Origin of the sequence: Sphingomonas jeddahensis, from assembly GCF_001981525.1 — a bacterium.
Classification (GTDB): domain Bacteria; phylum Pseudomonadota; class Alphaproteobacteria; order Sphingomonadales; family Sphingomonadaceae; genus Sphingomonas; species Sphingomonas jeddahensis.
This window is the reverse complement of the sequence record NZ_MPSB01000010.1, coordinates 1-111,979: the sequence shown is the minus strand read 5'-3', so window position 1 is coordinate 111,979 and position 111,979 is coordinate 1. Positions and strand designations below refer to the sequence as shown.

The following is a 111,979-nucleotide window of genomic DNA, read 5'->3' as shown; positions in this document are numbered from 1 at the left end:
GCTTGTGCGAGATCGGCAGCGAGCGCGCGGGCGTCCGCCTCGAAAGTCCGGCTCGCCTGCTGGATCGCGGCGCCGCGCTCGCCGGCGCGCCGGCTGTTGGCGGCATCGCGATCGGCCGCGACGCGCAGCAGGGTCGTTTGGTCGATCGTGCCGAGATAGCGGCCCTGGTCGGTGATGATCAGGCCCTCAGCGCCCGGCTGCTCCTGCCAGGCGGCAAGCATCGCGGCGGCGCCGGCATGGAGCGGCACAACGGGGCACGGGAGAACGTGATCGCCAAGGCCGATCGCCAGACTGCGGTTCGACAGCAAGGCGTAGCCGAACGGGCTGAACAGTAATTGGCGCACGTCTCGCTCGAAAATCGCGCCCACTGGCCGTTGAAGGGGGTCCACCACCGCAATCATCCGAAGGCGCGGCGCCGCACGGAACAGCGTGACCGCCTCCAGCATGCGCGCGCCGACCTCCACTGACGAGCGATTGCCGATCCATGTTTTGTCGATCGCATCCGGCACCGTTTCGCTCGGCGCCCAGACCACTCCACCTCGGCTCATTCGTGCGCGTCTCCGTTTGCACTGTCCGGACGGCGAGTAGGCGCGCGGTGGTAAAGGTAGCGTTAGGTATTTGTGTCGGTTCGGTGACAGGGGGTGTGCCGGCAGATCGTCCTCCCTGATGAGGGGGGACCAGAAGCGGAGCACGCCAACGGCGAAGCCGTCGGCCGGATCGGGCGCGATTGGCGCCCGCCCGCCGGCCGCGCGAGCTGTTCGCTGCGCGACCGGCGCGGAGCCGCGCCTACAGCTTGCGCGAAATCACTTCCTTCATGATCTCGTTGGTGCCGCCGTAGATCCGGCTGACGCGCGCGCCGCGCCACATCTTGGCGATCGGATATTCGTTCATATAGCCGGCGCCGCCATGCAGCTGGAGGCACTTGTCCATCACCTCCCATTGCAGGTCGGTGTGCCACAGCTTGGCCGCGGCGCCTTCCTCGTTGGTCAGCTCGCCCTTGAGGTGACGCGCGATCGCCCAGTCGAGATGCGCCCAGCCGACCTGCAGCTTCGCCTTGAGATCGGCGAGCACGAACTTGGTGTTCTGAAAATCGAACACCACGCCCTTGAACGCCTTGCGATCCTTTACGAACGCAACCGTATCGTCGAACGCCTTTTGCGAGGAGGCATGGGTCGAGACCGCGATCGACAAACGCTCCTGCGGCAGCTGGCTCATCAGGTAGATGAAGCCCATGCCCTCTTCGCCGAGGCAGTTGGTGATCGGCACGCGCACGTCCTCGAAGAACAGCTCGGACGTGTCCGCCGCGTCCTGACCGATCTTGTCGAGCTTGCGACCCTTGCTGAAGCCCTCGCGGTCGCTTTCGACCAGGATGATCGACATGCCCTTATAGGCGGGCTGCGCATCCGGATCGGTCTTGCAGACCACGAGCGTCAGATCGGTGTTCTGGCCGTTGGTGATGTACGTCTTGGAGCCGTTGATGACGTAATGATTGCCGTCCTTGCGCGCAGTGGTGCGGATCGACTGGAGGTCGCTGCCGGTGCCCGGCTCGGTCATCGCGATCGCGGTGATCACGTCGCCCGAGACCATCTTGGGCAGCCATTCCTTTTTCTGCTCCTCGGAGCCGTAATGCTCCATATAGCCGGCGACGATGTCCGACTGGAGCGAGAAGCCGGCGGGGACGCCCGAATAGGCCATTTCCTCATCGACGATCGCGTTATAGCCGAAGTCTAGGCCGAGCCCGCCATATTCCTCCGGCACGGTGGGGCAAAGCATCCCGACCTCGCCCGCCTTTTGCCAGAAGCTCTTGGGGACCAGGCGGTCCTTTTCCCACTGGTCGGAATTGGGCACGCCTTCCTTGGCCAGGAAGCTGCGCACGGTCTGGCGGAATGCCTCGTGATCCTCGTTGTAAGCGAAACGGCCCGCGATCTGGTCGAGCGACATCAGGGAAAACCTCTCCGGAATTGATGTGGCTGCTTGTCGCGAGCGGCGCCGAATGGGTCAAGTAACTTTTGTTATGGTGCCCGGCAGCGTGCGACGAGCGCATGTGTGCGGGCGGCATCCAGCCCGCCGCGCCGATCGGCACAGATCGCGCCCTTGGGTCCGATCGCCACGCTATATGGAAGGCCCGGTGTCCGCGAGAGCAGGGCGGCACGCGCCGGCGCCGCGACGGCGGGATCGGGCAGCCAGCGCCGCGCCGGCGACAGCGCGGCGACCATCCGCCGCCCGGCCTTGCTGTCGTCCACCAGCAGCACGCGCACGTCATAGGGCGCCGCGGCGCGCGCGATCTCGTCGATGTGCGCCAGTTCGACCCGGCATGGCGCGCACCAGCTGGCGACCAGCAGCAGCACCGTCCGCTCAGGATAGTGCACCGCCGGCGCGGCACCGCCAAGCAGGAGCAGCGGCACCACCGCGATGCCGGGCCAGAATGATCTTTTCGGCATCAGACAGGCTCGACTCCGAAGCGGAAATGGTGATGGTCCCTCCGGGGCTGAAGGGGGACGATCATGCTGTTTCTGCTTGCGATGCTGGCTGTCGGTCAAGGCGCGGCTGCCAAGCCGCCGTCCACTGCCGCTACGACCATGCAGCAGCAGTTCGATGCCGCGAGCGAAGCCGCCGCCATGCCGGGCAAGTGCGGCGAGGCGATCGGGATGTTCGAGGCACTCGAGCGCACCGGTGCCGCCCGCCGCAGCGCATTGGTCGCCGCCGCGGTCGACGTCCGCAAGGGTCGCTGTCTCGTCACGGTCGGGCGGGTGCCGGAGGGTGAGGCTGCGATCCGCCGCGGCCTGCCGCAGTTGAAAGCGCGCGGTGCCGCCTTCGCCGGCGACGTTCGTGACGCGTCGATCACCTTGGGCGAGGCCGCGTATCAGCGCTTCGATTATGATGCCGCGGTGCGCGACTATGAGGTGGCGCTCAGCCAATCGGAGGGGCTCGCGCGGTTGATGCCGCTGATGCTGATGTCGCGCGCGCTGATGTTCGATCACGATGGCCGCGCGCTGCGCTACGCCGAGGAGGCGCGCACGATCGTCCGCGCGACGCCGACCGCGTCCAAGCACGACATCGCCAACGTGCAGACGCAATATGCCCGCGTCCTGCTCAATGAGGGACGCGACAAGGAGGCCTATGCCGAGTTGCGCGACAGCCTCGCCAAGCAGGGCGGACTCGATTCGAAGGTCAGCCTCGACGAGGTCGCCACGCGGTCGGACCTCGCCATCGCCGCGTTGCGCAACAAGGATGTCGATAGCGCGCGACGCTATCTCGCCTATACCGGCGCAGGACGGATGAAGGATGCTCCCTTCTCCAGGGCGGCGTCGATGGATCCGCCGGCGTGCGATCCTGCCGCCGGTTTGACCCCCGAGGATGTCGCGATCGTGGAATTTGTGCTGGCGGAAGACGGCCATGTCGCCAGCGCGATGCCGATCTTTTCCACCGGCAGCCGCGCGACCGCGATCGCCTTTTCGCAAGCGGTTCGCGATTGGTCGTGGCGCCCCGACGATGCCAAGGCGATCCCGCCGTTCTTCCGCTATGGCTCACGCGTGGAGCTGCGCTGCATCCGGGCGCCGGAGGGGCCCTCGGTCGTTGAGCCGCTGGTGGAGTCGATCGACGCGTGGTTCGCGTCGCGCGGGCTGAGTGAACCGGCGTGGCGGGACATGTCGGACGCAAGCGCCCTGCCGCTGCAGCGCACCGCCGCTGCCGAGGGCGGGGTTGCGGGCCTGCGCGCCACCCTGGCGCTTGCGCGCAATCCCGTGATCGACCCGGAGGAAGCGGCAACGCTGCGTGGCCAGGTGATCGCTCGCGCCGCCGCAGCTGGTGCACCCGTCGCGATCCGCGTCGTCATGGAATTGATCGACACGCGTGACTGGAACGCGAAGAAATATCGCGAGGCGCTGCGAGGGCTGCTGACGGAGCCGCCGGTTGCCGCCGATCCGCTCGCCGCCGCCACCGTGCGGCTGACGATCGCCGCGCCGCGCTACAAGTCGCGTCCGCCGGAGGATGCCGCGGCGCTGCTCGACGCGGTCGTCTCGGCGCCTTTGCCCGACACTCATCCGATCAAGACCGCCGCGCTGCTGCAACGTGCGAACTTGCTGGCGGCCGGCAACGATCTGGCTGGTGCGCGGGCGGCGTTTGCCCGGACGGGGCTTACCGCCGAACAATGTGCGCTGGTGGATCTGAGCCCCGCGGCCACCCGCCCCGGCGGCAGCGCCAATGACTATCCAATGGAAGCGGTGCGCATGGGCTTCGAAGGCTGGGTGCGCGCCGAGTTCGATATCACCGCCGACGGCCGGACGGCGACGCAGCGCGCGGTGGCGGCCTATCCGCCGTTCATCTTCAATGAGGCGGCGGTCGGCATTGTACGCGGTTCGCGCTGGACAAGCAGCTTCCGGCCGGAAGGCGCGCTCGCCTGCGCGGGGCAACAGCGATCAGTCACGTTCCGCATGCCCTAGCGGCCGACCTCCTTCGCGCTTATCACCGAGCGCGAAGGAGAGGTGACGGATGAAACTAGCGAGCCTGAAGCATGGGCGCGACGGCAAGCTCGTCGTGGTGTCGAACGATCTCGCCTGGTGCGCCGATGCCGGCCATATCGCGCCGACGCTGCAGGCGGCGCTGGACGATTGGGATCGGCTGTCGGTCGATCTCGAGAACCTTTCCACCGATCTGGAGCATGAGGTGATCCCGCGCGAGCGGTTTCACGAGCATGACGCCGCCTCGCCGCTGCCGCGCGCGTATCAGTGGGCGGATGGCTCGGCGTACGTGAACCATGTCGCGCTGGTGCGGCAGGCGCGTGGGGCGGAGATGCCGGAGAGCTTCTGGCACGATCCGCTGATGTATCAGGGCGGGTCGGACGGCTTCCTGGGGCCGCGCGATGCGATCCCGCTCGCCGACGAAAGCTGGGGCTGCGACCTGGAGGCCGAGGTGGTGGTCGTCACCGGCGACGTGCCGATGGGCGCGAGCCGCGAGGAAGCGCTGGCGGCGATCCGGCTGGTGGGGCTGACCAACGACGTGTCGCTGCGCAACCTGATCCCGGGCGAGCTGGGCAAGGGGTTCGGCTTCTTCCAGTCGAAGCCGGCGTCGGCCTTCTCGCCGGTGTTCGTGACGCCTGAGGCGCTGGGCGATTGGTGGCGCGACGGCAAGCTGCACCGCAAGCTGATGGTGGACCTCAACGGCCAGCCGTTCGGGCGCGCCGAGGCGGGCGAGGACATGACGTTCGACTTCGGGATGTTGGTGGCGCACGCCGCGAAGACGCGCGCGCTCGGGGCGGGAACGATCGTCGGGTCGGGCACGGTGTCGAACCGTGATGCGGATGGCGGGCCGGGCAAGCCGATCGCGCAAGGCGGCGTCGGTTACTCGTGCATCGCCGAGGTGCGCACGATCGAGACGATCGGCGGGGGGAAGCCGGTGACGCCGTTCCTCAAGGCTGGCGACACGGTGCGGATCTGGGCCGAGGACGATCGGCATCATCCGATCTTCGGGGTGATCGAGCAGGTGGTTGGCGAATGAGCATCCTTCTCCCCTCCCGCTTGCGGGAGGGGCTGGGGGAGGGCGTGTCCGCGGGCAGCGATCGCAGTGATGGACAGCCCCTACCCCGACCCGTCCCGCAAGCGGGAGGGGAGAAAGGGCGCATTGTGACTACGGGCGCGGCAGCTCGAACGCTTGGACGTCGCCAGCCGCGTCGCTGATCGCCAACATCCGTGCGATCGCGACGGGTTTCGCTGGATCACCCTGGTGCGCCTCGACGTCGATCGTTGCCGCGCGGCGACCGGTGCGGCGGGGGATCACGCGAGCGATGAGCGGGTGCTCGGCGCGGGCGGGGGCGAGGAAGCGGACTTCGATGTCGATGGGGCGGAAGCTGGTGTCGATCGCCAGCACCGCCGCATGTTCGAGCAGCGCGGCAATGACGCCGCCGTGGTAGGCGGGGAGTGGCGCGCCGACATGCTCGCTTCGGGGGCGCATCATCAGGCCATCGGGTGACGAGATCGCGTCGAGATAAAGCGCGAAGGTCGCGACGTCGGACGGTGGCAGGATCTCGCGGCGGTCCTCGATGCGGTGGCCGCCGCCGCCTGGCATCGATCCGATGAGATAGCGTGCGAGCGCCGCGCCGACCGGCACGCCGTCCGCGAGCAACCGCCCGCGGGCGAGCGCCAGGTCGCCTTCGCGCACCACATCGTCGATCGCGCAATCGAGCGTGCCATCGGGCAGCGGGCCGAACCAATCGACGCGCAGGTCGAGCGTCATCATCGGTGTCGGCTGCGACAGGCTGGCGAACACGCCGCTTGCGGTCGCCTGATCCGCGAGGACCAAAGCTGCGCCGCGCGAGACGCGGCCGGCGGCGTCGCGCACCGCCGGCAGCTTCGCGTCGAGCGAGGTGACGATCGGGCCCCCTAAGCTCGCGCGCTGCGCCATGCCCAGTGCGGCACAGGCGGGGATGGTGCGCAAATGCTCATTGGCGTTGCTGCCCGGAAAGCCGGGATACAGCCGTTCGGCGTCGTCGCGACTCACTTGACTTGATACCGGATCGGCAGGTGCTTCATGCCGCTGACGAAGCTGGCGCGCGTCCACGACGGGTCGCCGGCGAGTTCGAAATGGTCGAAGCGGGCGAGCAATTCCTCGAACAGGATGCGCATCTCCAGCTTGGCGAGATGCTGGCCCAGGCAGAGGTGAGGGCCATAGCCGAAGGCGAGATGCTGGCGCACGTTCGCGCGATCGATACGGAAGGCGAAGGGGTCATCGAACACCGCGGTGTCGCGATTGGCGGACGGATAGGCCATGACGAGATTGTCGCCGGCCTTGATCGGCACGCCGCCGACCTCGGCATCCTTGGCCGCGGTGCGGAAGAAATGCTTCACCGGACTGGCCCAGCGGATCATTTCCTCGATCGCATTGGGGAGCAGCGCGGGATCGTTGCGCAGCTTACGCATCTCGCCCGGATTGCGGATCAGTTCGAGAAGGCCGGCGGAGGAGGACGAACTGGTCGTGTCGTGGCCGGCGGCGGCGATGATGAGGTAGTAGCTCATCGCCTCCATATTCCCCATCGGCGAGCCGTCGGTGAGCGTGGCATTGGCGATGATCGTCGAGACGTCTTCGCGCGGGTTCGCCTTGCGGTCGGCGGTGATGCGGTCGCACCAGGCGTTGAACTCGGCGATGGTCGCAAACAGCCCGCCCATCTCCTCGGGGCGCATGTGGTCGAAATCCTGCGCGCCGAACACTTCCTGGGTGATCTTCATCAGGAATTGCTCGTCCTCGCGGGGGGCGCCGAGCGTCAGCATGATGACGCGCAGCGGGAACCAGATCGCGACTTCGGCGGCGAAATCGCATTGGCTGCCTAGTGACGCCATGTGCTCGACGCTCTCCTTCGCCAGCACACGGATGTCGGCTTCGAGCTGCTTCATATATTTGGGCGAGAAGTAGCCCTGCGTCATGGCGCGGAAGTGCTTGTGGTCGGGGTTGTCCATGCTGACGAGGTTGCGGGTCAGCTTGTTGCCGCCGGTCAGCGCCATGATCCGTTCCTCGTCGGCGATCGTCGCGAGCGTCAGGCGCGGATCGTTGAGGAAGGTTTCGTTGTCGAGCTCGACGCGGCGGATGTCGGCGTGGCGCGCGACCGTCCAGAACGGGCGATAGCCTTCGGGCTCGCACCAATAGACCGGCGCTTCTTCACGCAAATATTTGAAGATCGCGTGATAGCGTTCCTCGTGCGCGTAGCTGTCGGCATCGACAATCGCGGCGTCGAAGGCAGGCTTGTCGGCGGGCGAGGGGACGTGCGGGGTCAGGCCGATCGCGGGTTCGGGCAGGACGGCGGCAGTGGCCATGCGAATCTCTCTCCATGCTGCCGGTCGGTCGCCGGCTCGGGGAAGATGCTAAGCCGAGTGCTTTACTAATGGAAGTCATGGCTGCGGATCGGGATCACGTCTTCAGGGCGCTCGCGATAATGATAGTCGACGCGCCCTTTGTGCTTCCAGCCGGGATCGCCGCGGTCGGGGGCGCCGGGGTGGGTGGCGCCGTCGCCGCGTGCGACGAGTGAGGGCAGGTCGATCTCGCCGACCTCGCGCAGCATCCATGTGAGGTCGGTGATCAGGTCTGCGACGACGTGGATGACGATGCCTTCCTTTTGCACGCGGCCGCGAATGCTGACCATGGCGGAGGACATCACCGTGCGGCGCTGCGCCTCGAACCGGTCGGGCCACAATATGCCGTTGGCGACGCCGGTTTCGTCCTCAATGGTGATGAACAGCACGCCCTTGGCGCTGCCGGGGCGCTGGCGGACGAGGATGATGCCGACGACGTCGACCAGCGTGCCTTCCTTGATGGTCTTCAGGTCGCCGCAGGGAACGCAGCGGCGTTCGCTGAGGCGGCCGCGCAGAAAGGTGAGCGGGTGCTGACGCAGCGTCAGCTGGGTGGCGCGATAATCCTCCACCACCTCGCGGCCGGCGGTGAGCGCGCGCAGGTGGACGGGCTCCTCCCTGGTTTCGATGGCGGCGAGGAGGGGGAGCGGCGTGTCGCCGAGGCCGCGGATCGCCCAGAGCGCCTGTCGTCGGTCGAGCCCCATGCCGGCGAAGGCATCGGCCTTGGCGAGCTTTTCCAGTGCGGCGAGCGGCACGCCCGAGCGGCGCCAGACGTCCTCGACCGAGGTGAACGGGCGGATGGCGCGGGCGGCGAGGATCTTGCCGGCGTCGGCGGCGGCGAGGCCGTGGACGATGCGCAGGCCGAGGCGGAGGGGGTGGAGGCTTGTATAGGGTGGAAGAAGGCGCGCTTCGCCAAAGGGAAGAGGCTTGTGGGGCTTGGCTTCAAGCAGCGTCGTGTCCCACTCGCTGGTCATCACGCAGACCGGCAGCACTTCCACGCCATGCGCGCGGGCGTCGCGGACGATCTGCGCGGGCGCGTAGAAGCCCATCGGCTGGGCGTTGAGCAGCGCCGCGCAGAACACGTCGGGATGGTGGCATTTCATCCAGGACGAGGCGTAGGCGATCTTGGCGAAGCTGGCCGCATGGCTTTCGGGAAAGCCGTAGCTGCCGAAGCCCTCGATCTGCTTCACCAATCGCTCGGCAAACTCCAGTGCGATGCCATTGCCGCGCATGCCCGAGATCAATTTGTCGCGGAACTCGCCGACGCCGCCGGTCATCTTGAACGTCGCCATCGCACGGCGCAGCAGGTCTGCCTCGCCCGGCGTGAAGCCGGCGCCTAGGATCGCGACCTGCATGGCTTGTTCCTGAAACAGCGGCACGCCCAGCGTCTTCTGCAGCACGTGCTTCAGCTTGGGGCTGGGGTATTCGATCTTCGCCTGATCCTCCTTGGAAAGCGCGCGGCGCTTCAGATACGGATGCACCATGTCGCCCTGGATCGGGCCGGGGCGGACGATCGCGACCTGGATGGCAATGTCGTAGAAGTTGGTCGGCTTCATCCGGGGCAACATGCTCATCTGCGCGCGGCTCTCGATCTGGAACACGCCGAGCGTATCGGCTTGGCGGATCATCTCGAACGTCGCGGGATCGTCGGTCTGCAAGGCGTCGCTCGCTAGGCCGAGTCGCAGGTTCTTATGCGCGGCAAGAAGATCAAAGGCGCGGCGCATGCAGCCAAGCATCCCAAGGCCAAGGATGTCGATCTTCATGAAGCCGAGATGTTCGATATCCTCCTTTTCCCATTCGATGACACGGCGATCGGCCATCGCGGCGGGTTCGATGGGAACAAGATCATGCAGCATGTCGCGCGTCAGCACGAAACCTCCGGGATGCTGCGACAGATGGCGCGGGGTGCCGATCAATTCCTTGGCAAGTTCCAGCGCGAGCGCGAGACGCGGCTCGCCCGCATCGAGATTGAGTGCCTCGACATGGCTGTCGGGAACGCCTTCGTTGGACCAGCCCCACACTTGTCCTGCCAAGGCGCTGGTCATGTCTTCAGGCAGGCCAAGCACCTTGCCGACTTCCCTGATCGCGCCACGGGTACGGAAGCGGCTGACCACTGCCGTCAGTGCAGCATGACGATGGCCGTAATTCTCATAAATCCACTGGATCACCTCTTCGCGCCGCTCGTGTTCGAAATCGACATCGATGTCGGGCGGTTCGCGACGTTCCTCCGACACGAAACGTTCAAAGAGGAGCTGATGCTTGATCGGGTCGATCGAGGTTATGTTCAGGGCAAAGCAGATGACCGAATTGGCGGCGCTGCCGCGCCCTTGGCACAATATTTCCTGACTGCGCGCAAACTGGACGATCGAATTAACCGTCAGAAAGTAAGGCGCGTAGTTCATCTTCTCGACCAGCTTGAGTTCGTGCTCGAGCTTTTCGCGATACGCCGGGGGCGGGTTGGCGCCGAAGCGCTGGCGCAGGCCGTTCCACGCCACGGTGGCGAGCGCCTGCTGCGCCGATTTGCCGGGGATCACGATTTCGTCGGGATATTGATAGTCGAGGTCGCGCAGTTTGAAGGTGCAGCGCTCGACGATCGCCTCTACCGCGGCGAGCGCGTGGGGATGATCGGCGAAGCGGCGAGCCATCTCCGCCGGCGGCTGGAGGTGGCGATCGGCATGACGTTCGCGGCGGTAGCCGAGTTCGTCGATGGTGCATTTCTCGCGGATCGCGGTGACGACGTCGTGGAGCATGCGCCGGTCGGGCGCGTGGTACAGCACGTCGCCGGTGACGAGCGGGGTCAGGCCATGCGCTTCGGCGGCCTGGGCGGTTTCGTGCCAGCGGCGGCGCTCGCCGGGGCGTCGCCAGGGCGTGAGGCAGACATGGCCGCGCGTGCCGAAGATGTCGGCGGTGGCGGCGAGCGCGGTCGGGGCCGGTCCGCTACGGCCAGGCACCAGCGCGGCCACGAGACCGGCAGCGTGCGCGGCGACATCCTCCCAATGAAGGAAGCATTGACCCTTCTCGCCATGCTTCGCATCGGCGCGTGACTTGCCGAGCGTGAGCAGGCGGGTAAGCCGGCTCCACGCGGCGCGATCCTCCGGCCAGACCAGCAAAGATTCACCGGTGACGAGATCGAGCCGGCAGCCGGGGATCGAGCGGATGTGGAGCCCGTGTTTCTTTTCCAACTGCTCGCAGGCGAACAGCGCGCGGACGACCCCCGCGACCGAGTTGCGATCGACGACGCCGAGCGCGGGCATCCCCATCATGGCGGCGGTAGTGAACAATTCCTCGCACGACGAGGCGCCGCGCAGGAACGAGAAATGCGTGGTGACCTGAAGCTCGCTGTACGTCACGCGGCGAGCCCGGCTTGCCTGTCACGCAAAGGTGCCATGGATGTACCAGCTCAGGTCGCCCGTTTCGGCGCGCACGCCGTCGCCGCGGCGGAAGAGCCAGAAGCGGTGGCCATGGCTGTCCTCGACCCGGAAGTAATCGCGCACGGCGCTGCGTTCGCCGGGTCGGCGCCACCATTCGCCGGTGATCCGTTCGGGGCCGTCGGATTGTGTCACCAGGTGCTGACGGCCGCGCCAGATGAAGCGATAGGGCGCGCGGTCGGGCATTTCTGCGAGCACTTGGTCGAGCGGTTCGGGGCGGCGTAGCAAGCGTGCGGGGCGTGGCCAGCGTGGGTGCCAGGGATGGTCAGGCGTACGGCGGTCGAGTTGGCGCACGTCGTGCCGCTTCAGCCGCAACGCCTCTGCAGCGACCGGATCGAGCGGGGGGAGCGGCGAGACCGAGCGCTCCGGCACGTCGCTTTCGACCGGCTGGTGGCGCCACAGCCGCGCGGGGCCGATGCGGTTGGCGAGCGTGTCGACCAGCGGGGCGAGATCGGGCGCCTGCTGCTCCGCCAGCGCGGCGCCGAGCGCTTCGGGGCCGAGCGGATCGGCGCGGACGAGGTGGAGCGTGAGCGCGTCGAGGCCGTAGCCGACCTCGATCTCCTCGATGCGGCGAGTGATAAGGCGCAGGAGGTGTGCGGGATCACGGCTGGCGCGGGCGAGGCCGATGCGGATCACCTGGTCGGTCGAGTCGACGCGTGCGGCGACGAAGGCGAGTGCGCGGGCGCCGAGGCCAGCCTTGGCGAGGTCGACGGCGAGATCGTCGACGAGGCCGGCGAGCCAGTGGCCGATCGCCTCGGCGGTGGCGATCGGTTCGGCGAAGCGGCGGGTGACGGCGATCGGCTGCGCGGGGATGACGGGATCGAGCGGTTCGGGCGCGGCGCCGGTCGCCTGGTCGAGGCGATGCGCGATCGCCTTGCCGAAGCGGCGGACGAGTGGCGCGCGGGGGAGCGCGGTGAGTTCCCCGACCGTGTCGACCCCGAGGCGGGCGAGGAGCTCGCGCGCCGGTTCGTCCAGCCGCAGCGCGGAGATGGGCAGTGGCTCGAGCGCGGCGACGTGCGCGCCGGGCGGTATGATCGCGGCGCGGGCGCGCTGCCGGGCAAAGGCCCAGGCGGCGCCGGCAGTGTCGGCGATCGCCACCTGCGCAGTGATGCCGAGCCGGGCGAGCAGGCGCAGCAGCCGGCGGGCCATGCGTTCCTCCCCGCCGTGGAGATGGGCGGTGCCGGTGATGTCGAGGAACAGGCCGTCGCTGTCCGATACGGCGACAACCGGGCACCAGCGGCCGGCGAGCGTGGTGGCGAGTTGTTCGAGATCGGCGCGGTCGCCCACGGGATCGGCATCGCGCACGTCGAGGTTCGGCACGGCGGCGCGCGCCTGCGTCAGTGCGGTGCCGGCGGTAAGGCCAAGCGCGCTTGCTTCGGGGGAGGCGGCGGCGATTTCGACGCGGCTGGCGATCTTGTGGACGGTGACGAGGGGTGGGGAAACTTCTCGAACTTCGCGCTTATGCGGGAGTGTTGTGTGAGTTTTGAAAGAAGGGCTGTGCCTTTTCTCCTCCGTTCGCACTGAGCCTGTCGAAGTGCGTGATCGAGGTGCGCCGTTTGGGGCACGTCCTTCGACAGGCTCAGGACGAACGGATTGGGGGGCGCACACCCTTGCGACCATGCCGCCAAGCGTGCGGCCGGTGTCGAAAAAGGCGGCGACGCCCGGGACGTGCGCGCCGGCGTCGTTGGAGCCGCAGCGGGCGTGCTTGTCGGGGTGCGGGCCTTCGCCGGGGTAGCGGACCGACGGCATCGCGTTCCAGCGCGCGAGCGCGGCGGCGGCGCGGTCGTCGGCGTTGGGATCGAGGCCGTCGAAGCCGCGCCAGCGCTTGGCCGGTACGTCCTCGGGATCGGGGCGGACGGGCAGCGTCGATCGCACCGGGCGCGTGCCCTCGTCAGGAGGCATGGCCTTGAACGGATTGTCGGCGGCTTCGCTGCGGCGGCCCATTTCGCGCATCGGGGGGCGCTGGTGTTCGGGCATCGCCTCGATGCGGCGCGCGACATCCTTGCGAGTCGACTGCGACCACGGCTTGTCTTGGGGTTTTTCAGTCTTCTCAGGCGCAGCCGCGTCCGAGCGCGCCCAGCGCGCGCCGGGGCGCCAGCCGGTGTTCTTGGGCGCGTCGCACTGCAGCACCTGCTCCTCCGCCACGGCGGCGGCGAGCGGGGCGAGGTCGAGCGATGACCCCGAGTGGGAGCCGGTATCAGGCCGCGGCGGTGCGCGGCGACGCTCGGCCCGGCGCACGCGATCGATCGCCCAGTGCGGCAGGTAGAGCGAGACGACCCGTGTCATCGCAAGCCTCCATCAAGGTTTGGAAGGGATCGCCGCCGCGCTGGCGCTCCAGCGCGACGGTCCAGCGCGCGCGGCCCATGCCGTGGCGCGAAGGGGCGGAAGGGGCGGAGGTGATGCGCCAGCGGGTGAGCGCAGCGGAGGGGGTGCCAAGCGGATCGGCATCCTCGCGCGGGTGGCGGCGCATGAGGAGGGCGATGGTACGCCCGCCTTCGGCCGCCAGTTGCAGCCGGCGTGTGGCGCCCATGGTGGCGCGCTTCACCTCGCCGATCACGGCGCCCAGGCCGCGGTGACGCAGTCCTTCCTCCATCAGCGCGAGCAATTCTGCATCGTCGCGCGCTTCGGCATAGAGCACGCGTTCGGGCGACAGGCCGGCCTGGTAGAGGCCGGGGGCGAACAGGTCGCGGCGGCGCACGACCCATAATACCGGACCCCAGGCGCGCGCGGCGATTCCGGCAATGAAGAGCGTGGCGGCGGCGTCATCGCCGAGGTTTGCGGTGCCGGCGGCGATCTCGTGCAGCGCGTCGAGCCGCAGGCCGCCATCGGCGATCCGCGAATCGAATGTGGGGATGCCGAACGGCAGGGTCTCGCGCCGGCGATAACCGTCCCCCTCGATGGTGCGGAGCGTTTCACGCAGCTCGGCAATGATGGCAGGGGAGGGCACAGGCACGACTCGGTTAAGCTATTCGTTCCTATTTTGTTCCGTTTGTTGTTGGAGTCAATCGGGCGACTCGCCAGTGGCATAGCGCAGGTCGTCATCCGCCAGCCGCCCTTTGCCCAGCGGAATTTAGACTTGGCAGTTATAACCCTCGCTTGAAATTTTGTTTCAACGAAGCAATGAGGGCTGCGGCGCGTTGATGACGCGTCATCGAACGGAGAGACCATGGCGGACGCCGCCCGCAGCAACCTGCCCCCGCTCGCGCTGCATGTGCCCGAGCCCAAGTTCCGCCCTGGCGACACGGTGGATTTCGCCGATGTCGAGATCCCAGCCGCCGGCTCGGCGCGCCGCCCCGATACCACCGAGGATCCGCGCGGGTTCAGCGAGCTCGTCTATACGATGGTGCGCGTGCTCGATGAGGACAATCGCGCCGTCGGGCCGTGGGATCCCAAGCTGTCGCCTGACACGCTGCGTCGCATGCTGCGCCACATGGCGCTGGTGCGCGCGTTCGACGAGCGGATGTTCCGCGCGCAGCGGCAGGGAAAGACCAGCTTCTACATGAAGTCGCTGGGCGAGGAGGCGGTGGCGGTGCCACAGGCCTATGCGCTCGACGCCGACGACATGTGCTTTCCGTCGTACCGCCAGCAGGGCCTGCTGATCGCGCGCGGCTGTCCGTTGGTCGACATGATGAACCAGATCTATTCGAACCGGGGCGACAAGCTGCAGGGCAAGCAGCTGCCGATCATGTATTCGGAAAAACGCTTCGGTTTCTTCTCGATCTCCGGCAATCTGACGACGCAATATCCGCAGGCGGTGGGCTGGGCGATGGCGTCCGCGTCCAAGGGCGACACGCGGATCGCGGCGACGTGGTGCGGGGAGGGATCGACCGCGGAAGGCGACTTCCACTCCGCATTGACGTTCGCCACCGTTTACCGCGCGCCGGTGATCTTCAACGTGGTCAACAACCAATGGGCGATCTCCAGCTTCTCAGGCTTTGCCGGGGCGGAGGCGACGACCTTTGCGGCGCGGGCGATCGGTTACGGGATCGCGGGCTTGCGAGTCGACGGCAATGATGCGCTGGCGGTCTATGCGGCGACCCAATGGGCGGCGGAGCGCGCGCGGACCAATGCCGGGCCGACGCTGATCGAGCATTTCACCTATCGCGCCGAGGGGCATTCCACCTCCGACGATCCGACGCAATATCGCTCGGCGGGCGAGCCGACGGCCTGGCCGCTGGGCGACCCGATCCGGCGGCTGAAGGATCATCTGATCGCCATCTGCGAGTGGGACGAGGAGCGGCACGCGGCGATGGACCGCGAGGTCGCCGACGAGGTGAAGGCGGCGCAAAAGGAAGCCGAGAAGAACGGCATCCTGGGCCATGGGCTTCACCAGCCGCTCGATACGCTGTTCGACGGGGTGTTCGAGGAAATGCCGTGGCATTTGCGCGAGCAACAGGCGCAGATGCTGGCGGAAGAGGCGGAAAGCGGGCGGCCATGGGATCGCAAGTGATGCTTTTTCCTAGGAGCGTCATCCCCGCGGAGGCGGGGATCCATACACGCAGCGTATCGATGGAGCCGCACCCTCAGCGGCTATGGATTCCCGCCTGCGCGGGAATGACGGAGTGGGTCTGGTGAGTGATGTGACCGGAACAGACGGTGCAGCGGTAATGCAGGCCGAGTCGGAAACCCTCGACACCACCCGCATGAACATGATCCAGGCGATCAACTCCGCCATGGACGTGATGATGGAACGCGACCCCGGCGTCGTGGTGATGGGCGAGGACGTCGGCTATTTCGGCGGCGTGTTCCGCGCCACCGCGGGGCTGCAGGCGAAATACGGCAAGACGCGCGTGTTCGACACGCCGATCACCGAAATCGGCATCATCGGCGTGTCGATCGGCATGGGGGCTTATGGCCTCAGGCCCGTGCCCGAGATCCAGTTCGCCGATTACATCTATCCCGCGCTTGACCAATTGGTCAGCGAGGCGGCGCGGCTGCGCTACCGCTCGGACGGGGAGTTTACCGCGCCGATCACGGTGCGATCGCCGTTCGGCGGCGGCATCTTCGGCGGGCAGACGCATTCGCAAAGCCCGGAGGGCATCTTCACGCACGTATCCGGCCTCAAGACGGTCATCCCCTCGACGCCGTACGACGCCAAGGGGCTGCTGATCGCGGCGATCGAGGACAATGATCCGACGATCTTCTTCGAGCCCAAGCGCATCTACAACGGGCCATTCAACGGCCATTGGGATCGCCCGGCGGCGAACTGGTCAAAGCATCCCGGCGGCGAAGTGCCGACGGGTTACTACAAGATCCCGCTCGGCAAGGCGGCGGTGGTGCGCAAGGGCGAAGCGGTGACGATGCTCGCGTACGGCACGATGGTGCATGTGTGCGCGCAGGTGGTGGAGGATACCGGCGTCGACGCCGAGATCATCGATCTTCGCACGCTTGTCCCGCTCGACATCGAGACGATCGAGGAAAGCGTGAAGAAGACCGGGCGCTGCCTGATCGTGCATGAGGCGACGCGCACCAGCGGCTTCGGCTCGGAGCTGTCGGCGCTGGTGCAGGAGCGGTGCTTCTACCACCTCGAGGCGCCGGTGGAGCGGGTGACGGGGTTCGACACGCCATATCCGCACAGCCTGGAATGGGCGTATTTCCCCGGCCCCGTGCGCATCGGCATGGCGCTCAAGAAGATTCTGAAGGACTGATCGGCAATGGCGCGTTTTACCTTCAAGCTGCCGGACATCGGCGAAGGCATTGCCGAGGCGGAGATCGTCGGCTGGCACGTCAAGGTCGGCGACCGGGTCGAGGAAGACCAGAATATCGCCGACATGATGACCGACAAGGCGACCGTGGAGATGGAATCGCCGGTGTCGGGCACGGTCGTGGAGCTGGCCGGCGAGGTCGGCGACCAGGTGGCGATCGGCGCAATGCTGGTGGTGATCGAGACCGAGGCGGAGGTTTCGGCTGAGGCTGACGTCGAGGAGAAGCTCGGCGGTGAAGACGAGGCCGAAGCGTTCGAGGCGGAGAATCCGGGGGTTGAGGAGGTGGTGGCCGAAGCTCCCCTCCCGCTTGCGGGAGGGGCTGGGGGAGGGCCTGTCCCGGCTCCGGCCGATCGCGAGCAACCGACAGCCCCTCCCCCGACCCCTCCCGCAAGCGGGAGGGGGGAAGAAGAGCGCCCCTCAGCCGCGATCCTCGCCTCCCCCGCCGTTCGTGCGCGGGCGAAGGATCTTGGTGTTGACCTGTCGCAGGTGAAGATCGCCGAGGGTGACCGAATCCGGCACGCCGACCTCGACGCTTACCTGCGCTATGCCGGCGGGCAGGGGTATCATGCGCCGCACGCGAGCCGCGCGCGCGAGGACGAGGCTGTGCGCGTGATCGGCATGCGCCGGCGCATCGCGGAGAACATGGCGGCGTCGAAGCGCAACATCCCGCACTTCACCTATGTCGACGAGATCGACGTCACCGCGCTGGAAGACATGCGCGCTGACCTCAACGACAATCGCGGGGGCCGGCCGAAGCTGACCATGCTGCCGTTCCTGATCGTCGCGATCTGCCGCACGCTGCCGCAATTCCCGATGCTCAACGCGCGTTACGACGACGAGGCCGGCGTGGTGACTCGGTCGGGGCGGGTGCATCTGGGCATGGCGGCGCAGACCGATGCGGGGTTGACGGTGCCGGTGATCCGCGATGCGCAGGACAAGAACGTCTGGCAGCTCGCCGGCGAGATCGGGCGGCTGGCGGAAGCGGCGCGGACGCAGAAGCTGAAGCCGGAAGAGCTTGGCAACGGGACCATCACGGTCACCTCGCTGGGGCCGCTGGGCGGAATCGCGACCACGCCGGTCATCAACCGGCCCGAAGTGGCGATCATCGGGCCGAACAAGATCGTCGAGCGGCCGGTGTTCCGGGGCGACGACATCGTGCGCGCCAAGCTGATGAACCTGTCGATCAGCTGCGACCATCGCGTGGTCGATGGCTGGGATGCGGCGAGCTATGTCCAGGCGGTGAAGAAGCTGCTCGAAACGCCCGTATTGTTGTTCGCCGACTGATGCTGCCGGCAATTGTTCTGTCCGTCACGATCAACCGGCCGTGGCGAGATGTCTATGAGGCGTTCTGGCGCCCGACCGACTTCCAGCGCTGGGCCTCGGGGCTGAGCGAATATGCGTTGCGGCAGGACGGCGACTCATGGGTCGGCAAGGGCGCGGATGGCGACATCCGCGTGTTCTTCACGTCCCACAACGATCTTGGCGTGATGGATCACCGTGTTCATCCGGAAGGAGCGGACGAGGTGCACGTGCCGCTGCGCGTGATCGCCAATGGCAACGGCGCGGAGGTGCAGCTGACGCTGTTCCGCCAGCCGGACATGGACGATGAGGCGTTCGCGCGCGACCGGCGCTGGATCCGCAGCGATCTGGCCAAGCTCAAGGCGCTGGCGGAGCGCTGATCGCGTCATGCCGGGCCCTTGGGCGTAGCTCAGGACAGGCCTGTCCCGGCATCCAGGGTGCCTGGCACTCTCAAGCCGGAGAGCGCGCGGAACACTGGACCCCGGCACAACGCCGGGGTGACGAAGGTACGATGATCCGAGTTCGCCGCGCTACGCCCGGCGGCCGGTGAACAGCTGCACCAGCCCGACGATCAGCGCGATCACCAGCAGGATGTGGATCAGGCCGCCCGCCACGTGCAGGCTGAAGCCGAGCAGCCAGAGGATCACGAGGATAACGACGATGGTCCACAACATGGCACTGGCTCCCTTGAACGATCCTTGTTGAACGAGAGGCGCACGTGCCCGTTCCGCTGGCGCAGCAACATTTCGTTACAAGCGCGAGCGCTGTATGGCGGGGATTGTGCGCTTGGCGCATCCGTTCTATATCGCCTGTGCTTTCTCTTACATCGTTAGATGCAAGGGGTCGCGGGGCGAAGCTCCGCGGCGGCAAAAGACCTGTGTTGATGGAGCCCTGATGGCGGAAGTTGCCGCGCTTGACCGACTGATCGAGACCGAAGCGAGTGCGCTCGGGTTCGACCTCGTGCGCGTGGCGCTGTTCGGCAAGGGGGACGAGCGCACGCTCCAGGTGATGGCCGAGCGGCCGGATACGCGCCAGCTGACGATCGACGATTGCGCCGATCTGTCGCGCCGTATCTCCGATGTGCTCGACAAGCTTGAGGAAGAGGGGCGCGATCCGATCGAGGGCGCGTATCGCCTCGAAGTGTCGAGCCCCGGCATCGACCGCCCGCTGACGCGCCTGTCGGATTATACCGACTGGGCCGGGCATGAGGCGAAGCTGACGCTCGATGCGCCGCTTGACGGGCAGAAGCAGTTTCGCGGCGAGATCGAGAGTGTCACCGGGGAGGATGTCGCGATCCGCAACCGTACCGGCAGCGTGGCGACCGTGCCGTTTGCGCGCATCGTTGATGCCAAATTGGTGCTCACCGACAAATTGATTGCAGCGACCGTTCCGCTCTCGATCGAGGGTGCGGACGAAGAAGAAATCGAAGCAGAGGAATCCGAGTAATGGCTACCGGCGTCACCGCGAACCGCGCGGAACTGATCGCGATCGCCAACAGCGTCGCATCGGAAAAGATGATCGACAAGGGCATCGTCATCGAGGCGATGGAGGATGCGATCCAGCGCGCCGCGCGCACCCGCTACGGCCAGGAAATGGACATCCGCGCGAAGCTCGATCCGAATAACGGCGACCTGCGCCTGTGGCGCGTCGTGGAGGTGGTCGAGGAAGTCGACGACCTCTACAAGCAGGTTGACGTCGCCGGCGCGCAGAAGCTGCAGGCGGGCGCGAAGGTCGGCGATTATCTGGTCGATCCGCTGCCTCCGATCGAGTTCGGCCGCATCCAGGCGCAGGCCGCCAAGCAGACCATCTTCCAGAAGGTTCGCGATGCCGAGCGCGAGCGCCAGTATGAGGAATTCAAGGACCGCGCCGGCGAGATCATCACCGGCGTCGTCAAGCGCGTCGAGTTCGGCCACATCGTCGTCGACCTGGGCCGCGCCGAGGGCGTAATCCGCCGCGACGCGCAGATCCCGCGCGAAGTGGTGCGCGTGAATGACCGTATCCGCTCGCTGATCCTCAAGGTGGTGCGCGAGAACCGCGGCCCGCAGATCTTCCTCAGCCGTGCGCATCCAGACTTCATGAAGAAGCTGTTCGCGCAGGAAGTGCCCGAGATCTACGACGGCATTATCGAGATCAAGGCCGCCGCCCGCGATCCGGGTTCGCGCGCCAAGATCGGCGTGATCAGCCACGATTCCTCGATTGACCCGGTCGGCGCCTGCGTCGGCATGAAGGGCAGCCGCGTCCAGGCCGTCGTGCAGGAAATGCAGGGCGAGAAGATCGACATCATCCCCTGGTCGCCCGACATCGCCACCTTTGTCGTCAACGCGTTGCAGCCGGCCAATGTCAGCCGCGTGATCATCGACGAGGAAGAAGAGCGTATCGAGGTCGTTGTGCCTGACGACATGCTCAGCCTCGCGATTGGTCGTCGCGGTCAGAACGTGCGGCTCGCGTCGCAGCTGACCGCCAAGGCGATCGACATCATGACCGAAACCGATTCGTCGGAGAAGCGTCAGCAGGACTTCGTCGCCCGCACCGAGACGTTCCAGAACGAGCTCGACGTCGACGAGACGCTGGCGCAACTGCTGGTCGCCGAGGGCTTCACCGAGCTGGAAGAAGTGGCGTACGTCGAGCTCGACGAGCTCGCCGCGATCGAAGGCTTCGACGAGGATCTCGCGCAGGAGCTGCAAAGCCGTGCCGCCGAGGCGATCGAGCGTCGCGAACAGGCGAACCGCGACGAGCGCCGTGCGCTGGGCGTGGAGGATGCGGTGGCCGAGCTTCCGCACCTGACCGAGGTGATGCTGGTCACGCTGGGCAAGGCGGGCATCAAGACGCTCGACGATATTGCCGATCTCGCCACCGACGAGCTGATCGAGAAGAAGCGCGCCGAGCCGCGTCGCCGCAACGAGGACGCGCCTAAGCGCCCCGAGCACAAGGGCGGCGTGCTGGGCGAATATGGCCTGACCGAAGAGCAGGGCAACGAGATCATCATGGCGGCGCGTGCGCATTGGTTCGCCGATGAGGAAGCGGCTCCCGCCGAGGAGGCGTCGGAGGCCTGATGCCCTTCGTGTCGATCAGGCTGGCAGGCTCCGCGACCAAGGAGCAGAAGGCGGGGATCGTGGCTGACGTCACCTCCTCGCTCGTCACGCGGCTGGGCAAGAACCCTGCGGCGGTGCAGGTCGTGATCGATGAGGTTTCGACGGAGAATTACGGTGCCGGCGGCGTGCTGATCGTGGATCGGGACGCAACCAAAGCGGGACCAAGCGAGGGAGACGCGCATGCGGGTTCCTCGCAATGATACGCTAGCGACGCTTCGGCAGGTTGGGAATCGTGACGCGGGTCTTGAGTCCGCGCTCCGCGACTTGAGTCCACTCCGTCATGCCGGCCTTGTGCCGGCATCCACCGGGCCACGTACTCAACGGGCGTGGGACTCGCGGATGAGTGGATGTCGGCACGAGGCCGGCATGACGGGCGAGCTAGAGCGGCGACAGGCCGAGGCTGATTGCCAAGTCTTCCCAGAACGGGTTTTCGCGTTCGATCAGGTTGAGCTTGTATTGGCGCGGCCATTTCTTGATCCGCTTCTCGGCGGAGATGGCCCCTTCCATCGTGTCGGCCACATCGTACCAGACGAGTCGCAGCACGCCGTACCGGCTCGTGAAGCCTGCGGACGTGCCATCGCGATGCTGCATCAGACGGCCGATCAGGTTCGACGTGACGCCGATGTACAGCGTGCCATTGAAGTCGCTCGCCAGGATATAGACGCATGGTTGCCGATCCCGCATGCCGGCGAGAGTGCCGATGGGTGGATGCCGGCACAAGGCCGGCATGACGGCGGAACGGAGGCGCGCGCATGAGTGATCCCATCCGCACCTGTATCCTCTCCCGCGAGGAATCCCCGCGCGACGGGCTCATCCGACTCGTGCTCGCCCCCGACGGCCGCGTCCTGCCCGATGTGCGTGCCAAGGCGCCGGGGCGGGGGGCGTGGATCGGCGTCGACTCGGCTGAATTCGCCACCGCGCAGGCCAAGGGCAAGCTGCGCGGGGCGCTGGCGCGGGCGTTCAAGACCGGGGACTTCACGGTTCCGGACGATCTGCCCGCGCTGACCGCCGCCGCGTTGGAGCGCAATGCGCTCGACCGGCTCGGGCTGGAGGCGCGATCGGGCATGCTGCTCACCGGATCCGATCGGATCGGCGAGGCGGCGCGTGCGGGCAAGCTCCACGCGCTCTATCATGCCGCCGATGCCAGCGAGGATGGGCGGCGCAAGCTCGCGCAGGCATGGCGCGTCGGATCGGACAAGGAAGGTTCCGGTCTGGGGGGCTTGGTTCTGCCGATCCCACGCCCCATATTGTCGATGGCGCTGGGCCGCGAGAACGTGGTACATATCGGCGTCACCGATCGCATGGCGGCCGGCAGGTTGGGCGAAGCGCTCGATCGCTGGCGGCGCTTTATCGGCCCTGATCTGACCTACGCACCTTGCGCAACGGCCGCGCAAGGCGCATCGGCGCCCGGCATTTCCGGGCACCAACCGGCCGTGACGACACACGAGGAATTTGAGTGAGCGAGACCGACAACGATAAGCCGAAACTTGGCATGCGCGCGCCTCTAGGCGTTCGGCGCACGGTCGAGACCGGCAAGGTGAAGCAGAGCTTCAGTCACGGCCGCTCGAATACCGTGATCGTCGAGACGAAGAAGGCCCGTACGTTCCGCAAGCCGGGCGATCCTGCCCCTGTGGAAACGGTTGCCGCGCCAACGCCGGCGCCTGAACCCGTTGCGCCGGTCGAGCGCCAGGCGCCGCCGGCTGCGCCCGCGCCGTCCAACGAGACGCCGCAGGAGCGCCAGGCGCGTCTGCTGCGCGAGGCCGAGGAACAGCGCATGCAGGCGCTGGAAGAGCAGCGGCATCGCGCCGATGCCGAGCGTGCCCGCGCGGCCGAAGAAGAGAAGCGTCGCGCCGAGGAGCGCGCAGCTGCGGCCGCTGCAGAGCCGGCGGCGCCAGAGGCTGCGCCCGCCCCTGAGCCAATTGCCGCGCCGGAACCCCCGGCCGCCCAGCCCGCGCCGGTGAACGAACCGCCGGTGGTGCGTACGGGTGCCCCGATCATGTTCCGCCCGGTCGTCTCGACGCCGGCACCCCAGGCGCCGGCGGTTGAGGCCCCGGCTTCCGAGCCAGCGGCCTCCGAGGCCCAGGCTCCCGAAGCGCCGGTTGCCGAAACTCCGGCGGCGGCTGCCGCGCCGACCGCTCCCGAGTCCGCGCCTGCGCCTGCCCCCGCTGCGCCGGTTGCTGCGCCTACGCCACCGGCGCGCACGCCCGCCCCGCCGGCACGACCTCCGGTGCTTGAGCTTGGCCGCGATCCGTCAATGCCGGCGCCGCGCCGCTTCTCGCCGGTCGCCCGGCCGGAAATTCCCAAGCCGCAGCCCAAGCCCGAGCCGAAGCCGGCTCCGGCAGCAGCGCCGGCGGCGACAACGGCTGCATCTGCATCGCCGTCGCAGCCGCGCAGCCTGCCTTCGGGCCAGGCGACGCCACGCAGCAACGCCGCACCGGCGCGTCCGCAGCAGCGCGATCGCAAGGGCGATGAGCGCCGTGGCGGCAAGCTGACCGTCAATCGTGCGTTGAACGAGGACGGCGCGCGCGCCCGCTCGCTCGCCGCGCTGAAGCGTGCCCGCGAAAAGGAAAAGCGTGGCTGGACCGGCCCCCGCGAGCCGCAGGCCAAGCAGGTTCGCGATGTGCAGGTGCCCGAGGCGATCACCGTCCAGGAACTGGCGAACCGCATGGCGGAGCGTGGCGCGGATCTCGTCAAGGCGCTGTTCAAGATGGGCTCGCCCGTCACCATGACGCAGACCATCGACCAGGATACGGCCGAGCTGCTGGTGACCGAGTTCGGCCACAATGTGGTGCGCGTCAGTGACAGTGACATCGACCTGGTGCTCGACACCGCGCCGGACAATGAGGCCGATCTGAAGCCGCGGCCGCCTGTGGTCACGATCATGGGCCATGTCGATCACGGCAAGACCAGCCTGCTCGACGCGCTGCGCGGCACCGATGTGGTGCGCGGCGAGGCTGGCGGCATCACGCAGCATATCGGCGCCTATCAGGTGACGCTGAAGGACAAGTCGAAGATCACCTTCCTCGACACCCCGGGCCACGAGGCGTTCACCGCTATGCGCGCGCGCGGTGCTGATGTCACCGACATCGTGGTGCTGGTGGTCGCGGCCGACGACGGGCTGATGCCGCAGACGATCGAGGCGATCAACCACACCAAGGCGGCCGGCAAGCCGATGATCGTGGCGATCAACAAGATCGACAAGCACGACGCCAATCCGCAGCGGGTGCGCGAGCGGTTGCTCGAGCATGACGTGCAGGTCGAGATGATGGGCGGCGAGACGCAGGACGTCGAAGTGTCGGCGCTGAAGAAGACCGGGCTCGATGAGCTGATCGAAAAGATCCAGCTTCAGGCCGAGCTGATGGACCTTCGTGCAAACCCGAACCGCGATGCCGAGGGCAGCGTGATCGAGGCGAAGCTCGACAAGGGCCGTGGTCCGGTTGCGACGGTGCTCGTCACCCGCGGCACGCTCAAGGTCGGCGACGTGTTCGTCGTCGGCGCCGAGAGCGGCAAGGTGCGTGCTTTGGTCGACGACAAGGGTCGCCAGATCAAGCAGGCCGATCCGTCGATGCCGGTCGAGGTGCTAGGCATCTCGGGCACGCCGTCGGCGGGCGACCAGCTCCAGGTGGTCGAGAACGAGAGCCGTGCGCGCGAAGTGGCCGAATACCGCCAGGGTGTCGTGCTCCAGAAGCGCACCACTGCGGCGCCGGCGAGCCTCGAAAGCATGTTTTCCGCTTTGGCGGCGAACAAGGCGATCGAATATCCGCTGGTCGTCAAGGCCGACACGCAGGGCACCATCGAGGCGATCGTCGCATCGCTCAACAAGCTGTCGACCGACGACATTCGCGTGCGCATCCTGCACTCGGCCGTGGGCGGCATCACCGAGAGCGACGTCAATGCGGCGGCGGCGAGCGGAGCGCCGATCATCGGCTTCCACGTTCGTGCCAATGCCAAGGCGCGCGAGATCGCCGATCGGCACCAGGTAGCCCTTAAGTATTACGACGTCATCTACGACCTGATCGACGAGATCCGGGCGGGCATGGCGGGCGAGCTGGGTCCCGAAGCATTCGAGACGGTCGTCGGTCGTGCAGAGATCCGCGAGGTCTTCTCGGCGGGCAAGCATGGCAAGGCCGCCGGTCTGCTGGTGGTCGAGGGTGCGATCCGCAAGGCGCTCAAGGCGCGCATCACGCGCAACGACGTCATCATCTACAACGGCGAGATTGCCTCGCTGCGTCGCTTCAAGGACGATGTGGCCGAGGTCCGCGCGGGGCTGGAGTGCGGCGTGACCTTCACGCAGAACTTCACCGACATTCGCGCGGGCGACTTCCTCGAAACGTTCGAGGTCGAGCTGCGCGAACGCACATTGTAATCACCGTCATGCCAGCGAAGGCTGGCATCTCATGCCGCGGGGACGACCTTCTGGTCCGTCCCTGCGGCCTGAGACCCCAGCCTTCGCTGGGGTGACGCAGCCTGGGGCCGCGTCATGACCGAACAACCCGAGAAATCAGTCCGCACCCTGCGCGTTGGTGAACAGGTGCGACATATCCTGTCCGAGATCCTGCAACGCGGCGATGTGCATGATGACGTGCTCGCCACCCACATGGTGAGCATTACCGAAGTGCGCATGTCCCCCGACCTTCGCCATGCGACCGTGTTCGTGAAGCCGCTGCTGGGCAAGGACGAGGAGAAGGTGCTCAAGGCGCTGCGCACCAACACTGCGTATCTGCAGCGTGAAGTCGCCACCCGCGTGAAGATGAAATATGCCGCGAAGCTCAAGTTCTTGGGGGACGAAAGCTTCGACGAGGGCAGCCATATCGACCAGCTGCTCCGCTCGCCCGCCGTGGCGCGCGATCTCGGCGGGGACGAGTAAGCCTTCGTCATCCCGGGCTTGACCCGGGATCCCGCTTCTTCTTCTTGCCGCCTTGCGAAAAGGCAGCGGGACCCCGGCTCAGGCCTGGGGTGACGGCAAGTTCAGACCGTCTGTCCCGCGAGTGTCGGATCAGCCGCCGCCAGCCCCGTCGCCAGCACCAGCGCATCCTCGACGAACCCGGTCGCGGTCTGGCCGTAGCGCTCCATCGCCGTCACCCGCAGCTTCCACCCGATCCACGACGTCGCCAGCGCCGTGCCGAGCGCGATCGCCGCACCCGTCACGCGCTGCCCCTTGGGTGCCACCGCCGCGCCGGCATAGGCAGAGGTGATGCTGCGCACCGCAAGGCCGATCGGCACGATCCGGTCGGGCGCGGTCTTCTGCTTGTCGCCCGCCATCTCCGCCGCGCTCAGCGCCACTGCACCGCCCGCGATCAACGGGTTCTTGAACAGCTTCGCCAGCGGCATGTCCTCGTCCAGCATGCCGCGACGCCCCGCCGCCGCGAGGGCAGCGAGCGGCACGATCCCGCGTTGCCCGGCGGCAAGCCCGATCAGATAGGAGCGAAGCATGGCAGATCCTTCCATTAGTTCGCGCCAAGAATGGCCGGCCGCCGCTTCGTATCCCGCGCGCATCAAAACAGTGGCGCGTGCCGTCGCGATGGAGGACACCGCCGCATGGCCAAGCTGTATTTCTATTATGCCAGCATGAACGCGGGGAAATCGACCAACCTGCTGCAAGCGGACTTCAACTATCGCGAGCGGGGGATGCAGACGATGCTGTTCACTGCCGCGATCGACGATCGCTTCGCGGCCGGTACGATCAGCTCGCGTATCGGCCTGTCTGCACTGGCGACGATGTTCGACGCAACGACCAACATCGCCGCTTGCGTGCTCGATCGTCACGCCGAGGCGAGCGTCGCCTGCGTGCTGGTGGACGAGGCGCAGTTCCTGACCAGCGCACAGGTCGACCAGCTCGCGCGCCTTGCCGATCGCGACGGCATTCCGGTGCTCGCTTATGGCTTGCGCACCGACTTTCGTGGGGAGTTGTTCGAAGGCTCGGCGCGGCTGCTGGCGCTGGCGGATGCGCTGATCGAGATAAAGTCGGTGTGCGCATGCGGGCGCAAGGCGACGATGAATTTGCGCGTCGATGCAGAGGGGCGGCCGGTCGCGGCCGGGGCGCAGACCGAGATCGGCGGGAACGACCGCTATGTTGCGCTGTGCCGGCGGCATTTCGGGGAGGCGCTGGCGGGCGGCGGGGTGGCGGTTTGAGCCTTTGATGCCCCGTTCGTGCCGGGCGACCGGCACGCGCCGCAAGCGCACCGCTCCGGGCATGTCCCTCGACTACGCTCGGGACGAACGGAGGTTATGTCGCGCCACTCTTCACTCGGTCATCCCGGCCTTGTGCCGGGATCCAGCCATTCGCATACCTAACGGCTTGACGGTGTGCGGCCGGTGAATGCCGGGACAAGGCCGGCATGACGGCTCGGCTTGGGCGCCCGCTCCCATGCCAACGGATAAAGTCCGTCACGCGCGAGTCGCTGGCGCTCCCCCCTCCGCCCCCCTATCTCGCGGGGCATGACCCCCGACAATCCCGTCTATGCCGCCGCGGTGTGGATCATCCCGCTCGTCATCGCGATCGTGTTCCATGAGGTCGCGCACGGGTTAATGGCGCGCGCACTGGGCGATCCGACGGCGCAGAACCTCAATCGGCTGTCGTTCAATCCGCTGCGCCATGTCGATCCGGTCGGCACGGTGATCCTGCCGCTCGGCCTTGCGCTCGCCAAGGCGCCGGTGTTCGGCTGGGCCAAGCCGGTGCCGGTCGATCACCGGCGGCTGCGGAACCCACGCTGGGGCATGGTCGCCGTCGCGCTCGCCGGGCCGGGGATGAACTTCGCTCTGGCGGCAGTTGCGGCGATCGTGATCGGCTTGAGCTTCGGCCAGCTGGAAGCGCCGCCCCAGGGGCTGGCCGGCTTCGTCATGGCGAACCTCGTCAATTTCCTGCTGATCAACATCTTCCTCGCCGTGTTCAACCTGTTGCCGATCCCGCCGTTCGATGGTGGCCATGTGGTGCAGGGCGTGCTGCCGCGGCGGCTGGCGGCCGATTGGGCGAAGCTGGCGCGGTTCGGCTTTCCGCTGGTGATCGTCCTGCTCGTCGTGGTGCCGATGATCTGGCCGGGGGCGAGCATCGTCGCCAAGCTGGTCGGCCCGCCGGCGGACTGGCTGGTGCGGCAGTATCTCGAATTCGCGCAGCTGTTCGCCGGAGGACCGCGGTGAACGGTTGGCTGATCCTCGACAAGCCGCTCGGCCTTGGCTCGACCCAGGGCGTGAGTGCAGTGAAGCGCGCATTGCGCGAGGGCGGCTATGGCAAGGCAAAGGTGGGGCATGGGGGGACGCTGGACCCGCTCGCCTCGGGGGTGCTGCCGATCGCGCTGGGGGAGGCGACGAAGCTTGCCGGGCGGATGCTCGACAGCGACAAGGTGTATGATTTTACGGTTCGCTTTGGGGTGGAGACGGATACGCTCGACGCTGAGGGGAAGGTGATTGCCGAAAGCGAGGTGCGGCCGTCGCTTGCCGAGGTGGAGGCAGTGCTCCCGCGGTTTACCGGCGCGATCGAGCAGATGCCGCCGGTGTATTCGGCGCTGAAGGTGGATGGGCAGCGCGCCTATGATCTGGCGCGGGCTGGCGAAGAGGTGGTGCTCAAGTCGCGCGCGGTGACGGTGTTTTCGCTCCATTCCTCCCCGGAACGGGGTGGGGGACCGGCGAAGCCGGTAGAGGGGCTGGAGCGCGGAACGGTTCCGCCTGGCCAGCCCCTCCAACACTCGCCTGCGGCGAGCGGTACCCCTCCCTGTTCCGGGGAGGAATTGCAGGAAATCACCCTCACCGCGCATGTTTCGAAGGGCACCTACATCCGCTCCCTCGCGCGCGACATCGCGCTTGCGCTCGGCACAGTGGGCCACGTCACCTATCTGCGCCGCATCAAGGCCGGGCCGTTCGACCTCTCGCACGCGATATCGCTGGACAAATTGGCCGAAGCCGCTAAGGCGCGCGAGCTTGAACAGATACTTCTGCCGTTGAGGGCAGGGCTGGACGACATCCCGGCTCTTTCCCTCACCCCCGACCAGGCAGGGGCGCTCCGCCAGGGGCGTGTTCTGGGCGGGATCGCTGCCGACGATGGCCAGTATTTCGCCTGCCTGCACGATGTGCCGGTGGCGCTGATCGAGGTCCAGGCCCGTGAGGGCCGTGTCGTTCGCGGCTTTAACCTATAGATGGTGTCGAAGGAAAACACGTGACGATCACTGCAGAACGCCGCCAGGAACTCATCAAGGATCACGCCCGCGCCGAAGGCGACACCGGTTCGCCGGAAGTCCAGGTCGCGATCTTGACCGAGCGGATCCGCAACCTGACCGAGCACTTCAAGGGCCACGCCAAGGACAACCATTCGCGTCGCGGCCTGCTGATGATGGTCAACAAGCGTCGTTCGCTTCTCGACTATCTCCGCAAGAAGGACGGGGATCGCTACCTCGCCCTCATCGCGAAGCTCGGTCTTCGCAAGTAATCACGGGAAGGGCGCCCTCGCGGCGCCCTTCTTGCATATGCGCTTCGCGTGTCGCGAGCGTGCAACGCCAGGGGGCAATAAGGCCCGACTGGCACGAGCCAAGACTGGCTCAAGCAGGCCCCGGCTGCATAGGGCGGCCGGAGTGAAGGAAATCACATGTTCGACAAGAAAACGGTAAGCATCGAGTGGGGCGGCAAGACCCTGACGCTCGAGACGGGCAAGGTTGCCCGCCAGGCCGACGGCGCGGTGATCGCGACGCTCGGTGAAACGGTGGTGCTGTGCGCCGTCACCGCGGCCAAGACGGTCAAGGAAGGGCAGGATTTCTTCCCGCTCACCGTCCACTATCAGGAAAAGTTCTCCGCCGCCGGTCGCATCCCGGGCGGCTTCTTCAAGCGTGAGCGTGGCGCGACCGAGAAGGAGACGCTGGTTTCGCGTCTGATCGATCGCCCGATCCGCCCGCTGTTCCCCGAAGGCTTCTACAACGAGATCAACGCCATCGCTCAGGTGCTGAGCTATGACGGCGAGAATGAGCCGGACATCCTCTCGATGGTCGCCGCGTCTGCGGCACTGACGATTTCGGGCGTGCCCTTCATGGGCCCGATCGGCGCGGCGCGCGTCGGCTACATCGATGGCGAATATATCCTCAACCCGACCGACAAGCAGGTCGAAGAGGGTCAGCTCGATCTGGTCGTCGCCGCCACCTACGACGCGGTGATGATGGTCGAATCCGAAGCCAAGGAGCTGTCGGAAGAGATCATGCTGGGCGCCGTGCTGTTCGCGCACGATGCGTGCCGTGAAGTCGTCAAGGCGATCGTGAAGCTCGCCGAGCAGGCCGCCAAGGATCCGTGGGAGCTGGCGCCGGTCGACGACAAGTCGGCAACGCTCAAGAAGCTCGACAAGGCAATCGGCAAGGACATCGCCGCCGCCTACAAGCTGACCGACAAGCAGCAGCGCCAGAACGCGCTGAACGAGGCGCGCGCCAAGGCCCGCGAGGCTTTCGCTGACCTAAAGGAAAGCGATCCCGCCCAGTATCTCGGCACGCTGAAGCTGGTGAAGAAGCTGGAAGCGAACATCGTTCGTCAGGCGATCCTGAAGGACGGCAAGCGCATCGACGGCCGCACCACCACGCAGATCCGTCCGATCGAGGCGGAAACGCACTTCCTGCCGCGTGCCCATGGCTCGGCGCTGTTCACCCGTGGCGAGACCCAGACGATCGCGACCGCGACGCTCGGTACCCGCGATGCGGAGCAGATGATCGACGGGCTGAACGGCCTGTCGTACCAGCACTTCATGCTGCACTATAACTTCCCGCCGTACTCGGTCGGTGAAGTGGGCCGCTTCGGCGCGCCGGGCCGCCGCGAAGTCGGCCATGGCAAGCTGGCATGGCGTGCGCTGCACCCCGTGCTGCCGAGCAAGGAAGACTTCCCCTACACCATCCGCCTGACCAGCGACATCACCGAGTCGAACGGCTCGTCGTCGATGGCGTCGGTGTGCGGCGGGTCGTTGGCGCTGATGGATGCGGGCGTGCCGATCGCACGTCCGGTCTCGGGTATCGCCATGGGCCTGATCCTGGAAGGCAAGGATTTCGCGATCCTGTCGGACATCCTGGGTGACGAGGATCACCTCGGCGACATGGACTTCAAGGTGGCGGGCACGTCCGAAGGCATCACCACGATGCAGATGGACATCAAGATCGCCGGCATCACCAAGGAGATCTTCGAAGCCGCGCTTCACCAGGCCAAGGAAGGCCGTGCGCACATCCTGGGCGAGATGAACAAGGCGCTGGGCGAGACCCGCACCGAGCTCAGCGCGCACGCGCCGCGCATCGAGACGCTGCAGGTCGACAAGTCCAAGATCCGCGACATCATCGGCACCGGCGGCAAGGTGATCCGCGAGATCGTCGCCACCACCGGTGCGAAGGTCGACATCGACGACGAGGGCGTGGTGAAGATCAGCTCGTCCGATCACTCGCAGATCGAGGCCGCGATCAACTGGATCAAGGGCATCGTCGAAGAGGCCGAGGTCGGCAAGATCTACACCGGCAAGGTCGTCAACATCGTCGACTTCGGTGCGTTCGTGAACTTCATGGGTGGCAAGGACGGCCTCGTCCACGTCTCCGAAATGAAGAACGAGCGCGTCGAGAAGCCGGGTGACGTCGTGTCCGAAGGCCAGGAAGTGAAGGTCAAGGTCCTCGAGATCGACCCGCGCGGCAAGGTTCGCCTGTCGATGCGCGTCGTCGACCAGGAAACCGGCGCCGAGCTGGAGGACACCCGTCCGGCGCGCGAGCCACGTGAGCCGCGCGGTGACCGTGGTCCCCGCCGTGAAGGCGGCGGCGATCGTGGCGGGCGCGGTGGTGACCGGGGCGGCGACCGTGGCCCGCGTCGTGATCGTGGCCCCCGCCGCGAGCGTTCGGAAGGCGGCAACGAAGACGGTCCCGCGCCCGAATTCGCCCCCGCGTTCCTGACCAACGACCGCGACTAAGCGATCCACCTTCGGGTGACATGAAGAGGGCCCCGGCAGCGATGCCGGGGCCCTTTTTGTTTCGCGGGCGATCCGCTCACCGTTCGTGCCGAGCGAAGTCGAGGCACGGGCAATAGGCGTGGGGTTCGTGGGGCATGTCCCTCGACTTCGCTCGGGACGAGCGGGGGAGTGTGCGATCCTGAACGCTACCATCCCGCTCGTGCTGAGCTTGTCGAAGCACGTGCCTCAAGGCGCTCGCGCTTGTAACACGCCCTTCGACAGGCTCAGGGCGAACGGGGGATAGGTGCGCCCCGATGCAAACGAGGGAGCCCTCCAAACGCACGTCACCCCGGCCCTGAGCCGGGGTCCCGCTGCCTTCTCCACCGTGGCGGAAGAACTGGGACCCCGGATCAAGTCCGGGGTGACGGATTACTCGGCCGTGAGGGTCCGCTTAGGCGGCGACCTTCACCTTCTCCACCGCGATCGCGACGCGGTTCGAGATCGGCTGGGCGATCTCACCGGCCAGCTTCAGCGCGGCCTCGGTCGAGCGCGAGGTCTGCGCAACGAAGGCATCGAAGTACGACCGAGCAAAGTCGCTCTGCAGCTGGAACAGCTCGGTCGGCGACTTCACCGCGGTCATCGACTTGAACGCCGTCGTCGCGTTCTCGTACGACGACTTCATGTAGCTGGCGGCGTCCTGCCCCATCTGCTCGAAGCCCTTGGCGGCGATCTTCGACGATTCGACGATCGCTTCGACATTGCCCTTGCCAAAGGCGTTCATGTCCTCGAACGCACGTGCGCCCTTTTCCATCTGCGCCTTGGCGCGCTCGCTCGCCTCGGCGAACATCGTCTTGGTCTTGTCGGTGGTCGACTGGATCGTTTCGTCCATGCTGGTTTCCTTCACGCTGCGGACCGCCGGTTCGGCGGAGGGTTCAACGGTGGCGGACTCTTGCGATACGATCTGGGCCGCCTTGGCCGTGGCTGCCGACCTCTTGCGAGCCGGGGCTTTCAGCACCGGCGGCACGGGGCTTGGCCCGTCGCTCGCCGACAGATCGTCGGCAATTGCGTCAAGGCTGGTCGGCGGTGCTTGCGTCTCTGACATACGCACGTCTCCCTATGCTGCGATGCAAAATAAGGCATCGTAGCCCAAGCGGCAAGCAAAAATTGTGCAGCGCAACAAATCGTTGCATCTGCTACTTCACTACGTGCGGACGTAGCGCCCCGGGGCATCCTCGATCGCCGGCAGCGCGCCTTCGCCGGGCACGCGCGCGCCGGTCGCCGCCACCGTCGCGCCATCGCGGTCGCGCAGCCATTCCAGCCAATGCGGCCACCAGCTGCCCTTCGTCTCGCTCGCGCCTTTCATAAACGCATCCAGCGTCTCGGCGGGCAGGTCATTGGTCCAATATTGATATTTCCCCGCCGCGGGCGGGTTCACCACGCCCGCGATATGGCCGGAGCCCGCCAGCACGAAGCGCAGCGGCCCGCGGAAGTGCCGGGTGATTTCCCACACGCTCTCCGCCGGCGCGATATGATCCTCGCGCCCCGCCTGCACGAAGGTCGGCGTTTCCACCTTGGTCAGATCAAGCGCCGTGCCGCCGATCGACAGGGCGCCTGGGGACACGAGCAGATTGTCGCGGTACAGATCGGTGAGATAGCTCTTGTGCCATTTGGCCGGCAGGTTGGTGGTGTCGCCGTTCCAGTGCAGCAGGTCGAACGGCACATAATCCTTGCCGAGCAGATAGTTGTTGGTGACGTAATTCCAGATCAGGTCGCGACCGCGCAGCAGATTGAACGTCGCCGCCATGAAGCGTCCGTCGAGATAACCGTCCGGCGAGAGCGTGCCGAGCAGCTGGAGCTGTTCTTCGGTGATGAAGTTGGTCAGCTCGCCCGCGCGGGTGAAATCGACCTGCGCGGTGAAGAAGGTGGCCGTGGCGATCTTGCCCGCCTGCCCGCGCGCCGCGAGATACGCCAGCGTCGCCGCCAGCGTTGTCCCGGCGACGCAATAGCCGATCGTGTGCACCGCCGGCACGTCCAGCAACCCGCGGATCACGTCCACCGCATCGACCTGCGCCGTGACGTAATCGTCCCACGCCACATCCTTCATCGTCGCGTCGGCAGACTTCCACGAGACCATGAAGACGCTGATTCCCTGATCCACGCACCAGCGGATGAAGCTCTTCTCCGGTGTCAGGTCGAGGATGTAGAAGCGGTTGATCCAGGGCGGGAAGATGACGAGCGGGGTGGCCAGCACCTCGCCTGTGGTCGGCGTGTAATGGATCAGCTCGTACAGCGGCGTGCGGTGGATCACCTTGCCCGGCGTGGTGGCAAGATCGCGCCCGATCTCGAACGCGCCGGCCGGGGTATGCGTCAATTGCCCGCGGCTCACGTCGGCCAGCATGTTCTGCAGGCCCTTGAGCAGATTCTCGCCGCGCGTCTCCAGCGTCTTCTCGATCACCTCCGGGTTGGTGAAGGCGAAGTTCGACGGGCTCATCGCATCGACGAAGCCGCGCATCGCGAAGCGCAGCTGCGCACGCTGCTTCTCGTCCACGCCGTCGAGTGTGTCGATGCTGCGCAGCATATGATCCGCGATCATCGTGTAGGATTGGCGCATCCAGGCGAACAGCGGGTTCTGCTGCCACGCCGGGGCGGCGAAGCGCTTGTCCTTCGGTTTGTCGGTCGGCGTATCCGCGGTGGGCGCGAGAAACTGCTGCCAGAGCGACAGGCTCTCGGACCAGAAGTCGCGCACCTGCGCGACGGCCGCGTTCTGCGGCGCAGCGTCCATCGCGGCGATGCCCTGTTCCAGCATCATCTGCTGCGCGCGGCCGATCACCCACGTCCAGTGCTGAAGGTCGGCGAGACTCGGCGCCGTCGGCTGTTCGGTCATGCGGTCCTCTCGCCGCCAGCATAACGAGGTCCGTGCGAAACCACCATCGTCATCCCGGCGCAAGGCCGGGATGACGTAGACTGAGGGGGCGTCCGGCTTGACGACGAAGCCGCAAAGCGCACCTATCGCCGAGCGAACCCCACCCCGCTTCCGCTACGCCAACGCAGCGTCTATGCCGTGCGCTTCAGCCACCGAGGATCCCATGTCCGACGAATTTTATCGCATGAAGCGCCTGCCGCCCTATGTCATCGCCGAAGTGAATGCGATGCGGGCAGCGGCGCGCGCGGGCGGCGAGGACATCATTGATCTGGGCATGGGCAATCCGGACCTGCCGCCGCCCCCGCATGTTATCGCGAAACTCGTGGAAGTGGCGCAAAAGCCCGACGCCCACGGCTATTCCGCGTCTAAGGGCATTCCCGGCCTGCGCCGCGCCCAGGCCAATTACTACGGCCGCCGCTTCGGGGTGGACGTCGATCCCGAGACCGAGGTGGTCGTCACCATGGGGTCGAAGGAGGGGCTCGCCAGCCTCGCCACCGCGATCACCGCGCCGGGCGACGTGATCCTGGCGCCCAACCCCAGCTACCCCATCCACACCTTCGGCTTTATCATCGCCGGCGCGACGATCCGCGCCGTGCCGACGACGCCCGACGAGCATTATTTCGAAAGCCTTGAGCGGGCGATGAACTTCACCGTGCCGCGCCCGAGCATCCTGGTCGTCAACTATCCGTCGAACCCGACTGCGGAGGCGGTGGATCTCGCCTTCTACGAGCGGCTGGTCGCCTGGGCGCGCGAGAACAAGGTCTGGATCATCTCCGACCTCGCTTATTCGGAGCTCTATTACGACGGCAATCCGACCCCCTCGATCATGCAGGTGAAGGGCGCCAAGGACGTGGCGATCGAATTCACCTCGCTCAGCAAGACCTATTCGATGGCCGGCTGGCGGATCGGCTTCGCGGTCGGCAACAAGACGCTGATCGCCGCGATGACGCGGGTGAAATCCTATCTCGATTACGGCGCCTTCACCCCGATCCAGGCGGCGGCCTGTGCGGCGTTGAACGGACCGCAGGACATCGTCGAGCAGAACCGCAAGCTTTACCACAAGCGCCGCGATGTGATGGTCGAGAGCTTCGCCCGCGCCGGTTGGGAAATCCCCAGCCCCCGTGCGTCGATGTTCGCCTGGGCGCCGCTGCCGCCAGCGCTGGCACACCTCGGCAGCCTGGAATTTTCCAAGCAGTTGCTCACCCATGCCAAGGTCGCGGTTGCGCCGGGCGTCGGCTATGGCGAAAATGGCGAAGGCTTCGTGCGCATCGCCATGGTGGAGAACGAACAGCGGCTGCGCCAGGCCGCGCGCAACGTGAAGAAATATCTCGCCAGCATGGGGGTCAACGTGCCCGCCCGGAACGCGGGTTGAGCGGTCCCTTCGTGGTGCAGGGTTGTCGTGCGTCTGCGGCACCACCACGTCACCCCCGCCTTGACCCGGGGTCCCGCTTCTTCTTCGACGTTGCCGTCCAGCCGGGCACCAGCGTGTTCCCCGCATCACGTCGCCACGCGAGTCTTGTTCGGCGCCCCGGCCCAGCCACCCCCGTCATCCCGGACTTGATCCGGGACCCATGGTGCCGCGAGCGCCGCGCGTCTTATGGCGAGCGGCAGCGCGAGTGGATGGTTGGATTCCGGATCAAGTCCGGGATGACGGTCAGCAGAGGCGCCCCAATGCATGCCTATAACCGGTTATACCCGCCCTCCGTGGCTGAACGGGGGTGGAACGGTTTGTCGGTGATGCAGGGTTTGCGTGCGTCTGTCGCACCACCGCGTCACCCCGGACTTGATTCGGGGTCCCGCTACCTTCGCAACGTGGGAAAAGAAGCGGGGCTCCGGGTCAAGCCCGGGGTGGCGGCAGAAGCGTGTCAGAGAACAGCGCAGGCGGCCAATGGACGCCTATAACCCGCTCTATTCACTCGCCGGCGTGCTGGTCGGAATGCTCGTCGGCCTCACCGGGGTGGGTGGCGGATCGTTGATGACGCCGCTGCTGGTGCTTGCCTTTGGCTTCCACCCGGCGACGGCGGTCGGCACCGATCTGCTCTATGCCGCCGCCACGAAAACGGTCGGGGGCGCGGTTCACGGCCTGCGCGGCACGGTCGATTGGTCGATCGTGCGCCGGCTGGCGATGGGCAGCGTGCCGGCGGCGGCGCTCACCCTGCTGCTTCTCAGCCAGACGGCGGAGCAGAGCCCACACGCCGGATCGATGATCGCCACCGCGCTGGGGGTCACGCTCGTTGGCACGGCATTGGCGACCTTCTTCCGCGCCCGCATCGTCGCCACCGTGGGCCCGCGCTTTCGCGGCATGAGCCAGCGCCGTCTGGCCGGGCTGACCATCATGCTCGGTGCGCTGCTCGGCGTGTTGGTGTCGCTAACCTCGGTGGGGGCAGGGGCGCTGGGCATGACGGCGCTGCTGATCCTGTATCCGACGGCGCCGGTGAACCGACTGGTGGGATCGGACATCGCCCATGCCGTGCCGCTGACGCTGATTGCGGGCATGGGGCATCTGTGGCTCGGCTCGGTGGATCTGCTGCTGCTCGCCTCGTTGCTCGCCGGCTCGATCCCCGGCATCGTGCTGGGCAGCGTCATCGCCTCGCAAGTCACCGATCGCGTGCTGACCCCGATCCTGGCGACCACGCTGGCGATCGTCGGGCTGAAGTTGATCCTCTGACCCCGGCGTCAATCAAGGACCGTTCAATGCCCCGCCCCGGTTTCGCCTTCTCCACCGCATTCAGAGTCCGCTATGCCGAGATCGACGGCCAGCGTGTGGTCTTCAATTCGCGCTATCTCGAATATGCCGACGTTGCGGTTACCGAATTTTGGGAGTGGACCGGCATCGCCGAGGCGTTGGGCGAAACGTGGCGCGAGATGGAATTCCACGTCCGCCGCGCCAACGTCGATTACCTCCAGCCGCTGGTGCTCGGCGACACCGTCGACGTCTCCGTCCGCATCGAGCGGATCGGCACGTCAAGCCTTACCAAGCGCTTCGAGATCGCCAACCAGCGTGGCGAACTGTGCAACGTGATCGAGATGGTCAGCGTCAACGTCCATCTGCCGACCGGCCGCCCGCTGGCCATCGAAGGCGAGGTGCGCCGATTCCTCGGCGCGCTGCTGGTGGCGCAGCCGGATCGCGTGGCGTAAGGCGCGGCGATGCTTGAGATGCGCCCCGACTGCGAACGATGCGGCGTGGACCTGCCCGCTGATGAGGGCGGAGCGTTCATCTGCTCGTTCGAATGCACCTTTTGCGCGGATTGCGTGGATGCGCTGGACGAGCGCTGCCCCAATTGCGGCGGCGAGTTGCTCGACCGCCCCGCGCGAGTCGGCGCAGCGCTGACCAAGTACCCGGCGTCAACGCAGCGGCATCATTCGCCTCCCGCTGGCGGGAGGGGTTAGGGGAGGGCATGTCCACCTCCTACCCGTTTGCTGACAGACCCTCCCCCGACCGCTCCGGCCAGCGGGAGGGGAGATGACCAGCCGTATCCTAATCATCGCCGGTTCCGATTCGGGGGGCGGGGCGGGCATCCAAGCCGACATCCGCACCGTCACGATGCTCGGCGGCCATGCGATGACGGCGATCACCGCGATCACTGCGCAGAACACGCTGGGCGTTCAGGGGGTACTTCCGATTCCGGCCGCCATGGTCGTGCAGCAGATGCGGTCCTGCATCGACGACCTCGGCGTGGACGCGGTGAAGATCGGCATGATCGGCTCGGCCGAGACGGCGTTCGCAGTGGCGGAGGTGCTGGAAACGGTGGCGGGCGTGCCGGTCGTGTTCGATCCGGTGATGGTCGCCACTTCCGGTTCGGTTCTCGCCAACGCGGATACGATCGCCGCCTTTGATCGGCTGATGCGATCGGCGACACTGGTGACGCCCAATGCGCCTGAACTCGCGGCGCTTACCGGCTTGTCAGTGGAGTCGGAAAGCGACGCCATTGTCGCAGGACGCGCGCTTGCGCTCTCAACAGGTGCCGCCGTGCTGGCAAAAGGAGGGCACCTTCCCCCGCGCGCAACCGGCGAGGTTCTGGTGCCTGAAGGGCTGCCCGGTGACTTGGTCGCCGACAATCTGATCATGCCGGATGACACGGACATGGTGTGGACCGATCCGCGCATCGAAACGCGGCACACGCATGGCACCGGCTGTACCCTTGCCAGCGGCATTGCGGAGGGGCTGGGCCGCGGTCTTGCGCTGCCGGATGCGATCGGGCGGGCGCGCATCTTCGTGCGCCAAGCGTTGCTTGAAGCACCCGGCTTCGGCGCCGGCCACGGTCCGATGGGACACCACAAGGTCCGGGTGGAATAAGGCCCTGTGAGGCCGGTCTAAGCGGCGTCGAGCGCCCGTTGCAGCCGATCACGAATCGCGCGCAGCGCTGGCATTGCGGCCAGCGCCGCGTTCGGTGCGGAGGCAGGCTGCTGCACGCCGCGCCCTTCGCTCGCGAGCAGCTTCTGCACGCCCTTTACCGTATAGCCCTCGGTGCCGAGCAGTCGCTGAATCCGCTCGACCAACGCAACGTCCGCCGGGCGATAATAGCGACGGTTGCCGGCACGGGTTACTGGCCGAAGCTCGGGAAAGCGCGATTCCCAGTAGCGCAGCACATGCGGCGCGACTCCGGTTGCTGCCGTCACCTCCCCGATGGTGCGGAAGGCGCCTTCTGCCTTGCCCGTGTCGCTCACGTGCTCGTGTCCACGATGCGATCACGCATCATCTGGCTGGCGCGGAAGGTGAGCACGCGGCGCGGCGCGATCGGCACTTCGACGCCGGTCTTCGGGTTGCGACCGATCCGCTCGCCCTTGTCGCGCAGCACAAAGGTGCCAAATCCGGAGATCTTCACATTCTCGCCCTTGGCGAGCGCCCCGCAGAGCGACTCCAGGATCTGCTCGACCAGCCGCGCCGAATCGGCGCGCGACAGCCCTACCTGGCGATGCAGCGACTCCGCCAGATCGGCCCTGGTCAACGTGCCCGCATCACTCATCGCAGAACTTACTCCCCACCCGCAGCCTTGCGGCAGGTTAACATCGTCACGTGAATATCGGAAGACGCATGTCGATGCGCCCGCGTATCAGAAACGGACGATGGCAGCGCCCCAGGTGAACCCGCCGCCCATCGCTTCCAGCACCACGATTTGCCCGGGCTGGATGCGCCCGTCGCGAACCGCAGTATCAAGCGCGAGCGGCACCGACGCGGCGGAGGTGTTGGCGTGCTGATCCACCGTCAGCACCACCTTCTCCGCCGGCAGGCCCAGCTTGCGTGCAGTCGCGTCGAGGATTCGGGCGTTGGCTTGGTGCGGCACCACCCAGTCGACATCGGCGGAGGTGAGGCCGGCAACGCCGAGCGATTCCTCCATCACCGCCGCAAGGTTCACCACCGCGTGGCGGAACACCTCGCGGCCCTTCATGCGCAGCTTGCCGACGGTGCCGGTGGTCGAGGGACCACCATCGACATAGAGCAATTCGTTGTGCCGCCCATCGGCGTGGAGCCGAGTCGCTAGGATGCCGCGGCCATCCGCCTCGGCGCTTTCCTGCGCTTCCAGCACCATTGCGCCGGCGCCATCACCGAACAGCACGCAGGTGGTGCGGTCCTCCCAGTCGAGGATTCGGCTGAACGTCTCGGCGCCGATCACCAGCGCCCGGCGGTGCGCGCCGGCCCGGATCATGCTGTCCGCCACCTGCACCGCATAGAGGAAGCCGGAGCAGACCGCGGCAACGTCGAAGGCGACGCAATCGTCGATGCCCAGCATCGCCTGCACTTTGGTGGCGCTGGACGGAAACGTCTGGTCGGGGGTCGCAGTAGCGAGAACGATCAGGTCGATGTCCTGCGCCGTCACGCCGGCGGCGGCGATCGCCGCGCTCGCCGCATCGCGGGCGAGGGTGGCGGTGGTCTCGTCCGAACCGGCGATGTGCCGGAAACGGATGCCGGTACGCTCGACAATCCACTCGTCGGTCGTATCGACCACCTCGGCAAGGTCGGCGTTCGACACGCGCCGCGCGGGCAGCGCCGATCCGGTGCCGGTGATGACGCTGCGAATCATGCCGCCTTCTCCTGCTCGAAATGCCGCAGGTCGTCGGCGATCCGCCGCGCGAGATCGGCCTGGACCATCTTCGCCGCGACCCCGATCGCATTGGCCACGCCGATCTCGTTCGCGCTGCCATGGCTTTTCAGCACCAGCCCGTTGAGGCCGAGGAAGACGGCGCCATTGTGGTTGTTGGGATCGAGGTGATCGCGCAAAAGCTGCGTCGCGGGACGCGAGATCAGGAAGCCGATCTTGGAGCGAACCGAACTGGTGAAGGCACGCTTCAGCAGATCGCCGACAAATCGCGCGGTTCCTTCGGCGGTTTTCAACGCTATGTTGCCGGAGAAGCCGTCGCAAACGATCACGTCATGCTCACCGCGCGACAGACGATCGCCTTCGACAAAACCGGCGAAGGTCATCGGCAAGTGATTGGCGCTGCGCAGTGCGGCGGCCGCGTCGCGGATTTCCTCGGTACCCTTTTGATCCTCACTGCCGATGTTCAGCAGCGCGACTCGAGGGCTCTCCAGATCCATCGTGACGCGAGCGTAAGCTGCTCCCATAACGGCGAACTGAACGAGATTTTTGGCCTCGACCTCGGTGTTCGCGCCTAGATCGAGCACCACCACGTCATTCTCGCCCAGCGTCGGCAGCAGCGCGGCGAGCGCAGGGCGATCAATGCCGGGCATGGTACGCAGCGCGAGCTTGGCCATTGCCATCAGCGCGCCGGTATTGCCGGACGACACGGCGGCGCCGGCGCGGCCCTGCTTCACGCAGTCGATCGCAACGCCCATCGAGGTGGTCTTGGCGCGCCGCAGTGCAGCGCCCGCCTTTTCGTCGCCCGAGATAACATCAGGCGCGTGGACGATCTCGGCATGCTCGCCGAGGTTCGGGTGCTTGGTCAGCCCGTCGCGAATCGCGGATTCCTCACCGACGAGCAGGAACTTCATCCCCTCGAACCGGTGTCGCGCCCGCGCAACGCCCGCCAGCATCACCGCCAGCCCTTCGTCGCCGCCCATCGCATCGACGGCGATCCAGGACTTGTCGGCCATGGCGGGACGAACTCCGTAACCTAATCAGCGCAACCGAAACGCGCGTGACACACTTTGTGCCACGCGATCGCCGATGTCAGCCCTCGACCGAGACGACTTCGCGGCCGTTATAATGGCCGCATGCCGTGCACAGATTGTGCGGGCGACGCAGCTCGCCGCAGTTCGGGCATTCCTGGAACGCCTCGACCGACAAAGCGTCGTGCGCGCGGCGCATGCCACGGCGGGAGGGGGAAGTCTTTCGCTTGGGGACGGCCATCGCGGCACCTTGATCTTATATTGGTCGAAACAAATGCGATTGGCCCGACGACGATCGGCACGGACCGGCTTATACACCGGCCGCGCCGGGCAGCCGGGCGCATCGCGAAGCCTGCGCCTATAGCGGATCGTGCGCGCGTTGCAAGCGGCGCGGCATGCTGGCACGATCTGGGTGACGGAAAAGGTGGAAGGGGTGCCATGATCCTGCCGGTGACGCTCGCCATCGCCGCGGCCTGCGGAGCGGTCAACATCTGGCTCGCCGCGCGCGTCGTGCGCGGGCGGGTGCGCGGCAAGGTGCCGATGGGCGACGGCGGGGATGCCGTCATGCTCTCGGGCATGCGCAGTCACGCCAACTTCACCGAATATGCGCCGATCGTGCTGATCCTGATGGCGCTGATCGAGCTGGCGCGCGGGCCGCTGGTTGCCTTGTGGGTGATCGGCGCGCTGTTCGTGCTGGCGCGAATCGCCCACCCGCTTGGCATGATGCGGCGGGCGCCCAATCCGCTGCGCGCCGGCGGTGCGCTGGTGACCTGGGTGGTGACGCTGATCCTCGCCGGCTGGGCGCTGGCGATCGCTGTCGATGCGGGCGGATCCGGCGCGATGACGATCGTTCCGGTGGAGGCGGTGCCGCGAGGGTGATTTCACCACGCCACCCCCGCTGTGGCGCGGATCCATACGCGCAGGTCCATCGATGGAGCCGCACGCTCAGCGTCTATGAATCTCCGCCTGCGCGGGAACGACGAACGTGGCGCGGCTCATTCCTCCCGCTTCGCCCCATCCAGCGCCTTGTCGCGCCGCTCCGTCTCTGCCGCAGCAGCCTCGCGCTCCGCCCTGGTCCGGCCGAACGCGACGCGATTCGCCGCCGCCTTGTGCTCGGCCTCAACCCGCGCCTTCGCCTTGCGGGCGCGGCGCAGGTTGATCACCTCACCCATGTCAGCCGCGCACCTCGCGCGCGATCGCGTCGAGCAGGCCGTTGACGAAGCCCGCCTCGCGCCGCTCGTAAAAGGCATGCGCGACATCGACATATTCGCTGATCACCGCCCCTTTGGGCACGTCGACTCGCGACAATAGCTCATAGGTGCCAGCGCGCAGGATGGCCTTCATCGGCTTGTCGAGTCGTTCGAGACTCCAGCCGCTCGCCAGCTTGCCCGCGATCAACTGGTCGATCTCGCCGCCGCGGGCATGCGCGCCGCTGACCAGATCGTCGAAGAAGGCGACGTCCGCCTCGGCATATTCCGCCTCTTCGATCGTCGCGCCGATCCGGTGGTGGTGGAATTCGTGCAGCAGCGCCGGAATGGCGGTGCCCTCCATCTCGTGCTGGTAGAGGGCCTGGGTGGCGGCTAGACGCGCAGCGGCGCGGGCCTTGGTACGGGCAGCGGTACGGGACATGGCGGCGGCCCTTACGCGCGTGTGGGGCGGAATGTCGAGAATTTCGGTCCCTTGGCTGATCGTGGCTTCGTTCGGGCCAAGCACCGTTGAGGCACAGCGGCATGCGCCCCGCTGGTTACTGGTCCCTCGACTTGGCTTCGGACAACGGAACGTTCAGCGCAGCCGCAGCGCCACCGATTGCGCATGGGCCGGCAGCCCTTCCGCCTCCGCCAGCGCCACCGTTGCCGGGCCGAGCTTCGCCAGCGACTCGGCGTCGAGCTGCAGGAAGCTCGTCCGCTTCATGAAGTCGGTCACGCCCAGTCCGCTGGCGAATCGCGCACGGCGGCCGGTGGGGAGGACGTGGTTGGGGCCGGCGACATAATCACCGATCGCCTCGGGGGTATGCCGGCCCAGGAACGCGGAGCCGGCGTGGCGCAACAGGTCGAACAGAGGTTGAGGATCGTCCACCGCAATCTCGACATGCTCGGGCGCGAGGCGATCGACCAGCGGCATCGCTTCGGCGAGATCGCGGACCAGTACGATCGCGCCGCTTTTCTCCCACGCGATCCGTGCCGTCTCGCCGGTGGGCAGGTCGATCAGCTGCCGTTCGACAGCATCGACAACGGCATCGGCGAACTCGGGCGAGTCAGTGAACAGGATCGACTGGGTCGTCACGTCATGCTCGGCCTGGCTCAGCAGGTCGGCGGCGATCCAGTCGGGATCGTTCTGGCCATCGGCGACGACGACGATCTCGCTGGGGCCGGCGACCATGTCGATGCCGACTACGCCATAGACCTGCCGCTTGGCCTCCGCGACCCAGGCGTTGCCGGGCCCCGTTACGACGTCGACGCGGGCGATGCGATCGGTGCCCCAGGCGAGCGCGGCCACCGCCTGCGCGCCACCAACGCGCCACACTTCGTCCGCCCCCGCGAGATGCGCGGCGGCAAGGACCAGAGGATTGATCGTGCCCTTGGGCGTGGGCGTCACCACCACCAGCCGCTCGACTCCCGCGACCTTGGCGGGAATCGCGTTCATCAGCAGCGTGGACGGATACGCGGCACGCCCGCCGGGGACGTACACGCCCGCTGCATCCACGGCCCGCCACCGCGCACCGAGCCGCACGCCGGCATCGTCGGTGAACGCGGTGTCCGCCGGGCGTTGCTTCTCGTGATACGCCCGAATGCGGCTGGCGGCGAGTTCCAGCGCCTCGCGCAAATCCGGATCGAGCGCGTCGAACGCCGCGGCGCAATCGGCGAGGGGGACCTGCCAGCCGCTTTCGTCCAGATCATGCCCGTCGAGCCTCAGCGTGAACGCCTTGAGCGCCGCATCGCCCTCCTCGCGCACGCTGCGCAGGATCGTGGACACATCGCGCGTCACGTCCGCATCCGATTCGCGCCGCGCATCGACCAGCGCCGCGAAGTCCTGCGCGAACGATGCGTCCGTCGTGGACAGCCGGATCATGCCGCCGCCTTCTCGTTCACCGCACGGCGGAAAGCCTCGACCAGCGGCACCACCCGCCCGGCGCGCATCTTCATCGCCGCGCGGTTGACGATCAGCCGCGAGGATACCTCCACGATCGTCTCCACCTCGACCAGCCCGTTCTCCTTCAGCGTCCGCCCAGACGACACGAGATCGACAATGCGCGGTGCCAGCCCCAGCATCGGCGCCAGTTCCATCGCGCCATTGAGCTTGATGCACTCCGCCTGCACGCCGCGGCGCGCGAAATGCTCGGCGGTGAGATGGGGATATTTGGTCGCGACTCGCACATGGCTCCAGCCGCGCGGGTCGTCGGTTTCGGCAAGTTTCTTCGGCTCGGCCACCGACAGGCGGCAATAGCCGATCTTCAGGTCCACCGGCGCGTAGAGCTCGGGGTAGGCGAACTCGCCAAGCACGTCCGACCCGACGATGCCGAGCTGCGCGGCGCCATGCGCCACGAAGGTCGCGACATCGAACGCGCGCACGCGGATCAGCGCGATGCCGGGATCCTCGGTGGCGAAGCGCAGCGCGCGGCTGTCCTCGTCGAAGAACGCCGCTTCGGGCACCACTCCGGCGGCGGCGAGCAACGGCTGCACCTCGGCAAGGATACGCCCCTTGGGCACGGCAATGACGAGCGGTTCGGCCATGCGCGCGGCTTTACCAGCCCGCCGCATCGGCGCAACAAGCGGCGCATGGGAAGCGAAGCCGAGAATCGCGAGTCGTTCCATACCCAGGCGGGCTATTGCCGCGCCATGGATGCGCCGATCACCGCGAGCATCTGCACCGCGCTGGCCGATGCGCTTGACCGGACGAGCGAGACGGGGCGGCGCGTGCTGGACTGGCCGGGCGAGCCGGTGGCGGACGCGTTGGTGCTGCGGCTGGTCGGCGGGCTGCACGGGCTTCACCGACGGGGCGGCGATGCAGGCCTCGACGGTGTGTTCACTGGCGCGGTAGCCGATCCGGCGGCGGTGATCGCCGCGTTGCGGGCCACGATGCGCGATTACGACGCGGCGCTGTTGCCCTGGCTCGATGGCCCACCGCAGACCAATGAGGCGGGGCGATCGGCCGGGTTGATGACCGGGCTGCTCCACCTCGCCGAACGGTACGGCCCGGGTGTGGAGGTGCTGGAGATCGGTTCCAGCGCGGGGCTCAACCTCCTGATCGATCGCTATGCCTTTGATCTCGGCGGCGTGCACAAGGGGCCGGCCGATGCGCCGGTGACGATTGCGCCCGAATGGCGCGGGCCGGTGCCGCCTGACCTGCCGATCGCGATTCGATCGGTCCGCGGCGTCGACGTCGCGCCGGTTGACGTTCGCGATCCCGCTGAGGCGGAGCGGCTCGCGGCGTACGTCTGGGTCGATGCCGCCGAGCGGCTGGAGCGGATCGAGCGCGGCATCGCGATGATCCGGGAGCAGGGCGTGGCGCTGGACAAGGGCGACGCGGCCGATTGGGTCGAGGCGCGCCTCGCCGAACCGCAAGCAGCGGGGACGACGCGCGTGCTGATGCACTCGGTGGTCTGGCAGTACCTGCCGGTGGAAACCCGCGAGCGTATTCGGAGTGTCATGGACGCCGCTGGTGCGCGGGCGACACCGGAGCGCCGGCTGGGTTGGGTGATGATGGAGCCCAATCGCGATCTCCACCGGCACGAAGTGCGCGTGCGCGGCTGGCCGGGCGATCGCCCGATGGAGTTGGTCGCGCTCACCCACGCGCATGGCGCCTGGATCGAGGGCCTGTCGCCGCCCTACGAAACGCGCGACTATGTCATGCGGCGTGGCGCGTACGAGAAGGAGTGAACCTTCTTCACCCCTCCCCATCAGGGGAGGGGCTTTGGTTCTTACGGATAGCTGACGGTCTTGGGCTGGCCGGGAATCGGAATCCACTCCACTTCGTCCCCCGGCACCACCGGGAACTCGCGCGCCATCCACGCGCGCTTGGCTTCCTGGATCCGCTCGCGCGAGGAGCTGACGAAATTCCACCAAACGTGGCGCGGTGTCTTGAACGCCTCGCCGCCTGCCAGCATCGCCCGCGCGCCGCTGGTCGAGCGCAGCGTCGCCGCAATCCCCGGCCGCAGCACATAGAGCCGCTGCGGCTCCAGCGGCACGCCTTCCAGCGTCGCGTCGCCTTCGACCAGATAGACGGCGCGCTCGTCCGCGTCGGCGTCGATCGGGACGCTGGCGCCCGCCGCGAGCACGATATCGGCATAGATCGTGCCGGCATAGGTCGTCGTCGGCGCGCTCTTGCCCCACAGGTCGCCCATGATGATCCGGGCGGTGACGCCCGCCCCCTCGATCACCGGCAGCCGATCCGCCGCGACATGTTCGAACGCCGGGTCGATCTCCTCGCGCCCGTCGGGCAGCGCCAGCCACGTCTGGATACCCGCCAGCGCCGGCCCGCCCGGCCGTTCGTCCGCGGGCGAGCGCTCCGAATGGACGATGCCGGTGCCCGCCGTCATCAAATTCACCGCGCCCGGCCGGATCACGATGTCGGTGCCCAGCGAATCGCGATGCCCCAGCGCGCCGTCGAACAGATAGGTTACGGTCGACAGGTTGATATGCGGGTGCGGCCGCACGTCGACGCCCTGGCCCGGTGGCAGTGCCGCCGGCCCCATCTGGTCGAAGAACAGGAACGGCCCTACCATCGTCCGCTCGCGGTGCGGCAGCGTACGATGGACCTTGAACCCGCCGATATCGTGGGTGGCGGGCAGCAGCGTCAGTTCGAACAATTCGTCACGCGTCATCGGTCGCTTCCAGCATGGCAATCAGATCGTCGGGATAGATGGCTTCGGGCCAGTTGGCGATCTCCTCGCGGGCGAACCAGCGCCACTCAGTCATCACCCGCCGCTCAAGCTCGGTGTGGCCAGTCGTGTCCAGATCGCACGCATCCACATCGACGCGGAACCAGCGTTCGTCGGCGGTCACCTCGACGCGTTCGACCGTGAGGAAATCGACGGTGCGTTGCGCCACTTGCGGGCCGGGATCGGCATGAATGCCGGTTTCTTCGTATAGTTCGCGCCGCGCCGCGGCTTCGTAACTTTCGCCCGGATCCAGCGCACCGCCCGGCGTGCACCAGAAAGGCGCGCGCTCGTCCCCGGTGACGAAGCGGAACAGCAGCACGCGATGCTCGCGATCGACCAGCAGGATGCGCGCGGCCGGGCGCGCCGCCCTCACCGCGGCTCGCCCGGCGCGATCGTCTTCATGGCCAGCGCGTGGACATGGTCGCGCAGCAGCTCGGCCAGCGCCGTGTTGACGAGGCGCTGCCGCGCCACCCGGTTCAGCCCCGCGAATGAAGCGCTCTCCACCACCACGCGGAAGTGCGATTCGCCCGATCCGTCATCGCCGGCATGGCCGCGGTGCTGCGCGCTCTCGTTGATCACTTCGAGGTGCGTCGGATCGAGCGCGTCGGTCAGACGGGTGGCAATGGCAAGCTGAATCGGGCCGGTGGAAGGTGCGGTCATGCCGCCTATATAGTCGGTTTTGTCAGGGATGTTTCGATTTTGGCGAAGGACCGGCCGAACGCGCGTTTTCATGGGAGGATCGAGGGCGACCGGCCGTGCGAGGCACCCGGGTGCGATGCGGCGGGCGAGTTTCGCGCGCCGCCGCTGGAAGGGCCGGGGCGTGACGGGCCGCCGGCGTTTCGCTGGTTCTGCCTCGATCACGTCCGTGCGTTCAATTCTAGCTACAATTACTTCGACGGCATGAGCGCGGAGGAGATCCATCACGCGCAGCGGCCGATGGCGGGCTGGGAGCGCGAGACGCGCGCCTTTGCGCGCGCCGGCGGCGGCGACCACGGGCCGCGCTGGGCCGACTTCGCCGATCCGCTCGACGCGATCGGTGCGCGCTATCGCCGTGAGGTCGCGCCCGAGCGCCGCGACGGCAAGCCCTTGTCAGGGCAGGACCGCGCGAGCCTCAAGGTGCTAGGCCTCGCCCCGGACGCGGATCGCATGGCGCTGCGCAAAAGGTACAGCGAGCTGGTGCGCAGATATCACCCCGATCGCAACGGCGGCGACCGCAGCCACGAAGGCATGCTGCAAAAGGTGATCGCCGCCTATCAGCAGCTGCGCCAGGCGCCGGCGTTCGCGTGAGCCACGCGCGGGAGCAGGCAGGCCTTGCCCTCCCAGCACGGCTTGCCATATTTCGGCGGTGACGATGACCAGCATTCAGATCCACATGGCAGAGCGGCGCGAAGACGGCGGCGGCGAGGGGAACGGCACGGGCGTCGGCATCGCCACGCGCACTCGGGCCAAGGTCAAGGAGCCGACGCCATACCGCGTGCTGATGCTCAACGACGATTACACGCCGATGGAATTCGTCGTGCTGTGCCTCCAGCGCTTCTTCCGCATGACCGCGGAGGAGGCGACGCGCGTGATGCTCCACGTCCACCAGAAGGGCGTCGGCGTGTGCGGCGTGTTCAGCTATGAAGTGGCGGAGACCAAGGTCGGGCAGGTGATGGATTTCGCCCGTGCCAACCAGCATCCGCTGCAATGCACGCTGGAAAAGGCCTGACCCAGGCTCCGCTATGATGTTGGCGCTCCTGCTGGCCGCCGCCGATCCGGCGAGCGCCGAGCGCGGCGCCTGGTACGCCTGCCTTGAGGATTATGCGCAGGTGGCGATGGCGAGTACCGGCACGCCGGCGACCATCGCGCTCCAGACCGACCAGGCGTGCGTGGCGGAGCGCAAGGCGTTCCAGGTGGCGCTGTTCCGATCGCGCACCGTGCAGGGTGATGCGGCGGCGCTGAGTGCGCGCTTCGCGGCGGAGGATCGCGCGGCGTACGAGCATGTGATCGGGTTCGTGAATCGGCTGCGCTAGCCTCTTCCCGTCACCCCGGACTTGATCCGGGGTCCCGCCTCTTCTCGGCCGTGGAGGGCAGTGGGATTTCGGATCAAGTCCGGGATGACGTCGGACGTGGACGCGCGGTTTACGCCACCATCCGCCAGCCGAGCGTCTCACCGGCATGGAACGGCACCACGGACAGCGTGTCGTCGCCGACCCGGTCCGGCACGCGATGCGCCACCCGCTCCAGCGTCACCGTGCCTTCATTGAGCGGCAGGCCGTAGAAGCGCGCGCCATTCTCGCTGGTGAACGCCTCGAACCGGTCCAGCGCGCCTTCCTCGTCGAACACCTTGAGATAGCTTTCCAGCGCGAACGGCGCGTTGAAGATGCCGGCGCAGCCGCACGACGATTCCTTGGCCTCCACCACATGCGGCGCGCTGTCGGTGCCGAGGAAGAATTTGGCCGAACCCGACACAGCCGCCTTGCGCACCGCCAGCCGGTGCCCCTCGCGCTTGGCGACCGGCAGGCAATAGGCATGCGGGCGGATGCCGCCGTCGAAGATCGCGTTGCGGTTGATGATAAGGTGCTGCGGCGTGATGGTGGCCGCGACATTGGCGGGCGCCTCGGCCACGTACTGCGCGGCCTCGGCGGTGGTGATATGCTCAAGTACGATCTTCAGCGCCGGGAAATCGCGCACCAGCTTCGCCAGCGTGCGTTCGATGAACACCGCCTCGCGATCGAAGATGTCGATATCCTTGTCGGTCACCTCGCCGTGGATTAGCAAGGGCATGCCGATCGCCTGCATCCGCTCCAGCACCGGCGCCAGCGCGAAGATGTCGGTCACGCCATGCGCGGAATTGGTGGTGGCATGGGCGGGATACAGCTTGCACGCGGTGAACACGCCCTCCGCATGCGCCGCGGCGATCGCCTCGGCATCCGCGCCGTCGGTGAGATAGCAGGTCATCAGCGGCGTGAAGCCCGCGTCCGCCGGCAAAGCCGCCAGGATGCGATCGCGATAGGCGCGCGCCGCCGCCGCATCGGTGACCGGCGGCGTCAAATTCGGCATGATGATCGCGCGCGCGAACTGGCGCGCGGTATGCTGCGCCACCAGCTCCAGCATCGCGCCGTCGCGCAGGTGGACGTGCCAGTCGTCGGGGCGGCGGATGGTGAGGCGGTCGGTCATCGCGGAGGTCCGGGAGCTTGGAATGAGGCGCTGACGCCCTAGCTTGTCGGCATGACCGACGCCACCACCCTCGCAGACCGCGCCCTTGTCCGCCTATCCGGGGAGGATGTGCGCGGCTTTCTCCAGGGGCTCGTCACCAACGATGTCACCGGCCCGCTGCCGGTCTGGGCCGCGCTGCTGTCGCCGCAGGGCAAGGCGCTGTTCGACTTCATCATCTGGGCGGACGGCGACGACCTGCTGCTCGATTGCGAGGCGGAACAGGCGGAGGCGCTCGCCAAGCGGCTGACGCTCTATCGCCTGCGCCGCGCGATCACGATCGCGCGCGACGAGGCACTGGCGGTGCATTGGTTGCGCGAGGGCGAGGCGGGCGTGCCCGACCCGCGGCTGGCGGTGCTCGGCCGCCGCTGGCTCGCCGCGCCGGGTGCGCCGGCGGAGGGATGGGTAGCGCATCGGCTGTCGCTCGGCGTGACGGAGGGTGTGGCCGAGCTCGGGAGCGGCGAGACGCTGTGGCTGGAGTGCAATGCGCGCGAGCTGAATGGCGTCAGCTTCGCTAAGGGCTGCTACGTCGGGCAGGAGAATACGGCGCGGATGAACTACCGCTCCAAGGTGAACCGCCGACTGGTGGCGGCGCCGCTGGGTGAGGCGGGTGATCGGACGCGGGCGGTGTATCCCGAGCTGGGGCTGATGGTGGAGCATCGCCGTGTCGAATCGCTGGGGGATGCGCTGGTGCCGGAGTGGCTGGCGGAGGCGATTGCCGCCTGACGATCGTTCGCCCTGAGCTTGTCGAAGGGCGTGCCCGATGCGGAGGCGCTTGGGGCACGTGCTTCGACAAGCTCAGCACGAACGGATCGGGGGTCCGCTCCGACAGATCGGGACGGGATGAGTTCACGCCACCCCGAACGGCACCACCCGGTTGGTCTGCGTATGCCCGATCTCCGCCGGGCCGAGGTATGGCACGCCCATGTCGCCGCACCAGCGCTGGATCATCACGGGCAGCGTCTCGCCCCAGCGCGGCGTATTCTCCTTCACCCCCGTCACCGCGCCCAGCCGCACGCCGGCGATCCCGCGCAGTTGCGTGGCACTGGCCATGGTGAACAGCAGCCGGTCGATATTGTACATCGGCTCGGACACTTCCTCGATCAGCAGCTCGTGGTCGGTCAGGTCGGGCAGCCACGGCGTGCCGATCAGCGATCCCAATATGGCGAGGTTGAACGCCGCCGCCGGCCGCTGCCCAAGTCCCGGCTCCAGCCCCTGCCGCTCGCCGCGTGCGATCCAGCCGAGCGAGCGCGCCACCGTCGCATCGCCCCCGCCCGAGCTGCGCAGGATATCCGTCGGCATCGGTCCATGCGCCACCCGCCCGATCCGCCGCGCGTAAAGCGCGCCGAGCATGAATCCCATGTCCGAATAGCCGACGTATTTCTTGGCGCGCGCCGCCTCGTTCAGCTGCGGCATGGCCCGCGCCAGGATTCGGTTCGAGCCATAGCCACCCCGCGCGAACCAGATCGCGTCGAATTCGGGATCGTTGGCGAACTCCAAAAACGCCGCCATCCGTCGCGCATCCGGCCCCGCGAAATGGCCATCGCTTTCCCAGCATTGCGGATGGAAGACGAGCTCCACCTCCGGATAGGCCAATGCGGCATAAGCGGTGAGCGGGGCGACCATCTCCGGGTTCGCCGTATTGGCCGGCGCCACGATCCCGATCTTCATGTCGCCCTGCCGCCTTCGCCTTGCCCGAACCCGCCCGCGGCGATAGCGCGCGGCCATGCAGGACGGCAACATCGCAGGGCAGCGCTTCTTCTTCGTCGGCGTCGGGGGATCGGGGATGATGCCGCTGGCGATGATCCTCGCCGCGCGCGGCGCGATCGTCGCCGGCTCCGACCGCGGGCTCGATCAAGGCCGCGTGCCGGCCAAGTTCGCCGATCTGGCGGCAAAGGGCGTCCAGCTCTTCCCGCAGGACGGCAGCGGCATCGTCTCGCCCGACCAGACCGTCGTCGCCTCCGCCGCCGTCGAGGCGACCGTCGCCGACATCGTCGCCGCCGATCGGCTCGGTTGTCCACGCATGAGCCGCGCCGAACTGAACGCCGCGTTGTTCAACGCCAGCCGCCTGCCGATCGGCGTGGCGGGCACGAGCGGCAAGTCCACTGTCACCGGCATGATCGCCCGCATCCTCCACGATGCCGGGCGCGATCCCACGGTGATGAACGGCGCGGTGATGAAGGATTTCGCCGCCCCCGACCGCCCCTTCGCCAGCGCCTTGGTGGGCGAGGGCGATCCGTACGTCAGCGAGGTGGACGAAAGCGACGGCTCGATCGCGCTCTACCAGCCGCGCATCGCGGTGCTCAACAACGTCAGCCTCGATCACAAGTCGCTGGAGGAGCTGAACGTGCTGTTCGCCGACTTCATCGGCAAGGCCGCCCACGCGATCGTCAACGCCGACAACCCCGATGCCGCTGCCCTGGCGATGCAACTGCCGCGCGATCGGGTGACGACCTTTGGCCTGGGCGGCGCGGCCGATCTGCTCGCGACCGAAATCTCGGAGGAGCCGTTCGCCGTCTCCTTCACACTGCGCGACGCCCGCGTCCGCGTGCAGGTCCCCGGCCGCCACAACGTCGCCAACGCCTTGGCGGCGATCGGCGCGGCGCTGGCGGCCGGCGTGCCGTTCGACACGGCGGTGCAGGCGATCGGCGCCTACACCGGCCTCAAGCGCCGCTTCGACCTCGTCGGCACGGCGAACCATGTCGCGGTGATCGACGATTTCGGCCACAACCCCGACAAGATCGCCGCCACTCTCGCGACGCTGCACGCCTTCCCCGGGCGCCTGCTCGTGCTGTTCCAGCCGCACGGCTACGGCCCGTTGAAGACGATGCGCCGCGAACTGGTCGAGACCTTCGTCCAGGGCCTCGCGCCCGACGATCTGCTCGTCCTCCCCGATCCGGTCTATCAGGGCGGGACGGTGACGCGCGAGGTGACCAGCGCGGACATCGTCGCCGACGTGGCGATCGCTGGCGGCACCGCGCGACACATCCCCGAACGCGCCGCGGCGGCCGCCCATCTGGTCGCCAGCGCGAAGCCGGGCGACCGCATCGTGATCATGGGCGCGCGCGACGATACCCTGCCGCTGCTCGCCGCCGACATGGTGGCGCAGCTTGGTGCGCGTGATAATGTCGCCTCGTCTTGATGGGAGCTTGCTGATGCTGCGCCGCCTGTTTCTCGATCATCCCGCCTCGGTGGGCGAGAGCTATGCCGAACACTTCGGGGTGGCGTCGCGCTTCGGCGTGCGGATGGTGGTGGGCGGCGTCGGCGCGCTGATCCACGGCGTGCTGCCCTTCGCGTGCAAGACGACGGGGAGCCGGACGATCGCGGCGCTCCATGCCGAGATGGTTGCGAAGCGTAGCGCGAAGGCGGCAGCAGAGACGCAGGTGAAGACGGTTGAGTATGTGATTTGAGGGTGCAGCCCCCCGGTCCGTCACTCCGGGTTTGACCCGCGGTCCCGCTGCCTCTCGGCAGGCTTGCGAAAGAAAGCAGGCCCCCGGATCAAGTCCGGGGTGAAGGGGAGGGTAGGGCCGCGTGCGACAACGATTGTTGGACGCGCGGAAGGCTGGATGCCGGCATGACGTAAAAGCGAAGGGGGTGCATGGCATCGCAACTCCGCCTACATCGCGCGGCATGACCTCTCTCCAGCGCCCTCGCCTCGCCTATCACCACACCGAGGGCGCTGGCCCGACGATCGTGTTCCTGCCCGGCTATGCTTCCGACATGACAGGCACCAAGGCGCTGGCGCTTGAGGCTTGGGCCAAGGCGAACGGGCGCGCGTTCCTGCGCTTCGATTATGCCGGATGCGGGGCGAGCGAGGGTGCGTTCGAGGAACAGTCGCTGACCGACTGGCGCGAGGATGCGCTCGCCATGATCGATCATGCCGTGACCGGGCCCGTGGTGCTGGTGGGATCGTCGATGGGCGGGTGGATCATGCTGCTCGCGGCGCTGGCCCGGCCGGATCGCGTCGTTGGCATGGTGGGGATCGCCGCGGCGCCGGATTTTACCGACTGGGGGTTCAGCCAGGAGGAGAAGCTCTACATCCTCCAGCATGGGCGTCTGGAGCGGCCGAACCCATATGGCCCGCAGCCGACCGTCTATACCCGCCGCTTCTGGCAGGCGGGCGAGGCGAGCCGATTGCTGCATGGGCCGATCGCGCTCGATGTCCCGGCGCGGCTGATCCACGGGCAGCAGGACCGCGACGTGCCGTGGGCGCAATCGCTGCGGCTCGCCGAGCTGATCCGTTCAGAGGACGTGCAGGTGACACTGGTGAAAGGCGGCGACCATCGCCTGTCGCGTGATGCCGATATCGCGTTGCTGATCCGCATGGTCGAGGATGTGCTGCCGTGATCCTGATCCTTCTTCTCGCCGCGCAAGTGGCTGCGCTGCCGACGACCGAGAGCTGCGCCGGGCTTGCCGCCAGCGACCCCGTTGCCGCCGAGCGCCGCGCAGCGGCGGATCGCAGCGCCAGCGGGCGCGCATGCATGGGACTGGCGCTCGCGGGCCAGGATCGGTTCGCGGAGGCGGCGCCGGCGTTCGAGGAGGCGGCGCGTGTGTCCGAGCTCGCGCGTGACGGCGCGGCGGCGCGCTACTGGGCGCTGGCCGGGAACGCGTGGCTGGCGGGGCAGAATGCGGAAAAGGCGCGCGCGGCGCTGAATGCCGCGCTGGCGGCGGGAACGCTGACCGGGCTGGAGCGTGGAGAGGCGGCGCTGGATCGCGCACGGGCGCTGGTGGCGCTGGACGACATGAGGGCGGCGCGGGCGGATCTCGATCTCGCGCTGAAGGACGCGGCGGATGATCCGCTCGCCTGGCTGCTGTCGGCGACGCTGGCGCGGCGCACGGGCGACATGGGCCGCGCGCGTGCCGATATCGCGCAGGCGCTGCGCCGCTCGCCCGACGACGCACAGGTGCAGCTCGAGGCTGGCAATATCGCCGCGGCGAGCGGCGACGAGGCAGGCGCTAAGGCCGCCTGGACCGAAGCAACGCGGCTTGCGCCCGATCGGCCGGCGGGCCAATCGGCTGCTCGTGCGTTGACCCAGTTCGCGGCCACCACCACGCAGCAGTAATTCGGAGGATTGATGCGTTATCTCCACACCATGATCCGGGTCGCCGACCCGGAAAAGACGATCGCCTTCTTCGAGGTGCTTGGCCTCAAGGAAGTGCGCCGTCACGACAGTGAGGCGGGGCGCTTCACGCTGATCTTCCTTGCCACGCCCGACGACATGCGCGGGGAAGGCGAACGCGCGCATGCCGAGGTGGAGCTGACCTACAATTGGCCGGCTGAGGACGGGAGCGCGCCGGAGGAATATACCGGCGGGCGCAATTTCGGGCATCTCGCTTACGATTGCGACGACATTTACGCGACGTGCCAGGCGGTGCTCGACGCCGGTTATACCGTTCATCGCCCCCCGAGGGACGGTTACATGGCGTTTGTGAAGACGCCCGACGGCATCTCGATCGAGCTGCTTCAGCTGAACGGGCCGAAGGAGCCGCAGGAGCCCTGGGCCTCGATGCCGAACACCGGGACCTGGTGATGCCGGCGCCCGCGCGATTGATCGTGAACCTCGACGTTCCCGATCTCGCGCGGGCGGAGGCTTTCTACTGCCGCCCCTTCGGCCTTCGTGTCGGGCGGCGGCTGGGCGCACGATATGTCGAACTGCTTGGGTTGGAGGCGCCACTGTACCTGCTGGAGACGGCCGACGGCAGCGTCGCAAGCGCTAGCTCGCCGAGCCGGCGCGACTATCGCCGGCAACGGACGCCCGTGCACCTCGACATCGCCGTGGATGATCTGGACGCCTCCTGTCACACCGCCATTGTGGCGGGCGCGATGGACGAGACCGGCATTCGCGCGGCGCCTTATGGGCGGATCGCGACCTTTGCCGATCCGTTCGGCCACGGCTTCTGTCTGATCGAATTCAACGAAAGGGGCTATGATGCCATCGCCACTTGAGATCCTGCGCGTGCCCGTGCTTAGCGACAATTACAGCTGGCTGGTCCATGATCCCGACAGCGGCGAGACGATGGTGATTGATCCCGGTGAGGCGCAGCCGGTGCTGGATGCCGCCGAGGCGCGCGGGTGGCGGATCACGCAGGTTTGGAACACCCACTGGCACCCCGATCATGTCGGCGGCAATGCCGCGATCGTCGCGGCGACCGGCGCACGGGTGATCGGGCCGGAGGCAGAGCGCGGCAAGATCGGGCATCTCGATCAGGGCCTGGGCGAGGGCGACAGCGTGTCGCTCGGCGCGCATCCGGCGGCGGTGATGACGGTGCCGGGGCATACGCAGGGGCATATCGCGTTCCATTTCGCCGAGGATGTGGCGATCTTCACCGGCGATACGCTGTTTGCGATGGGCTGCGGCCGGCTGTTCGAGGGCACGCCCGCCGACATGTTTGGCAACATGCAGCGTTATGCGCAGCTGCCGCCCGAGACGCGCGTTTACTGCGGGCACGAATATACTCAGTCGAACGGCCGCTACGCGCTGGTCGCCGAGCCCGACAATCAGGCGATCAAGGAGCGCATGGCGCGAGTCGACTCGATGCGCGCGGCGGGCGAGGCGACGATCCCGACCACGATCGGCGAGGAGCTGGCGACCAATCCCTTCCTGCGCGCCGTCAGTGCCGAGCAACTGGGCGAGCGGCGCGCGGCGAAGGATAATTTCCGCGGCTGAGCGGTTGTGGTTGGGGCGGCGGACAGGAGAGATGACGATGGCCAAGGCCCTGATTTCCTTTGCACTCGCGGCAATGGCCGGCGCGGCGGCCGTATCCGCAGCGAGCGCGGCCGATGATCGCCGGCCCGGCCCCTACGAGCGGCAGCGGATCCAGCTGGAAAAGGAGCTGTCGCGGCTGACGCCGCAGCCGCAGGTCGATTGCATCGACACGCGCTTCCGCAACGTCTCGCTGCGCGCGATCGGCAATAAGCTGATCTATCGCGAGAGCCGCAAGCGGATCTACGTCAGCGAGACGGCGGGCGGGTGCGAGAATGTCGCGCGCGGTGATGCGTTGGTGACGCGGCAGTTCGGGCCCCGGCTGTGCCGGGGCGATATCGCCACCACGGTGGACCGAGTGGCGCGCTTTCAGACCGGGACCTGCGCGATCGGGCCGTTTACGCCGTACACGGCGGGGTGACCTTCAATCCTTCCCCGCCAGGGGGAGGTGTCACGCAGGTGACGGAGGAGGAGGACGGCTATGTCCTCTCGATTGTGCCGCATCCTCCCCCTCCGTCAGCGCTGTCGCGTTGCCACCTCCGCCTGGCGGGGGAGGAATGCCGTTGGAGCCGTGCAGGGCACCGCGTGACCTGGCGGTGCGTTGGCGGTATCTGATGATCCTTCCGAGCGGAGCAGCAGCATGACCAAAGAAACGGAAGCCGACCTCACCGGCGTGGCGCCGCGCGTTTCGCCAAAGCCGGCGGTGGACGAGATCGGCGGGCGCAAGCTGAAGCCGTCGACGCTGATGATGGGGCACGGCTTCGATCCTGCGCTGTCCGAAGGATCGCTGAAGCCACCGATCTTTCTCACCTCCACTTTCGTGTTCCCCAACGCCGCGGCGGGCAAGCGTCATTTCGAGGGGGTCACCGGCAAGCGGCCCGGCGGGGCGGAGGGGCTCGTCTATTCGCGCTTCAACGGGCCTAATCAGGAAATCCTGGAGGACCGCCTGTCGGTGTGGGAGGATGCCGAGGACGCGCTTGCTTTCTCAAGCGGCATGTCGGCGATTGCCACCCTGTTCCTGTCGATGGTGAAGCCGGGCGACACGATCGTCCATTCCGGGCCGCTCTATGCCGCCACCGAGACGCTGATCGCGCGGATCCTCGGGCGGTTCGGGGTGCATTGGCTCGACTTTCCGGCCGGCGCGACGCGTGAGGAGATCGATGCGGTGCTGGGCAAGGCGGCGTCGGGCAATGTCGCGCTGATCTATCTGGAGAGTCCCGCAAACCCCACCAACGCGCTGGTCGATGTGGAGGCAGTTGCGGCGAGCCGCGATGCGATCTTTACCGGCGACAACAAGCCACCGATCGCGATCGACAACACGTTCCTGGGGCCGCTGTGGGCCAAGCCGCTGCGTCAAGGCGCGGACATCGTCGTTTATTCGCTGACCAAATATGCCGGCGGGCATTCCGATCTGGTGGCCGGCGGCGTGCTGGGATCGAAGGAGCATATCAACACCATTCGGTCGATGCGCAACACGATCGGCACGATTTGCGACCCGAACACCGCGTGGATGCTGCTGCGCTCGCTGGAAACGCTGGAACTGCGCATGAGTCGGGCGGGCGAGAATGCCGCCAAGGTATGCGAGTTCCTGGCGGCACATCCCAAGGTGGAGAAGGTCGGGTATCTCGGCTTTCTGGAGCGCGGCGAAAATCAGCGGCAGGCAGACATTTATCGCCGGCATTGCACCGGCGCCGGATCGACTTTCTCGCTGTATTTGAAAGGTGGCGAGGCGGAGGCGTTCGCGTTCCTCGATGCGCTGAAGATCGCCAAGCTCGCGGTGAGCCTGGGTGGGACGGAAACGCTGGCGAGCCATCCCGCCGGGATGACGCATCTGTCAGTGCCCGATGCCCGCAAACAAGCATTGGCGATCACCGATAATCTGGTGCGCATCTCGATCGGAGTGGAGGATGCCGACGATCTGATCGCGGACTTCGAGCAGGCGTTGGCGGCGGTTCAGGGGTAACCGGCCCTTGCATCACCCGAGCAAAAGCCGGTGCCTCTCGCGCTTGAAGCGTCGCCCTGCGGCTCGCAATCCCGGCTTTCGCTGGGTGACGCTTGCCGTCAGGCCGCCGCGGCCTTGGCGCGCAGGCGCTGCAAGTCCTTCTGATACCCGAGCACCCGCCGCTCCAGCTTTTCGGCGAAGCCGGGGCTCGCGGCACCGCGTAGGGTGAGCGCATAGCCATAGCCGACATGCGGCTCGATCTCCTGCACCTCCATTGCCCCGAGCACCCAGCCCAGCATCGCCGAGACATAAACCGCATCAAGCGCGCGGAGCAGCGGGTCGAGGTCGATGTCTGGCAGCAGCGCGCCTTCGCTGCGCGCCTCGTTGAGCAACGCCCACCAGAAGCCGTAGCGCTGCGGAGACTGTAATTCGCCGCGCAGTTCCTTGCTGTCGAACCGCAGTGCCTCCGTCCATAAGGTGCGGTAAAAATCGGGATCGTCGGCGAGATAGGCCAAGGTGATCGACACCGCCTGAAAGATGCGGTCCACCGCGCCCACGCGGTGCAACTGCGAGAAGCGTTCGTGGAACTCGCGCACGTCTTCCAGCAGGGCGATAACGATCGCCCGCTTGGAGCCGAACAGATTATACGGGGTGGTCAGCGAAACGCCGGCCCGCGCGGCGATGGCGCGCATGGATAGGCCGGTATCGCCAGTTTCCTTGATCAGATCACGCGCTGCGGCGATGATCCGGCGGCGTCGTTCGGCCTTCGCCTCCTCGCGCCGGCTCATACCATGTTACTCTGCATGTCCGGTTCCTAGGCGGCCGCGCTGCGTGCCGCAACGCCAAGGCAGCAGAAATAACCATAACGCGTTGCAGAATGCATCTGGTCACTGTCGCCTGTCGGGCTTAGCATCGCGGCAAAACAGGATCGAGAGGAGAGAGACATGGCCGGCGAGAAAATCCGCTTCGGGGCGTTCATTGCGCCTTTTCACCCGCTTGATGAAAACCCCACGCTGGCACTGGAGCGGGATCTCGACCTGGTCGTGCACATGGACAAGCTAGGCTATGACGAGGCATGGCTCGGTGAGCATCATTCCGCCGGTTATGAGTTGATCGCCAGCCCCGAGCTGTTCATCGCCACCGTCGCCGAGCGGACGCGCAACATTCGGCTGGGCACGGGCGTGTCGTCGCTGCCCTATCACCATCCGCTGATGCTGGCCGATCGCATCAATCAGCTCGATCACATCACCCGTGGGCGGGTGATGTTCGGCGTCGGGCCGGGTGCCTTGCCCTCCGATGCATTCATGATGGGCATTCCTGTTTCCAGGCAGCGCGACCGGATGGACGAGGCGCTTGACGTGCTGGTGCCGCTGCTGCGCGGCGAGCAAGTGACCAAGAAGACTGACTGGTTCGAGCTCAACGAGGCACGGTTGCAGATGCTGCCGTACAGCCGCCCTTCGGTGGAAATCAGTGTCGCGAGCCAGGTGTCGCCGTCCGGCGCGACCGCGGCGGGGCGGCATGGCCTTGGATTGCTGTCGATCGGCGCCACGCAGACTGGCGGGTTCAACGCGCTGACTTCAAACTGGGCGATCGCCGAGAGCCAAGCGCGCGACAGCGGCACCAGCGTTGATCGGGATCAATGGCGGCTGGTCGGCCCGATGCACATCGCAGCGACCAGGGAGGAGGCGCGCGCACAGGTGCGTGCCGGGCTCGACAAATGGCTGTATTATTTCCGGGAGGTCGCGGCGCTGCCGCTGGCACCCACCGACGGCTCCGATCCGGTGGATGCGATCGTTGACTCGGGGATGGCGGTGGTCGGCACGCCCGAAGATGCAGTGAAGCAGATCGAGCGGCTGCGCGAGCAATCGGGCGGGTTCGGGGCTTTCCTGCTGCTCGACACCAATTGGGCCGAATGGGACAACAAGAAGAAATCCTACGAGTTGATCGCGCGCTACGTCATGCCGGAGGTGAACGGCATGAACATCAATCGTCGGGCGTCGATCGAGTGGGCGGCCGCCAACCGGCCGCGCTTCATCGGCGAGGCACAGGCGGCGGTCGGCGCACGACTGGCCGATCATATCGAGAAAAAGGGCACGGAGAATATCCGGCCCGAAATCCTCGCCGCCATGGGCCTCGACAAGAAGGCGGAGGCGGCAGAATGAGCGGCGCGCAGGCGAACGGCCGCAAGTCGATCTTCATCACCGGCGCAGCGTCCGGCATGGGGCTGGAGACGGCTCGGCTCTTCGCGGGCCAGGGCTGGTTCGTTGGCGGGGTGGACGTCAACGAAGCGGGGCTGGCGCGGCTGGCTGCCGAGCTCGGGGCAGAGAATTGCCTGGTACAGCGGCTCGACGTCACCGATCGTGAGGCATACCGGGCGGCGCTCGATACGTTCGCCGCGGCGACCGGCGGCACGCTGGACGTGCTGTACAACAATGCCGGTATCGGCAGGGGCGGGCCGTTCGCGGATCAGCCGTGGGCCGATGTGCTGGCGGTGGTGAACGTCAATTTCATCGGCGTGCTTACCGGCATTCACCTCGCCATCCCGCTGCTCAAGGCCACGCCGGGGTCGATGTGCTTCACCACCTCCTCGTCCTCAGCCACTTATGGCATGCCGATGATCGCCGTTTATTCGGCGACCAAGCATGCCGTGAAGGGGCTGACCGAGGCGCTGGCTATCGAATTGAAGCCGTTCGGCATCCGGGTTGCCGACGTTCTCCCGGCGCTGATCGACACGCCAATCCTTCCCGAAGGCGCGGCGGCGGCGGCGCCGAAAGCAGGTGTGTTCCGAGCGATTCCGCCTCGGGAGGTAGCGGAAACGGTGTGGGAGGCGTATCACTCCGACCGCCTCCACTGGTATGTTCCGCGCGAACTGGTCGCGCTGGACCACATGGCGACGTTGGAACCCGAACGGACGCGCGACGAGATGGCGGCAGGGCAGATTTTCGCGATTATCGATGCGCAGGTCGCAGCGGTGACTCCGGTGCCGGCCAGCGCCACCGCGGGATAATCGAGGTCCGCGACATGGAACGGCCGGCCAAGTCCGGGCTAGCCGTTCAGCCGCGATTCGCCCGCATCGGACCCATCAAGTCATGTTCAAGTTGTTGTGTCCCATGAGGCGGGTTTAAATTCACCAATGACTTAGATATGGTGAGATCGGCCGGAAAACTAAATGTCTAGCAGGATGAGGATGGGGGATACTTCCGTCGTTAACTAGGGTAAGATGACGATCAGCGGCGGACGCATAGAGGCGGTATGGACCTATGTCTCGAACCCGGTGGTCAACGGATAGACGCGTTGCGCCAAATGCAGGATCTGCTCCAGCAGTTGCTCGGCGCCGCCGACCAGCTGGACGAGAATTTGTTGGCGGTGCATATCTGCCACGCGCTGGACCAAGCCGAACAATCAATTCGCCACGCGAGCGCCTCTACCGTCTGACGCTGCGGGGAGGGGGTACCAATGGCTGATGACGCATTGGCCGAACTGGCGCGTGCGATCCTTGTCGTGCGCCAAGATCGGCGACGCGATTTGCCACCGGAATTGTTTGGGGGTGAATTGGCGTATGAGCTGCTTCTCCTATTGTTCATCGCCGATTCGCACGGGCGGCGGCTGACCGGCAGGACGGCGCTGGAGGGAGTGGGCGGGCAGGCCCAGACCGGCCGGCGGTGGATCGAATATCTGACGCGCGAGGGGCTGATCATCGGAGATGGCGATGGCAATCTCGACGATACGTTGACCCTGACGCCACGCGCGTTGAACGCCCTTGAACGCTGGCTGACCGATGCCGGCACCACCCTGAACCCCGCGCCCGGCGTCACCGCGCCGTCGCAATAGGGCGGCAGGCGCGCGTCACGCCGCGCGCAGCATGTCCGCCGCTGCGTCAAGGCCGAGTCGCTGCATCAGTTCGGGCCGACCGGGTCCAGGCTGGGGCGCATAGGCATTGGCGTTGAGACGCCGCCCCCGCGCCCAATAGCCGAGCACCTTGCTGAGGTTCTGCGGCTTCTTGAGCCAGGCTTCGGGATGTTCGAGCATGTGGAAGCCGCGCATCATCGCGCGCATCAGCCGCAGGTCGGAACGCGCCGCGACAGTGATGCCGTCGTCGACGAAGCTTTTCGCGAGACGTGCCTTCAGTCGCGGGCGGTGCGCTGGGGTAAGCGCAGCGCGCGCGCGGCGGATTGCCGAGCGATCCTGCTTCAGCATCAGATCGTAATAGGGCCTCACCTCGGCCTGGATGCCAGCGTCATAGGTGAGCACGCGCAGATGCGGGTTGCAGCTGCCATCAAGCGCACGGCGCAGCACACCGGCGCTGACAGCGGCGAGCGAGCAGCCGCGGCCATAAAGCGGGTTTGTGCGGACCAGCCCGTCGCCGATCGCGAAAAAGTTGAGCACCGCCGGTTTCCCCTGATGAACGAGGCTGCGCCAGCGGCTGTGCAGGTCACCCATGCCGATCACCTTGCCGACCGGCTCCGATCGGGTCGGTTCGACCCAGGGCACGAGCCCCGGCATCTCCATGCAGATGCGCTGGAACATGTCGCCGTCCATCACCGCCTTGCGCAGGCCGTTCTCGATCTCCGGCACACACAAGGTGATGGAGAAACGGCGGTTGTCGGCGGGAAAGACGCCGAACTTGAGGTAGCCGAGGTCACCGGAGGCGGGAATGTCGCTGCGCGGTGGCTCTTCCTGGCCGTCGCACAGGCGGTAGTGGCGGGTGAAGTAGAGGACGCCAGCCGTTTCCGCGGCTTCGCTGATCGGCGCGCCGCTCTTGATGAGCTGTTCGATGAGGTTCGCCGCCTTGCCGCCGGCGTCGACCACGACATCGGCGGCTATTTCTTCTCGCCCGTCGGCAGTGTCCGCGACCACGCCGGTGACGACGATCGTGCCATCGGGGGCGCTGTGCTGCAACAGGCTGCGCACCTTCACGCCGCTGCGGATCGTCACCCCCGACATGCGCTGGACATAGCGGCGGATGACGAGCTCCAGCGTCGTGCGCCGGCTGGTTAGGATCGTCAGGTCCGAGTCATCGGCCAGCGGCACATAGGTCCGCCGCAGCTTGGGCGGCAGCATGTCGGCAAAGGTGATATCGCGGCAGCCGGCAGCGTAGAGATCGGCGAGCAAGTCGGGATGCTCGTCGCGGATGATGTTGCGCAGCCGCGCAAGGAAGGCGTGGCTCTGGCGCAGCTGGCTGACGCCGCGACGCTGCCATTCGTCGAACGCGATATCCGGCCCGCCCTCGGGCGGTGCCTCATCCCGCTCGAGCACGGTGATCCGGCGCGTCCCACCGCCGAGTCGCAGCGCAGTACACAGGCCGGCAATCCCGGCGCCGACGACGATGATCTCCTCCCGCGGCATGGCCGTGATGGAACTGGCAGCCATCGATCCCTCCCGAACACTACGGTGCTCTCATAGTTCGGAAACCGATCGATCGCAACAAATACGAACATGTTATGATTATCAGGGTTGCGCCGAACTCGCGTGCAGGCCACCATGCGCCGCATGATCCGGCGGCCTACGCCGGACGCAAAGGAGAGGGAGGGCCGCCGATGCGCGCTGTGGTGAGACGCAACAAGCAATTGGTGTGCGACGAGGTCGCAGATCCGGTGCCGGGCAAGGGCGAGGTACTGGTAAAGACGCTCGCCTGCGGCATCTGCGGCTCGGACCTGCACGCCGTTCATTCGTTCGAGAACATGCTCGAGCTTGGTGCGCGCACTGGCGAGAAGCCGCGCACCGATCCTGCCAAGGACATGATCTTCGGCCATGAATTCGCAGCCGAGATCCTCGACCACGGACCTGATTCGACCAAGACGCTAAAGGCGGGAACGCGCGTAGTGTCGATGCCAATCGCGATGAAGCCGGAGGGCTATGAAGCGATCGGTTATTCGAACACCTATCCCGGCGGGTACAGCGAGCAGATGGTGTTGAGCGAGGCGCTGCTGCTGGAAGTACCCAACGGCCTTTCAGACGTGCAGGCAGCGATGACCGAGCCGTTCGCTGTGGGCGAGCATGCCGTGGCCATGTCGGCAGCAGGGCCGGACACGGTGAACCTGGTCATCGGCTGCGGCCCGGTCGGGCTGGCGGTGATCGCGGGGCTGAAAACGCGCGGGCTGGGGCCGATCGTCGCGGCGGATTTCTCGCCCGCGCGCCGCGCGGTGGCGGAGAAGATGGGCGCCGACATCGTCGTCGATCCCGCAAAGGAATCGCCGCATACCAAGTGGAGCGAATTGGGCGTGCCGCGCACCTCGTCCGAGCGGATGGCGGCGATGATGACGGGGCAGGCGGGCAAGCGCGCGATCGTCTTCGAATGCGTTGGCGTGCCCGGAGTGATCCAGAACATCATCGAATCGGTGCCCGTCGGCACGCAGGTGATCGTGGTCGGCGTGTGCATGGAAACGGACAAGATCGAGCCGTTCCTGTGCATCAACAAGCAAATCGATTTCCGCTTCGTGCTCGGCTACACCGCCGGCGAGTTCGCAGCGACGCTGGGCAATATCGCTGAGGGGCGCATCGACGTCCTCCCCGCGATTACCGACGAGGTCGGATTGGAGGGCGTTGCGGACGCCTTTGCGGCGCTCGCTGACCCTGAAAAGCAGTGCAAGATCGTCGTCCGCCCGGGAGTGAACGCATGAGCAACGTGATCGAGGCACCGCGCGCACTCGCTGAAGCGATGCCGCCGGTGCAATTCGCCGACACCAACGGCATCCGCATGGCCTATTATGAGGTCGGGCCAAAGGGTGAGGGTGTGCCCGTCATCTTCTGCCACGGGTTTCCCGAACTCGCCTTCTCGTGGCGGCACCAGCTCGACGCGTTCGAGGCGGCGGGGCGCTGGGCGATTGCGCCCGATCAGCGCGGCTATGGTCTCACCTCCCGGCCGGAGCGGATCGAGAATTACGATCTCGAGCATCTCACCGCCGATATTGCCGGGCTGATGGATGCGCTGGGCATCGAAAAGGCGATTCCCTGCGGGCACGATTGGGGCGGGATGGTCGTGTGGCAGTTCGCGCTTCGCTATCCCGAGCGGTGCGCCGGGGTGATCGGGGTCAACACGCCGTTCCTGCCGCGTGGCCAGACGGATCCGATCGCGGCGATGCGTCATGTCTATGGCGACGACATGTATATCGTCTGGTTCCAGAAGCCGGGCGAGGCGGATGCGGCCCTGGCGACGGATCCGGAGCGTTCGATGCGCTTCTTCATGCGCAAGCCGCAGCTGACGCTGAAGGAATATGAGCAGCTTCCGGCGGAACAGCGGACGCTGGCGCTCGGCGAGGGGCTGAAGCTCTACGATCCCGCAAACGATCCGCAGCAGTTCCTTTCCGACGATGAAATCGCCGCCTTCTCGGAAACGTTCGCCGCGACCGGCTTTACCGGCGGGATCAACTGGTATCGCAACTTCACCCGCAACTGGCAGGCCTCGGCCGATCTGGTCGAGAAGGTCGATGTCCCTTCACTAATGGTGATGGCGGAAAACGATGTCGTGCTGAGCCCGGCAATGACGGAAGGAATGGAGCGCTACGTCCCCGATCTGGAGCGGGTGCTGGTGGAAAAGTCCGGCCATTGGACGCAGCAGGAATATCCGGAGGACGTGAACCGCGCGATCCTGGGGTGGCTGGACAAGAGGTTCCCGGGCTGAACGGGGAGGAACGGACCTCCGCCGTTCGGATGGGCCTGTCGGCGCGCGGGGTGCGGCACTCCACGAACCCCGCGTTCCGGCAGGTTCGGCATCGTCAGTCGATGAACCCGACGAAGCGCGCCGCGTCGCTGATCGGTTTGCGGCGTGAGACCACCGCGTTCGCCGGGAAGCTTTCATCGGGCCAGCCCATGGCGACGCAGGTCTGGATCACCTGATCCTCAGCGATGCCGGCGTGTTCGCGCACCACGGGCGATTGCATGATCCCCTGGCTGTTGATGACGCAGCCCAGCCCACGCGACCAGGCTGCATTGACCAAGGCGTTCACCACCGCGCCGCAATCGAACGGCGCGATATCGCTGCCCAGTAACACGCGATCATAAGTGATGACGATCGACACCGGCGCGTCGAACTGGCGGAAGCCGCGCAGCACCCAATCCTGACGCTTCTCTTTGTCCTCCCGCGCGATCCCCATCGCGCCGAAGAGCTGCTTGGCGATCTCGATCTGCCGCTCGCGATGCGCGCCGCCATATTGCTCGCCAAGCCGGAACTCGCGCGATTCCGGCACGCCGGCGAGCATGCGCTCGGTATTGCCCTGACGGATTCGGTCGAGCGGTTCGCCAGTGACGACGGTGAAGTTCCAGGGCTGGGTGTTGAGCGATGATGGCGCGCGGCTGGCCAGCGCGATGATCTCCTCGATCAGCGCGCGCGGTACCGGGTCGGGCTTGAATCCGCGAATGCTGCGGCGGCCGTTCACGACATCGTCGTAGTGCATTTGCCTCTCCTTCAATAACGCCCCACCCGCTTGCGGGAGGTTGGGGGAGGGCGCGTCCGCGGGCGCGGCGCCCTGTCGCTTGAAACAGGCCCTCCCCTAGCCCCTCCCGCAAGCGGGAGGGAACTGGAGCTTACGCCTTTAGCATCCGCTCCGTCACCAGCCGCTCCAGCACCGTCAGCGGCATCGCGCCGTCGAGCAGCACGGCGTGGAACTTGCGCGGGTCGAACGCCGCCCCCTGCTTCTTCTTCACCGCGTCACGCAGACGGACCCAGACGGTATGCCCGATCTTGTAACTGCACGCTTGGCCCGGCCAGACGGTGTAGCGATCGATCTCATTCTGGCTGCGCCCGCGTGCGATGCCGGTGGTCGCCATGAAATAGTCGGTCGCCTGTTCGCGGGTCCAGCGCTTGTGGTGCATGCCCGAATCAACAACGAGGCGGGTAGCGCGGAACAAGAGCGACTGGAGATAGCCGACCTGTCCAAGCGGATCGCCTTCGTACATCCCCATCTCGTCGGCGAGCTGTTCGGAATAGAGCGCCCAACCCTCGGTATAGCCGCTGAACCCGCCGCGCCTACGGATCAGCGGGATGTCCTGTGATTCCAGCGCGGTCATCACCTGCAAGTGATGGCCGGGCACCGCTTCATGGTATGACAGGGTGGCAAGGCCGAACTTGGGTCGATCGAAGCTGTCACGCAGGTTGATGTAGTAAATGCCCGGACGCGAGCCATCGAGCGCGGCATTCTGGTAATAGCCGCCAGGCGCACCCGCCTCGATCGACTTGGGTACGCGGCGCACCTCGACCGGTGCCTTGGGAAGCGTCGCGAACTGCTCCGGCAGGCGCTTCGACATGGCAATGACCTGCGCGTTGAGCGCGGCGATCAGCTGTTCCTTGCCCGCATCCGTGTTGGGATAGACCTGATCGGGGCGCTTGTTGAGCGCGACCAGCCGCTCGCCGATCGTTCCCTGCGTCATGCCTTGCGCCTTGAGGATCGCATCTATCCGGTCGTTGATCTCGGCGACTTGCGCCAGGCCCAGACGATGGACTTCCTCGCCCGGCATGGCGACGGTGGTCGCCGCCTCAACCGCGGCGGCGTAATAGGCTTCTCCTTCGGGCAGACGCCACACGCCGGCATCATGTGTTGCGCGCCCGCGCAGTTCGGTTACCAGCGCGCGCTGGCGATCGAGTGCCGGAAAGACCTTTTCGGCCATGATCTTTGTCGCCTCAGTCACCCGCGCGTCGGGCAGCCCGGCTGCCTTCAGTTTGGTGGCGAGCGCGGCCACCGGCACGGTCGCGGCAGCATCCTGATCGCGCAGGCTGCCCATCAGCTTCAGCGTGGTATCAAGGATGTAATCAGGCGCGAACACGCCGCGCGCGGCATCGGCGCGCTGACGCTCGGTATCCTGGTCGATCGCGGTGGCGAACGCCGCGACACGCGCAACATAAGCGTCAGCATCCGCTGCATTCTTGATGCCGTGTTGCGCGTCGAGGAAGTCAGGCACTTCACGATAGGCGCCGGTGAGCTGGCTCAGCACATAGGGCGCGAACCGGCCCATGCTGGCGCCGTAAGTGAACTGTTCGCCACCGGCGATGCTGCGCTGAAGCTGGTACGAAACTACCTCATAATCGAGCCGCGCCGCCGGTGAGAGCGAGGAGGGGCTGATCGTGCGCAGCTCGGCCAACTCGCGCTTCGACCGCGCGAGGTCGGCCTGTACGCCCGCCGCCGATCCGTCGTTGAGCTTGGATTTGAGCGCCGCCCGCTCGCCATTGTCGAGGCCGAGTGCAGTTGCACCTTCGGGATTCTCGCCGATGCGACTGTAGAAAAAGCGGTCGAGCAGCGTGCGCAGCTTGGCATCATTCGCGCCGGCCGCCGTCTGGGCGACGGCAGGCAGCGCGGTGGTCAGCGCGGCAGCGCCAGTGCTGCCAAGAAAGGTGCGGCGATCCATTAGTTCATCTCCAGATCATCCCCGTTCGTTTTGAGAGAAGTCGAAGGACAAGCCCCAAGCGTTGCGTTTGTGGCAGGTCCCAACTTCACTCGACACGAACGGAGGGGTGTTCGTGTTCGGAAGGCTAAGGTGCTTACTGGGCGGCACCAGTCTCCCAGAAATACGGGCCGCGCTTGGCATCGCCGGTAGCCACCTCGTTCAGCGTCTTGGCATCATACAGCCGCCCGCCGAGCATGACACGGCTGACCTTGTCGCTGTTGCGGATATCGGCGGTGGGGTCCGCATCGAGCACCACCAGATCGGCAAGCTTGCCGACCTCCAGCGAGCCAATGTCCTTGGCCATGCCCAGCGACTGTGCGGGCACGATCGTGCCGGCGCGCAGCGCCTCGATCGGCGTCATCCCGCCGCGCACAAACGACCACAGCTCCCAGTGCGAAGCAATGCCGGCCTGCTGGCCATGCGCACCGATCGACACCAGCACGCCACGCTTTGCGAGCTTGTGCGCCTCGCGTGCATTGTCGTCGTCCATGTAATCGCCCTCGGGCGCCATCAGCCGCCGCGCCGAGTCCGCCCGCAGCTGGCGCGGCGGGGTGTGCGCCTGGAGTAGCGGGTTGGCGAACACTTCGGTATGCTGGCGCCAATAAGGATCGCCTGCCAGCCCGCCAAACGTGACGACCAGGGTTGGCGTATAGTTGGTCTTCGACGCGGCGAAGAACTGCTGGATATCCTCGTAGAAGGTTTCGAGCGGGATGTTGTGCTCCAGCGTGGAATTGCCGTCCGCGATATGCGTCACGTCCAGGCCGTAGAGCGATCCGCCCTCTGCCACCACTTGCATGTTCTCGCGCCGCGACGCCTCGGTCAGTTGCTGGCGCTGCTCACGGCGCGGCTGGTTGTAGTTTTTGACGCTGCGCCCGCCCTGCGCCTTCAGCCGACGAACGTGCGACAATGCGTCGTCCAGGCTGTCGATCTGCGCATAAACGTCCGCCGCCTTGGCGCCGTAGACGACCTCGCCGGTGGAGAAGATGCGGGGGCTGAGGATGAGGCCCGCGCGCTGATATTCGGATGCGGTGAAGATCTCGCTGGAGCGGTTCGACGGATCGTGAATCGTCGTCGTGCCGAGCGCGAGGTTCTGCATCATCGACCAATTGCGCTGCGGCACCAGCTCATCCGTGCCGGCCGGGCCGTGCGCATGCGCATCGACCAACCCGGGGATAATCGTCTTGCCGGCGGCATCCACGGTGATGGCCCCCGCCGGGATTGCGGTGGAGGCACGTGGGCCGACCGCGACGATCCGGTCACCGCGGATCACCACCACGCCATCGTCAATGATTCCGCCGTCCTGCGCCGCCATGGTCACCAGCCGCGCACCGGTGATCGCCACGGTGCCGGTCGGCTTGGCCGCCGCCTGTTCCATCGCCAGCGAGACGCCGGAGGTCGGGGGCACAAAGCCGGGCGCCCCGTCCGCGCGCGGTGCCGAACCGAACAGGTTGGCGGTTTCCACCGTGTAGAGCGTCGGGCCTAGGCTCCAGTGCAGCCGCGCGCCATCGTTTGACCAGTTGATGTAATCCGCACCGCCGGCGCTCACCTTCGTTACGGGCAGCGACTTGGCATCGGGCGACAGCGCAACCGATTGCCCGCCGGGCATCAATGGCACCACATAGGCGGCATAGTTCTGGCGGAAGGCGACATATTCGCCACTTGGCGACACGGCATAATCGGTGGCCAGCTCGTCGGTTGCGTGGACCCGCTTGTCCTTACCCGACAAATCGGTGCTGACGAGTTGGCGCACTGACTTACCGTCCTTGCGCTCATCCTCCAGCATGAAGATCCGCTCGTTGCTCGCCCCGAACTGCGGCGCGGCAAGCCCGCGTGCGACCCGCGTCACCGCCCCACCTGTCGCCGCCACGCGATAAACGCCGACGTCCTCGGCCCATTTCGGGCTGGTGAGCCCGCCGTGACCGGTGCGCTCGAACACGATCGTCTTGCCATCGGGCGAGAAGCGCGGGCGGGCGTAATGGCCGGGCTGGCTGGTCACATCGCGCGCCGTACCGCCGCTCGCCCCGATCACACGCAGCCGGCCGAGGCCCTCGTCGGTCCAGCTGACGAACACCAGCTGCTTGCCATCACGCGACCAACTCGGGAAAAGTTCGAACGCCTGCGCATCACGCGTCAGCCGTCGTGCAGTGCCACCCGCAGCGGGCTTGATCCACAATTTGCCCAGGCTTTCGAACACCACCTGGCGCCCGTCGGGCGAAACGCTGGCGAAGCGGGGCATGGCCGTGGCGAACCGATCCGGTGCCACCGCGATTTCCGGGTGGGGCGCGTCGATCAGCCCACGCGTGTCGTCGATCGCAAACGGGATCTCGTGCGCATTGGAGCCGTCCGCGTTGACCCGCCGGATCTTGCCCTTGGCCCAGAACACCAGCCCGCTGTTATCGGGCAGCCACGCCATATTGGGATAAACGCCGGTGACCGCCCAGGTCTCCTGCATATCCTGGTCGAGATCGTCGTAAATCTTGCGTTCCTCGCCCGAGGCGAGATCCTTGACGTAAAGCTTGGACCGGGTCGCCTCGCGCCGCACAAAGGCGATCTTCTTGCCGTCGGGCGACGGCGTCGGCCGCACCGATCCACCCGCGCCCGTGACAGCCTTGGTGACTTCGCCGGTGTCGAGATCGTAGCGTTCGATGTCGAACAGGCCGGTATTCGAGTCCTGCGCATATTCGAAGATCGGGCCCGGCGTGACATTGCGGGTGTAGAACACCGATTTGCCGTCCGCGGCATAGATCGGCTCGCCCAGCTCCTTCTGGTGCGCTTCGCTCGGGCGCTTCACCAGCAGCACGCCGCTGCCGCCGGAGACGTGGTACATCCACACTTCGCCGGTGCCGAGCGACCGCCCGGTGGTGAAATGCTTCTTGGCAACGATGAAGCGACCGTCCCTGCTCCAGCTCGGCTGGTTGAGCAGGCGGAAGTCCTCCCTGGTCAGCTGACGCTTGTCGCTGCCGTCGACATTCATCACCCAGATGTTGTCGCCGCCGCCGCGATCGGATGTGAAGGCGATGCGCCGCCCATCGGGCGAGAAGCGCGGCTGCACTTCATAGGCCAGCCCTTCGGCGATGCGCCTCGGCGTGCCTCCCGTGATCGGCATGGTGTAGATATCACCGAGGAGGGTGAAGGCGATCGTCCGCCCATCGGGGCTGACATCCACGTCCATCCAACTGCCTTCATTGACGCGGATCGGCACCTGGCGAATGGTCGCGCCGGTTGGGGCGTTGACGTCCCACTTGGGCTTGGCCGGCGTAGTCTGTGCCCCCGCGCCTTGCGCAACAAGCGCCGCGATAGAGACCAGCGAAGCCACTGCGAATTTCATGATGCCCCCGAATGCGACAATAAGATTGCCGCACCTAAGGCGCGATAGGCCGTGGGTGCAATGGGTTAGCTTGATGATGGGGCGCCTGAGCCTGACCGAGGTCCGGGCGCCGCCTATGCTGATGTCGGGCGATGAGCCCGGACTCGTCATGCCGGACTCGTCCGGGCATCCAGGGTGCCGCGCGTCCCATGCCTTGGGGTTCGCGGACGGGTGGATGCCCGGACGAGCCCGGCACGACGAGTGGGTATAGCCCGCATTCCCGGCTTGCGATCACCCCAGACGAAGTCCGGAATGACCGCGCGTCAGATATCCAGGCAGATCTTCCCGAAGTGCTTGCCCGATTCCTGATGCCGGAAGGCGTCGGCGATTTCTTCCAGTGGGAAGTGACGATCGATCACCGGCTTGATGCTATTCGCCTCAATGGCCCGGACCATGTCCTGCTGGTGCCGGCGTGCGCCCACCGTCAGGCCGATGATCCGCTGATTGCCCTGCATCACGAACACGGTCGGCACGTTGCCCGCGACGCCGGCGAGCACGCCGATCAGCGCGATATGTCCGCCAATACGTGCCGCTGCGATCGATTGTGGCATAGTGCCCGATCCGCCGATCTCGACAACATGATCGACGCCGCGCCCGCCAGTCAGCTTGCGCGCGGTCTCACCCCATTTTTCATCGTTCTTGTAGTTGATAAGGTGATCCGCGCCCATTTCGCGTAACCGCTCCAGCTTTTCATCGGAGGAGGATGTCGCGATCACCGTTGCGCCGGCCGCCTTGGCGAACTGCAGCGCAAAGATCGACACGCCGCCGGTGCCCTGCACCAGCACCGTATCACCAGTCTTGATCTGCCCGTTGACGACCAGTGCGCGCCAGGCGGTCAGGCCGGCGCAGGTCAGCGTAGCAGCCTCGGCATCCGAATAGCCGGCGGGCGCTCGAGTGAAGGACGTGACCGGTGCGGTGACGAATTCTCGGGCGAAGCCGTCCGCGCCGTCGCCCGGCACGTCGCCCATCACGGTGCGATCGGGTTCGCCATCCATCCAGTGCGGGAAGAAAGTGGAAACGACCTTGTCGCCCACCGCAAACTCGGTGACACCCTCACCGACTTCGACGACCTCGCCCGCGCCGTCGGACATGGGAATGCGGCCGTCCGGGGTCGGGATCATACCGGTGACCACCGCATAATCGTGGAAGTTCAGTGAACTCGCGCCGACGCGCACCACGATCTCGCCCGCTCGCGGCGCGGTGCGCTCCGTATCCGCTACCTGCAGGCGATCGAGACCGCCCGGCTTCTGCAATTGAATGGTTCGCATTGGCCCTCCCCCTCGGCGCTGTCGCCGTTGAGAAGGGGGGTAATGCGCCGCTACTACAGGTGCAACGGAATTAAGTCGCTTCGCTTAGAAGCTTCCGGTCTGCCCAATGCTTCGTCGCCCAGGCGTTGAGCTCGGGCGACGAGCTGAGCGTGCGGCCTTCACCGCCGATCGTGGTTTCCGCGTCGCGGGCCACCGCGGGCCGGCCCGCCACGCGCCGGCCCGCCAGCGGGTCGGGCACCAGCCGGTCGACCCTGTGAAGGCGGGCTATCCGATACCTCGATCATCACATCGTCGTCGGCGGTGGCGGTCTTTGCCACCGCGCTCATGAACTTGTTGGCAAGCGCGCGCGGTACCTGGAAGGCCGTTTCGTTCGGCCCGATGCGGATCGCGCCGACGTCGTTCTTGGTGAGGTTGCCGCGCCGGCAGATCAGCGGCAGCACCCAGCGCGGATCGGCGTTCTGCCGGCGGCCCAGATTCATGCGGAACCACACCACATCGTCAAAGCCCGGCCGGTGCTTTTCGCGCTGCGCAGCCCGATGCGCCTCCGGAGTCGCAGCAACGATTTCCTCAGGCTGCGGCATCGCGGCTCGAAACGCGCGGACCAGAGCCGCCGCGATATCCTCCGGCGACTTTTCCGCAATCACTCGCGCGGCAAGGTCCCGGTCCTCGTCATCCACTTCGACCGGCGCAAGCAGTTGTTCGAGCAATCGGTCACGATCCTTGGCGCGCACGTCCTCCGGCGTCGGCACCGGCACCCATTCCACCGGGATGCGAGCATTCCGCAGCATCGATTCGGCCCAGCGCCGGCGCTGATAGGGGACGATCAGCACGGCCGTTCCCTTCTTGCCCGCGCGGCCCGTGCGTCCCGAGCGGTGCTGCAACGTCTCGCCATCGCGTGGCAGCTCGACGTGGACCACGAGGCTCAGGCTCGGCAAGTCGATGCCGCGCGCCGCCACGTCGGTGGCAACGCACACGCGTGCCCGGCGGTCGCGAAGGGCCTGAAGCGCCGCATTGCGCTCGTTCTGGCTATGCTCGCCCGACAGCGCCACCGCGGCGAACCCGCGCTCCGCCAGCGTGGCGTGCAGATGGCGCACATTGTCGCGCGTGGCGCAGAACAGGATCGCCGTCTCCGCTTCGTGCAGGCGAAGCAGGTTGATCACGGCATGTTCGATGTCCGACGGGCTGACCGCGACCGCCTGGTAGCTGATGTCGCTATGCCCGCGATCCTCCTCCACCGTGGAGATGCGAAGGGCGTCCTTCTGATAGCGCTTGGCCAGGGCCACGATCGGCTTGGGCATGGTCGCCGAGAATAATAGGGTGCGGCGGCCGTCGGGCGTGCCGTCGAGGATCTCTTCCAGATCCTCGCGGAAACCCATGTCGAGCATCTCGTCTGCTTCGTCGAGCACCGCGACCTTGAGCGCGGACAGCTCCAGCGCGCCGCGCTCCAGGTGATCGCGCAGGCGCCCCGGCGTACCAACGACGATATGCGCGCCATGGTTGAGGTTGCGGCGCTCCTTGGAGGCGTCCATGCCGCCGACGCAGGTGACGATGCGCGCGCCCGTTGGACCATAAAGCCAGATCAACTCGCGGCTGACCTGAAGCGCCAGCTCGCGCGTCGGCGCGATCACCAGCGCATGCGGCTCGCGCGACGGAATGATGCGATCGTCCTCACCGAGCAGTTCGGCGGCCATCGCCATGCCGAAGGCGACCGTCTTGCCCGAACCGGTGCGCGCGGACACGATCAGGTCGCGCCCCGCGGCGTCGGGTTCGATAACAGCGGCCTGCACGGGGGTAGGGGCCTGATAGCCACGCTCGGCGAGCGCGCCGGCGAGCGGCGCGGGAAGGGTGTCGAATGCCATGATTGGTCGCTACATGGCCCGTCTGGCGCACACTGCAAGGTTTCTTTGTGCTGGAACGTCGTTAACTGCGATTTGCGGGGCGAATTTGTCCGCCATTTTGCACGGGCGGACGTACCCGTTCGAATTACGGACTCCGCATCGGGGTTCATCCGCGAACGGCAAGGCGGCGATTGCCCCGACGCCTGCTCGGCGGCACAAGGCGGATCGTCCGATGGCCGCTACCCTTATCCCCAGCCGACACCGATCCGCCGCCTATTTGCTGGCCTTTGCGCTGGCCAATGCGGGCGGGGTAATCGCTTACCAGCCGCTGCTGTCGCTCCTGCTGCCGCTCAAGGTCGAGCAGATCGCCGGCGCCACGAGGATCGGCCTGTTCAGCGCAACGGTGATCGCCGGCGCGATCGCGGCCAGTGCGTCAAACATCCTGTTCGGCTCGCTCAGCGATCGTTCGCTGGCGCGCGGCGGCGGACGGCGGCGATGGGTGGGCGCCGGGCTGGTACTGACCGGCTGTTCCTTTGCCACGATCGTGCTGGCGCAAACGCCGGTGGCGATCGTCGCGGCGGTCGCATTGTTCCAGTTCGCGGTTAACGCGCTCCTCGCCCCGCTGCTGGCGATCATGGCGGATGAGGTGCCTGACGCGCAAAAGGGGGTAGCGAGCGGATTGCTCGCCGCTGCCGTGCCGCTGGCATCCGCCATGTCCGCTGTGCTGGTGGGCCTGCGTTGGGCTGGAGAGGCTGAACGTCTGGCAATCGTGGCCCTGGTGGTGGGCGCCTGCATGGTGCCGCTGATGCTGATGGGGGCACGTGTCGTAACAGTCGCCGCGCCGATCGCTGATGGGGCGGCCGTGCCGCGTCACGATCTGATCGCCGCATGGGCCGGGCGTCTGCTGGTGCAGGCCGCCGGCAATGCACTGTCACTGTACCTGCTATATTATTTCGAAGGCATCGTGCCGCAGGTCGGCCCGACCGAACTGGCACCGCGGGTCGGGCACCTGCTAACGATCGCTTATGTCCTGTCGTTGCCGATCGCGCTGGCGGCAGGGCGGCTGTCCGATCGGGTCGCTCGCCGTAAGCCGGTACTCCTGGGCGGCGCGCTGCTGGCGTCGGCCGGGCTGGTCGGCATGGCGCTCGCCCCCGATTGGCGCTGGGCGGCGATCGCCTTTGTCGCTTATGCCGTCGGGTCGGCGCTGTTTCAGGCGATTCACTCCGCCTTTGCAATGCAGTTGTTGCCCGATCAGGCACATCGCGGCCGCGATCTGGGCCTGTTCAATCTGGCCAACACGCTGCCCGCGCTGCTTGGGCCGCTGCTCGCCTGGACCTTGGCGACCCCGGCGGATTTCAGCGCGGTGCTGCTGGTTCTGGCGGCGCTGACCCTGGCCGGCGGCGCCGCGATGATGGCGGTACGCAGCCGGCACTGAGCGGGCGGCGCGGCGTTACCTTCTGGCCCAGTGGCGCACGTAATCCACTGTCATCCGCTGCGGGAAGGCCGCATCATCGACGCCCATCTTGCCGCCCCAGTCTCCGCCGACGGCAAGGTTCAGGACCAGATCGTACGGCTTGGTGAAAGGCCAAGCGGCATGGCCGCCCGGCTGATCGTTCTTCACCCGCATGAATGCGCGGTCGTCGATCCCGATCGTGATCGCATCCGGCTGCCAATCCAGCTGGTAGCGATGGAAAGCAGTGCAGGCGTCGGGCACCGTACGCTGCGCGCCCCGCTGCGTCCCCTTGGCATGGTTGAACGCGCCGGTGTGGAGCGTGCCGTGGATCACGTTGGCATCCCATCCGACCATTTCCATGACGTCGATTTCGCCGCCATCGGGCCATTTGTCGCCGATCGGCAGCAGCCAGATCGCCGGCCAGGTGCCGCGACCGCACGGCACTTTCGCCCGCACCTCGTAGAAACCATAGCCCAGCCGGTTCCTCGCGATCAGCTTGGCAGATGTGTAGCGCTGCCCGCCGGTATCCGGAAAGCGCGCCTTGTCCGCCACTTCGGCATGCGCCTCGATGACGAGCTGGCCGTTCTCAATGCGCGCGTTCTTCGGCCGGTCCTTGGCGTAATATTGCAGCTCGTTGTTGAACCAGCCTTTGGCGTTGAAGGACGTGTCATACCGCCACTTCGAGGTGTTAACCGTCCTGCCATTGAATTCGTCGGCAAAGCTCGGCTTCGTCGTCGGCGCCTTCATCGGCGCCTCCGCCGAATAATTGGTGGCGCCAAGGGTGGCGGCCTGAAGTGCAAGCGTAATCAGAAACATGGGGTCAGCCGTCCAGAATGGAGTCGATGGCGGTGGCAAGGTCGAGATCGCGCTGGGAGAGCCCGCCGGCGTCGTGCGTGGTCAGCGTGATCTCCACCCGGTTCCATACGTTTGTCCACTCGGGATGGTGATCAGCGCGTTCCGCGATCAGCGCCACCTGCGTCATGAAGCCGAACGCCTCGGCGAAGTCAGTGAACACGATCGAGCGGGTGATCGCATCGCGCCCTTCGTCATAATCCCAATCGGGCAGAGCATCGAGCGCATCGGCCCGCTCCGTCTCGTTCAGTTGATCGACCACCAGCGCTCTCCCTCGACCTGCTTGTCGCCTGTACGCTGCAACGCCTATGGCGACTGGCATGAGCGGACAAGAGCTCCCGGGCAAACCGCCCTCGCTGGCGGCGATCGAGCGGCATGCGCGCGGCGTGATCGAGCGCCTGCCGGCCGCGTTCCGCGCGCATCTCGGCGACGTGGTGCTGGTCGTCGAGGAAGAGGCGGATGAGGAAATGCTGGCGAGCGTCGGGCTGGAACATCCGCTGGAACTGACCGGCGTGTACCACGGCCGCCCGGTCGGCGAGAAATCGGCGTTCGATTCGGGCGTGATGCCGGATCGTATCCACTTGTACCGTCAGGCGATCCTCGCCGAATGGTGCGAGACGGGGGTGCGGCTCGACGACCTGGTGGCGCATGTCACGATCCATGAAATCGGGCATCATTTCGGCTTGAGCGACGACGACATGCACGCGCTTGAAGATGCGGTGGCCGATTGATCGCGTCGCTGGCGCTCAGCGATGTTGCGTGCCGGCGTGGTGGCCGGCTGTTGTTCGCGGGTGTATCGCTTTCGCTCGGCGCGGGCGGTGCCGCCCTGATCTCCGGCCCCAACGGTTGCGGCAAATCGAGCCTGTTGCGGCTGGTGGCCGGATTTGCCCGGTCGTTTGCGGGCACTATCTCGGTGACGGGCCGGGTGGCGTTGCTTGGCGAGGCAAGTGCGCTTGACGGGGATCGCCGGCTTGCGAGTGCGCTGTTGTTCTGGGCGCGGCTCGACGGCTTGCCGGATCCTCCCGCGCGTGTCGCTGACGCGCTCGCAGCCGTCGCGCTCGACACCCTTGGCGACGTGCCGGTACGGCTGCTCTCGACCGGTCAGCGGCGGCGCGCGGCGCTCGCGCGCGTGATCGCGGGTGGCGCCGGGCTGTGGCTGCTCGACGAGCCGGCGACCGGCCTGGATGTCGCATCAATCGCGCTGCTCGAACAAGCGATCGCGCGGCATCGCGCGGCCGGTGGTGTGGTTCTGGTGGCGACGCACCAGCCGCTCGACGTGTCAGGGGCGTTGACGCTTGATCTGTTCGCGCACCAGCCGGTGGCGGCGTGATCGCGCTGATCCTGCGAGACGTGCGGCGTGGCTATGCCGGTGGCGGGGCAACGCTCACCATCGGCTTCTTCCTGCTCGTCGCGATCCTGTTTCCGTTCGCGATCGGGCCGGATGCGGCTTTGCTGGCACGGGTCGGCGGTGGGGTGATCTGGGCGGCTGCACTGCTGGCGGCACTGCTGCCGGTCGAGCGGTTGGTGGGTCCGGATCTTGAGGCCGGCGTATTCGACCAATTGGCGGTGCGCGGGCAGTCGCTGGCAGTAGTCGCGGCGGTCAAGATGGTGGCGCACTGGCTGGCCTTTGCGCCGCCGGTGATGGCGGCGGCGTTGCTTTCCGCCGGATTGCTGGGCTTGGATGCGCGGACGCTCGTCGCGGTAGAGGCAGGTCTGGCGATCGGCACACCCGGGCTCGCCGCACTGGCAGTCGCTACGGGCGCGCTCACCGCAGGGTTGCGCGGGGCGGGGGCGATCGCGGGCCTGGTGCTGCTGCCGCTGGCCATCCCGCTGCTGATCTTTGGCGCTGGATCAATCACTGGCGGTGAGGGACTGAAGCTGTTGGCGGCGGTGAGTTTGCTGTTGCTTGCAGGCGCGCCCTTTGTTGCTGCCGCCGCGATCCGGGCCGGCATGGAATAAGCGCGGCGGTCACCGCAATGGCTTGCCGCTGTCCTTCCAACGATCGAGAATTTGTGACTCGGGCAGCGTGTCGCCGGATGATGGCGGCTCCAGCGCAGCGCCGCTCTCCCGATAGGGCGGGTGCACCTGGGTGGCCGGGGTGATCGGCAACACCACCGGCATGGGGCCATTGAGCGCGATGATCGGCGTCGGCCCGCGCGGCGGCGGCCCGGGCAGCGGCTCGCGGCCGGCGTAACGCTGACGGAATGCCGCGGCGGTACCCCAATAGCCTTTCCAGCGATGGAAGAAATGCGCGCCGATCGCGTCCGTCATCACCAGCGTTCGGTTCCACGCCGGGGTCACGGCATAGGTGTGGTAATGCGTGGCGAGGCCAACCGGCGCAAAGACCTGTCCGGCGAGGGCAGCCGCAGCGATCCGCGCCGCGCGCGCCCAACCTGCGCGCGCCGGTATGCGCGCCATCGCCCCGTCGCAAGCGAAGCTGAACTGGCAGCCGCTTGTCCTGTCGGCGCCCTGGTACACGACACCGCATACCGAGGCCGGAAACGCGGGATGACGAACGCGGTTGAGCACCACCTGCGCGACGGCGCGCTGGCCGTCATCGGATTCCGACGCTGCCTCATAATAGATCGCGGCGGACAGGCATTCCAGCGCGCGGGCACGGTCAAGCGAACTGGCACCGGCAAGGCGGAACGGCGCGGCGGGGGTGATCCCGGTGACTGCGGTGGAAAGCAGGGGTAGGTCGAGCGGCTCCGGCGGCAGCGTGGTGGTGCCGGTGACGCCGTTGCCCGGTGAGGCGAATGCCACGGCGTGCGCCGGAGCCCCTTGCCGTGACACAGATGGTGATGCGGCTGCGGATCCGGTCGCCGGCCGAGTTGCACCAAGCATGATCAGCGCAGCGGCGACAAGCATGGCGATCACCGCGACTATCGCGCCCGCGATCACTGCCGCCTGCCGCCACGCCCGGCGCCGTGCAGGGGCGCGCATCCGGCGCATGGCCGCACGCTCGCTGGGGTGCAGCGCGGTGGTCAGGGCACGCCTTTCTTACGACAGCGACGGCGACAATGCCGCATCGTGCGCTTAGCGGATCTTCGTTAAGAGTTCGTGGGCAATCGCTTATTTGGGCTCGGTCGGCGGGGGCGAGGCGGAGTCGCTCAGCATGTTCTGGGCGGGGTCCACCACGTCCGACGCGTTCGCGGCAGGCGCTTCGGCGACATTGTTGCCGAGCTGGGGCGACGCGGGATCGGCGACTTGCGCCAGCGCTGCAGTGGAAAGAGCGATCAGCGCGACACTGACCGTGGTGGCGAGACGCATGTGATGGATCCTCGATCAAAGCAACCGGACGAGCGGTTCAACGCGAGGACTCGCGTCAACCCGATCCTACGTATCTTTCAGACGCGTGGCGTGCAGCGATGTTCCGGATCAGCACCAGGCAGGAATCGGGGCGGCCAGAAACTTACCTGCATTGCGCGCGATGCAGCAAGAATTGGTCCGCAAGCACCAGCGCGACCATCGCCTCTACCACCGGAACACCGCGAATGCCGACGCATGGGTCGTGACGACCGCGCGTGGCGATCTCCGCCGCGTCGCCGGTGCGGGTGATCGTTTCCACAGGCGTCAGGATCGAGCTCGTCGGCTTGAACGCGGCACGCACGCGTATCGGCTGGCCGGTAGCGATGCCGCCGGCGATTCCGCCGGCATGATTGGCGAGAAACGTCGGACCATCTGCGCCGGGGCGCATGCGATCCGCATTCTCCTCGCCGCTCAGCGCCGCCGCGGCAAAGCCGTCACCGATCTCGACGCCCTTTACCGCATTGATCGACATGATCGCCGCCGCCAATTCACTGTCGAGCTTGGCATAAAGCGGCGCGCCCCAGCCGGCGGGCACACCGGTCGCCTCGCACGAGACGATTGCGCCCAGCGACGAGCCGGCCTTACGTGCGGCATCGACCTTTTCCTCCCAGCGCGCGGCGGCGGCAGCGTCGGGGCAGAAGAAGGGGTTGGCATCAATCTGCGCGTCGTCGAATGCCGCGGGATCGATCGAGTCGCCGCCGATCGCCTCAACCCAGGCACGGATGCGGACGCCGGGAATCACCGCGCGCGCGACCGCGCCGGCCGCGACGCGCGCGGCGGTTTCACGGGCGGATGATCGGCCGCCGCCGCGATAGTCGCGGAAGCCGTATTTGGCGTCGTAAGCGTAATCGGCATGGCCGGGGCGATAGGCCTGCGCGACCTCCGAATAGTCCTTCGATCGCTGGTCGATGTTCTCGATCTGGAGGCTGATCGGCGTGCCGGTGGTGCGGCCCTCGAATGTGCCCGAAAGGATGCGCACCGCATCGGGCTCACGTCGCTGGGTGGTGAAGCGCGAGGTGCCCGGGCGGCGCTTGTCGAGCCACGGCTGAATGTCGGCCTCGGTGAGCGTGATTTCTGGGGGACAGCCATCGACCACCGCGCCGAGCGCCGGCCCGTGCGACTCGCCCCAGGTGGTGAAGCGGAAGACGCGCCCAAAAGTGTTGAAACTCATGCTGCACCACCGCGAATGTTGAGGAAGTTGAGGCTCTCGCGGGTTTGTGGGGCGGGGCGGGTCTTCATGCGGGCTTAGTGGCAGATTGGGGCGCGGTAGGACAGATGTTGGGTTACTGACCCTCACCTCCCCACCGTCTTCGACGGCGAGCCCCTTCCTCTCCCCCGAGGGGAGAGGAGGTCAAGGTTCAGGCCAAGGCGATGTCGGGGGCGTCTTCGGCCTTCATGCCGATCACGTTGTAGCCGGCGTCGACGTGGTGGATCTCGCCGGTCACGCCGCTGGCGAGGTCACTCAGCAGGTAGAGACCGGCGCCGCCCACGTCCTCGATCGTCACGTTTCGCTTGAGCGGCGAATTGAGCTCGTTCCACTTCAGGATCAGGCGGAAGTCACCGATCCCGCTCGCTGCTAGCGTCTTGATCGGACCAGCGGAGATGGCGTTGACGCGGATGTCATCCCGACCAAGGTCGACCGCCAGATATTGCACGCTGGTTTCCAGCGCGGCCTTGGCCACGCCCATCACGTTATAATGCGGGATGACCTTCTCGGCGCCATAATAGCTCAGCGTCAGCAGGCTGCCGCCCGGGTTCATCATCTTGGCGGCGCGCTGCGCCACGGCGACGAACGAATAGACGCTGATGTTCATGGTCATCAGGAAATTGTCGAGGCTGGTGTCGACAAAGCGTCCGCGCAGCTCGTTCTTGTCGGAAAAGCCGATGGCGTGGACGACGAAGTCGATCGTCGGCCAGGTTTCCGCCAGCTTGGCGAAGGTCGCATCCAGCGCAGCCATGTCGCCCACGTCGCAATCGAACAGATGGGGGGTGCCCAGCTGCTCGGCGAGCGGGCGGACGCGCTTCTCCATCGTCTCGCCCTGATAGCTGAAGGCGAGTTCCGCACCCGCCTCGGACAGCTTCTTGGCGATGCCCCAGGCAAGCGACTTATCATTAGCCAGGCCCATGATGAGCCCGCGCTTGCCTGCCATCAATGCATTCACGTCACTGCCTTTGCTACCGAAACGGGGGGCGCCCTCTCTAGCCCGTTCTCCGGGGGTTCCGCCAGTGCCGCGTTGAGATGCGCGCCGAAGACCAGGCCCAGACCGATCAGATAGAAGAACAGCAGCATCACCACCACCCCGGCAAGGCTGCCATAGGTGAGATCATAGCCGCCGAGATTGGACAGGACGAGCGGCAGCCCCGCCGTCATGCCGATCCACCAGGCGGCCGTGAACAGTGCGCCGGGCCAGATGCGGTTGCCGGAATAACGGTATTTGGACGGGGTCACGAAGTAGAACAGCATCCAGAGCGCGCCGAACATGACCAGGCCGGGGATCGCGCGGCTGAGGCCGATCCAGCCCGCGACATCCTGGGCAAAGGGCAGCAGATTGTAGATGAACTGTTCCGCCGCCGTGAGAATGCCCTGCACCAGAAAGGAAATCAGCGCGAGGATCACCGAGGCGACGATGCCGAGGCTAAGCCCGAGCCGCGCACGCCACAGCGTCTGCGAACTGCGCGTGCCATAAGCGCGGCGAAAGATCTCGCGGATCGTTTCCACGAAGCTGCCGACCGTCCACAACCCAACGAGTGCGCCCAGCCACAGCAAGGAACCGGTGCGCGCGGCGAGCACGTCCGAGATCGGCTTGCGCAGGATGTCGCTGACATCCGGCGGCAGCACGTGAAGGAAGGATTCGACCGCCTGCCGCGTCTCGTGATTTTGCCCGAACACCGCGAGCACGGCGGCAGCGACGATGAAAAAAGGAAACACCGTCATCAGCGCGAGATAGGCGAGGTTGCCGGCGTGGATGAAGCCATCGGTATAAACGCCCGTGCCGGCGCGTTTCAGCACCTCATAGGCGTAGCTGCCCGGCTTCACCTTCGCCAGCTGACGGTTCAGCTTCACCCGCGCATGCCCGTGACGCTTGCGATCCTCGGGCGTCAGCGTGGTGGCCTCGTCGCTCAAGCTTTGGTCCCCCTGTTCGGTATCCCAGATCAGACGCCCATGTCGGCGCGCGGGTTCCCGGTGGCGGACCAGCCCTCCACAAAGGCGGCGAGCGCGGCGTCCTCGGCGGGCACGTCGATCATCAACGTGACCAGCTGGTCGCCGCGCGTGCCATCCTTTCTGTGAAAACCCTTGCCCTTCAGACGCAGGGTACGGCCCGAGGTAGAGCCCTTCGGCACGGTGAGCATCACCGGCTTTTCGACGGTTGGCACCTTTACCGGCCCGCCCTTTACCGCCTCGGCCAGCGTGATCGGCAGATTGAGGCGGACGTCATCGCCATCGCGGGTGAAATGACGGTGCGGCTGAATATCGATCGTGACGATCGCGTCGCCGGCACCGCCAGGGCCTGGCTCGCCCTTGCCGGTCAGGCGCATTTGCGTACCAGTCTCGACGCCGGGAGGAAGCTTGAGGTCGATCGTCTTGCCGTCGGCCAGGGTGATCCGCTGCGGCGCGAGCGCGGCGGCATCGATAAAGGGGACGCGCAGCCGATAGGCGGCATTGGCGCCCTTGGGCGGGGGCTGCTGACGGCGGCCGAAGCCGCTCGAAAAGCCGCCGGCGGGGCCACCGGCGGCGCGGCCGCCGAACAGCCCTTCGAAAATGTCGGACATGTCAACGCCCTCGGCGCCGCCGAAATCCTGGCTGCGAAACCCGCCGCCGCCGGACCGGCCACCATTGAAGCCGCCGCCGCCAAACCCCGCGCCGAATGGCGACGCCGGGTTGCCCTCGGCGTCGATCTCGCCGCGGTCGAAGCGCGCGCGCTTGTCCTTGTCGCTCAGCAGATCATAAGCGGAAGTGACCTGGCTGAACTTCTCCGCCGCCTTGGGATTGTCCGTGTTGCGATCCGGATGCAGCTCCTTGGCGAGCTTGCGATATGCTTTCTTGATGTCGGCCTCGGAAGCGCCCCGCGCCACCCCGAGCGTCGAATATGGATCCGCCATTGTTGCCCCGATTGGTGTGTTACCCGGCTATGTGGGGGAGGCTTCAAAGGAGTGCAATGCGGGGCAATGGCGCGCTTCATGCGCCCGGTGGGAGAACGTCATTCATTAACTTGTGATCTTTTCGGCGAGACCGATGCGGCGCATGGCGCGCGCATGCGTAAGGAAGTGAGTAGAGAGCTTATCGATGCGGTGCGAACCGCGCTTGACGTGGCCGAGGGGCTGGGCCTTTCGGACACCAGCCTTCACCTTAATGCCGCGTTGGTGACGCTGGACGGCAAGGGCGTGGCGCCCGAGCCCGAGCATTCCGGTACGTTACATTGAGGGGGCGTCCGCCGGCAGAGTAACGGCCGCAATCGCGCCGGGCGAATCGCGCAGGTGGAGCGCCAGCGTTTCACCATCCGGGCGGGGCACTGTGATGCTGGTGCCGGTGAAGCCATCGGGGATCGGCACGTCGCCGCGCCCGGCGATGCTGCGCACCAGGAACAGGCCGGTACCGCCGATGACGCAGGCGGCCTGCGTACAAGTGACGCCGGTGAGCCGCGGCACCCGTACCAGCGTGGTGAGCGGCTGCCAGTCACTCGCGGCCTCGCCTTGTATGAGGCGGAAACGCAGCGGGCCGTGTGCCGCCTCGCCCAGCGCCGCTACCGGGTCGAGGCTGGCGATGGCGATGTGTGCGTCCTGCAACTGCACCGGCAGGCGCGCGACGATGCGGGTGGCCGTAGCCTCGATCTCGACGCGATCGCCGGGGGTGAAGCGCGTGGGTCCTTCAGCGCGAAGCGAGAAGGTGAGGCGATGGTCTTGCGGCAGGAAGCCTTGTGCCGCGATCGCGAGCGGCACGGCGGGCGCGGGGCCAAGCCGTGCGAGCGACTGGCTGACTAGCGAGACATCCGGGCGTGGCGGGGCGACGGTGGCGGCGAGCTTCACGCCGCGGCCATCGTTCAGCAGCGCGCGCGCGGGGTGCGTTCCGGGGCTGATCGCGACGAGATCGCCGTCTGCGCGCATGACAAGGCGGTCAACCGCGCCATCACGGCCGAGCGTTTCGGGGCGGAAGGTGACGCCGCCGAGCGCGACCGACGTTACTTGATCGAGCCGGGTGCCCGTCAGCACGGCGCTGCGGTCGCCGACGTGGACGGTGAAGCCGGCAAGCCGTGACACTTCGGCATAGGCGCGCATCTCCAGCCGCTGGGGCTGTTCGACGCCGTGGCTGCGGATCAGGATCGCGACCTTGCCGGGCGCAATGTCGGCAAGCGGCACCTTGAGCGACAGCGTGCCGTCCGCGCCCGCCGACCAGTCGACCGCGCGGCGGGTGGTATCGCGCTCCAGCCAGATCTCGGCAACGCATGACGGTACGCCGCCGCTCAGCACCAGCGGCGTTTCGCGGCCGACAACCAATGTGGTGCCGTCCGGCCGCCATGAACCAGTGGCGGCGTTGGTGAAGCGGAAGCGGGGGCCGTCGAACGGTTGAAAGCCCCAGAAGCCCTGGATGCGTCCTTCGGCTTCGGCGCCGGGTGCGTCGGCCGGGACATTTGCATTGCTGACGACAAAACCGCCTTGCGCCGGATCGGGGGTGACGGGCAGGTCGAGCATCCGGCCCGTCGCGGTCGGCACGCGAAGCGTCATTGCGCGCGGGTAATCGGTGGAAAAGACCAGGGGCGCGCCGCTGACCGGCAGTACCAGCTTTGGCGCGGCGAGGCAGAGCCGCGGTCCCGCGGCGGGCGTCAGCACCGGCAGGGTGGGCGGGGCGACGTTGGGCAGCGCGGCGACCAGCACCGATTGCGGCCGGCTGAAGGATGGCGCGGTGTTGAGCAGCAGCTCGATCCGCCCTTCGCGCGGCACGCCGAGCGCCGGGATGAAGCGCAGTTGCGCCGACTGAAACGCGCCCAGCATCTGCGCGAGATCGCGCACCACGCCGATATAGGCGCTGTAATAGCCGAAGCCGCCCTGCGGGGTGGCGCTGAGCTGAAGCGCGATGTTGGCGGGGGCGCCGGCCAGCGTTTGCGCGATCGAGCTGGTCTGGCTGTCCGCGAGCACCGTCGCGCCGCCATCTTGGGTGAGGCAGGCGGCACGCGGATCGGCCTGCCCCAGCAGGCAGCCGGCGTCGAGCTTGATCGCCAGGCTTTCCGCGAGCCGGGGCGAGAGGCGGGCTGCATCGGTCGGCGGATGGCGGCGGATCGCGTCAAGGAAGGTTTCCAGCCGCGTGCGATCGAGCATCGCCTGGTTGAGTTCCTGCGATGCGCGCACGAAGGCGCCGGGCTGATCGCGCACCGCCTTTACCACCGCATCAAACGCGCCGCCGGTGTCGGGGACGAGAAACACGATCGCTTGCTGCGCATTTTCGGGCACGCGCGCATCGATTGCCGCTTCCTTTGGCTTCCAGGTGCGCGTTTCGATCAGCCAGTTCTTGGGCGGCGGATTGGTGGCGCCACGCAGAAAGGCGAGCACCATGCGATAATGCGCGCCCTGATCGGCCGGGAGATCGGCCACCACGCGCAGGCGATCCCCCGCCGAGAGATTGGGCACCTGCGACAAGGGCAGGGTGAGCCCGTCGTGAGTCACCGAGATGCGCAGCGCGGGCCCGGCAAGATCAAAGGCATTGCTTGCCGCCCGGGTCGCGGCACCGGGCAGGAGGAGCAGGCCGGCAAGCAACAGGGCAAGCGCGGCGCGTAGCGGGGAGGAGGCAAGCGGCACGGGCGCCGGTTTAATCGTCTTTGCCATTGTCGCAATCGCGCGCGGTCAGCGCCGGTTCAGCGCGGCCCCGCTATCCGCTGTCCCATGAAGATGTTCGCACCCGCTCTTGCCGCGGCGGCCGTGCTGGCCGCGCCCCTCAATCTCGCCCCGCTCCACGCCGCACCACGCGACAAGGGGGAGACGGAATTCCAGAAGCTGATCGCCGGCCGTGTGCCGGGCAAGCCGGTCCGATGCCTCAGCCAGACCAGCATCACGTCGAGCTACATCATACCCGGCAAGGCGATCGTTTATCGCGTCGGCAGCCGCACCTATGTCAACCAGCCGCGATCGGGCGCAGACACGCTGCGGCGCCACGACGTGCTGCTGACGCGCAACATCGGCACGAATCTGTGCCGGACCGACTCGGTGCGGCTGATCGACCGCAACTCGCGCTTCGTGCGCGGCTTCGTGGTGCTGGGCGACTTCGTGCCTTATACGAAGGCGAAGGACTGACCGCTCCCGGTTGCGCGCCCGCGTCGCCGCGACGATAGGCGCGGGCATGACCAACGACACCGACGACCACGCCCGCCACAATGAGCGCATGCGCCGCATGAAGGTGGCGCGCGACAAGATGCAGGCGCGGCGCACGCTCGAGCACGGGCTGCTCCTCGTCCACACCGGCAACGGCAAGGGCAAGTCCTCCGCGGCGTTCGGCATGGCGATCCGCTCGATCGGCTGGGGGATGCGGGTGGCGATCCTCCAGTTCGTGAAGGGCACCTGGGAGACGGGCGAGCGCAACTTCTTCACCGATCACCCAAGCGACCTCGTCAGCTTCGAGAGCATGGGCGAGGGCTTCACCTGGGATACGCAGGACCGCGCCGCCGATATCGCCGCGGCGCGGCGGGGGTGGGAGCGGGCCAAGGAGCTGATCCTCGACCCCGAAATCGACTTCGTGATCCTCGACGAGCTCAACATCGTGCTGGCCGACGACACCTTGCCGTTCGACGAGGCGCTGGCGTTCCTCAAGGAGCGGCCGCTGACCAAGCATATCTGCATCACCGGGCGCGGGGCGCGGGCCGAGCTCAAGGAGATCGCCGATCTCGTCACCGAGTTCGGTGAGGTGAAGCACCCCTTCCATGCCGGCTTCAACGCGCAAAAGGGCGTCGAATATTGATGAACGGGGAACATTGACGAAGCCGGGCGAGCGGCTCTAGGGGCCCGCCCGCGAACGGTTCCCGGAGACGGGATGAAAAGGGAAGTCGGGAAAGGCTGAAAGGCCCGCACCCGCGCTGCCCCCGCAACTGTGATCGGCGAGTGCCGTCCACCCATGCCACTGGAGCGATCCGGGAAGGCCGGGCGGCACGTTTGACCCGAGAGCCAGGAGACCTGCCGGTCGCACGTCGATCCATCGCGCGGACGGGGTGTGCCGGGCGGACGAGGCCGAAACCCTCGAGCGAGCGACAAGAGGGATCGGCTGACGGACGGCGCATTGGCGCCGGCCGCAGCCCTTTTTTGGGGCAAGAACACGTGAAGATCATTCATCTGCTGGCGGCATCGACCATCCTGGTTACCGCGCCTGCGCTGGCGCAGGATTTCGATCGCGACAGCGACATCGTTGTGACGGCGAGCGGCGTGCCGCAGAACGTCGACACCACCGGCCAGGCGGTGACGATCATCGGTCGCGAGACCATCGAACAGCGCCAGACCGTCGCGCTTACCGACCTGCTCCAGACCACGCCGGGCATCACCGTCACGCGCAACGGCGGCCTCGGTACCAACACCGCGGTGCGCATCCGTGGCGCTGAGGGCGACCAGACGCTGACGCTGATCGATGGCGTGCGCGTCAACGATCCTTCTTCGCCCGGCGGCGGGTTCGATTTCGCCAATTTGCTGACGTCCACGATCGAGCGCGTCGAGGTGCTGCGCGGGCCGAACTCGGTGCCCTGGGGCAGCCAGGCGATCGGCGGCGTGGTCAATGTCATCACGCAGCGCCCAACCGAGGGGCTGCAGGCGCGCGGCAATGTCGAATATGGCGACATGGACACATTGTTCGCGAGCGGCGGCGTGTCGGGCAGCAGCGGGATCGTCTCGGGATCGCTGAGCGGCGGCTATCTCAGCACCGACGGGATCTCGGCTTATGACCGTGGCACCGAGCGCGACGGCTATCGTCAGTACGGCGCCAGCGGTCGGGTGGAAGTGGCCTTCGCGCCCAACATCCGCCTCGACCTGCGCGGATATTGGGCGGACAGCCGCACCGATCTCGACGGCTTCCCGGCGCCCGCCTTCACCTTCGCCGATACGCGCGAATATTCGACCGCGCAGGAGCTGTACGGCTATGCCGGGCTCAACGCCGACTTTCTCGACGGGCGCTTCCGCAGCGTGGTGGCGTTCCAGATTGCCGACATCGATCGCGACAATTACGATCGCGATGCCGGGCGCGAGCCGCAGTTCATCGGGCGCGGGCGCAGCGAGCGCTACACCTACAAGGGCGACTTCCAGGCGCTGGACGAGGTGCGGCTGGTCGCCGGCCTCGAGCATGAGAATACGCGCTATGCCAACGGCACCGATCGTTTCAGCCGCGGCGTGACGAGCGTGTGGGGCGAGGTGATCCTGACACCGGTCGAGCGGCTGGCGATCACCGGCGGCGTGCGCCACGACGACGACGATGCGTTCGGCGGGCGCACCACCTTCGCCGCCAACGCGGCCTATCGACTGCCCACCGGCACGACGCTGCGCGCAAGCTATGCCGAAGGGTTCAAGGCACCGACCTTGTACCAGCTGTACGATTCCTTTTCCGGCTTCGACGGGCTTGATCCCGAGACGGCGAAAAGCTGGGACGTGGGCCTCGAGCAGCGGCTGATCGGCGACCAGCTCGTTGCCAGCGCGACCTATTTCAACCGCAGGACGCGTAACCAGATCGACTATGATCTGGTGCGCAATGCTTATTTCAACATCGCGCGTACCCGCGCGGAAGGCGTCGAGATCGGTCTCGTCATGCGGCCGGTGGAACGCTTCACGATCAGCGGGTCGTACACGCATATCGCCAGCGAGAATCGCAGCGCCGGCTTCGTCGGCAACGATCTGGCGCGGCGTCCGGAGGACAGCGTCAGCATGTCGGCGGACTACCGCTTCCCGTTCGGGCTAGCGCTGGGTGCGACCGTGCTGGCAGTCGGCGACAGTTTCGACAATGCGGCAAACACGGTGCGGCTGGACGGTTATGCGCTGACCAACATCCGTGCCGAGCTGCCGCTGGCGGATCGGTTCTCGCTATATGGACGGGTCGAGAACTTGTTCGACGCCGATTATCGCACGGTGGCGAACTACGGCACGATTGGCCGCGCGGTGTATGGCGGCGTTCGCGTGAAGCTGGATTGAGGCTAGCCAGCTGAGACGCGTCACCCCGGCTCAAGGCCGGGGTGACGAGAGAAGGGGTACGTTGAAGCCGATGCGCACGATCCTGCTGCTCGCTCTCCTTCTCGCCGGCTGTTCCGCCGCGGAGCCGGTACGGCGCGGCGGGATCGTGTCGCTCAACCCTTGCGCGGACCAGTTGCTGCTGGCGCTGGTGCCGCCCGAGCGGATTGCCGCGATCAGCCATTATTCGCAGGATCCGCGCGCCTCCTCGATCCCGCTCGATGTCGCGCGGCGCTTCCGCACCACGGCGGGGACGGCGGAGGAGGTGATCGCGCTCGCCCCCGACCTCGTCGTCGCCACCAGCTTCACGCCGCCCGCCACGCGCGCGGCGTTCGCGCGGGCGGGGCTGAAGACGCTCTATCTGGGTTCGCCAACGACCGTGGCGGCGAGCAAGCAGCAGATCGGCGAGGTGGCAGGCGCGGTCGGTGCATCGCGGCGCGGCCGGGCGCTGAACCGCGCGATCGACACGGCGGTGGCGGATACCCGCTCGCCCGACCGGCCCGTGCCGACCTTGCTGTTCATCGGCGGCGATCTGGCGAACGGCGCGGGCACGTTGCTGGACGAGATGATGGCGCATGTGGGACTGCGCGATGCGGCGGCAGATTATGGCGTGACGATGACCGGCCGCTTGCCGGTGGAGACGATCGTCGCGCGGCCGCCGGCGCTGATCCTGTCGCCTGACGGCGGCGGGCGCACGGCGGCGATGCGGCGGCGGCTGCTTGCGGCGACCGGCGCGACGACGCGCGACGTGCCGTTCGCGCGCGAACTCATCAACTGTGGCGGGCCGACGATCCCGGCGGCGCTGCGCCGGCTGGCCGCGATCCGTCGGGGGGTGTGATGCGGCTCAACATGATGCTCGCGCTGCTGGTGGCGGCGCTGTTCGCGGCCTCGCTGCTGGTGGGCAAGGCATGGGTGCCGCTCGACGCCTGGTGGTCGGGCGATCCGCGCTGGGCGATCGTCACGCAATTGCGCGTGCCGCGCGCGCTGCTCGGATTGTTGCTGGGCGCGGCGCTCGGGCTGTCCGGGGCGGTGTTGCAGGGCTGGTTGCGCAATCCGCTGGCCGATCCCGGCGTGCTTGGTGTGTCCTCCGCCGCAGCGCTGGGCGCGGTGGCGGCGCTGGTGCTGGGCGTGGGAAGCCAATGGGGGGTGTTCGCGGCGGCGATGGCGGCGGCGGTGGGCGCAATGGCGCTGCTCGCCGCGCTGACCTGGCGCGCGGAAAGCCCGGCGGCGTTCGTGCTCGCCGGCACGGTGCTCGCCAGCCTCGCCGCGGCGCTGACGGCGTTCCTGATCTCGATCGCACCCAACCCCTATGTCGTCGCCGAGGTGATCGAGTGGCTGATGGGCGCGCTGACCGATCGCGGCCCCGACGATCTGCTGCATGCCGCCCCGTTCATGCTGGGCGGCGCGGCGTTGCTGCTGGCAACCGGTCGCAGCCTCGATGCGCTGACGCTGGGGCGTGATGCGGCGCGCTCGCTCGGCGTCGACCTCCGGCGATTGCAGGCGTTGGTGATCCTCGGGACCGGACTGTCGGTCGGCGCAGGGGTGGCGGTGACGGGGGTGGTTGGCTTTGTCGGGCTCGTTGTGCCGCATTTGCTTCGGCCGCTTGTCGGCGCGAGGCCGTCGGCGCTGCTGGTGCCGAGCGCGCTGGGCGGCGCGGCGCTGGTGCTGGGGGCGGACAGCCTGTGCCGGCTGGTGCCGGGGACGGGCGAGGTGCGGCTGGGGGTCGCGATGGCGATGATTGGCGCGCCGTTCTTTCTCGCGCTGCTGCTCGGCGAGCGGGGGCGGTCATGGGGCTGAGCGCCGAAGGGCTGACGGTTGCGCTGGGCAGCCGGACGGTGTTGCGCGACGTGTCGGCGGACTTCGCGACGGGGCGGGTGACAGTGGTGCTCGGCGCGAACGGTGCGGGCAAGAGCACCTTGCTGCGCGCCGTCGCCGCGCTGGTGCGGGTGGCGGACGGGCGGGTGGCGCTGGACGGCAGTGACGTCGCCGCGATGCCGGCGCGCGCACGGGCCCAGGCGATCGGCTATCTTCCGCAGGATTCCGCGGTGCACTGGAACATGGGCGTGCGCGACGTGGTGGCACTCGGACGGTTGCCGCACGGCGACGATGCGAGCGGAGCGATCGCGGCGGCACTGGCGGCGACTCGGACACAGGAGCTTGCCGATCGTTCGGTGCGCGACCTGTCGGGCGGGGAACGCGCGCGGGTGCTGCTGGCGCGCGTGCTGGCGGGGGAGCCGCGCTGGCTGCTCGCGGACGAGCCGCTCGCCAGCCTCGATCTGCTGCACCAGTTGGAGACGTTGGCGCTGCTGCGCGGCGCGGCGGCGGGGAGGATGGGGGTGGTGGTGGTGCTTCACGATCTCACCCATGCCGCGGCGATCGCGGACGAGGTGCTGCTGCTCAAGGATGGGCAGGTACTGGCGCATGGGCCGGCGGAAACGGTGATGACGCCGGCGTATCTGGCGTCGGCTTATGGCGTCCGCGTCGAAATGCTGGTGCGTAGCGACGGGCGGAGGGTGATCGTTCCGAGCGGGTTGGCTTGAACATATAAAGATATCTTTATATGCTGCGCCTTATGCCCAGCCACGCCACACTTGCGCCCGAGGGCGCCCGCGAAGCCCTGCTCGCCGCCGCGCGCGAGCGTATCCTCGTCACCGACGGGGCGTTCGGCACCGAGATCCAGAACTGGAAGCTCTCCGAGGCGGATTATGCCGGGACGCTCGGCCTTTCGCATGACCAGAAGGGCAACAACGACATCCTGGCGCTGACCAAGCCGGAAGTGCCCGAGTCGATCCACCGCGCCTATTTCGAGGCTGGCGCGGACATCGCGGAGACAAACACCTTCTCCGCCAACCGCATCAGCCAGGCCGATTATGGCGCCGAAGGGCTGGTGCGCGAGATCAACATCGAGAGCGCCGCCATGGCGCGCCGCATCGCCGATGAATTCGCCGCGCGCGACGGCCGCCGCCGCTATGTCGCGGGGGCGATCGGGCCGACCAACAAGACGCTGTCGCTGTCACCCGACGTCAACGATCCCGGCTTTCGCGAGATCGACTTCGACTATCTCAAACAGGTGTATCGGGAGCAGGCCGATGCGCTGATCGAGGGCGGCGCGGATTTCATCCTGATCGAGACGGTGTTCGATACGCTCAACGCCAAGGCCGGCGTGATGGCGGCGCAGGAGGCGGCGGACGCGCTCGGGCGTGACGTGCCGATCATGCTGTCGATGACGCTGACCGACCTCTCCGGCCGCAATCTCTCCGGGCATACGGTGGAGGCGTTCTGGCACGCCGTGCGCCATGCCAAGCCGGTGACGATCGGGCTTAATTGCTCGTTCGGGGCGGAGCAGCTTCGGCCGCATGTGAAGACGCTGAGCGAGATCTGCGACACGCTGATCATGGTCTATCCCAACGCCGGCCTGCCCAACGAGCTTGGCGCCTATGACGAGGCGCCGGCGACCACCGCCGGGCTGGTCAAGGAATGGGCGGTCGCAGGCCAGGTGAACGTGCTCGGCGGGTGTTGCGGATCGACGCCGGCGCATATCAAGGCGATCGCCGATGCGGTGCGCGGGCTGGCGCCGCGCGCGATCCCGGTGCCGCCGGTGCGCACCCGGCTCGCGGGGCTCGAACCGTTCACGATGGCGGCGTAAGTCCCCCTCCCGCTTGCGGGAGGGGCTAGGGGAGGGCCTGTCCTCCTAGCCGATCGATTGCGACAGGCCCTCCCCCGACCCCTCCCGCAAGCGGGAGGGGGGAAGAAAGCACCATGACCACCACCACCTCCTCCACCAATTTCGTCAACATCGGCGAGCGCACCAACGTCACGGGCTCCGCGGCGTTCAAGAAGCTGATTATGGCGGGCGATTACGACGCCGCCGTCACCGTCGCGCTCAACCAGGTCGAGAATGGCGCGCAGGTGATCGACGTCAACATGGACGAGGGCTTGCTCGACGCGGTCGAGGCGATGACCACGTTCCTGAAGCGGATCGCTGCCGAACCAGACATCGCGCGCGTGCCGGTGATGATCGACAGCTCGAAGTGGGAGGTGATCGAGGCCGGGCTGAAGTGCGTGTCGGGCAAGCCGATCGTCAATTCGATCAGCATGAAGGAGGGCGAGGAGAAGTTCCTCGCCGAGGCCCGCAAGTGCATGGCCTATGGTGCCGCGGTGGTCGTCATGGCGTTCGACGAGGTCGGCCAGGCGGATACCGAAGATCGCAAGGTCGAGATCTGCCAGCGCGCCTACAAGCTGCTGACCGGCATCGGCTTTCCGCCCGAGGACATCATCTTTGACGCCAACGTGTTCGCAGTGGCGACGGGGATCGAGGAGCATAATAACTACGGCGTCGACTTCATCGAGGCGGTGAAGCGCATCAAGGCGAGCTGCCCGCACGTCCATTTTTCGGGCGGCCTCTCCAACCTGTCGTTCAGCTTTCGCGGCAACGAGCCGGTGCGCCGCGCGATGCACTCGGTGTTCCTGTATCATGCGATCCCCGCGGGGCTCGACATGGCGATCGTCAACGCCGGGCAGCTCGACGTCTATGACCAGATCGATCCCGAATTGCGCGAGGCGTGCGAGGATGTGATCCTCAATCGTCCGGCGCGTTCAGAGGAAGAAACTCCGACCGAGCGGCTGATCGCGATCGCGGAGCGGTTCCGCGGGCAGAAGGGCGCGGTGGCGGACGACAAGGCCGCGCTGGAATGGCGGACGTGGCCGGTCGCCAAGCGGCTGGAACACGCTCTGGTCCGCGGCATCGACGCCTTCGTGGTCGAGGATACCGAAGAAGCGCGGCAGGTGGCCGCCAAGCCGATCGAGGTGATCGAAGGCCCGCTGATGGACGGCATGAACGTCGTCGGCGACCTGTTCGGATCGGGCAAGATGTTCCTGCCGCAGGTGGTGAAATCGGCCCGCGTGATGAAGAAGGCGGTGGCGCATCTGCTGCCGTATATCGAAGCGTCGAAGGAGCCGGGCGCCAAGGGCAAGGGCAAGATCGTGCTCGCCACGGTCAAGGGCGACGTCCACGATATCGGCAAGAACATCGTCGGCGTGGTCCTCCAGTGCAACGGCTTCGAGATCGTCGATCTGGGCGTGATGGTGCCCTGGTCGAAGATCCTCGACGCGGCCAAGGAACATGACGCCGACATGATCGGCCTGTCGGGCCTCATCACGCCGTCGCTCGATGAGATGGTCACGGTGGCGGAAGAGATGAAGCGCGCGGGCATGACCATGCCGCTGCTGATCGGCGGCGCGACCACCAGCCGCGTGCATACCGCGCTGCGCATCGACCCGGCGTATCAGGGCGCGGTCGTCCACGTGCTCGACGCGAGCCGCGCGGTGGGCGTGTGCACGCAGTTGGTTTCGGAAACCCAGTCGATCGAATTTGTGGCGAAGACCAAGGCGGAATATGAAGAGGTGCGCGTCAAGCGCGCCAATGCGTCGGGCTCCAACCTCGTGACGCTGGAAAAGGCGCGCGAGAATGCGTTCGTCGCCGACATGGCGCTCAAGCCCGCCGCGCCGCTCCAGCCCGGCATTCACCGCTACGACGATTGGAGCCTCGAGGATCTGCGCGAGGTGATCGACTGGACGCCGTTCTTCCGCTCGTGGGAGCTGGCGGGCAATTACCCCGCGATCCTCGACGATGCGGTGGTCGGCGAGAGCGCGCGGTCTTTGTTCGCCGACGCGCAGGCGATGCTCGACCAGATCATCGCCGAAAAGTGGCTCACCGCGCGCGGCGTCGTCGGGCTATGGCCGGCGCACCGCCATGGCGACGACGTGTTCGTGCAGAACCGTCATTCGGACGACCACCGCACCCGCGATGGCGGCAGCGTGCCCGAGCATATCCGCGTGCCCGATCTCGACCGCAGCAACGAGGGGAGCCGGCGGCTCTGCTTCCTCCGCCAGCAAGTGGCGAAGCGCGAAGGGCGGGCGAACATGTGCCTGGCCGACTTCATCGATCCCAAGGGCGACTGGCTGGGCGGCTTCGCGGTGGCGATCCACGGCATCGACCCGCATCTGGCGCGGTTCAAGGCCGAGACCGATGATTATAACGACATCCTGTTGAAGGCGCTGGCCGACCGTTTTGCGGAGGCGTTTGCGGAGCGGCTGCACCAGCATGTGCGCACGACATTGTGGGGCTACGCACCTGACGAGCAGCTAACCAACGAGGCGCTGATCCGCGAACAATATCGCGGCATCCGCCCGGCGCCGGGCTATCCCGCCTGCCCGGATCATACGCTGAAGCCCGAATTGTTCGAGATGCTCGCCGATGGCACTGGCGACGTCGCCGGAATCACGCTGACCGAGAGCATGGCGATGCTGCCGACCGCGGCGGTGTCGGGCTTCTATTTCGGGCATCCGGATGCGGCCTATTTCGGGGTGGCGCAGATCGGGCAGGACCAGGTGGCGGACTATGCCACCCGGCGCGGGCAGCCGAAGGATCAGGTGGAACGCTGGTTACGGCCGAACTTGAGCTGATCTCGAAACGGGCACACCTGCCCCGTTCGTGCTGAGCTTGTCGAAGCACGTATCAGGAGCGGTGCCGTTCGTAACACACCCTTCGACAAGCTCAGGGCAAACGGGGCAGGTGCGATCACCAAATCCACTCGGCCATCCCAACCCTGAGCCGGGATCCCGGTGCTTCTATCCCACCGCGGGCAAGGCAGCGGGACCCCGGATCAAGTCGGGGGTGACGGCAAGGTCAACAGCACCGCCCACCACCGCTGCCGTAACGCGCCTGCTGGCGATCGCGGAAGAATTCCGCCCGCGTCATCGGCGTGCGCTCCGGGTGATGGTCGGCGAGGTGCCGGCAATAGGTGTCGTAGTCCGGCATCCCGACCATCAGCCGTGCCGTTTCGGCGATCCGCCCCAGCACGCTCACCGCGCTACCTCCAGCACCGGTGGGATCTCGGTCACGCTCGGCCGCGCGAGGCGGCGTGCGGCGAGGCAGGTGCGCACGGTATAGAAGGCGATCGCCACCACCACGAACAGGAACAGCGCGCACAAGGCGGCATCGACCCGGTCGTTGAACACGATCCGCCCCATCTCGGCCATCGACGCCGCCGGCTTCAGCACCTCACCACGCGCGATCGCGTCGGAGAAGACGTTGGCATGGGCGAGGAAGCCGATCTTGGGATCGGGGTGGAACAGCTTCATCAGCCCCGCCGTGCCGGTGCACAGCAGCAGCCAGATCGCCGGCACCACCGTCACCCAGGCGAAACGTTCGCGCTTCATCCGGACCAGCACCACCGTGGCGAGCATCAGCGCGACCGCCGCGAGCATCTGGTTGGAAATGCCGAACAGCGGCCACAAAGTATTTACCCCGCCCAGCGGATCGGTGACGCCCTGGTAAAGGAAGAAGCCCCATGCGGCGACGCAGATCAGCGTCGCGATCAGGCCGGGTACGAAGCTCGACGTGTCCTTGAAGCGCGGGCTCCCCAGGCCGAGCAGGTCCTGCAGCATGAACCGCCCGGATCGCGTGCCGGCATCGACGGCGGTGAGGATGAACAGCGCCTCGAACAGGATCGCGAAATGGTACCAGAAGGCCTTCATGCCCGGCCCACCGAGCACGTTGCTGAAGATTTCCGCCATCGCCACCGCCAGCGTCGGCGCGCCGCCGGCGCGGCTGACGATGGTCGTCTCGCCAACTTCGCGCGCGGTAGTGGCGAGCGTTTCGGCGGAGACCGGGAAGCCCATCGCGGTGATCGCCGCCGCCGCCGTCGCGGGATCGCCGCCGGTGATCGCGGCGGGGGTGTTCATCGCGAAATAGATGCCGGGATCGAGGATCGAGGCGGCGATCAGCGCCATGATCGCGACCGCGCTTTCCATCAGCATCGCGCCATAGCCGATGAACGGCGCGTCGCCCTCGCTGGCGATCAGCTTGGGCGTGGTGCCACTGGAGATCAGCGCGTGGAAGCCTGACACGGCGCCGCAAGCGATGGTGATGAACAGGAACGGGAACATCGGTCCCGCCCAGACCGGGCCGGTGCCGGTGAAGGCGAATTCGGTCAGCGCCGGCATGCGCAGCGGCGGCGCGAGCACGACGATGCCGATCGCCAGCGCGGCAATCGCGCCGATCTTGAGGAAGGTGGAGAGGTAATCGCGCGGGGCGAGCAGCAGCCAGACCGGCAGCAAGGAGGCGATCGCGCCGTACGCGATCAGCCCGAAGCAGAGCTGTACCGGCGTCAGCGTGAAGATCGGCCCCCAGAAGGCGCTTTCCGCCACATTCTGCCCGAAGATGATCGCCGCGATCAGGCCGATGAAGCCGATCACCGATACCTCTCCGATCGCACCGGGGCGGATCCAGCGGGTATAGGCGCCCATCACCATCGCCAGCGGCACGGTGGCGATGACGGTGAACAGGCCCCAGGGGCTCTCGGCGAGCGCGCGCACCACGATCAGCGCGAGCACGGCGAGGATGATCACCATGATCATGAAGGCGCCGACCAGCGCGATCGTGCCGGGGATCGCGCCCATTTCCATGCGCACGAGTTCGCCCAGCGAGCGGCCGTCGCGGCGCATCGAGATAAACAGGATCATGAAATCCTGCACGGCGCCCGCCAGCACCACACCGGCGAGGATCCATAAGGTGCCGGGCAGATAGCCCATCTGCGCGGCGAGCACCGGGCCGACGAGCGGGCCGGCGCCGGCGATTGCCGCGAAGTGGTGGCCGAAGAGGACGCGGCGATCGGTGGCGACATAATCGAGGCCGTCGGCACGGCGCACTGCGGGGGTGGGGCGCGAAGGATCGATGCCGACCACCGCGCGCGCGATGAACAGGGCGTAATAGCGATAGGCGATCAGATAGACCGAGACCGCCGCAGCGACGATCCACAGCGCGTTGATCGGCTCGCCGCGGACGGTCGCCACCACGCCGAGGCTGCCCGCGCCGACCAGCGCCAGGGCGATCCAGGGAAGATGTCGGGTCATGTCACACTCGCTTGCCGTTCCATCGCCGCCCTAGTCGATGCCGTCGTATCGAGCCACCCTGTTGCCGGATTGGCGGGAACCGAGCCGCGGGTTCCGGCGATTGGGGCGAAGCGAAAAGGATGAAAACAGGATGGCCGAAGCGACCTGGGGCGATGCGACTGCCCCGACCATCGACTGGAAGATGAGCGCGTCGCTCGAAAACGTCACGCGCGGCGGTGAGCAAGTACCCGAAGTCACCAATCTTGAGGCGGCCGTGCGCGCGTGGCAGCAGCTTGAACCGGACATGCAGGGCGACGCCGTGCTGACGCTCGAACGGCCGGTTCGGCTGAATGGTGACGTGGCGCTTGAAAGCTTCGTCGGCGCTGCCATCGGTGACTTGGCCGAGCGCTTGCCGGCCTGAGGCGGATCACGGATCAATCACGAGGGAATGCAAGGAATGGCGAACAGCCAATTGGATATCGATACCGCAACGGTGCTCGACAATATCGATGCGGAGCTGGTGGAATTCACAGGCGAAGTGGACGGCGACGATTATGAGTTCGCCGTGCAATATGATCTGCTCGAGGCGCTGAGTGGCGACCGGCCGGACGGCGACGCGGCGGACATGTTCAACCGCTTCATCGATCAAGTGACGGAGGCAGCCTTGTCCGCGCTGTCCCGCAACTCGGACGCCAATCCGATCATCGTCAGCGAGGCGGATCTCGAATAGCCGACGAGAGTCGGTGTCGTCGCCCCCGCCGCGTGCTAGGCGGGGGCGATGCGTGACGACCATCAATCAGCCGGGGCGCCGGAACGTTCAAACACGCGAATCCAGCCGCCGCGCGGTGGATTTGTCGGGCCGGTGAAACGATCGATCACGATCGCCGGCCACCCGACTTCGATCAGCCTCGAACCCTTGTTCTGGCGCGCGCTGGAGCGCGAAGCGTCCGGCCGCCGTTTGCCCGTGTCCGCGCTGGTCGCCGAAATCGATGCGCTGCGTATCATCGCCGCCGATCCTCCCAACCTTGCCAGTGCGTTACGCATCTGGTTGGCCGACGTGATGATGACAAGCGAATAATAACTACTCGCAACAACGTTGACAGTGCGAACGACTCTCAATAGCGACGCTCCCCGAAGAAAAGGGGAGTTGCATGTCAGACATAAACGAGCAACGGACGGTGCCTGCCTTTCTGGCGCTTGCCGCGATTGGTTTCATCGCCAGCGCACCGGTCGAGGCCACGCCGAACACCGACCCGGCTGGTACGGAGGCACAACAGGTAACCACCGAGGATCGCCGTCGCGACGACATCATCGTCACCGGCCAGCAAGTGAAGTCCGAACAGGCGAGCGCGAAGACCACGCGCGCCGTCCGCGACACGCCGCAGACCGTGACGATCCTGACCAATCGGACGATCGAGCAGCAGAATCTGCTCACCTTACGCGACGTGCTGTCGACCGTGCCGGGCATCACCTTTGGCGCGGCCGAGGGCGGCGTTGCGCCCTCCGACCAGATCACCCTGCGCGGCTATTCGGCGTCGAGCGACATCACCGTCGATAACGTGCGCGACAGCGGGCAATATTCACGCGGCGATCCGTTCATCCTGGAACAGGTTGAGGTCGTGAACGGCGCCAATTCGGTTTACACGGGTTCGGGCTCGGTCGGCGGGTCGATCAACCTCGTCACCAAGATGCCGCAGCGTGATACCGCGATCCGCGTCGATGGCGGGATCGGCACCGACGATTATTATCGCGCCACGGTGGACGCCAATGTGCGTGCCAGCGACATGATCGGCCTGCGCCTCAACGCCATGGTGCATCGCAACGACATTCCGGGCCGCGACGTCGAATATAACAAGCGCTGGGGTGTGGCGCCGTCCGCCACGCTGGGGCTGGACGGCGACACGCGGCTGACCGTCCATTACTTCCACGAGGAAGACGACAATATCCCGCAATATGGCGTGCCTTATTACAAGAACGCCTTCCACAACGGCCCGCTGCCCGGGATCGATCGCAGCGATTACTTCGGCTATCGCAACGTCGATACGCAGGACATCACGATCGACCGCGCGACGCTGATCTTCGAGCATGAATTCTCCGATCGCGTGTCGCTGCGCAATCTGGCGCGCTGGCAGAATGTGCAGCAGCTTTCGATCGTCGGCCCGCCGCAAGGCACCTTCTGCCTGCCCGGCAACGTAACGCCGGCGGGCGCCGACTGCCCCTCGACCACTCCTGTTGGCTATTATCTGATCGGCGGGCCGCGCGGCAATTATCGCGACGTCATCAATCTGCTGATGTACGACCAGCTCGATTTGCGCGCCACGGTGAACACCGGCGCGATCGAGCATAGCTTGGTACTCGGCGGATCGTATAGTTGGGAGGAGTTCACGCTCTCCACCGGCAACGTCTATCGCAATCCCAACGGCACGGCCGCTTTTGGCAGCTTCCCGCTGATCAACTTCGCCGATCCGAACAACGTCGTGCCAGGACCAGCCGGCCGTGCGTACGGCAGCAACGTCTATAACGGGCCGATCAACCCGATCGAAACCGGGCGGCAGCGCGGCGAGGTGGACAATTGGGCGGTCTATCTGTTCGACACGATGAAGCTCGGCAAGATCGAGCTCAACGGCGGCGTTCGGCTGGAGGACAATCGCGGCAATTACCGCACAGACGCGCTCGCCGCCAACACCGGCGCGACCGTCACTGCGCCGCAGGGGCCGATCATCCCCGGCGCAGTGCTTCGCAACGGCGCCACCTTGTTCTCCTATCGCGTCGGCCTGGTGTACAAGCCGATCGAGGCGGCGAGCCTCTACGTGGCTTACGGCAATTCGATGACGCCGTCGCAGAATGCCGTGAACGGCGCCTGCACCACGGAGACGTGCAACGTCGACCCGGAAACCGCCAAAAATTACGAGATCGGCGCGAAGGGAGAGCTGTTCGGCGGTCGCCTGTTGCTCACCGCCGCGTTGTTCCGCAACGAGCGCGATAAATATCGCGTCGCGTCGGGCGATCCGACGATCCCGGATCAGGCGCTCGACGGCCGGTCACGTGTCGACGGCATCGCGCTGGGTGCGACCGGCAAGATCACGCCCGAGTGGGAGATCACGGCCAATTACACCTATCTCGATCCCAAGCTGCTCCAGTCGGTGTCGGACCGCTGCCTTGCCAACCCGGGCGGCGGCAACTGCGCCAACACCGCCGCCAACCCCGATCCGGCACGCGGCGCGCCGCTGCAGAATGCGCCGGATCATTCGGGCAGCCTGTTCACCACCTATCGCCTGCCGTTCGGCCTGACGCTTGGCTATGGCGTGACCTATCAGGGAACCTTCGCGTTCAACCTGCCGACCGCCGCCAATCCGGCGATCTACCGCTCAGACGATTATTGGGTCCACAACGCGTATCTCGCCTATGATTTCTCGCCCAATCTGACCGCGCAGGTGAACGTCAAGAACATCGGCGACGAACTCTACTTCACCCGCATCCGCAACAATGGCTGGGCGACGCCGGGTGATGCGCGGTCGGCAGTGCTGATGGTGGCGTATCGCTATTAACTGCCGTTGATCTCCGTCATTCCCGTTTTTTCCGTCATTCCCGCGAAGGCGGGAATCCATAAACGCTGCCGCCGCGCTTCCAGCATGAACGGCGGCGTATATGGATCCCCGTCTGCGCGGGGATGACGGATCGCTTTAGGAAGGGACCCATATGCTGATCGCCATCCCCGACCTGCTCGGTCCCACCATGCTCGCGCAACTCCGCGACATCATCGACGCCGCCGAATGGGTCGACGGCAACGTCACCTCCGGCCACCAATCCGCGCTGGCCAAGCGCAACGAGCAATTGCCGGAGGAAAGCGCCGCCGCAAAGGAGGCCGGGCGGATCGTGCTCGATGCGCTCGGCCGCTCGTCCTTGTTCTTCGCCGCGGCGCTGCCGCTCAAGGTGTTCCCGCCGCTGTTCAACCGTTACGGCGTCGGGCAGACCTTCAGCACGCATGTCGACAATGCCATCCGCATCCAGCGCGGCACCGATTTCCGTATTCGCGCCGACATTTCCTGCACGCTCTTCCTCGCCGATCCGGCCGATTATGATGGCGGCGAGCTGGTGATCGAGGGGTTGTTCGGCGTGCAAAGCGTGAAGCTGCCCGCCGGCCACGCCATCGTCTATCCCTCGTCCAGCCTGCACCATGTCACGCCGGTGACTCGCGGCACACGCGTTGCCTCCTTCTTCTGGCTGCAATCCATGGTGCGCGACGATGGCGAGCGGCAGATCCTGTTCGACATCGACCGCAGCGTGCAGGCGATCGCCGCGGACAAGGGCCATGCCGATCCCAACGCGATTCAACTGACCGGCGTGTACCATAATCTGCTGCGCCGCTGGGCAGACGCCTGATCGGTGCGGGCGCGGCCAAGGATGTCGGCGACCGGCTTCGTCTTGTGCCTGGGGCGTTATCGCCTCGTCACGCCGCTTGGGTGATTTCCACGGCCGCAGTTTCGCGCTAGCGCGAAAACTGTCGATCCGTTCAGGAGCCCGACAGCGAAACGATTTAGGCACCGGTCCCGTGACGCGCCCGGCCGGTGCGGGTGTAGAAAGAGGAAGCCGCGATGTCGCAGACGGATCTGTTGATCGAAACGCCGGAAACGGCCGGCGAACCGAAGCGGGCCGATCGCCGCGCCTTTTTCGCCAGCGCGCTGGGCGTGGCGGCGGCGGGCATCGGGGCGGTCGCGAGGCCCGGCTCCGCCGCGGCGCAGAGCCTGTCGGGGGAGCTGGACGCCGGCAATCTCATCCTCAACCTCGAATATCTGCAGGCGAATTTCTTCGCCGTGGCGACTGGCGGGGCGGTGCTCGGCAGCGCGGACATCTCGGGCACTGGCACGGCGGGCGCGGCGACCGGCGCGCGCGCGGTGGCCTTCGGCGACGCCGTCCTGGCGTCGATCGCGCGTGAGATGGCGGCCGACGCGCTCGCCCATGTCAAGTTCCTGCGCGAATCGGCGGGCAGCAACTTCCGGGTTGCGCAGCCGGCAATCGATCTCGGCGCAACGCCCACCGGCGGCTTCAGCACGCTGGCGCGCACGGCCGGTCTGGTCGGCAGCGGAGCCGCGTTCGATCCTTACGCGAGCGAGAACAACTTCCTGCTCGCCGCTTATATGCTGAAGGACGTCAGCGTCACGGCCTATGCCGGGTTCCTGGCCTATACCAGCACGCGTACCTTTGCCGAGGGGGTGACGGGGATGCTGGCGGTTGAGGCGCATCACGCCGCGGCCCTGCGCGCCACGCTCTACCGGCGCGGTCTCGCCACGCCGTCGCTGATCGACGCGAGCGAGGCGATCTCCAACGCGCGCGATACGCTGGACGGCACCACCGCCGATCTCGATCAGGGCGTCCGCCCCGGCACCGCGGCGTCGGGCGCGATCGTCGCCAATATCGCGCCGCTCGCCGCGAGTGGCACCGGCTTCACCCGCACGCCGCAGCAGGTGCTCAACATCCTGTATGTGAACGCCAGCACATCGGCGACGACGGGCGGCTTCTTCCCCGCGGGCGTCAACGGGAACATCAAGTCGACCACGCCGGCGCCGGCACCCACCCCGACGCCGACCCCGTCGGGGTCCCCAACCGCCAGCGGCTGAGGCGGCGCCCGCCCCGCTTGCGTTTTCCCGTTTCCAGGATTCTTCCGCCATGATCGATCAGGACACTATCCCGCCCATGCTCGATGCCGCTGCGTCCCGCCGCGCCGAGCGTCGCCGTTTCCTTCAGCTTGCCGGCGGCGCCTCGGTCGCGGCTGGCGGGCTGGCGCTGCTATCCGCCTGCGGCGGCGGCGGCGACGATGATGATGATTCGTCGCCGACGCCCAGCCCTTCGCCCAGCCCCACGCCGACCTCGACCGGCAATGCCGATCGCCAGGTGCTCAATTTCGCGTTGCAGCTGGAATACCTCCAGGCGCAATATTTCGCTTATGCCACCACGGGTGCCGGCATCGATGCCGCGCTGCTGACCGGCACCGGCACGGCGGGCACGGTCACCGGGGGTGCCGCGGTGCCGTTCGCGGATCCGTTCATCGCCGCCTTTGCGCGCGAGATCGCGGCCGATGCGCGGGCGCGCGTCGCGTTTCTGCGCGATCTGATCAAGACCGAAGCGGTGGCGCAGCCGGCGATCAACCTGTCCGGCGCGGCGGATGGCGCCTTCACCGCGGCGGCGCGGACGGCGGGGGTCGTCGGCGGCGGCGAGCTGTTCAATCCGTTCGCCAACGACCGCAACTTCCTGCTCGGCGCGTTCCTGCTGCAGGACCTGATCGTCACCGCGTACAAGCCGCTGGTGTCGCTTGCCAACGCCGCCGCCACGCGCAACGGCTTCATCGGCATCACAACCGCGCAAAGCTATCACGCCGGCACGATCCGCACGGCGCTTTACGCCAATGCCGATTGGCGCGCGGATGCGGGCAAGTTCAGCAACTACCGCGACACACTGAACGGCGGGGGTGACGTCGACCAGGGCGTCGCGAGCACCGATGGCGCGGCCAACATCACGCCCGCTGACAGCAACGGCATCGCCTACAGCCGGGCGAGCGGCTCCGTGCTCAACATCCTGTACCAGAACAAGGCCGCGGTCAGCGCCGGCGGCTTCTTCCCGGCCGGGTTCAATGGCGACCTGAAGACCAGCAACGCGAACTGAGCGCGCGGCTTTCCGGATTGCGCAAACAGTCCGGAAAGCTCGGCAGGGCGCGGCGTGACCGCGTGGGTTTACGGCCCCGGCCTGAGCGCCTAGACTCACCTTCATCCCCGGGGGACCGCTGACGGCGGTTGAGAGGGGGGCACGAGCCCCCGACCCGCTGAACCTGATCCGGTTGACACCGGCGGAGGGAGGGAGCGGCGCGCCACCACCGGCAATCCGTCTTTCGCTCTTCGGCACATGGAGAGTGAAAAACATGGCCGACGTTCCAGCCCGCACTGAAATTGGCGTAACCACTGGCCCGATTCGCGGTAGCCGCAAGATCCACGTCGGCCCGCTCAAGGTCGCGATGCGCGCGATCGACCTCGAGCCCGGCTGCGGCGAGCCTCCGCTCAACGTCTACGATACCTCCGGCCCGTACAGCGACCCCAACGCCCGCATCGACATCATGGCCGGCCTGCCGCAACTGCGCCGCGACTGGATCACCGCCCGAGGCGACGTCGAGGCTTATGACGCGCGCGAAATCCGCCCGGAGGACAATGGCCAACTCGGCCCGGATCGCTCAGGCGGCGTCCAGCCCTTCCCCAATGTCGTGAAGCGCCCCTTGCGCGCCAAGCCGGGGCAGAACGTCAGCCAGATGCACTACGCACGCCGTGGCATCATCACGCCCGAGATGGAATATGTCGCCACCCGAGAGAATCTCGGCCGCGAGATGCTGCGCGAATACGTCCGCGACGGCGAAAGCTTCGGCGCCGCCATCCCCGATTACGTGACGCCCGAATTCGTCCGCGACGAGGTCGCCCGCGGCCGCGCGATCATCCCCAACAACATCAACCACCCCGAATCCGAGCCGATGGCGATCGGCCGCAACTTCCTGGTCAAGATCAACGCCAACATCGGCAACAGCGCCGTCGCGTCGAACGTCGCCACCGAGGTCGACAAGCTCGTCTGGGCGATCCGCTGGGGCGCGGATACGGTGATGGACCTCAGCACCGGGCGCAACATTCACGACACGCGCGAATGGATCATCCGCAACTCGCCCGTGCCGATCGGCACCGTCCCGATCTACCAGGCGCTGGAGAAGGTCGGCGGCATCGCCGAGGAGCTGACGTGGGAGATCTTCCGTGACACGCTGATCGAACAGGCCGAACAGGGCGTCGACTATTTCACGATCCACGCCGGCGTGCGCCTGCCTTACGTGCCGCTGACCGCCAAGCGCGTGACCGGCATCGTCAGCCGCGGCGGCTCGATCATGGCGAAATGGTGCCTCGCGCATCACAAGGAGAGCTTCCTCTACGAGCGGTTCGACGAGATCACCGAGATCATGAAGGCCTATGACATCGCCTATTCACTCGGCGACGGCCTGCGCCCCGGCTCGATCGCCGACGCCAATGACGAGGCGCAGTTTGCCGAGCTCTATACGCTGGGCGAGCTGACCCACCGCGCCTGGGCGCAGGACGTGCAGGTGATGATCGAGGGCCCCGGCCACGTGCCGATGCACAAGATCAAGGAGAATATGGACAAGCAGCTGGAGGTGTGCGGCGAGGCGCCCTTCTACACGCTCGGGCCGCTGACCACCGACATCGCACCGGGCTACGACCACATCACGTCAGGCATCGGCGCGGCGATGATCGGTTGGTACGGCACGGCGATGCTCTGTTACGTGACGCCCAAGGAGCATCTCGGCCTGCCCGACCGCGACGACGTCAAGGTCGGCGTGGTGACGTACAAGCTCGCCGCGCACGCTGCCGATCTCGCCAAGGGGCATCCCGCGGCCAAGATGCGCGACGATGCGCTCAGCCGCGCCCGCTTCGAGTTCCGCTGGCGCGACCAGTTCAACCTGTCGCTCGATCCTGAAACGGCGGAGCAATACCACGACCAGACGCTGCCGGCGGAAGGCGCGAAGACCGCGCATTTCTGCTCGATGTGCGGCCCGAAGTTCTGCTCGATGAAGATCACGCAGGAAGTGCGAGATTTCGCGCGGTTGCAGGATCAGGGCAGCGAGAGCTTCATCGCCACCGCGGAGGCGGAGGCCGGCATGGCGAAGATGAGCGGTGTGTACGAGGATACCGGCCGCGAGCTGTACATGGGCGCTGGCGGGCGCGAGCACGATTGATCGTCACCCCGTCACCCCGGACTTGATCCGGGGTCGCTGCCCGCGCACCGAATGGTGAAGAACCGGGACCTTGGGTCAGCCCAAGGTGACGGGCAAATGAGCGCATACGTCGACGCCTCGCTCACGCCATGCGTCGGGTACAATTCTTTCGGGGGTTACGCCATCAAGGCGAATTCGTAGCGCGGTGAACGTGGGTCAGCTAACGACGGGCGTGATGGTGCAAGGATATGAAGCGCTGACCGAAAAGGAGAAGCAGACGCTTCGCCTTCTGCTTGTCGGGCACGACGCCAAGTCGTTGGCGCGGCATTTTGGCCTGTCGGTTCACACGATCAACGAACGATTGCGCGACGCGCGGCGCAAGCTCTCCGTCTCCAGCAGCAAGGAAGCTGCCCGCCTGTTGCGTGAGGCTGAAGGTGCGACACCCGAATTGATTGGGACCACGCCGTTTGGGGATGTGCCCCCCGCGTCGCTGGCCCAGCACCTTCCTCAGCCCCCGATGGTGCCGCGATCGCGGCGACTCACGGCATGGGCGATCGGAGGAATTGCCATGATGTCCCTTGTTGCCGCACTGCTCGCTTTGTCCGGACCCGTGCAGGCGCCGGCCGATCCCGTCTCTGCGACCACGTCCACCGTTGCCGAAACAGCCGTTACCAAGGCTGCGCGAGACTGGCTGAAGCTGGTCGACAACGCGCAGTGGCGCGAAAGCTGGGCGGGAACCAGCCATTCGTTCCAGACCCTCAACACTGTCGAAGTCTGGCAGTCGACGTCGGAGAAGGTTCGAGCGCCGCTCGGTCGCATCGTATCGCGCACGCTCGTCAGCGAACAGGATACGCCCGCGCCGCCCAACGGGCTGAAGGTCGTCCGCTTCCGCACCGACTTTGCCAACCGGCGCGGGGTGACAGAAACCGTATCGCTTGATCGCGAGGGCGGCGAATGGAAGGTGGTCGGAATCTACGTCGATTGATGATCTGGGCTGCTCCGCTGAAGCGACACGTCGCGGAGCAACTCTACCGCTCTTACGCGCCGCTCATTATCCGCCAGTCCCATGATCTTCCGCGTGCCGGGAGGCGACCAGCCTCTGCTCGCGCCTGCGGGCAATCTCGCGCGCATCGAAATCGCCATCGATCGCCGCTCCGCTTGCCGCGCCCTGCGTCCATAGCTGTCGGAGAGCGTCGGCCGGCGCTGCCCGGTCACTCGTGTCGAGGGAGGAGACCTCATGCCGGGGCCTGTCCCTGCATCCGGGGTGCGGTGATCTCTCCCGACGTGGGATGCGCGGACGGGTGGATGCCGGGACGAGCCCGGCATGACGGTGGCGGACGTTACGCGGCTATCGCGGGGCGCTCGGCGGGGCTGGGGCGGACAGCCGCGCGGTGATCTCCGCCCACTCGCTTTCCGCCACCAGCACGACGCCCTCGTCGCCGGCGCGTGATCGCGATCGCTGCCCGGTCGGCGGCGGCTTGGTCCATCGGCGCCGATAGCCTTCACGGGCGTCGGAGAGGGTCACTGCGTCAATGCGCGGATCTTGGGCGTGGTGGTCAGGGTACGCAAACCAAGGGTACCGGAACGAACTCTCCCGCCGTTCGTCCCGAGCGGAGTCGAGGGACTTGCCCCCTGACGCGACGCCCTGCAGCGCGTGCCTCGAGTTCGCTCCGCACGAACGGCGGGAGGGAATTGCCCCAACCCCGCGCACCCCTGCTACACCTGTCTCTTATACACTCC

111 protein-coding genes and 2 riboswitches (1 of these 113 cut by a window edge) are annotated in these 111,979 nt (G+C 66.8%); of the genes, 65 read left to right on the top strand and 46 right to left on the bottom strand.

The window, feature by feature from the left end:
• The 3 genes from SPHI_RS11330 to SPHI_RS11320 all read right to left on the bottom strand — a co-directional run.
• Positions 1-548: the start of a methyl-accepting chemotaxis protein gene (locus SPHI_RS11330; RefSeq protein WP_076745055.1), read on the bottom strand. It extends 772 nt beyond the left edge of the window; 548 of the gene's 1,320 nt are visible here — the first part of the coding sequence; its start codon is at positions 546-548; its stop codon lies off the left edge, out of view.
• A gap of 238 nt (positions 549-786) precedes the next feature.
• Positions 787-1,941, bottom strand: a complete 1,155-nt coding sequence (locus SPHI_RS11325) for an acyl-CoA dehydrogenase family protein (RefSeq protein WP_076745054.1) — start codon at positions 1,939-1,941, stop codon at positions 787-789.
• A gap of 71 nt (positions 1,942-2,012) precedes the next feature.
• A complete protein-coding gene (locus SPHI_RS11320) occupies positions 2,013-2,441 on the bottom strand; it encodes a thioredoxin domain-containing protein (RefSeq protein ID WP_076745053.1) in 429 nt (142 codons plus the stop codon).
• 63 nt (positions 2,442-2,504) lie between these two features.
• On the opposite strand from SPHI_RS11320, the gene SPHI_RS11315 reads away from it, so the two are divergent.
• Both SPHI_RS11315 and SPHI_RS11310 read left to right on the top strand, forming a co-directional pair.
• Entirely contained in the window at positions 2,505-4,442 is a 1,938-nt protein-coding gene (locus SPHI_RS11315) for an energy transducer TonB (protein WP_076745052.1), read from the top strand.
• Between the two features lie 49 nt (positions 4,443-4,491).
• Positions 4,492-5,496 carry a fumarylacetoacetate hydrolase family protein gene (locus SPHI_RS11310; RefSeq protein WP_076745051.1) on the top strand — a complete coding sequence of 335 codons (1,005 nt, stop codon included), beginning with the start codon at positions 4,492-4,494 and terminating at the stop codon, positions 5,494-5,496.
• 129 nt (positions 5,497-5,625) lie between these two features.
• Here the strand turns inward: SPHI_RS11310 and SPHI_RS11300 are convergent, their stop codons facing one another.
• The 5 genes from SPHI_RS11300 to SPHI_RS11280 form a co-directional block, all read right to left on the bottom strand.
• On the bottom strand, positions 5,626-6,495 hold the full coding sequence (locus SPHI_RS11300) for a PaaI family thioesterase (protein ID WP_076745049.1): 870 nt from the start codon (positions 6,493-6,495) through the stop codon (positions 5,626-5,628).
• Positions 6,492-7,802: a cytochrome P450 gene (locus tag SPHI_RS11295; protein WP_083719950.1), complete on the bottom strand. Its 1,311-nt coding sequence runs from the start codon at positions 7,800-7,802 to the stop codon at positions 6,492-6,494. The genes SPHI_RS11300 and SPHI_RS11295 overlap by 4 nt, the downstream gene beginning before the upstream one ends.
• A 65-nt stretch (positions 7,803-7,867) precedes the next feature.
• Positions 7,868-11,185, bottom strand: a complete 3,318-nt coding sequence (locus SPHI_RS11290; protein WP_076745048.1) for an error-prone DNA polymerase — start codon at positions 11,183-11,185, stop codon at positions 7,868-7,870.
• 21 nt (positions 11,186-11,206) lie between these two features.
• On the bottom strand, positions 11,207-13,549 hold the full coding sequence (locus tag SPHI_RS11285) for a DNA polymerase Y family protein (protein ID WP_233130897.1): 2,343 nt from the start codon (positions 13,547-13,549) through the stop codon (positions 11,207-11,209).
• Positions 13,461-14,210: an ImuA family protein gene (locus tag SPHI_RS11280; RefSeq protein WP_076745047.1), complete on the bottom strand. Its 750-nt coding sequence runs from the start codon at positions 14,208-14,210 to the stop codon at positions 13,461-13,463. Before SPHI_RS11280 ends, SPHI_RS11285 begins: the two co-directional genes overlap by 89 nt.
• A gap of 219 nt (positions 14,211-14,429) precedes the next feature.
• Between SPHI_RS11280 and SPHI_RS11275 the strand changes: the two genes are divergently transcribed.
• The 4 genes from SPHI_RS11275 (at position 14,430) to SPHI_RS11260 (ending at position 18,647) form a co-directional block, all read left to right on the top strand.
• Positions 14,430-15,713: a 3-methyl-2-oxobutanoate dehydrogenase (2-methylpropanoyl-transferring) subunit alpha gene (locus tag SPHI_RS11275; protein WP_076745046.1), complete on the top strand. Its 1,284-nt coding sequence runs from the start codon at positions 14,430-14,432 to the stop codon at positions 15,711-15,713.
• Positions 15,714-15,906: 193 nt separating this feature from the next.
• The gene (locus SPHI_RS11270; RefSeq protein ID WP_076745079.1) at positions 15,907-16,911 is read left to right on the top strand and encodes an alpha-ketoacid dehydrogenase subunit beta; all 1,005 of its coding nucleotides are present in this window, start codon (positions 15,907-15,909) and stop codon (positions 16,909-16,911) included.
• A 6-nt stretch (positions 16,912-16,917) separates the two neighbouring features.
• Positions 16,918-18,252, top strand: coding sequence for a dihydrolipoamide acetyltransferase family protein (locus SPHI_RS11265; protein WP_076745045.1), 1,335 nt, complete (start codon positions 16,918-16,920; stop codon positions 18,250-18,252).
• On the top strand, positions 18,252-18,647 hold the full coding sequence (locus SPHI_RS11260) for an SRPBCC family protein (protein WP_076745044.1): 396 nt from the start codon (positions 18,252-18,254) through the stop codon (positions 18,645-18,647). The genes SPHI_RS11265 and SPHI_RS11260 overlap by 1 nt, the downstream gene beginning before the upstream one ends.
• Positions 18,648-18,797: 150 nt before the next feature.
• On the opposite strand, the gene SPHI_RS14895 is transcribed toward SPHI_RS11260, so the two are convergent.
• The gene (locus SPHI_RS14895; protein WP_144036192.1) at positions 18,798-18,941 is read right to left on the bottom strand and encodes a lmo0937 family membrane protein; all 144 of its coding nucleotides are present in this window, start codon (positions 18,939-18,941) and stop codon (positions 18,798-18,800) included.
• 220 nt (positions 18,942-19,161) lie between these two features.
• Between SPHI_RS14895 and rimP the strand changes: the two genes are divergently transcribed.
• The 3 genes from rimP to SPHI_RS11245 are packed head-to-tail and all read left to right on the top strand — an operon-like array spanning position 19,162 to position 21,559.
• Positions 19,162-19,713, top strand: coding sequence for a ribosome maturation protein RimP (gene rimP / locus SPHI_RS11255; protein ID WP_076745043.1), 552 nt, complete (start codon positions 19,162-19,164; stop codon positions 19,711-19,713).
• Positions 19,713-21,320: a transcription termination factor NusA gene (nusA, locus tag SPHI_RS11250; protein ID WP_076745042.1), complete on the top strand. Its 1,608-nt coding sequence runs from the start codon at positions 19,713-19,715 to the stop codon at positions 21,318-21,320. Before rimP ends, nusA begins: the two co-directional genes overlap by 1 nt.
• Positions 21,320-21,559, top strand: a complete 240-nt coding sequence (locus SPHI_RS11245; protein ID WP_076745041.1) for a tautomerase family protein — start codon at positions 21,320-21,322, stop codon at positions 21,557-21,559. Before nusA ends, SPHI_RS11245 begins: the two co-directional genes overlap by 1 nt.
• Before the next feature lie 178 nt (positions 21,560-21,737).
• Here the strand turns inward: SPHI_RS11245 and SPHI_RS11240 are convergent, their stop codons facing one another.
• Complete coding sequence (locus SPHI_RS11240; RefSeq protein ID WP_076745040.1) at positions 21,738-22,043, bottom strand: GIY-YIG nuclease family protein; 306 nt, start codon at positions 22,041-22,043, stop codon at positions 21,738-21,740.
• Between the two features lie 68 nt (positions 22,044-22,111).
• Between SPHI_RS11240 and SPHI_RS11235 the strand changes: the two genes are divergently transcribed.
• The 3 genes from SPHI_RS11235 (at position 22,112) to rbfA (ending at position 26,226) form a co-directional block, all read left to right on the top strand.
• Positions 22,112-22,819 carry a DUF448 domain-containing protein gene (locus SPHI_RS11235; RefSeq protein WP_076745039.1) on the top strand — a complete coding sequence of 236 codons (708 nt, stop codon included), beginning with the start codon at positions 22,112-22,114 and terminating at the stop codon, positions 22,817-22,819.
• Entirely contained in the window at positions 22,816-25,725 is a 2,910-nt protein-coding gene (infB, locus tag SPHI_RS11230; protein ID WP_076745038.1) for a translation initiation factor IF-2, read from the top strand. The genes SPHI_RS11235 and infB overlap by 4 nt, the downstream gene beginning before the upstream one ends.
• Before the next feature lie 114 nt (positions 25,726-25,839).
• Positions 25,840-26,226, top strand: coding sequence for a 30S ribosome-binding factor RbfA (gene rbfA / locus SPHI_RS11225; RefSeq protein ID WP_076745037.1), 387 nt, complete (start codon positions 25,840-25,842; stop codon positions 26,224-26,226).
• Positions 26,227-26,327: 101 nt separating this feature from the next.
• On the opposite strand, the gene SPHI_RS11220 is transcribed toward rbfA, so the two are convergent.
• Positions 26,328-26,792: a DUF4126 family protein gene (locus SPHI_RS11220; RefSeq protein WP_076745078.1), complete on the bottom strand. Its 465-nt coding sequence runs from the start codon at positions 26,790-26,792 to the stop codon at positions 26,328-26,330.
• 105 nt (positions 26,793-26,897) lie between these two features.
• Here SPHI_RS11220 and SPHI_RS11215 point away from each other — a divergent pair, with 105 nt between their 5' ends.
• The 5 genes from SPHI_RS11215 to pnp all read left to right on the top strand — a co-directional run bounded on the left by SPHI_RS11215 (position 26,898) and on the right by pnp (position 32,259).
• On the top strand, positions 26,898-27,491 hold the full coding sequence (locus SPHI_RS11215) for a thymidine kinase (RefSeq protein WP_076745036.1): 594 nt from the start codon (positions 26,898-26,900) through the stop codon (positions 27,489-27,491).
• 306 nt (positions 27,492-27,797) lie between these two features.
• Positions 27,798-28,496, top strand: coding sequence for a site-2 protease family protein (locus SPHI_RS11210; RefSeq protein ID WP_076745035.1), 699 nt, complete (start codon positions 27,798-27,800; stop codon positions 28,494-28,496).
• The gene (gene truB / locus SPHI_RS11205) at positions 28,493-29,488 is read left to right on the top strand and encodes a tRNA pseudouridine(55) synthase TruB (protein WP_076745034.1); all 996 of its coding nucleotides are present in this window, start codon (positions 28,493-28,495) and stop codon (positions 29,486-29,488) included. The genes SPHI_RS11210 and truB overlap by 4 nt, the downstream gene beginning before the upstream one ends.
• 20 nt (positions 29,489-29,508) lie before the next feature.
• Positions 29,509-29,778, top strand: a complete 270-nt coding sequence (gene rpsO / locus SPHI_RS11200) for a 30S ribosomal protein S15 (RefSeq protein ID WP_076745033.1) — start codon at positions 29,509-29,511, stop codon at positions 29,776-29,778.
• Between the two features lie 156 nt (positions 29,779-29,934).
• Positions 29,935-32,259, top strand: a complete 2,325-nt coding sequence (gene pnp, locus SPHI_RS11195) for a polyribonucleotide nucleotidyltransferase (protein ID WP_076745032.1) — start codon at positions 29,935-29,937, stop codon at positions 32,257-32,259.
• Between the two features lie 430 nt (positions 32,260-32,689).
• Here pnp and SPHI_RS11190 read toward each other — a convergent pair whose 3' ends face one another.
• Positions 32,690-33,340 (bottom strand): phasin family protein, encoded by a 651-nt coding sequence (locus SPHI_RS11190; RefSeq protein ID WP_076745031.1) that lies wholly within the window; start codon positions 33,338-33,340, stop codon positions 32,690-32,692.
• Positions 33,341-33,439: 99 nt separating this feature from the next.
• Entirely contained in the window at positions 33,440-35,122 is a 1,683-nt protein-coding gene (locus SPHI_RS11185) for a PHA/PHB synthase family protein (RefSeq protein WP_076745030.1), read from the bottom strand.
• Between the two features lie 202 nt (positions 35,123-35,324).
• On the opposite strand from SPHI_RS11185, the gene SPHI_RS11180 reads away from it, so the two are divergent.
• From SPHI_RS11180 to thiD, 5 genes are all read left to right on the top strand, one after another.
• Positions 35,325-36,533, top strand: a complete 1,209-nt coding sequence (locus tag SPHI_RS11180) for an LL-diaminopimelate aminotransferase (protein ID WP_076745029.1) — start codon at positions 35,325-35,327, stop codon at positions 36,531-36,533.
• 516 nt (positions 36,534-37,049) lie between these two features.
• Positions 37,050-37,829, top strand: a complete 780-nt coding sequence (locus tag SPHI_RS11175) for a sulfite exporter TauE/SafE family protein (RefSeq protein WP_076745028.1) — start codon at positions 37,050-37,052, stop codon at positions 37,827-37,829.
• 26 nt (positions 37,830-37,855) lie between these two features.
• Complete coding sequence (locus SPHI_RS11170) at positions 37,856-38,299, top strand: acyl-CoA thioesterase (RefSeq protein WP_076745027.1); 444 nt, start codon at positions 37,856-37,858, stop codon at positions 38,297-38,299.
• Between the two features lie 9 nt (positions 38,300-38,308).
• The gene (locus tag SPHI_RS11165; protein ID WP_076745026.1) at positions 38,309-38,551 is read left to right on the top strand and encodes a DUF1272 domain-containing protein; all 243 of its coding nucleotides are present in this window, start codon (positions 38,309-38,311) and stop codon (positions 38,549-38,551) included.
• Positions 38,552-38,624: 73 nt separating this feature from the next.
• Positions 38,625-39,458 carry a bifunctional hydroxymethylpyrimidine kinase/phosphomethylpyrimidine kinase gene (thiD, locus tag SPHI_RS11160; protein WP_076745025.1) on the top strand — a complete coding sequence of 278 codons (834 nt, stop codon included), beginning with the start codon at positions 38,625-38,627 and terminating at the stop codon, positions 39,456-39,458.
• Positions 39,459-39,475: 17 nt separating this feature from the next.
• On the opposite strand, the gene SPHI_RS11155 is transcribed toward thiD, so the two are convergent.
• The 5 genes from SPHI_RS11155 to rpmF form a co-directional block, all read right to left on the bottom strand.
• Positions 39,476-39,829, bottom strand: coding sequence for a MerR family transcriptional regulator (locus SPHI_RS11155; RefSeq protein ID WP_076745024.1), 354 nt, complete (start codon positions 39,827-39,829; stop codon positions 39,476-39,478).
• The gene (locus SPHI_RS11150; protein ID WP_076745023.1) at positions 39,826-40,128 is read right to left on the bottom strand and encodes an integration host factor subunit alpha; all 303 of its coding nucleotides are present in this window, start codon (positions 40,126-40,128) and stop codon (positions 39,826-39,828) included. Before SPHI_RS11150 ends, SPHI_RS11155 begins: the two co-directional genes overlap by 4 nt.
• 87 nt (positions 40,129-40,215) lie before the next feature.
• Positions 40,216-41,184, bottom strand: a complete 969-nt coding sequence (locus SPHI_RS11145) for a beta-ketoacyl-ACP synthase III (RefSeq protein WP_076745022.1) — start codon at positions 41,182-41,184, stop codon at positions 40,216-40,218.
• Entirely contained in the window at positions 41,181-42,215 is a 1,035-nt protein-coding gene (gene plsX / locus SPHI_RS11140; RefSeq protein WP_076745021.1) for a phosphate acyltransferase PlsX, read from the bottom strand. Before plsX ends, SPHI_RS11145 begins: the two co-directional genes overlap by 4 nt.
• 76 nt (positions 42,216-42,291) lie before the next feature.
• Positions 42,292-42,471, bottom strand: a complete 180-nt coding sequence (rpmF, locus tag SPHI_RS11135) for a 50S ribosomal protein L32 (RefSeq protein WP_076745020.1) — start codon at positions 42,469-42,471, stop codon at positions 42,292-42,294.
• 197 nt (positions 42,472-42,668) lie between these two features.
• Between rpmF and SPHI_RS11130 the strand changes: the two genes are divergently transcribed.
• On the top strand, positions 42,669-43,109 hold the full coding sequence (locus tag SPHI_RS11130) for an MAPEG family protein (protein WP_076745019.1): 441 nt from the start codon (positions 42,669-42,671) through the stop codon (positions 43,107-43,109).
• Between the two features lie 116 nt (positions 43,110-43,225).
• On the opposite strand, the gene SPHI_RS11125 is transcribed toward SPHI_RS11130, so the two are convergent.
• The 4 genes from SPHI_RS11125 to hisG all read right to left on the bottom strand — a co-directional run bounded on the left by SPHI_RS11125 (position 43,226) and on the right by hisG (position 45,961).
• On the bottom strand, positions 43,226-43,402 hold the full coding sequence (locus SPHI_RS11125) for a DUF4169 family protein (RefSeq protein ID WP_076745018.1): 177 nt from the start codon (positions 43,400-43,402) through the stop codon (positions 43,226-43,228).
• A gap of 1 nt (position 43,403) precedes the next feature.
• Positions 43,404-43,859: a transcription antitermination factor NusB gene (gene nusB / locus SPHI_RS11120; RefSeq protein ID WP_076745077.1), complete on the bottom strand. Its 456-nt coding sequence runs from the start codon at positions 43,857-43,859 to the stop codon at positions 43,404-43,406.
• A gap of 153 nt (positions 43,860-44,012) precedes the next feature.
• A complete protein-coding gene (hisD, locus tag SPHI_RS11115) occupies positions 44,013-45,299 on the bottom strand; it encodes a histidinol dehydrogenase (protein WP_076745017.1) in 1,287 nt (428 codons plus the stop codon).
• Positions 45,296-45,961, bottom strand: coding sequence for an ATP phosphoribosyltransferase (hisG, locus tag SPHI_RS11110; RefSeq protein ID WP_076745076.1), 666 nt, complete (start codon positions 45,959-45,961; stop codon positions 45,296-45,298). The genes hisD and hisG overlap by 4 nt, the downstream gene beginning before the upstream one ends.
• A 45-nt stretch (positions 45,962-46,006) precedes the next feature.
• Between hisG and SPHI_RS11105 the strand changes: the two genes are divergently transcribed.
• The gene (locus SPHI_RS11105) at positions 46,007-47,107 is read left to right on the top strand and encodes a DUF2332 domain-containing protein (RefSeq protein ID WP_076745016.1); all 1,101 of its coding nucleotides are present in this window, start codon (positions 46,007-46,009) and stop codon (positions 47,105-47,107) included.
• Between the two features lie 41 nt (positions 47,108-47,148).
• Here SPHI_RS11105 and SPHI_RS11100 read toward each other — a convergent pair whose 3' ends face one another.
• The 3 genes from SPHI_RS11100 to SPHI_RS11090 are packed head-to-tail and all read right to left on the bottom strand — an operon-like array spanning position 47,149 to position 48,768.
• Positions 47,149-48,051, bottom strand: coding sequence for a pirin family protein (locus SPHI_RS11100; RefSeq protein WP_076745015.1), 903 nt, complete (start codon positions 48,049-48,051; stop codon positions 47,149-47,151).
• Complete coding sequence (locus SPHI_RS11095) at positions 48,041-48,481, bottom strand: NUDIX hydrolase (protein ID WP_076745014.1); 441 nt, start codon at positions 48,479-48,481, stop codon at positions 48,041-48,043. The genes SPHI_RS11100 and SPHI_RS11095 overlap by 11 nt, the downstream gene beginning before the upstream one ends.
• A complete protein-coding gene (locus SPHI_RS11090) occupies positions 48,478-48,768 on the bottom strand; it encodes a BolA family protein (RefSeq protein WP_076745074.1) in 291 nt (96 codons plus the stop codon). The genes SPHI_RS11095 and SPHI_RS11090 overlap by 4 nt, the downstream gene beginning before the upstream one ends.
• A 39-nt stretch (positions 48,769-48,807) precedes the next feature.
• On the opposite strand from SPHI_RS11090, the gene SPHI_RS11085 reads away from it, so the two are divergent.
• The 3 genes from SPHI_RS11085 (at position 48,808) to SPHI_RS11075 (ending at position 50,120) form a co-directional block, all read left to right on the top strand.
• Positions 48,808-49,395: a DnaJ domain-containing protein gene (locus SPHI_RS11085; protein ID WP_408640486.1), complete on the top strand. Its 588-nt coding sequence runs from the start codon at positions 48,808-48,810 to the stop codon at positions 49,393-49,395.
• A gap of 85 nt (positions 49,396-49,480) precedes the next feature.
• Positions 49,481-49,816, top strand: coding sequence for an ATP-dependent Clp protease adapter ClpS (gene clpS, locus SPHI_RS11080; RefSeq protein WP_076745073.1), 336 nt, complete (start codon positions 49,481-49,483; stop codon positions 49,814-49,816).
• 13 nt (positions 49,817-49,829) lie between these two features.
• Positions 49,830-50,120, top strand: a complete 291-nt coding sequence (locus SPHI_RS11075; RefSeq protein ID WP_076745013.1) for a hypothetical protein — start codon at positions 49,830-49,832, stop codon at positions 50,118-50,120.
• Positions 50,121-50,229: 109 nt separating this feature from the next.
• Here SPHI_RS11075 and pyrC read toward each other — a convergent pair whose 3' ends face one another.
• Entirely contained in the window at positions 50,230-51,267 is a 1,038-nt protein-coding gene (pyrC, locus tag SPHI_RS11070; protein WP_076745012.1) for a dihydroorotase, read from the bottom strand.
• A 51-nt stretch (positions 51,268-51,318) separates the two neighbouring features.
• Here pyrC and ygfZ point away from each other — a divergent pair, with 51 nt between their 5' ends.
• Positions 51,319-52,029, top strand: coding sequence for a CAF17-like 4Fe-4S cluster assembly/insertion protein YgfZ (gene ygfZ, locus SPHI_RS11065; RefSeq protein WP_076745011.1), 711 nt, complete (start codon positions 51,319-51,321; stop codon positions 52,027-52,029).
• A gap of 123 nt (positions 52,030-52,152) precedes the next feature.
• Here the strand turns inward: ygfZ and SPHI_RS11060 are convergent, their stop codons facing one another.
• Positions 52,153-52,974 carry an LD-carboxypeptidase gene (locus SPHI_RS11060; RefSeq protein ID WP_076745010.1) on the bottom strand — a complete coding sequence of 274 codons (822 nt, stop codon included), beginning with the start codon at positions 52,972-52,974 and terminating at the stop codon, positions 52,153-52,155.
• 55 nt (positions 52,975-53,029) lie between these two features.
• Between SPHI_RS11060 and SPHI_RS11055 the strand changes: the two genes are divergently transcribed.
• From SPHI_RS11055 to SPHI_RS11015, 9 genes are all read left to right on the top strand, one after another.
• Positions 53,030-54,445, top strand: coding sequence for a glutamate ligase domain-containing protein (locus tag SPHI_RS11055; RefSeq protein WP_076745009.1), 1,416 nt, complete (start codon positions 53,030-53,032; stop codon positions 54,443-54,445).
• A gap of 13 nt (positions 54,446-54,458) precedes the next feature.
• Entirely contained in the window at positions 54,459-54,713 is a 255-nt protein-coding gene (locus SPHI_RS11050; protein ID WP_076745008.1) for a DUF6356 family protein, read from the top strand.
• Positions 54,714-54,933: 220 nt separating this feature from the next.
• Positions 54,934-55,650, top strand: coding sequence for an alpha/beta fold hydrolase (locus SPHI_RS11045; RefSeq protein ID WP_076745007.1), 717 nt, complete (start codon positions 54,934-54,936; stop codon positions 55,648-55,650).
• Positions 55,647-56,366: a tetratricopeptide repeat protein gene (locus tag SPHI_RS11040; protein WP_076745006.1), complete on the top strand. Its 720-nt coding sequence runs from the start codon at positions 55,647-55,649 to the stop codon at positions 56,364-56,366. Before SPHI_RS11045 ends, SPHI_RS11040 begins: the two co-directional genes overlap by 4 nt.
• Positions 56,367-56,378: 12 nt before the next feature.
• Positions 56,379-56,834: a VOC family protein gene (locus SPHI_RS11035; RefSeq protein ID WP_408640485.1), complete on the top strand. Its 456-nt coding sequence runs from the start codon at positions 56,379-56,381 to the stop codon at positions 56,832-56,834.
• Entirely contained in the window at positions 56,834-57,250 is a 417-nt protein-coding gene (locus tag SPHI_RS11030) for a VOC family protein (RefSeq protein ID WP_076745004.1), read from the top strand. Before SPHI_RS11035 ends, SPHI_RS11030 begins: the two co-directional genes overlap by 1 nt.
• Positions 57,234-57,971, top strand: coding sequence for a hydroxyacylglutathione hydrolase (gene gloB, locus SPHI_RS11025; protein WP_076745072.1), 738 nt, complete (start codon positions 57,234-57,236; stop codon positions 57,969-57,971). The genes SPHI_RS11030 and gloB overlap by 17 nt, the downstream gene beginning before the upstream one ends.
• A 37-nt stretch (positions 57,972-58,008) precedes the next feature.
• On the top strand, positions 58,009-58,428 hold the full coding sequence (locus tag SPHI_RS11020) for a hypothetical protein (protein ID WP_076745003.1): 420 nt from the start codon (positions 58,009-58,011) through the stop codon (positions 58,426-58,428).
• Positions 58,429-58,647: 219 nt separating this feature from the next.
• Complete coding sequence (locus SPHI_RS11015) at positions 58,648-59,970, top strand: cystathionine gamma-synthase family protein (RefSeq protein WP_076745002.1); 1,323 nt, start codon at positions 58,648-58,650, stop codon at positions 59,968-59,970.
• A 98-nt stretch (positions 59,971-60,068) separates the two neighbouring features.
• Here SPHI_RS11015 and SPHI_RS11010 read toward each other — a convergent pair whose 3' ends face one another.
• Entirely contained in the window at positions 60,069-60,737 is a 669-nt protein-coding gene (locus SPHI_RS11010; RefSeq protein ID WP_076745001.1) for a TetR/AcrR family transcriptional regulator, read from the bottom strand.
• 156 nt (positions 60,738-60,893) lie between these two features.
• On the opposite strand from SPHI_RS11010, the gene SPHI_RS11005 reads away from it, so the two are divergent.
• From SPHI_RS11005 to SPHI_RS10995, 4 genes are all read left to right on the top strand, one after another.
• Entirely contained in the window at positions 60,894-62,111 is a 1,218-nt protein-coding gene (locus tag SPHI_RS11005) for an LLM class flavin-dependent oxidoreductase (RefSeq protein ID WP_076745000.1), read from the top strand.
• Positions 62,108-62,956, top strand: a complete 849-nt coding sequence (locus SPHI_RS11000; RefSeq protein WP_076744999.1) for an SDR family oxidoreductase — start codon at positions 62,108-62,110, stop codon at positions 62,954-62,956. Before SPHI_RS11005 ends, SPHI_RS11000 begins: the two co-directional genes overlap by 4 nt.
• Positions 62,957-63,243: 287 nt before the next feature.
• Positions 63,244-63,384 carry a hypothetical protein gene (locus tag SPHI_RS14995; RefSeq protein WP_158049689.1) on the top strand — a complete coding sequence of 47 codons (141 nt, stop codon included), beginning with the start codon at positions 63,244-63,246 and terminating at the stop codon, positions 63,382-63,384.
• A 21-nt stretch (positions 63,385-63,405) separates the two neighbouring features.
• Positions 63,406-63,780: a hypothetical protein gene (locus SPHI_RS10995; protein ID WP_076744998.1), complete on the top strand. Its 375-nt coding sequence runs from the start codon at positions 63,406-63,408 to the stop codon at positions 63,778-63,780.
• Between the two features lie 15 nt (positions 63,781-63,795).
• Here SPHI_RS10995 and SPHI_RS10990 read toward each other — a convergent pair whose 3' ends face one another.
• On the bottom strand, positions 63,796-65,319 hold the full coding sequence (locus SPHI_RS10990; protein WP_198927863.1) for an FAD-dependent oxidoreductase: 1,524 nt from the start codon (positions 65,317-65,319) through the stop codon (positions 63,796-63,798).
• 167 nt (positions 65,320-65,486) lie between these two features.
• Between SPHI_RS10990 and SPHI_RS10985 the strand changes: the two genes are divergently transcribed.
• Together SPHI_RS10985 and SPHI_RS10980 are read left to right on the top strand one after the other, a co-directional pair.
• Positions 65,487-66,569 carry a zinc-binding dehydrogenase gene (locus SPHI_RS10985; RefSeq protein WP_076744997.1) on the top strand — a complete coding sequence of 361 codons (1,083 nt, stop codon included), beginning with the start codon at positions 65,487-65,489 and terminating at the stop codon, positions 66,567-66,569.
• A complete protein-coding gene (locus tag SPHI_RS10980) occupies positions 66,566-67,570 on the top strand; it encodes an alpha/beta fold hydrolase (protein ID WP_233130895.1) in 1,005 nt (334 codons plus the stop codon). The genes SPHI_RS10985 and SPHI_RS10980 overlap by 4 nt, the downstream gene beginning before the upstream one ends.
• A gap of 94 nt (positions 67,571-67,664) precedes the next feature.
• Here the strand turns inward: SPHI_RS10980 and SPHI_RS10975 are convergent, their stop codons facing one another.
• The 5 genes from SPHI_RS10975 to SPHI_RS10955 form a co-directional block, all read right to left on the bottom strand.
• Positions 67,665-68,342: a nitroreductase family protein gene (locus SPHI_RS10975; RefSeq protein WP_076744996.1), complete on the bottom strand. Its 678-nt coding sequence runs from the start codon at positions 68,340-68,342 to the stop codon at positions 67,665-67,667.
• Positions 68,343-68,472: 130 nt separating this feature from the next.
• A complete protein-coding gene (locus SPHI_RS10970) occupies positions 68,473-70,287 on the bottom strand; it encodes a DUF885 domain-containing protein (RefSeq protein WP_076744995.1) in 1,815 nt (604 codons plus the stop codon).
• A gap of 133 nt (positions 70,288-70,420) precedes the next feature.
• Positions 70,421-73,654 carry an amidohydrolase family protein gene (locus SPHI_RS10965; protein ID WP_076744994.1) on the bottom strand — a complete coding sequence of 1,078 codons (3,234 nt, stop codon included), beginning with the start codon at positions 73,652-73,654 and terminating at the stop codon, positions 70,421-70,423.
• A 302-nt stretch (positions 73,655-73,956) separates the two neighbouring features.
• Positions 73,957-74,961, bottom strand: a complete 1,005-nt coding sequence (locus SPHI_RS10960; RefSeq protein WP_076744993.1) for a zinc-dependent alcohol dehydrogenase family protein — start codon at positions 74,959-74,961, stop codon at positions 73,957-73,959.
• 158 nt (positions 74,962-75,119) lie between these two features.
• Positions 75,120-76,820, bottom strand: coding sequence for a DEAD/DEAH box helicase (locus SPHI_RS10955; protein ID WP_076744992.1), 1,701 nt, complete (start codon positions 76,818-76,820; stop codon positions 75,120-75,122).
• Positions 76,821-77,031: 211 nt separating this feature from the next.
• Here SPHI_RS10955 and SPHI_RS10950 point away from each other — a divergent pair, with 211 nt between their 5' ends.
• A complete protein-coding gene (locus SPHI_RS10950; RefSeq protein WP_076744991.1) occupies positions 77,032-78,234 on the top strand; it encodes an MFS transporter in 1,203 nt (400 codons plus the stop codon).
• A gap of 15 nt (positions 78,235-78,249) precedes the next feature.
• Here the strand turns inward: SPHI_RS10950 and SPHI_RS10945 are convergent, their stop codons facing one another.
• A complete protein-coding gene (locus SPHI_RS10945) occupies positions 78,250-79,068 on the bottom strand; it encodes a glycoside hydrolase family 16 protein (protein ID WP_076744990.1) in 819 nt (272 codons plus the stop codon).
• 4 nt (positions 79,069-79,072) lie between these two features.
• Positions 79,073-79,369 (bottom strand): 4a-hydroxytetrahydrobiopterin dehydratase, encoded by a 297-nt coding sequence (locus tag SPHI_RS10940; RefSeq protein ID WP_198927864.1) that lies wholly within the window; start codon positions 79,367-79,369, stop codon positions 79,073-79,075.
• 55 nt (positions 79,370-79,424) lie between these two features.
• On the opposite strand from SPHI_RS10940, the gene SPHI_RS10935 reads away from it, so the two are divergent.
• From SPHI_RS10935 to SPHI_RS10925, 3 genes are read left to right on the top strand one after another with little or no spacing between them, the layout of a single operon-like run.
• A complete protein-coding gene (locus tag SPHI_RS10935) occupies positions 79,425-79,835 on the top strand; it encodes a metallopeptidase family protein (RefSeq protein ID WP_233130893.1) in 411 nt (136 codons plus the stop codon).
• Entirely contained in the window at positions 79,832-80,434 is a 603-nt protein-coding gene (gene ccmA / locus SPHI_RS10930) for a heme ABC exporter ATP-binding protein CcmA (RefSeq protein ID WP_076744987.1), read from the top strand. The genes SPHI_RS10935 and ccmA overlap by 4 nt, the downstream gene beginning before the upstream one ends.
• On the top strand, positions 80,431-81,063 hold the full coding sequence (locus SPHI_RS10925; RefSeq protein WP_076744986.1) for a heme exporter protein CcmB: 633 nt from the start codon (positions 80,431-80,433) through the stop codon (positions 81,061-81,063). The genes ccmA and SPHI_RS10925 overlap by 4 nt, the downstream gene beginning before the upstream one ends.
• Positions 81,064-81,072: 9 nt before the next feature.
• Here SPHI_RS10925 and SPHI_RS10920 read toward each other — a convergent pair whose 3' ends face one another.
• The 6 genes from SPHI_RS10920 to SPHI_RS10895 all read right to left on the bottom strand — a co-directional run bounded on the left by SPHI_RS10920 (position 81,073) and on the right by SPHI_RS10895 (position 86,514).
• The gene (locus SPHI_RS10920; protein ID WP_083719947.1) at positions 81,073-82,056 is read right to left on the bottom strand and encodes a cell wall hydrolase; all 984 of its coding nucleotides are present in this window, start codon (positions 82,054-82,056) and stop codon (positions 81,073-81,075) included.
• Between the two features lie 120 nt (positions 82,057-82,176).
• Complete coding sequence (locus SPHI_RS10915; RefSeq protein ID WP_076744985.1) at positions 82,177-82,374, bottom strand: hypothetical protein; 198 nt, start codon at positions 82,372-82,374, stop codon at positions 82,177-82,179.
• A 142-nt stretch (positions 82,375-82,516) separates the two neighbouring features.
• Positions 82,517-83,584: a chorismate synthase gene (gene aroC / locus SPHI_RS10910; RefSeq protein WP_076744984.1), complete on the bottom strand. Its 1,068-nt coding sequence runs from the start codon at positions 83,582-83,584 to the stop codon at positions 82,517-82,519.
• A 187-nt stretch (positions 83,585-83,771) separates the two neighbouring features.
• On the bottom strand, positions 83,772-84,575 hold the full coding sequence (gene fabI / locus SPHI_RS10905; protein WP_096348759.1) for an enoyl-ACP reductase FabI: 804 nt from the start codon (positions 84,573-84,575) through the stop codon (positions 83,772-83,774).
• Positions 84,572-85,537, bottom strand: a complete 966-nt coding sequence (locus SPHI_RS10900; protein ID WP_198927862.1) for a YihY/virulence factor BrkB family protein — start codon at positions 85,535-85,537, stop codon at positions 84,572-84,574. The genes fabI and SPHI_RS10900 overlap by 4 nt, the downstream gene beginning before the upstream one ends.
• A 29-nt stretch (positions 85,538-85,566) precedes the next feature.
• Positions 85,567-86,514, bottom strand: coding sequence for a DnaJ C-terminal domain-containing protein (locus tag SPHI_RS10895; RefSeq protein ID WP_076744982.1), 948 nt, complete (start codon positions 86,512-86,514; stop codon positions 85,567-85,569).
• Positions 86,515-86,580: 66 nt separating this feature from the next.
• Between SPHI_RS10895 and SPHI_RS10890 the strand changes: the two genes are divergently transcribed.
• Complete coding sequence (locus tag SPHI_RS10890; RefSeq protein ID WP_076744981.1) at positions 86,581-86,835, top strand: hypothetical protein; 255 nt, start codon at positions 86,581-86,583, stop codon at positions 86,833-86,835.
• On the opposite strand, the gene SPHI_RS10885 is transcribed toward SPHI_RS10890, so the two are convergent.
• Positions 86,827-89,229, bottom strand: coding sequence for a hypothetical protein (locus SPHI_RS10885; RefSeq protein ID WP_233130891.1), 2,403 nt, complete (start codon positions 89,227-89,229; stop codon positions 86,827-86,829). The genes SPHI_RS10890 and SPHI_RS10885 overlap by 9 nt on opposite strands.
• A gap of 57 nt (positions 89,230-89,286) precedes the next feature.
• Here SPHI_RS10885 and SPHI_RS10880 point away from each other — a divergent pair, with 57 nt between their 5' ends.
• The 8 genes from SPHI_RS10880 (at position 89,287) to metH (ending at position 99,057) form a co-directional block, all read left to right on the top strand.
• On the top strand, positions 89,287-89,694 hold the full coding sequence (locus tag SPHI_RS10880) for a hypothetical protein (RefSeq protein ID WP_076744980.1): 408 nt from the start codon (positions 89,287-89,289) through the stop codon (positions 89,692-89,694).
• Positions 89,695-89,740: 46 nt separating this feature from the next.
• Positions 89,741-90,355, top strand: a complete 615-nt coding sequence (gene cobO, locus SPHI_RS10875; RefSeq protein WP_076744979.1) for a cob(I)yrinic acid a,c-diamide adenosyltransferase — start codon at positions 89,741-89,743, stop codon at positions 90,353-90,355.
• 38 nt (positions 90,356-90,393) lie between these two features.
• Positions 90,394-90,589, top strand: a riboswitch (cobalamin riboswitch).
• A gap of 119 nt (positions 90,590-90,708) precedes the next feature.
• Positions 90,709-92,556, top strand: a complete 1,848-nt coding sequence (locus tag SPHI_RS10870) for a TonB-dependent receptor plug domain-containing protein (protein WP_076744978.1) — start codon at positions 90,709-90,711, stop codon at positions 92,554-92,556.
• 70 nt (positions 92,557-92,626) lie between these two features.
• Positions 92,627-93,430, top strand: a complete 804-nt coding sequence (locus SPHI_RS10865) for an ABC transporter substrate-binding protein (RefSeq protein WP_076745066.1) — start codon at positions 92,627-92,629, stop codon at positions 93,428-93,430.
• The gene (locus tag SPHI_RS10860; protein WP_233130889.1) at positions 93,430-94,389 is read left to right on the top strand and encodes a FecCD family ABC transporter permease; all 960 of its coding nucleotides are present in this window, start codon (positions 93,430-93,432) and stop codon (positions 94,387-94,389) included. The genes SPHI_RS10865 and SPHI_RS10860 overlap by 1 nt, the downstream gene beginning before the upstream one ends.
• Positions 94,380-95,132, top strand: a complete 753-nt coding sequence (locus SPHI_RS10855; RefSeq protein ID WP_076744977.1) for an ABC transporter ATP-binding protein — start codon at positions 94,380-94,382, stop codon at positions 95,130-95,132. The genes SPHI_RS10860 and SPHI_RS10855 overlap by 10 nt, the downstream gene beginning before the upstream one ends.
• Before the next feature lie 20 nt (positions 95,133-95,152).
• Positions 95,153-96,238, top strand: coding sequence for a homocysteine S-methyltransferase family protein (locus SPHI_RS10850; RefSeq protein WP_233130886.1), 1,086 nt, complete (start codon positions 95,153-95,155; stop codon positions 96,236-96,238).
• Positions 96,239-96,351: 113 nt separating this feature from the next.
• Positions 96,352-99,057 (top strand): methionine synthase, encoded by a 2,706-nt coding sequence (gene metH / locus SPHI_RS10845; RefSeq protein WP_076744976.1) that lies wholly within the window; start codon positions 96,352-96,354, stop codon positions 99,055-99,057.
• A 223-nt stretch (positions 99,058-99,280) separates the two neighbouring features.
• Here the strand turns inward: metH and SPHI_RS10840 are convergent, their stop codons facing one another.
• A complete protein-coding gene (locus SPHI_RS10840) occupies positions 99,281-99,460 on the bottom strand; it encodes a YbdD/YjiX family protein (RefSeq protein ID WP_076744975.1) in 180 nt (59 codons plus the stop codon).
• Positions 99,457-101,508, bottom strand: coding sequence for a carbon starvation CstA family protein (locus SPHI_RS10835; protein ID WP_076744974.1), 2,052 nt, complete (start codon positions 101,506-101,508; stop codon positions 99,457-99,459). The genes SPHI_RS10840 and SPHI_RS10835 overlap by 4 nt, the downstream gene beginning before the upstream one ends.
• A gap of 130 nt (positions 101,509-101,638) precedes the next feature.
• Here SPHI_RS10835 and SPHI_RS10830 point away from each other — a divergent pair, with 130 nt between their 5' ends.
• From SPHI_RS10830 to SPHI_RS10790, 9 genes are all read left to right on the top strand, one after another.
• Complete coding sequence (locus SPHI_RS10830; protein WP_076744973.1) at positions 101,639-101,908, top strand: hypothetical protein; 270 nt, start codon at positions 101,639-101,641, stop codon at positions 101,906-101,908.
• 36 nt (positions 101,909-101,944) lie between these two features.
• Positions 101,945-102,217: a hypothetical protein gene (locus SPHI_RS10825; protein WP_076744972.1), complete on the top strand. Its 273-nt coding sequence runs from the start codon at positions 101,945-101,947 to the stop codon at positions 102,215-102,217.
• A gap of 48 nt (positions 102,218-102,265) precedes the next feature.
• Complete coding sequence (locus SPHI_RS10820) at positions 102,266-102,565, top strand: ribbon-helix-helix domain-containing protein (protein WP_083719946.1); 300 nt, start codon at positions 102,266-102,268, stop codon at positions 102,563-102,565.
• A 73-nt stretch (positions 102,566-102,638) separates the two neighbouring features.
• Entirely contained in the window at positions 102,639-105,035 is a 2,397-nt protein-coding gene (locus SPHI_RS10815) for a TonB-dependent receptor (protein WP_076744971.1), read from the top strand.
• Between the two features lie 151 nt (positions 105,036-105,186).
• The gene (locus SPHI_RS10810; RefSeq protein WP_076744970.1) at positions 105,187-105,870 is read left to right on the top strand and encodes a Fe2+-dependent dioxygenase; all 684 of its coding nucleotides are present in this window, start codon (positions 105,187-105,189) and stop codon (positions 105,868-105,870) included.
• A 212-nt stretch (positions 105,871-106,082) separates the two neighbouring features.
• Positions 106,083-107,105: a ferritin-like domain-containing protein gene (locus SPHI_RS10805; protein WP_076744969.1), complete on the top strand. Its 1,023-nt coding sequence runs from the start codon at positions 106,083-106,085 to the stop codon at positions 107,103-107,105.
• A gap of 49 nt (positions 107,106-107,154) precedes the next feature.
• The gene (locus SPHI_RS10800) at positions 107,155-108,147 is read left to right on the top strand and encodes a ferritin-like domain-containing protein (protein ID WP_076744968.1); all 993 of its coding nucleotides are present in this window, start codon (positions 107,155-107,157) and stop codon (positions 108,145-108,147) included.
• Positions 108,148-108,245: 98 nt separating this feature from the next.
• Positions 108,246-108,354: riboswitch (TPP riboswitch) on the top strand.
• A gap of 46 nt (positions 108,355-108,400) precedes the next feature.
• Positions 108,401-110,260: a phosphomethylpyrimidine synthase ThiC gene (thiC, locus tag SPHI_RS10795; protein WP_076744967.1), complete on the top strand. Its 1,860-nt coding sequence runs from the start codon at positions 108,401-108,403 to the stop codon at positions 110,258-110,260.
• Between the two features lie 190 nt (positions 110,261-110,450).
• A complete protein-coding gene (locus tag SPHI_RS10790; protein ID WP_233130883.1) occupies positions 110,451-111,224 on the top strand; it encodes a helix-turn-helix domain-containing protein in 774 nt (257 codons plus the stop codon).
• A gap of 363 nt (positions 111,225-111,587) precedes the next feature.
• Here the strand turns inward: SPHI_RS10790 and SPHI_RS14990 are convergent, their stop codons facing one another.
• Positions 111,588-111,764 carry a hypothetical protein gene (locus SPHI_RS14990; protein WP_158049687.1) on the bottom strand — a complete coding sequence of 59 codons (177 nt, stop codon included), beginning with the start codon at positions 111,762-111,764 and terminating at the stop codon, positions 111,588-111,590.
• Positions 111,765-111,979 lie beyond the last annotated feature (215 nt).

What these genes read in the sequence shown, in the direction of transcription:
- SPHI_RS11185 (WP_076745030.1), bottom strand. Translation starts at nt 35,122, where the DNA reads ATGACCGAACAGCCGACGGCGCCGAGTCTCGCCGACCTTCAGCACTGG.
- SPHI_RS10965 (WP_076744994.1), bottom strand. Translation starts at nt 73,654, where the DNA reads ATGAAATTCGCAGTGGCTTCGCTGGTCTCTATCGCGGCGCTTGTTGCG.
- SPHI_RS11145 (WP_076745022.1), bottom strand. Translation starts at nt 41,184, where the DNA reads ATGATTCGCAGCGTCATCACCGGCACCGGATCGGCGCTGCCCGCGCGG.
- SPHI_RS10865 (WP_076745066.1), top strand. Translation starts at nt 92,627, where the DNA reads ATGCGCACGATCCTGCTGCTCGCTCTCCTTCTCGCCGGCTGTTCCGCC.
- SPHI_RS10855 (WP_076744977.1), top strand. Translation starts at nt 94,380, where the DNA reads ATGGGGCTGAGCGCCGAAGGGCTGACGGTTGCGCTGGGCAGCCGGACG.
- SPHI_RS11010 (WP_076745001.1), bottom strand. Translation starts at nt 60,737, where the DNA reads ATGAGCCGGCGCGAGGAGGCGAAGGCCGAACGACGCCGCCGGATCATC.
- SPHI_RS10975 (WP_076744996.1), bottom strand. Translation starts at nt 68,342, where the DNA reads ATGCACTACGACGATGTCGTGAACGGCCGCCGCAGCATTCGCGGATTC.
- SPHI_RS11215 (WP_076745036.1), top strand. Translation starts at nt 26,898, where the DNA reads ATGGCCAAGCTGTATTTCTATTATGCCAGCATGAACGCGGGGAAATCG.
- SPHI_RS10885 (WP_233130891.1), bottom strand. Translation starts at nt 89,229, where the DNA reads ATGGCAAAGACGATTAAACCGGCGCCCGTGCCGCTTGCCTCCTCCCCG.
- SPHI_RS11060 (WP_076745010.1), bottom strand. Translation starts at nt 52,974, where the DNA reads ATGAAGATCGGGATCGTGGCGCCGGCCAATACGGCGAACCCGGAGATG.
- SPHI_RS11035 (WP_408640485.1), top strand. Translation starts at nt 56,379, where the DNA reads ATGCGTTATCTCCACACCATGATCCGGGTCGCCGACCCGGAAAAGACG.
- SPHI_RS10810 (WP_076744970.1), top strand. Translation starts at nt 105,187, where the DNA reads ATGCTGATCGCCATCCCCGACCTGCTCGGTCCCACCATGCTCGCGCAA.
- SPHI_RS11315 (WP_076745052.1), top strand. Translation starts at nt 2,505, where the DNA reads ATGCTGTTTCTGCTTGCGATGCTGGCTGTCGGTCAAGGCGCGGCTGCC.
- SPHI_RS10915 (WP_076744985.1), bottom strand. Translation starts at nt 82,374, where the DNA reads ATGCGTCTCGCCACCACGGTCAGTGTCGCGCTGATCGCTCTTTCCACT.
- SPHI_RS11130 (WP_076745019.1), top strand. Translation starts at nt 42,669, where the DNA reads ATGATCCTGCCGGTGACGCTCGCCATCGCCGCGGCCTGCGGAGCGGTC.
- SPHI_RS10920 (WP_083719947.1), bottom strand. Translation starts at nt 82,056, where the DNA reads ATGCGCCGGATGCGCGCCCCTGCACGGCGCCGGGCGTGGCGGCAGGCG.
- SPHI_RS10945 (WP_076744990.1), bottom strand. Translation starts at nt 79,068, where the DNA reads ATGTTTCTGATTACGCTTGCACTTCAGGCCGCCACCCTTGGCGCCACC.
- SPHI_RS10960 (WP_076744993.1), bottom strand. Translation starts at nt 74,961, where the DNA reads ATGCGAACCATTCAATTGCAGAAGCCGGGCGGTCTCGATCGCCTGCAG.
- pnp (WP_076745032.1), top strand. Translation starts at nt 29,935, where the DNA reads ATGTTCGACAAGAAAACGGTAAGCATCGAGTGGGGCGGCAAGACCCTG.
- SPHI_RS11320 (WP_076745053.1), bottom strand. Translation starts at nt 2,441, where the DNA reads ATGCCGAAAAGATCATTCTGGCCCGGCATCGCGGTGGTGCCGCTGCTC.
- SPHI_RS11170 (WP_076745027.1), top strand. Translation starts at nt 37,856, where the DNA reads ATGCCCCGCCCCGGTTTCGCCTTCTCCACCGCATTCAGAGTCCGCTAT.
- SPHI_RS10820 (WP_083719946.1), top strand. Translation starts at nt 102,266, where the DNA reads ATGCGTGACGACCATCAATCAGCCGGGGCGCCGGAACGTTCAAACACG.
- SPHI_RS11105 (WP_076745016.1), top strand. Translation starts at nt 46,007, where the DNA reads ATGGGAAGCGAAGCCGAGAATCGCGAGTCGTTCCATACCCAGGCGGGC.
- SPHI_RS11005 (WP_076745000.1), top strand. Translation starts at nt 60,894, where the DNA reads ATGGCCGGCGAGAAAATCCGCTTCGGGGCGTTCATTGCGCCTTTTCAC.
- SPHI_RS11045 (WP_076745007.1), top strand. Translation starts at nt 54,934, where the DNA reads ATGACCTCTCTCCAGCGCCCTCGCCTCGCCTATCACCACACCGAGGGC.
- SPHI_RS11270 (WP_076745079.1), top strand. Translation starts at nt 15,907, where the DNA reads ATGAACATGATCCAGGCGATCAACTCCGCCATGGACGTGATGATGGAA.
- SPHI_RS14895 (WP_144036192.1), bottom strand. Translation starts at nt 18,941, where the DNA reads ATGTTGTGGACCATCGTCGTTATCCTCGTGATCCTCTGGCTGCTCGGC.
- SPHI_RS11030 (WP_076745004.1), top strand. Translation starts at nt 56,834, where the DNA reads ATGCCGGCGCCCGCGCGATTGATCGTGAACCTCGACGTTCCCGATCTC.
- SPHI_RS11165 (WP_076745026.1), top strand. Translation starts at nt 38,309, where the DNA reads ATGCTTGAGATGCGCCCCGACTGCGAACGATGCGGCGTGGACCTGCCC.
- SPHI_RS11125 (WP_076745018.1), bottom strand. Translation starts at nt 43,402, where the DNA reads ATGGGTGAGGTGATCAACCTGCGCCGCGCCCGCAAGGCGAAGGCGCGG.
- SPHI_RS11020 (WP_076745003.1), top strand. Translation starts at nt 58,009, where the DNA reads ATGGCCAAGGCCCTGATTTCCTTTGCACTCGCGGCAATGGCCGGCGCG.
- SPHI_RS11240 (WP_076745040.1), bottom strand. Translation starts at nt 22,043, where the DNA reads ATGCGGGATCGGCAACCATGCGTCTATATCCTGGCGAGCGACTTCAAT.
- pyrC (WP_076745012.1), bottom strand. Translation starts at nt 51,267, where the DNA reads ATGACCGACCGCCTCACCATCCGCCGCCCCGACGACTGGCACGTCCAC.
- SPHI_RS10990 (WP_198927863.1), bottom strand. Translation starts at nt 65,319, where the DNA reads ATGGCTGCCAGTTCCATCACGGCCATGCCGCGGGAGGAGATCATCGTC.
- SPHI_RS11015 (WP_076745002.1), top strand. Translation starts at nt 58,648, where the DNA reads ATGACCAAAGAAACGGAAGCCGACCTCACCGGCGTGGCGCCGCGCGTT.
- cobO (WP_076744979.1), top strand. Translation starts at nt 89,741, where the DNA reads ATGACCAACGACACCGACGACCACGCCCGCCACAATGAGCGCATGCGC.
- SPHI_RS10880 (WP_076744980.1), top strand. Translation starts at nt 89,287, where the DNA reads ATGAAGATGTTCGCACCCGCTCTTGCCGCGGCGGCCGTGCTGGCCGCG.
- SPHI_RS10985 (WP_076744997.1), top strand. Translation starts at nt 65,487, where the DNA reads ATGCGCGCTGTGGTGAGACGCAACAAGCAATTGGTGTGCGACGAGGTC.
- SPHI_RS11245 (WP_076745041.1), top strand. Translation starts at nt 21,320, where the DNA reads ATGCCCTTCGTGTCGATCAGGCTGGCAGGCTCCGCGACCAAGGAGCAG.
- SPHI_RS10860 (WP_233130889.1), top strand. Translation starts at nt 93,430, where the DNA reads ATGCGGCTCAACATGATGCTCGCGCTGCTGGTGGCGGCGCTGTTCGCG.
- SPHI_RS10995 (WP_076744998.1), top strand. Translation starts at nt 63,406, where the DNA reads ATGGCTGATGACGCATTGGCCGAACTGGCGCGTGCGATCCTTGTCGTG.
- SPHI_RS11050 (WP_076745008.1), top strand. Translation starts at nt 54,459, where the DNA reads ATGCTGCGCCGCCTGTTTCTCGATCATCCCGCCTCGGTGGGCGAGAGC.
- clpS (WP_076745073.1), top strand. Translation starts at nt 49,481, where the DNA reads ATGGCAGAGCGGCGCGAAGACGGCGGCGGCGAGGGGAACGGCACGGGC.
- ygfZ (WP_076745011.1), top strand. Translation starts at nt 51,319, where the DNA reads ATGACCGACGCCACCACCCTCGCAGACCGCGCCCTTGTCCGCCTATCC.
- thiC (WP_076744967.1), top strand. Translation starts at nt 108,401, where the DNA reads ATGGCCGACGTTCCAGCCCGCACTGAAATTGGCGTAACCACTGGCCCG.
- SPHI_RS10830 (WP_076744973.1), top strand. Translation starts at nt 101,639, where the DNA reads ATGGCCGAAGCGACCTGGGGCGATGCGACTGCCCCGACCATCGACTGG.
- plsX (WP_076745021.1), bottom strand. Translation starts at nt 42,215, where the DNA reads ATGGCCGACAAGTCCTGGATCGCCGTCGATGCGATGGGCGGCGACGAA.
- SPHI_RS11325 (WP_076745054.1), bottom strand. Translation starts at nt 1,941, where the DNA reads ATGTCGCTCGACCAGATCGCGGGCCGTTTCGCTTACAACGAGGATCAC.
- SPHI_RS10980 (WP_233130895.1), top strand. Translation starts at nt 66,566, where the DNA reads ATGAGCAACGTGATCGAGGCACCGCGCGCACTCGCTGAAGCGATGCCG.
- SPHI_RS10825 (WP_076744972.1), top strand. Translation starts at nt 101,945, where the DNA reads ATGGCGAACAGCCAATTGGATATCGATACCGCAACGGTGCTCGACAAT.
- SPHI_RS11260 (WP_076745044.1), top strand. Translation starts at nt 18,252, where the DNA reads ATGCTGCCGGCAATTGTTCTGTCCGTCACGATCAACCGGCCGTGGCGA.
- SPHI_RS10835 (WP_076744974.1), bottom strand. Translation starts at nt 101,508, where the DNA reads ATGACCCGACATCTTCCCTGGATCGCCCTGGCGCTGGTCGGCGCGGGC.
- SPHI_RS10895 (WP_076744982.1), bottom strand. Translation starts at nt 86,514, where the DNA reads ATGGCGGATCCATATTCGACGCTCGGGGTGGCGCGGGGCGCTTCCGAG.
- nusA (WP_076745042.1), top strand. Translation starts at nt 19,713, where the DNA reads ATGGCTACCGGCGTCACCGCGAACCGCGCGGAACTGATCGCGATCGCC.
- SPHI_RS10935 (WP_233130893.1), top strand. Translation starts at nt 79,425, where the DNA reads ATGAGCGGACAAGAGCTCCCGGGCAAACCGCCCTCGCTGGCGGCGATC.
- rbfA (WP_076745037.1), top strand. Translation starts at nt 25,840, where the DNA reads ATGACCGAACAACCCGAGAAATCAGTCCGCACCCTGCGCGTTGGTGAA.
- hisD (WP_076745017.1), bottom strand. Translation starts at nt 45,299, where the DNA reads ATGATCCGGCTGTCCACGACGGACGCATCGTTCGCGCAGGACTTCGCG.
- SPHI_RS11295 (WP_083719950.1), bottom strand. Translation starts at nt 7,802, where the DNA reads ATGGCCACTGCCGCCGTCCTGCCCGAACCCGCGATCGGCCTGACCCCG.
- nusB (WP_076745077.1), bottom strand. Translation starts at nt 43,859, where the DNA reads ATGTCCCGTACCGCTGCCCGTACCAAGGCCCGCGCCGCTGCGCGTCTA.
- SPHI_RS10800 (WP_076744968.1), top strand. Translation starts at nt 107,155, where the DNA reads ATGATCGATCAGGACACTATCCCGCCCATGCTCGATGCCGCTGCGTCC.
- SPHI_RS11150 (WP_076745023.1), bottom strand. Translation starts at nt 40,128, where the DNA reads ATGAGTGATGCGGGCACGTTGACCAGGGCCGATCTGGCGGAGTCGCTG.
- rimP (WP_076745043.1), top strand. Translation starts at nt 19,162, where the DNA reads ATGGCGGAAGTTGCCGCGCTTGACCGACTGATCGAGACCGAAGCGAGT.
- SPHI_RS10805 (WP_076744969.1), top strand. Translation starts at nt 106,083, where the DNA reads ATGTCGCAGACGGATCTGTTGATCGAAACGCCGGAAACGGCCGGCGAA.
- metH (WP_076744976.1), top strand. Translation starts at nt 96,352, where the DNA reads ATGACCACCACCACCTCCTCCACCAATTTCGTCAACATCGGCGAGCGC.
- SPHI_RS11265 (WP_076745045.1), top strand. Translation starts at nt 16,918, where the DNA reads ATGGCGCGTTTTACCTTCAAGCTGCCGGACATCGGCGAAGGCATTGCC.
- SPHI_RS10815 (WP_076744971.1), top strand. Translation starts at nt 102,639, where the DNA reads ATGTCAGACATAAACGAGCAACGGACGGTGCCTGCCTTTCTGGCGCTT.
- hisG (WP_076745076.1), bottom strand. Translation starts at nt 45,961, where the DNA reads ATGGCCGAACCGCTCGTCATTGCCGTGCCCAAGGGGCGTATCCTTGCC.
- SPHI_RS11285 (WP_233130897.1), bottom strand. Translation starts at nt 13,549, where the DNA reads ATGACACGGGTCGTCTCGCTCTACCTGCCGCACTGGGCGATCGATCGC.
- SPHI_RS11100 (WP_076745015.1), bottom strand. Translation starts at nt 48,051, where the DNA reads ATGACGCGTGACGAATTGTTCGAACTGACGCTGCTGCCCGCCACCCAC.
- SPHI_RS11210 (WP_076745035.1), top strand. Translation starts at nt 27,798, where the DNA reads ATGACCCCCGACAATCCCGTCTATGCCGCCGCGGTGTGGATCATCCCG.
- SPHI_RS10970 (WP_076744995.1), bottom strand. Translation starts at nt 70,287, where the DNA reads ATGGATCGCCGCACCTTTCTTGGCAGCACTGGCGCTGCCGCGCTGACC.
- SPHI_RS11180 (WP_076745029.1), top strand. Translation starts at nt 35,325, where the DNA reads ATGTCCGACGAATTTTATCGCATGAAGCGCCTGCCGCCCTATGTCATC.
- rpmF (WP_076745020.1), bottom strand. Translation starts at nt 42,471, where the DNA reads ATGGCCGTCCCCAAGCGAAAGACTTCCCCCTCCCGCCGTGGCATGCGC.
- SPHI_RS11190 (WP_076745031.1), bottom strand. Translation starts at nt 33,340, where the DNA reads ATGTCAGAGACGCAAGCACCGCCGACCAGCCTTGACGCAATTGCCGAC.
- aroC (WP_076744984.1), bottom strand. Translation starts at nt 83,584, where the DNA reads ATGAGTTTCAACACTTTTGGGCGCGTCTTCCGCTTCACCACCTGGGGC.
- SPHI_RS11235 (WP_076745039.1), top strand. Translation starts at nt 22,112, where the DNA reads ATGAGTGATCCCATCCGCACCTGTATCCTCTCCCGCGAGGAATCCCCG.
- SPHI_RS11075 (WP_076745013.1), top strand. Translation starts at nt 49,830, where the DNA reads ATGATGTTGGCGCTCCTGCTGGCCGCCGCCGATCCGGCGAGCGCCGAG.
- SPHI_RS11090 (WP_076745074.1), bottom strand. Translation starts at nt 48,768, where the DNA reads ATGACCGCACCTTCCACCGGCCCGATTCAGCTTGCCATTGCCACCCGT.
- SPHI_RS10850 (WP_233130886.1), top strand. Translation starts at nt 95,153, where the DNA reads ATGCTGCGCCTTATGCCCAGCCACGCCACACTTGCGCCCGAGGGCGCC.
- SPHI_RS10950 (WP_076744991.1), top strand. Translation starts at nt 77,032, where the DNA reads ATGGCCGCTACCCTTATCCCCAGCCGACACCGATCCGCCGCCTATTTG.
- gloB (WP_076745072.1), top strand. Translation starts at nt 57,234, where the DNA reads ATGCCATCGCCACTTGAGATCCTGCGCGTGCCCGTGCTTAGCGACAAT.
- SPHI_RS11220 (WP_076745078.1), bottom strand. Translation starts at nt 26,792, where the DNA reads ATGCTTCGCTCCTATCTGATCGGGCTTGCCGCCGGGCAACGCGGGATC.
- SPHI_RS11275 (WP_076745046.1), top strand. Translation starts at nt 14,430, where the DNA reads ATGGCGGACGCCGCCCGCAGCAACCTGCCCCCGCTCGCGCTGCATGTG.
- SPHI_RS10890 (WP_076744981.1), top strand. Translation starts at nt 86,581, where the DNA reads ATGGCGCGCTTCATGCGCCCGGTGGGAGAACGTCATTCATTAACTTGT.
- thiD (WP_076745025.1), top strand. Translation starts at nt 38,625, where the DNA reads ATGACCAGCCGTATCCTAATCATCGCCGGTTCCGATTCGGGGGGCGGG.
- SPHI_RS10955 (WP_076744992.1), bottom strand. Translation starts at nt 76,820, where the DNA reads ATGGCATTCGACACCCTTCCCGCGCCGCTCGCCGGCGCGCTCGCCGAG.
- SPHI_RS11000 (WP_076744999.1), top strand. Translation starts at nt 62,108, where the DNA reads ATGAGCGGCGCGCAGGCGAACGGCCGCAAGTCGATCTTCATCACCGGC.
- SPHI_RS11055 (WP_076745009.1), top strand. Translation starts at nt 53,030, where the DNA reads ATGCAGGACGGCAACATCGCAGGGCAGCGCTTCTTCTTCGTCGGCGTC.
- SPHI_RS11310 (WP_076745051.1), top strand. Translation starts at nt 4,492, where the DNA reads ATGAAACTAGCGAGCCTGAAGCATGGGCGCGACGGCAAGCTCGTCGTG.
- SPHI_RS11175 (WP_076745028.1), top strand. Translation starts at nt 37,050, where the DNA reads ATGGACGCCTATAACCCGCTCTATTCACTCGCCGGCGTGCTGGTCGGA.